90 protein-coding genes (1 of these 90 only partly in view) are annotated in these 115,343 nt (G+C 52.2%); 25 read left to right on the forward strand and 65 right to left on the reverse strand.

All coding sequences use genetic code 11. The annotated features are described in order from the left end of the window. A protein-coding gene (locus ACKWCC_RS00550; protein WP_413993931.1) for a sialidase family protein crosses the window boundary here: on the forward strand, positions 1–2,444 show its 3' portion. Its footprint begins 178 nt before the window's first position; 2,444 of the gene's 2,622 nt are visible here — the last part of the coding sequence; its start codon lies off the left edge, out of view; it ends in the stop codon at positions 2,442–2,444. Positions 2,445–3,150: 706 nt separating this feature from the next. Here the strand turns inward: ACKWCC_RS00550 and ACKWCC_RS00555 are convergent. From ACKWCC_RS00555 to ACKWCC_RS00570, 4 genes are all read right to left on the reverse strand, one after another. Next, on the reverse strand, positions 3,151–3,711 hold the full coding sequence (locus ACKWCC_RS00555) for a DUF4251 domain-containing protein (protein WP_413993932.1): 561 nt from the start codon (positions 3,709–3,711) through the stop codon (positions 3,151–3,153). A gap of 135 nt (positions 3,712–3,846) precedes the next feature. Continuing rightward, positions 3,847–5,088: a hypothetical protein gene (locus tag ACKWCC_RS00560; RefSeq protein ID WP_413993933.1), complete on the reverse strand. Its 1,242-nt coding sequence runs from the start codon at positions 5,086–5,088 to the stop codon at positions 3,847–3,849. A gap of 171 nt (positions 5,089–5,259) precedes the next feature. Next, positions 5,260–5,688, reverse strand: coding sequence for an FKBP-type peptidyl-prolyl cis-trans isomerase (locus tag ACKWCC_RS00565; protein ID WP_413993934.1), 429 nt, complete (start codon positions 5,686–5,688; stop codon positions 5,260–5,262). Between the two features lie 253 nt (positions 5,689–5,941). Continuing rightward, entirely contained in the window at positions 5,942–6,244 is a 303-nt protein-coding gene (locus tag ACKWCC_RS00570; RefSeq protein WP_413993935.1) for a hypothetical protein, read from the reverse strand. A gap of 393 nt (positions 6,245–6,637) precedes the next feature. Here ACKWCC_RS00570 and hpf point away from each other — a divergent pair, with 393 nt between their 5' ends. Then, on the forward strand, positions 6,638–6,940 hold the full coding sequence (gene hpf / locus ACKWCC_RS00575; RefSeq protein ID WP_413993936.1) for a ribosome hibernation-promoting factor, HPF/YfiA family: 303 nt from the start codon (positions 6,638–6,640) through the stop codon (positions 6,938–6,940). Between the two features lie 146 nt (positions 6,941–7,086). On the opposite strand, the gene ACKWCC_RS00580 is transcribed toward hpf, so the two are convergent. The 11 genes from ACKWCC_RS00580 to ACKWCC_RS00630 form a co-directional block, all read right to left on the reverse strand. Next, positions 7,087–7,323, reverse strand: a complete 237-nt coding sequence (locus tag ACKWCC_RS00580; RefSeq protein WP_413993937.1) for a hypothetical protein — start codon at positions 7,321–7,323, stop codon at positions 7,087–7,089. Positions 7,324–7,424: 101 nt separating this feature from the next. After that, positions 7,425–7,673: an acyl carrier protein gene (locus ACKWCC_RS00585; protein WP_413993938.1), complete on the reverse strand. Its 249-nt coding sequence runs from the start codon at positions 7,671–7,673 to the stop codon at positions 7,425–7,427. 24 nt (positions 7,674–7,697) lie between these two features. Then, on the reverse strand, positions 7,698–8,972 hold the full coding sequence (locus tag ACKWCC_RS00590; RefSeq protein ID WP_413993939.1) for a beta-ketoacyl-[acyl-carrier-protein] synthase family protein: 1,275 nt from the start codon (positions 8,970–8,972) through the stop codon (positions 7,698–7,700). Next, positions 8,965–9,426: a 3-hydroxyacyl-ACP dehydratase FabZ family protein gene (locus ACKWCC_RS00595; RefSeq protein ID WP_413993940.1), complete on the reverse strand. Its 462-nt coding sequence runs from the start codon at positions 9,424–9,426 to the stop codon at positions 8,965–8,967. Before ACKWCC_RS00595 ends, ACKWCC_RS00590 begins: the two co-directional genes overlap by 8 nt. Further along, the gene (locus tag ACKWCC_RS00600; RefSeq protein WP_413993941.1) at positions 9,427–10,233 is read right to left on the reverse strand and encodes an SDR family oxidoreductase; all 807 of its coding nucleotides are present in this window, start codon (positions 10,231–10,233) and stop codon (positions 9,427–9,429) included. Between the two features lie 65 nt (positions 10,234–10,298). Then, positions 10,299–11,354 (reverse strand): type III polyketide synthase, encoded by a 1,056-nt coding sequence (locus ACKWCC_RS00605; protein ID WP_413993942.1) that lies wholly within the window; start codon positions 11,352–11,354, stop codon positions 10,299–10,301. Further along, complete coding sequence (locus tag ACKWCC_RS00610; RefSeq protein WP_413993943.1) at positions 11,351–12,073, reverse strand: methyltransferase domain-containing protein; 723 nt, start codon at positions 12,071–12,073, stop codon at positions 11,351–11,353. The genes ACKWCC_RS00605 and ACKWCC_RS00610 overlap by 4 nt, the downstream gene beginning before the upstream one ends. Next, positions 12,070–13,197: an NAD(P)/FAD-dependent oxidoreductase gene (locus ACKWCC_RS00615; RefSeq protein WP_413993944.1), complete on the reverse strand. Its 1,128-nt coding sequence runs from the start codon at positions 13,195–13,197 to the stop codon at positions 12,070–12,072. Before ACKWCC_RS00615 ends, ACKWCC_RS00610 begins: the two co-directional genes overlap by 4 nt. A gap of 805 nt (positions 13,198–14,002) precedes the next feature. After that, positions 14,003–14,701, reverse strand: a complete 699-nt coding sequence (locus ACKWCC_RS00620) for an OmpA family protein (protein ID WP_413993945.1) — start codon at positions 14,699–14,701, stop codon at positions 14,003–14,005. A gap of 21 nt (positions 14,702–14,722) precedes the next feature. Beyond that, positions 14,723–15,202, reverse strand: a complete 480-nt coding sequence (locus ACKWCC_RS00625; RefSeq protein WP_413993946.1) for a hypothetical protein — start codon at positions 15,200–15,202, stop codon at positions 14,723–14,725. Between the two features lie 426 nt (positions 15,203–15,628). Next, entirely contained in the window at positions 15,629–17,605 is a 1,977-nt protein-coding gene (locus ACKWCC_RS00630) for an alpha-ketoacid dehydrogenase subunit alpha/beta (RefSeq protein ID WP_413993947.1), read from the reverse strand. A gap of 119 nt (positions 17,606–17,724) precedes the next feature. On the opposite strand from ACKWCC_RS00630, the gene ACKWCC_RS00635 reads away from it, so the two are divergent. From ACKWCC_RS00635 to ACKWCC_RS00655, 5 genes are all read left to right on the forward strand, one after another. After that, on the forward strand, positions 17,725–18,675 hold the full coding sequence (locus tag ACKWCC_RS00635) for an isopenicillin N synthase family dioxygenase (protein ID WP_413993948.1): 951 nt from the start codon (positions 17,725–17,727) through the stop codon (positions 18,673–18,675). Positions 18,676–18,678: 3 nt separating this feature from the next. Further along, positions 18,679–19,005 (forward strand): translation initiation factor, encoded by a 327-nt coding sequence (locus tag ACKWCC_RS00640; RefSeq protein ID WP_413993949.1) that lies wholly within the window; start codon positions 18,679–18,681, stop codon positions 19,003–19,005. 114 nt (positions 19,006–19,119) lie between these two features. Beyond that, positions 19,120–20,052, forward strand: a complete 933-nt coding sequence (locus ACKWCC_RS00645; protein WP_413993950.1) for a DUF1835 domain-containing protein — start codon at positions 19,120–19,122, stop codon at positions 20,050–20,052. A 13-nt stretch (positions 20,053–20,065) separates the two neighbouring features. Next, positions 20,066–20,947 carry a nucleoside phosphorylase gene (locus ACKWCC_RS00650; RefSeq protein WP_413993951.1) on the forward strand — a complete coding sequence of 294 codons (882 nt, stop codon included), beginning with the start codon at positions 20,066–20,068 and terminating at the stop codon, positions 20,945–20,947. Next, a complete protein-coding gene (locus ACKWCC_RS00655) occupies positions 20,934–21,785 on the forward strand; it encodes a substrate-binding domain-containing protein (RefSeq protein WP_413993952.1) in 852 nt (283 codons plus the stop codon). Before ACKWCC_RS00650 ends, ACKWCC_RS00655 begins: the two co-directional genes overlap by 14 nt. Here the strand turns inward: ACKWCC_RS00655 and ACKWCC_RS00660 are convergent. Together ACKWCC_RS00660 and ung are read right to left on the reverse strand one after the other, a co-directional pair. Next, complete coding sequence (locus ACKWCC_RS00660; RefSeq protein WP_413993953.1) at positions 21,771–22,220, reverse strand: response regulator; 450 nt, start codon at positions 22,218–22,220, stop codon at positions 21,771–21,773. The genes ACKWCC_RS00655 and ACKWCC_RS00660 overlap by 15 nt on opposite strands. Before the next feature lie 63 nt (positions 22,221–22,283). Then, on the reverse strand, positions 22,284–22,952 hold the full coding sequence (gene ung, locus ACKWCC_RS00665) for a uracil-DNA glycosylase (RefSeq protein WP_413993954.1): 669 nt from the start codon (positions 22,950–22,952) through the stop codon (positions 22,284–22,286). Between the two features lie 789 nt (positions 22,953–23,741). Between ung and ACKWCC_RS00670 the strand changes: the two genes are divergently transcribed. After that, positions 23,742–25,913: an endonuclease MutS2 gene (locus tag ACKWCC_RS00670; protein WP_413993955.1), complete on the forward strand. Its 2,172-nt coding sequence runs from the start codon at positions 23,742–23,744 to the stop codon at positions 25,911–25,913. Positions 25,914–26,090: 177 nt separating this feature from the next. On the opposite strand, the gene ACKWCC_RS00675 is transcribed toward ACKWCC_RS00670, so the two are convergent. The 4 genes from ACKWCC_RS00675 to ACKWCC_RS00690 all read right to left on the reverse strand — a co-directional run bounded on the left by ACKWCC_RS00675 (position 26,091) and on the right by ACKWCC_RS00690 (position 31,007). After that, complete coding sequence (locus tag ACKWCC_RS00675) at positions 26,091–28,013, reverse strand: hypothetical protein (protein ID WP_413993956.1); 1,923 nt, start codon at positions 28,011–28,013, stop codon at positions 26,091–26,093. A gap of 1 nt (position 28,014) precedes the next feature. Beyond that, positions 28,015–28,668 carry a hypothetical protein gene (locus tag ACKWCC_RS00680; protein WP_413993957.1) on the reverse strand — a complete coding sequence of 218 codons (654 nt, stop codon included), beginning with the start codon at positions 28,666–28,668 and terminating at the stop codon, positions 28,015–28,017. Then, on the reverse strand, positions 28,665–29,150 hold the full coding sequence (locus ACKWCC_RS00685) for a T9SS type A sorting domain-containing protein (RefSeq protein ID WP_413993958.1): 486 nt from the start codon (positions 29,148–29,150) through the stop codon (positions 28,665–28,667). Before ACKWCC_RS00685 ends, ACKWCC_RS00680 begins: the two co-directional genes overlap by 4 nt. Before the next feature lie 294 nt (positions 29,151–29,444). After that, entirely contained in the window at positions 29,445–31,007 is a 1,563-nt protein-coding gene (locus ACKWCC_RS00690) for a thiol-activated cytolysin family protein (RefSeq protein WP_413993959.1), read from the reverse strand. 310 nt (positions 31,008–31,317) lie between these two features. Between ACKWCC_RS00690 and ACKWCC_RS00695 the strand changes: the two genes are divergently transcribed. Next, positions 31,318–33,198 carry a tetratricopeptide repeat protein gene (locus ACKWCC_RS00695; protein WP_413993960.1) on the forward strand — a complete coding sequence of 627 codons (1,881 nt, stop codon included), beginning with the start codon at positions 31,318–31,320 and terminating at the stop codon, positions 33,196–33,198. Between the two features lie 308 nt (positions 33,199–33,506). Here ACKWCC_RS00695 and ACKWCC_RS00700 read toward each other — a convergent pair whose 3' ends face one another. Then, entirely contained in the window at positions 33,507–35,519 is a 2,013-nt protein-coding gene (locus ACKWCC_RS00700; protein ID WP_413993961.1) for a thiol-activated cytolysin family protein, read from the reverse strand. A 233-nt stretch (positions 35,520–35,752) separates the two neighbouring features. Then, entirely contained in the window at positions 35,753–37,774 is a 2,022-nt protein-coding gene (locus ACKWCC_RS00705; protein ID WP_413993962.1) for a thiol-activated cytolysin family protein, read from the reverse strand. A gap of 310 nt (positions 37,775–38,084) precedes the next feature. Between ACKWCC_RS00705 and ACKWCC_RS00710 the strand changes: the two genes are divergently transcribed. Next, entirely contained in the window at positions 38,085–38,492 is a 408-nt protein-coding gene (locus ACKWCC_RS00710; protein ID WP_413993963.1) for a thiol-disulfide oxidoreductase DCC family protein, read from the forward strand. A 775-nt stretch (positions 38,493–39,267) separates the two neighbouring features. On the opposite strand, the gene ACKWCC_RS00715 is transcribed toward ACKWCC_RS00710, so the two are convergent. The 7 genes from ACKWCC_RS00715 to aroC form a co-directional block, all read right to left on the reverse strand. Further along, a complete protein-coding gene (locus tag ACKWCC_RS00715; RefSeq protein WP_413993964.1) occupies positions 39,268–40,071 on the reverse strand; it encodes an alpha/beta hydrolase in 804 nt (267 codons plus the stop codon). Further along, complete coding sequence (locus tag ACKWCC_RS00720; protein WP_413993965.1) at positions 40,071–40,931, reverse strand: alpha/beta hydrolase; 861 nt, start codon at positions 40,929–40,931, stop codon at positions 40,071–40,073. Before ACKWCC_RS00720 ends, ACKWCC_RS00715 begins: the two co-directional genes overlap by 1 nt. Beyond that, the gene (locus ACKWCC_RS00725; protein WP_413993966.1) at positions 40,931–42,103 is read right to left on the reverse strand and encodes a flavohemoglobin expression-modulating QEGLA motif protein; all 1,173 of its coding nucleotides are present in this window, start codon (positions 42,101–42,103) and stop codon (positions 40,931–40,933) included. Before ACKWCC_RS00725 ends, ACKWCC_RS00720 begins: the two co-directional genes overlap by 1 nt. Continuing rightward, positions 42,100–42,924, reverse strand: a complete 825-nt coding sequence (locus tag ACKWCC_RS00730) for an N-formylglutamate amidohydrolase (RefSeq protein ID WP_413993967.1) — start codon at positions 42,922–42,924, stop codon at positions 42,100–42,102. Before ACKWCC_RS00730 ends, ACKWCC_RS00725 begins: the two co-directional genes overlap by 4 nt. Then, positions 42,917–43,948, reverse strand: a complete 1,032-nt coding sequence (gene gshB / locus ACKWCC_RS00735; protein WP_413993968.1) for a glutathione synthase — start codon at positions 43,946–43,948, stop codon at positions 42,917–42,919. The genes ACKWCC_RS00730 and gshB overlap by 8 nt, the downstream gene beginning before the upstream one ends. 136 nt (positions 43,949–44,084) lie before the next feature. Further along, a complete protein-coding gene (locus ACKWCC_RS00740) occupies positions 44,085–45,410 on the reverse strand; it encodes a dicarboxylate/amino acid:cation symporter (RefSeq protein ID WP_413993969.1) in 1,326 nt (441 codons plus the stop codon). A 215-nt stretch (positions 45,411–45,625) separates the two neighbouring features. Next, the gene (gene aroC / locus ACKWCC_RS00745; protein ID WP_413993970.1) at positions 45,626–46,696 is read right to left on the reverse strand and encodes a chorismate synthase; all 1,071 of its coding nucleotides are present in this window, start codon (positions 46,694–46,696) and stop codon (positions 45,626–45,628) included. An 838-nt stretch (positions 46,697–47,534) separates the two neighbouring features. On the opposite strand from aroC, the gene ACKWCC_RS00750 reads away from it, so the two are divergent. Then, a complete protein-coding gene (locus ACKWCC_RS00750; RefSeq protein ID WP_413993971.1) occupies positions 47,535–48,869 on the forward strand; it encodes a GntP family permease in 1,335 nt (444 codons plus the stop codon). Positions 48,870–49,133: 264 nt separating this feature from the next. Here ACKWCC_RS00750 and fsa read toward each other — a convergent pair whose 3' ends face one another. The 3 genes from fsa to ACKWCC_RS00765 form a co-directional block, all read right to left on the reverse strand. Then, on the reverse strand, positions 49,134–49,787 hold the full coding sequence (gene fsa / locus ACKWCC_RS00755; protein WP_413993972.1) for a fructose-6-phosphate aldolase: 654 nt from the start codon (positions 49,785–49,787) through the stop codon (positions 49,134–49,136). Between the two features lie 24 nt (positions 49,788–49,811). Further along, the gene (locus tag ACKWCC_RS00760) at positions 49,812–51,842 is read right to left on the reverse strand and encodes a transketolase family protein (protein ID WP_413993973.1); all 2,031 of its coding nucleotides are present in this window, start codon (positions 51,840–51,842) and stop codon (positions 49,812–49,814) included. Positions 51,843–52,077: 235 nt separating this feature from the next. Continuing rightward, positions 52,078–52,905: a metallophosphoesterase family protein gene (locus ACKWCC_RS00765; RefSeq protein ID WP_413993974.1), complete on the reverse strand. Its 828-nt coding sequence runs from the start codon at positions 52,903–52,905 to the stop codon at positions 52,078–52,080. Between the two features lie 388 nt (positions 52,906–53,293). Between ACKWCC_RS00765 and ACKWCC_RS00770 the strand changes: the two genes are divergently transcribed. The 5 genes from ACKWCC_RS00770 to ACKWCC_RS00790 all read left to right on the forward strand — a co-directional run bounded on the left by ACKWCC_RS00770 (position 53,294) and on the right by ACKWCC_RS00790 (position 57,939). Next, positions 53,294–53,926 (forward strand): Crp/Fnr family transcriptional regulator, encoded by a 633-nt coding sequence (locus ACKWCC_RS00770; RefSeq protein WP_413993975.1) that lies wholly within the window; start codon positions 53,294–53,296, stop codon positions 53,924–53,926. 194 nt (positions 53,927–54,120) lie between these two features. Beyond that, positions 54,121–55,536 carry an MBL fold metallo-hydrolase gene (locus tag ACKWCC_RS00775; RefSeq protein ID WP_413993976.1) on the forward strand — a complete coding sequence of 472 codons (1,416 nt, stop codon included), beginning with the start codon at positions 54,121–54,123 and terminating at the stop codon, positions 55,534–55,536. Between the two features lie 698 nt (positions 55,537–56,234). Further along, the gene (locus ACKWCC_RS00780) at positions 56,235–56,579 is read left to right on the forward strand and encodes a rhodanese-like domain-containing protein (protein ID WP_413993977.1); all 345 of its coding nucleotides are present in this window, start codon (positions 56,235–56,237) and stop codon (positions 56,577–56,579) included. 60 nt (positions 56,580–56,639) lie between these two features. After that, on the forward strand, positions 56,640–56,915 hold the full coding sequence (locus tag ACKWCC_RS00785) for a heavy-metal-associated domain-containing protein (protein ID WP_413993978.1): 276 nt from the start codon (positions 56,640–56,642) through the stop codon (positions 56,913–56,915). Between the two features lie 163 nt (positions 56,916–57,078). Beyond that, positions 57,079–57,939, forward strand: coding sequence for a c-type heme family protein (locus ACKWCC_RS00790; protein WP_413993979.1), 861 nt, complete (start codon positions 57,079–57,081; stop codon positions 57,937–57,939). A gap of 105 nt (positions 57,940–58,044) precedes the next feature. Here ACKWCC_RS00790 and ACKWCC_RS00795 read toward each other — a convergent pair whose 3' ends face one another. The 10 genes from ACKWCC_RS00795 to ACKWCC_RS00840 all read right to left on the reverse strand — a co-directional run bounded on the left by ACKWCC_RS00795 (position 58,045) and on the right by ACKWCC_RS00840 (position 78,377). Then, entirely contained in the window at positions 58,045–58,884 is an 840-nt protein-coding gene (locus ACKWCC_RS00795; protein WP_413993980.1) for an alpha/beta fold hydrolase, read from the reverse strand. 332 nt (positions 58,885–59,216) lie between these two features. Further along, positions 59,217–60,641, reverse strand: a complete 1,425-nt coding sequence (locus tag ACKWCC_RS00800; protein WP_413993981.1) for an MFS transporter — start codon at positions 60,639–60,641, stop codon at positions 59,217–59,219. A gap of 61 nt (positions 60,642–60,702) precedes the next feature. Further along, entirely contained in the window at positions 60,703–61,740 is a 1,038-nt protein-coding gene (locus tag ACKWCC_RS00805; RefSeq protein WP_413993982.1) for a glycoside hydrolase family 2 TIM barrel-domain containing protein, read from the reverse strand. Continuing rightward, on the reverse strand, positions 61,740–63,032 hold the full coding sequence (locus tag ACKWCC_RS00810) for a glycosyl hydrolase family 17 protein (protein WP_413993983.1): 1,293 nt from the start codon (positions 63,030–63,032) through the stop codon (positions 61,740–61,742). Before ACKWCC_RS00810 ends, ACKWCC_RS00805 begins: the two co-directional genes overlap by 1 nt. A gap of 3 nt (positions 63,033–63,035) precedes the next feature. After that, positions 63,036–66,458, reverse strand: coding sequence for a hypothetical protein (locus ACKWCC_RS00815; RefSeq protein ID WP_413993984.1), 3,423 nt, complete (start codon positions 66,456–66,458; stop codon positions 63,036–63,038). A gap of 116 nt (positions 66,459–66,574) precedes the next feature. Then, on the reverse strand, positions 66,575–68,746 hold the full coding sequence (locus ACKWCC_RS00820; protein ID WP_413993985.1) for a family 16 glycosylhydrolase: 2,172 nt from the start codon (positions 68,744–68,746) through the stop codon (positions 66,575–66,577). 11 nt (positions 68,747–68,757) lie between these two features. Next, positions 68,758–70,890 carry a hypothetical protein gene (locus ACKWCC_RS00825; protein WP_413993986.1) on the reverse strand — a complete coding sequence of 711 codons (2,133 nt, stop codon included), beginning with the start codon at positions 70,888–70,890 and terminating at the stop codon, positions 68,758–68,760. Between the two features lie 15 nt (positions 70,891–70,905). Next, complete coding sequence (locus ACKWCC_RS00830; RefSeq protein ID WP_413993987.1) at positions 70,906–72,357, reverse strand: RagB/SusD family nutrient uptake outer membrane protein; 1,452 nt, start codon at positions 72,355–72,357, stop codon at positions 70,906–70,908. Between the two features lie 33 nt (positions 72,358–72,390). Then, a complete protein-coding gene (locus tag ACKWCC_RS00835; protein ID WP_413993988.1) occupies positions 72,391–75,426 on the reverse strand; it encodes a SusC/RagA family TonB-linked outer membrane protein in 3,036 nt (1,011 codons plus the stop codon). A gap of 239 nt (positions 75,427–75,665) precedes the next feature. Next, entirely contained in the window at positions 75,666–78,377 is a 2,712-nt protein-coding gene (locus ACKWCC_RS00840; protein WP_413993989.1) for a helix-turn-helix and ligand-binding sensor domain-containing protein, read from the reverse strand. A 712-nt stretch (positions 78,378–79,089) separates the two neighbouring features. Between ACKWCC_RS00840 and ACKWCC_RS00845 the strand changes: the two genes are divergently transcribed. The 8 genes from ACKWCC_RS00845 to ACKWCC_RS00880 all read left to right on the forward strand — a co-directional run bounded on the left by ACKWCC_RS00845 (position 79,090) and on the right by ACKWCC_RS00880 (position 91,581). After that, on the forward strand, positions 79,090–79,422 hold the full coding sequence (locus ACKWCC_RS00845; RefSeq protein ID WP_413993990.1) for a hypothetical protein: 333 nt from the start codon (positions 79,090–79,092) through the stop codon (positions 79,420–79,422). Positions 79,423–80,447: 1,025 nt separating this feature from the next. After that, complete coding sequence (locus ACKWCC_RS00850; protein WP_413993991.1) at positions 80,448–81,296, forward strand: LytTR family DNA-binding domain-containing protein; 849 nt, start codon at positions 80,448–80,450, stop codon at positions 81,294–81,296. Between the two features lie 112 nt (positions 81,297–81,408). After that, on the forward strand, positions 81,409–82,599 hold the full coding sequence (locus tag ACKWCC_RS00855; protein ID WP_413993992.1) for a cytochrome-c peroxidase: 1,191 nt from the start codon (positions 81,409–81,411) through the stop codon (positions 82,597–82,599). 20 nt (positions 82,600–82,619) lie between these two features. Further along, positions 82,620–84,119: a parallel beta-helix domain-containing protein gene (locus ACKWCC_RS00860; RefSeq protein ID WP_413993993.1), complete on the forward strand. Its 1,500-nt coding sequence runs from the start codon at positions 82,620–82,622 to the stop codon at positions 84,117–84,119. Between the two features lie 81 nt (positions 84,120–84,200). Next, positions 84,201–87,281, forward strand: coding sequence for a SusC/RagA family TonB-linked outer membrane protein (locus tag ACKWCC_RS00865; protein WP_413993994.1), 3,081 nt, complete (start codon positions 84,201–84,203; stop codon positions 87,279–87,281). A 9-nt stretch (positions 87,282–87,290) separates the two neighbouring features. Beyond that, positions 87,291–88,763, forward strand: coding sequence for a SusD/RagB family nutrient-binding outer membrane lipoprotein (locus ACKWCC_RS00870; protein ID WP_413993995.1), 1,473 nt, complete (start codon positions 87,291–87,293; stop codon positions 88,761–88,763). A gap of 112 nt (positions 88,764–88,875) precedes the next feature. After that, on the forward strand, positions 88,876–89,766 hold the full coding sequence (locus ACKWCC_RS00875; RefSeq protein ID WP_413993996.1) for a PKD domain-containing protein: 891 nt from the start codon (positions 88,876–88,878) through the stop codon (positions 89,764–89,766). A gap of 450 nt (positions 89,767–90,216) precedes the next feature. Next, complete coding sequence (locus tag ACKWCC_RS00880) at positions 90,217–91,581, forward strand: aldehyde dehydrogenase (protein WP_413993997.1); 1,365 nt, start codon at positions 90,217–90,219, stop codon at positions 91,579–91,581. A gap of 14 nt (positions 91,582–91,595) precedes the next feature. Here ACKWCC_RS00880 and hisIE read toward each other — a convergent pair whose 3' ends face one another. The 21 genes from hisIE to ACKWCC_RS00985 all read right to left on the reverse strand — a co-directional run bounded on the left by hisIE (position 91,596) and on the right by ACKWCC_RS00985 (position 112,173). Continuing rightward, entirely contained in the window at positions 91,596–92,195 is a 600-nt protein-coding gene (hisIE, locus tag ACKWCC_RS00885) for a bifunctional phosphoribosyl-AMP cyclohydrolase/phosphoribosyl-ATP diphosphatase HisIE (RefSeq protein ID WP_413993998.1), read from the reverse strand. A gap of 239 nt (positions 92,196–92,434) precedes the next feature. Then, complete coding sequence (gene hisF, locus ACKWCC_RS00890) at positions 92,435–93,190, reverse strand: imidazole glycerol phosphate synthase subunit HisF (RefSeq protein WP_413993999.1); 756 nt, start codon at positions 93,188–93,190, stop codon at positions 92,435–92,437. A gap of 154 nt (positions 93,191–93,344) precedes the next feature. Further along, positions 93,345–93,698 carry a four helix bundle protein gene (locus ACKWCC_RS00895; protein ID WP_413994000.1) on the reverse strand — a complete coding sequence of 118 codons (354 nt, stop codon included), beginning with the start codon at positions 93,696–93,698 and terminating at the stop codon, positions 93,345–93,347. Positions 93,699–94,062: 364 nt separating this feature from the next. Further along, positions 94,063–94,563 carry a DinB family protein gene (locus ACKWCC_RS00900; protein WP_413994001.1) on the reverse strand — a complete coding sequence of 167 codons (501 nt, stop codon included), beginning with the start codon at positions 94,561–94,563 and terminating at the stop codon, positions 94,063–94,065. Next, on the reverse strand, positions 94,563–95,288 hold the full coding sequence (hisA, locus tag ACKWCC_RS00905) for a 1-(5-phosphoribosyl)-5-[(5-phosphoribosylamino)methylideneamino]imidazole-4-carboxamide isomerase (RefSeq protein ID WP_413994002.1): 726 nt from the start codon (positions 95,286–95,288) through the stop codon (positions 94,563–94,565). Before hisA ends, ACKWCC_RS00900 begins: the two co-directional genes overlap by 1 nt. Before the next feature lie 34 nt (positions 95,289–95,322). After that, positions 95,323–95,682 carry a four helix bundle protein gene (locus tag ACKWCC_RS00910; protein ID WP_413994003.1) on the reverse strand — a complete coding sequence of 120 codons (360 nt, stop codon included), beginning with the start codon at positions 95,680–95,682 and terminating at the stop codon, positions 95,323–95,325. 65 nt (positions 95,683–95,747) lie between these two features. Then, the gene (gene hisH / locus ACKWCC_RS00915; RefSeq protein WP_413994004.1) at positions 95,748–96,389 is read right to left on the reverse strand and encodes an imidazole glycerol phosphate synthase subunit HisH; all 642 of its coding nucleotides are present in this window, start codon (positions 96,387–96,389) and stop codon (positions 95,748–95,750) included. Between the two features lie 92 nt (positions 96,390–96,481). Continuing rightward, positions 96,482–97,672, reverse strand: a complete 1,191-nt coding sequence (gene hisB / locus ACKWCC_RS00920; RefSeq protein WP_413994005.1) for a bifunctional histidinol-phosphatase/imidazoleglycerol-phosphate dehydratase HisB — start codon at positions 97,670–97,672, stop codon at positions 96,482–96,484. Further along, the gene (gene hisC, locus ACKWCC_RS00925) at positions 97,669–98,712 is read right to left on the reverse strand and encodes a histidinol-phosphate transaminase (RefSeq protein ID WP_413994006.1); all 1,044 of its coding nucleotides are present in this window, start codon (positions 98,710–98,712) and stop codon (positions 97,669–97,671) included. Before hisC ends, hisB begins: the two co-directional genes overlap by 4 nt. A gap of 88 nt (positions 98,713–98,800) precedes the next feature. Beyond that, complete coding sequence (gene hisD / locus ACKWCC_RS00930; protein ID WP_413994007.1) at positions 98,801–100,084, reverse strand: histidinol dehydrogenase; 1,284 nt, start codon at positions 100,082–100,084, stop codon at positions 98,801–98,803. A 232-nt stretch (positions 100,085–100,316) separates the two neighbouring features. Next, positions 100,317–101,174, reverse strand: coding sequence for an ATP phosphoribosyltransferase (gene hisG / locus ACKWCC_RS00935; protein ID WP_413994008.1), 858 nt, complete (start codon positions 101,172–101,174; stop codon positions 100,317–100,319). A gap of 234 nt (positions 101,175–101,408) precedes the next feature. Beyond that, on the reverse strand, positions 101,409–102,224 hold the full coding sequence (locus ACKWCC_RS00940) for a prohibitin family protein (protein WP_413994009.1): 816 nt from the start codon (positions 102,222–102,224) through the stop codon (positions 101,409–101,411). A 13-nt stretch (positions 102,225–102,237) separates the two neighbouring features. Continuing rightward, positions 102,238–104,265 carry a VWA domain-containing protein gene (locus ACKWCC_RS00945; protein ID WP_413994010.1) on the reverse strand — a complete coding sequence of 676 codons (2,028 nt, stop codon included), beginning with the start codon at positions 104,263–104,265 and terminating at the stop codon, positions 102,238–102,240. Positions 104,266–104,335: 70 nt separating this feature from the next. Beyond that, positions 104,336–105,085: a 3-oxoacyl-[acyl-carrier-protein] reductase gene (gene fabG, locus ACKWCC_RS00950; RefSeq protein WP_413994011.1), complete on the reverse strand. Its 750-nt coding sequence runs from the start codon at positions 105,083–105,085 to the stop codon at positions 104,336–104,338. 102 nt (positions 105,086–105,187) lie between these two features. Then, positions 105,188–106,060 (reverse strand): succinate--CoA ligase subunit alpha, encoded by an 873-nt coding sequence (sucD, locus tag ACKWCC_RS00955; RefSeq protein WP_413994012.1) that lies wholly within the window; start codon positions 106,058–106,060, stop codon positions 105,188–105,190. A gap of 72 nt (positions 106,061–106,132) precedes the next feature. Next, a complete protein-coding gene (locus tag ACKWCC_RS00960; protein WP_413994013.1) occupies positions 106,133–107,068 on the reverse strand; it encodes a UDP-3-O-(3-hydroxymyristoyl)glucosamine N-acyltransferase in 936 nt (311 codons plus the stop codon). Positions 107,069–107,079: 11 nt separating this feature from the next. Continuing rightward, positions 107,080–107,646: an elongation factor P gene (gene efp / locus ACKWCC_RS00965; RefSeq protein WP_413994014.1), complete on the reverse strand. Its 567-nt coding sequence runs from the start codon at positions 107,644–107,646 to the stop codon at positions 107,080–107,082. Positions 107,647–107,693: 47 nt separating this feature from the next. Then, on the reverse strand, positions 107,694–108,479 hold the full coding sequence (lpxA, locus tag ACKWCC_RS00970; RefSeq protein ID WP_413994015.1) for an acyl-ACP--UDP-N-acetylglucosamine O-acyltransferase: 786 nt from the start codon (positions 108,477–108,479) through the stop codon (positions 107,694–107,696). After that, positions 108,476–109,882 carry a bifunctional UDP-3-O-[3-hydroxymyristoyl] N-acetylglucosamine deacetylase/3-hydroxyacyl-ACP dehydratase gene (locus ACKWCC_RS00975; RefSeq protein ID WP_413994016.1) on the reverse strand — a complete coding sequence of 469 codons (1,407 nt, stop codon included), beginning with the start codon at positions 109,880–109,882 and terminating at the stop codon, positions 108,476–108,478. The genes lpxA and ACKWCC_RS00975 overlap by 4 nt, the downstream gene beginning before the upstream one ends. Continuing rightward, positions 109,882–110,898, reverse strand: a complete 1,017-nt coding sequence (gene lpxD, locus ACKWCC_RS00980) for a UDP-3-O-(3-hydroxymyristoyl)glucosamine N-acyltransferase (protein ID WP_413994017.1) — start codon at positions 110,896–110,898, stop codon at positions 109,882–109,884. Before lpxD ends, ACKWCC_RS00975 begins: the two co-directional genes overlap by 1 nt. A gap of 45 nt (positions 110,899–110,943) precedes the next feature. Further along, the gene (locus ACKWCC_RS00985; RefSeq protein ID WP_413994018.1) at positions 110,944–112,173 is read right to left on the reverse strand and encodes an HD domain-containing protein; all 1,230 of its coding nucleotides are present in this window, start codon (positions 112,171–112,173) and stop codon (positions 110,944–110,946) included. A gap of 144 nt (positions 112,174–112,317) precedes the next feature. Here ACKWCC_RS00985 and porX point away from each other — a divergent pair, with 144 nt between their 5' ends. Then, positions 112,318–113,862: a T9SS response regulator signal transducer PorX gene (porX, locus tag ACKWCC_RS00990; RefSeq protein ID WP_413994019.1), complete on the forward strand. Its 1,545-nt coding sequence runs from the start codon at positions 112,318–112,320 to the stop codon at positions 113,860–113,862. Between the two features lie 990 nt (positions 113,863–114,852). On the opposite strand, the gene ACKWCC_RS00995 is transcribed toward porX, so the two are convergent. Then, complete coding sequence (locus ACKWCC_RS00995) at positions 114,853–115,314, reverse strand: hypothetical protein (protein ID WP_413994020.1); 462 nt, start codon at positions 115,312–115,314, stop codon at positions 114,853–114,855. Positions 115,315–115,343: the final 29 nt, after the last annotated feature.

Raw genomic sequence — 115,343 nt, forward strand, 5'->3', positions numbered from 1 at the left:
ATGGTGACGGCATTCCCGATGGAATGGATGCCGACCCTGATGGCGACGGTACCATCGATAATGGTGAGGATTCGGATGGGGATGGCATCAATGATGCTTCCGACGTGGATCAGACCGGGGGTATGGATTCGGATAACGATGGTATCGATGATGCAGTGCTAGACCCCACTGATAATGACAAGGACGAGTTACAGGATGGATTGGACCCCAACGCCAATGATCCCGATACCGATGATGATGGTATAACGGATGGGGCCGATGTAGATGTGGATGGCGATGGCACAAACGACAATGGTACGGATAGTGACAATGATGGTATTAATGACAGTTCAGATAATGACTCCGGAGAAGTCGTTGGCGGCATTATTGGCTTTCGCCAAGTAGGTCCTGTTGGGGGAGGGTTCCCCAACGTTGTAACCTGGGATCCCAATGTGCCCGGTAAAATTTACTACGGATCCGATATTGGCGGTACGGGCCGATCCATGGACTACGGCAAAACTTTCGAGTCGGTAGGGCGTGGACTGGGTTATGAAGAATCCCACCAAAAAATAGCCACCCTCCATGCCGTTGATGTAAACGGTAGTACGGTGATCGTGGGCGGTACCGGGTTTAAAGGTATGGGCGGTGAGGTCATTTCCTCCGTAAACGGAGGTGACACCTGGAATCACGATTCCTCCAATATTTCGTTTTCGGCACAAAACAGTAACGCACCACTACCTGCACGGAGACCGCGCTCAACGGATCCGAGCTTAATACAATGGGTCGGCGGTTCCACCTGGGTGGCCGGCACCTACGACGATGGCGTGTGGATTTCAAGAAATGACAGAGCTAGCTGGAGCAAGATCAATGTTTTTAACGGTACCGTTCATGTACGCGCCATGGCCATGTCGCCAAACGACCCCAATACGGTGTATGTAGGTCTGTGGGGAGACCACCCGTCCCTACCCAACAAAGGATTGTGGGAAATAAGTAATTTAAACGGAACACCTTCGGCAAGCAGGGTTGACGGAATACCAAATGTGGTGGAATCGATAGCGGTGCTCGGCAATAGACTGTATGTGGCCTGCGGTCGTTTTGGCGTAAGGCGCTTTGTACCTGGCAACAATAACATCACCAACATCTCAGCACCTCTCGGTACGGCTGTTATGGCATCGGCCATACATGGCGCCAAAAGGACATGGAACACGGATAGGGTGGTTTTAGGGACTGCCAATGGCGATGGCAGTATTTGGGTTTCCGAGGATAGCGGCACAAGCTGGACCAACACCACCGCCTCCGGTGTCTCCATTGCCGCATGGGGAACCAACGAAGATCTCATTGTCTTTAAGACCCATGGCAATTGGGCCCTAGGCGGGCCCAGATGCGATGTTGCCGCCGTACAGGTTTCCCCGCATGATCCAGATGCATGGGTCGTATGTTCCACTTCGGCCATTTGGACCACCGTGGATGCCGGTGCTACCTGGAAACCGGCCGATGGTTTTCAAATCCTTACTTTTAGGGATGTGGAGATCGGCCCCACAGGTGTCATAGCCACAGGAAATGTAGATCACGATCTGCTGTTGTCCAATGATGGGGGATCGGCGTGGAGAGCTGTGGGGCTGGGCGGAGTAACCGTGGGCCACGCACTTGGCTTTTCACCCGATGGATCGGAACTGGCATTTGGCAACGGCGAACGGGATGATAACGGTACCGCTGGGAAATTGGCTGTGGTTTCCTCACCCAACACCCCTTCCTCTCCCCAGCTTAGGGAAGTTACCAATCCTATTGCACCTAAACGTATTATTGGCGTGGAATGGATCCATCTACCGGACGGAACCCAGCGATTGGTAACCGCCATAGACGATGGAGGCGTTGGCACCGTAGATCGCTCCAATGGAAGCTGGGGCAACTGGACCATCCAAACCAAAGCATTCATGGGCCCCCAGGACAATGGCCGCCTACGGTGTTCCATGGCGTCCAATGGAGGCTCCACTATTTTTATCTATGACCGCAGCACGGGGGTTTGGAGAAGTACGGACTACGGAGAAAGTTGGAGGCAGCTGCTGGCCACGCCCGCCGGGGAAGACCGAGGCTATTTGGCCTACGATGGCACGCATGACCGTTTGTACATTTCAACACCGGCCGCCGTACTGCGCATGGATGCCGCATCCAATTCCAATGCTACCGTTAATCTGTCGGTACCCACCAAAAAACCCGGTGCCATTGCCCTGGACCCCTACGGTCGCTTGATCGTCTTCTCTGAACCAGAGAATGTAAATAGATCGGATACGGCTCTGTACCGAAATGACAGCCCGGAGACCGATCAACATACATGGAGGGACATTGCGGACAATACGATAAAAAGCGTGGTGCCACCGGTGATCGATATCGATGCCTCTAAAGAATATATCGTTTTAGTGACAGCGGGCAAAGGTATGTTGATCTCCCAAAACGACGCGCCCTAGTCGTAACACCTAAGCACCCCCTTTGTGCTAAAATGGCGAAGGCAATCTTATAGGTCTTTTATCATTCGCTGGCCAAGCGATTGCCCCCGAAGCTTCAGTGGTGTTTGGCAACGAACACCACTGAAGCGTTTATCTATAAAAAGCAATAGGGCAATTGGCTGTGCAGCACAGATCGAACTGATACGGATCGGGCCGTTGGCTAAAAGTGGCACAGATCAAACCGAAATGCTTGGCCCTATACTACCGAAATGGGTGGCACAAAACGAACCGAATTAGCCACTGTCCGCCAATTAATGAGCATAGTTCATCCGGCCCGCAAATTGGCTTTTACATAATTGCTAACGTTATAAGCCTAAGGGCCGATAACTGCAACGATGTAAAATAGCACGAAAATGTGCTATCCGCCAATTAATGAGCATAGTGCATCCGGCCCGCAAATTAGCTTTTACATAATTGCTAACGTTATAGGCCCAAGGGCGATAACTGCAACTATGTAAAATAGCACGAAAATGTGCTATCCGCCAATTAATGGGCATAGTGCATCCGGCCCGCAAATTGGCTTTGACATAATCTCTGCCGATATAGGGCTACGCCCGATATCTGATATTATGTCAAATAGCGCGAAAAAGCGCTATTCGCCAATTTGCTGCAATTGCACCATAATTTACATTATGTAAAATAGACTTTCCGGATGGGCGGCCCCACTTCAAGGTTTTGCTGCCGGCTCAGGCCGTTCCATATCGCCCTCATAACGGATAAAATTGCGCTCGGCACTATTGATGCCCAGGGTGCTGCGCAGATTGGGAAAGATGCGCGCCACCACGTCCAGGGCCTCGCCATCCTCGGCGCGAACACTGAAACGCATCTCATACCAATTGCCATCCCTGCTTTGGGAAATGTCCATATCTTGGGCCACCTCATGAAAACGCATCCCGGTTTCCGTGGGATTGTAACTGCCGCCCATTTGCCGTTCGCCGTAGTATGGGGCGTTCATCTGAACGCTATCTCCCTTTACCGCCAAAAAGTAGCCTTGCCCGCCCACATCAATGCGGTTAATGGTGTTGCCGGGCAGCAGCAGCCCACTCATGCCCACCTGGTTCATGGCCTGTGTGGCCAAGGGCTCCACCGTCCTGATCTGAATCCTGAAGTCCCTGCCCTGCATATGGCGATCAAAGGTGGCCCTGTCCACCGTTGGTGTCTTTCCCGTGCCGCAGCCCATGATCCAACCCGTGAACACGAGCGTGGCCAAAAAATGTCTTCCCTTCATCTTACTTTCATTAGGTATCGGTGTCCCCGGTAGCTCCGGGCATCGGCGGGGGTCCCGGGCCGGTTTTCCTAGAATATACAAAAATAGTGCCTCTTTTCCCGATTTTGCCGTTTTGTCCCGGCCTTTTTCCTGGCCTTACCATTCCTTTAGGGGCCATTTGGCGGTGCGCAGCTGTTTATTTTCCCCAGATACCTCGGTCCAGGCAAAAAAGAGGTGTTCTCCCCAACGTTCCATCTGCGGCAAACCCGAGGCGCGGGAGTCGCTCATGGCCAGCAACGGCAATGGTGGCCCCACCGTGCCCCTGCTGGTTACCTTGTTCACCTGCAAGGTGGCACCCGCCTCCCCGGAGACCAGGTAGCTCACCACGGCGGTATCGGTGTTGAGCAGCACCACGTCCACCCGGCCCATCACGGCGCCCTGGGCCACGGTAATGGGGCGGCCAAAGCTGGCACCGGCATCCTTGGAAAAGGCCAGTTTCACCTTGGCCGTACCGCCCGCCCCGGTGAACCAGGCCACCACAAAATGGTGGTCCAGGCCGGCGATCTCGGGGCCGTTCACGGGGCAGCCGTTTAACTGCCAGCCGTCATGGTGCACGGGCTTGGGGGCCGTCCACTCCCCCTGCACCCGGCGCACAATGGCAATGTCCCTGGTCTCGTCCTCGCTCCGATCGCGGTACACCACCACCGGCCCCTGGGGCGTTATGGCCGCAGCGGTCTGGCAGCAATCGCAGGTGCGCGCGTCCAACAGCGCCTCATCTTCCACCCCGCCCGTGGGGGTCACTTGCGCCGCCCGCAGGGTCATGGCGCCGTGGTGGCCCTCGGGGCGCCCGCCGGTATGCCTGCCATCCAGCCAGGTCACAAAAAAACGGTCTTGGTACGGCAGGGCGGTCACAAAACCGTGCTCGGTGTGCGTACCATCGGTATGCAGGGGCAAATGGTTTTGCCATTGGGCCGCTCCCCTGGGTTTTAGCTGCATCTGCACATCATAGGAATAGGTGCCCGCGGACGATTTTTTAAGGATGTGCGCCCAGTAGTGCTCCCCATTTTTGGCCACCACGGGATAATCTGCCCAATTCACGAACCAATCCTTGCCCCGCACCACCAATCGGGGTTCCTGCCACCCCTCCCCTTGCAGCTCGGTGTACTTCAAGGCCGCCTGGCCCTGCTCCAACGTTTCCACCCAAGACAGCAGCAGGGTGCTACCGGCGTCACTGGCCACCAAATGTGGCAGGGCACTCTGCTCCCCGGCCGGTGTGGGCAGCTCTTGCAAAGGGTGCGATCGGCCTGCCTCCGGGACCGATCTTGGCTCTGTCCTGCAACCGAGCAACACCAGGGCACAGGAAACCAAGAGGTTGTAAAAGTGCGATTTCAGTGTCATGGCATCTTCTTGTGCAACGGCCACGGGAGGCTAAGGTACCGCACCTCCACACGCCGTTCCTTGGCGGGGCCTAATGAAGGTTAAAGGTAAAAAAGTACGGGCAAAGGGGCCATGGTCCGGTCATAAAAAAACCGCCTCAAAGGGCGGTTTTTCCATCAGTTTGGGTGTTGTTTACCTTATCTCCACCAGCTCCAGTTCAAAGGTGAGGTCCTGCCCCGCCAGCGGATGGTTGGCATCCACCACAATATGGTCTTCGTTCACCTCGGCCACGCGCAGCTGCCTTTCGGTGCCGTCCGGGTTGGTGGCCATTAAGGCCATGTCCACTTTGGGCTCTATTTCCTCGGGCAGATCGGCCTTGGGCACCTTTTGGAACAGTTCTTTGTTCTTTTCGCCATAGGCATCCTTTTTGTCAATGACAATGGTCTTTTTTTCGGACGGTGCCATGTTCAACAGCCCCTTTTCAAATCCAGGGATCAGTTGGCCCTCCCCCAACTGTACCTCCAAGGGTTCCCTGTTCACGGAACTGTCAAAAATCTGACCATCGCTCAATTTTCCGGTGTAGTGCACGCGCACCAAATCATTTGCTTTTACTTTACTCATGCCTAATAGCTTACTTAATGGAATTTATTTGGTGCCAAAGGTATCGTTCCTAAGAGGGAAAAACGAAAAAATGGTGAAAATTCCCTGAAAAAGTCCTTTTTTCTGCCCTTTTCGATCCATTTTACCACAAAAAAGATGCTTTTTTGGTGGTTTTTAGCGGAAATTAAAAATACAGCGGAACCCGGGCAGGGTTCCACGTCCGAGGCGGCCCCGGCAGTTTTCAAGGGTAATGGGGTTTGCAGCGGCGGTGTGCTCAATGTTTCCCATCGTCCTCAAACTGGGTATCGGCATATTTGGTATCCGTACCACGGAGCTGCAAGCCTTGGTAGAGGGCTTTTCTGAGTCGCTTCTTTTTTCGTTCGGAAATGTCCATGGTGTCAATGGCCCACATCCGCTGGCGCAAATGGCGGCGCCTTAGCAAGGTGAGCGAATCCAGTTGGGTCTCAAAACGATGCAGCAAGGGCCCCTCTTCTTCGGTGGTTTCCACCGCTGGGGCCTCGGAATGACCAAGGTGCACAGTGCACAACAAAAGGAACAAAGACAGCCATTTAAACATAGGGGAGATGGTTTCACCCAAAATACGCACAGGCAATGCCATGGCCTTTTTTGGGATGGATAAATTCAAATATATGGTTTTTAGATGGTTAACCCTTAACGCCATGACATAAAACAAGAACATGCGCCTGTGGGCTGCTCCAAAAAGGATAGGGAAGCCACCCCAGTGATGACGCAACGAAGCCGCTTTTGGCAAACCACGCCATGGCCAATGGAGCAATCCCCCGGTACCCGCAGGGCGCGCGGCAAGAGGTCCGGAAACGGCAATTTCCTTAAGTGGTTAATAATCAAACCATCAACCCAAAACCGCTTTCCCGCCAGCGTTAAAAGGAAGGCAATTATATTGGCGGGTACGGTGAAATTGGTTATCTTTTCCTAAACAATACTGATCTCTATGAACATTAACTTTGAATATCACGACGTAAAGGCCAGCAACCGATTGGAAATCATGGCAGCACAAAAGCTGGAGAAGCTTGTGGACAAGTTTGACTTCATTGTCCGGGCCGATGTATTTTTCAAGAAGGAGAACACTTCTTCACCGGATACCGGAATGATATGCAACATACGCCTGAGCACGCCCGGGCCACGACTTTTTGCCGAAGCCAGCCACAGCAGTTTTGAGGCCTCCATAGCGGAATCCGTGGATGACCTGAAACGGCAGTTGGAAAAACGCAAGGCAAAGATGAAAATGCGCTAGGGACTTTACGGTTCCCAAAAAAAAACAGCCCAGCACCCCAGTGCCGGGTTTTTTTATGGGCGAAGGGGGAACATCCATCCACAACCCATTGGCCTTTACGCCCCAATTTCCGTAAAGGGAAGGGAAATCTTCTTTGTGGCCATCCCCTACTTTTTGGATTTCCACTCCTTTTCCATGGCCCCCGCCTTGATGAGCAGCACCACCCCGCCCACCGTGGCCATCAGGGATAGGGTACCGGAGAGCACCCACCACCAGGTGGGGCCATTTCCGTGCTTTAAGAATCCGCTTTCCACGCAACCGCAGATACCGGCACCCAAGAAAAGGGCACCAAAACCACCGGTGTACAACCATTTTCGTCTTATTGCCCTTCTGTTGTCTTTCATGATCGGCGCGTTTGGGTGTTGGCATTGGGGAGGTGTAATTCCTGGGAACCCCTTGGCCCCAGTGCGTCCCTCCAAAAAGGAACCATCGCGGGACCGAAGGCTCAGGCCAGCTTTCGGTCTATGATGGCCAGGGCGTCCCGTACCGTTTGCATCTGGTCCATGTCCTCGTTCTCCAGACGGATGTTGAAGGCATCCTCCACATCCAGCACAATGTCCACCAAATGGGCGGAATTGATGTTGAGTTCCTGCAGAAAGTGACTGTCGGGCCCAATTTGGTCCACCCCAACGTCTTCCGGCAGATATACCTTTATAATGGCCTCCAAGGCCTTGTAACGTTCTTCTTTTTGCATTCCATTTTTTTTAGGTGGAAGGGCCTAGCCATTCCAATGCTTAAAAATAACACAAGCATTGACATCGCCAAAACCAAAACTGGCCTTGGCCAGGATTTTCGGGGCCCATTCCATTGTTTGTTGGGGAATTTTTTCCGGGGCAATGCGCTGGGCGATCTCCGGGTGCAGGTCCTCGCAGTTCACATTGCCAAAAACCAGTCCTTCCCGGAACTGCAGCAGGGATGCCACACACTCCATGCTACCGGCGGCGGCCAGGCCGTGGCCCAACATTCCCTTGAAGGAGTTCATATAGGGGAACGCGCTTCCGGACCGTCCCAGGGCTTGGCTCCAGTTGGCAATTTCCAGTGCATCTTTGGTGGTGGCGGTAAGATGGCCGTTGATCACATCTATTTCTGCCGCTTGGATCTGGGCATGGGCAACGGCCCGGGAAATGCACCGCTGCACCGCTTCGCTGTTGGGGGCGGTCATGGATCCCGTTCCCAACTGTCCGCCGCTATTGATCTCGCCCCCCAACACCTCGGCGTATATGGTGGCCCCCCGCTTTTGCGCGCTTTCCAGGGACTCCAACACCAGGGCCCCTGCCCCACTGCCCGGCACAAAGCCGGCGGCGGTGGCACTCATGGGCCGGCTTGCCGTTTCCGGGGCGTCATTATAGGTGCTGGGAAGGATGCGCATGGCGTCAAAACCGCCCCACACATAGGGCCCGCTGTCGCTACAGCTCCCGGTGAGCATGACCTCGGCCTTGCCCTGGGCAATGCGCTCCGCCGCCATCAGCACGCCCTCGGTACCGGTGGTACAGGCGGCCGAATTGGTGGTGACCTGGTTGCCCAGGCCCAACATCCCGCCCAGATAGGCGCTGATGCCACTGGCCATGGTCTGCACCACCGAGGTACTTCCCAGTCGGCGTACATTGCCCTCGTCAATATGGTGTATGGCCTCCCGGAACTTATCCACCCCCAAAATGCCCGTACCAAAAATGAGTCCAACATCCCAAAGGGGCGTCGCAGGGCTGCTCGTGCCAAAACCGGCGTCCCGCCAAGCATCCATCCCCGCCATGACCCCGTACACGATCCCAGAGGCCTTGAGACCCCGCAATTGCAGGGGCGTAAAATAATCGGTGAGCCGGTCTTGGGGCACATCCGGTTTTCCCGCAATTTGGCAGGAGAAATTCAGGTCGCGCAGCTCCGGTTGAAACCTAATGCCACCCACCCCGTTGCGCAGGGATTCCGCGAAGGCATCCAGGCCCAGTCCGTTGGGCGCACAAATGCCCATGCCCGTTACCACCACCCTTCTATCCATCGGCATCCATTTTTATCATTCCGGCCAAAACACCGGTGCAGACCAGTTCTCCACGCTGGTTTCTCATCTTTACCTTACACTTTAACTTTTCAAATCTAAAATATTGTTTTTCAGATACAACAGATACCTTTTCCCCCGGTAAAACAGGCAATAGAAAATCAATCTGTGCGCTGCTCATTCCCATGGCCAGCCCATGGGCTTTTCCGGGTTCCCCCAGCAGATAAATGCCCAGGCAGACCAAGCCGATCTGGGCGCAACACTCTGTTAGGAGCACCCCTGGCGTTACCGGATTTCCCTTAAAATGCCCGGTGTAAAAATCCAGCTCTTTCCGAAAGGTAAAACTGCCCTTGGCGCCATCGGCGTGCACCTCACTTAGGGCGTCCACAAAGAGGAAGGGCGCGGCGTAGGGCAGCCGGTCCAAGATCCATTGATATGTTCCCGTTTCCCGCTCCATTTATCGTAAGCTTTCGCCCCCATCCACTTTAATGACCGTGCCAGTGATCCAGTCCGCTTCGGCCAAGGTGAGCAGATAGACCACATTGGCCACGTCCCGGGGAGTGGTGAGCCGGCCGTGCGGATTGCGTTTCAAGGCGTTGTCCTTGATGGCCGCGCTCCCAGGGATCATCTCAAAGGCCCTGGTGGGGGTTACCCCGGCCTGGATGCAATTGGCGGTGATGCCCAAGGGCGCAAATTCCACCGCCATGTTCCGCACCAGGGCCTCCAGGGCCACCTTGGCCACGGATACCGCACCATAGTGGGCCATGGCCTTGGTGTTGCCCTCGCTGGTGAACGCAACGATCCGGGCCCTGGGGGCAAAAAGGTTTACATGGATCAAGTCCTTGGCCCAATCGTAGAGGCTCAAAGCCATGGCGTTCAGGGTAATGTTGAAATCGGCCGTGCCCAGGGTCTCCGCGGCCCCCCCGCGCATGGGCTTTAGACTGCCCTTGGCAATGCTGTGCACCAATACGCCGATCTGCTGTCCATTGGGCAATTGTTGCTGCAGTTGGCGAATGAGTTCGCGTCGCCTTTCGGCTTGCAGTACGTCCCAGTTAAAGGACAGCACCCGCACCCCAAGGGCTTCCATTGCGGCAAAATCCGCCTCGATGCTTTCCATGTCCGAGCGCCGGTCCCTATGGGCAATGATCAGATGGTAGCCATGCTTGGCCAATTTTTGGGCCGTGGCCAGGCCCAGGCCTTGGCTTCCGCCCAGGATAAGGGCCCAAGGGCCGTCTGTGGTCTTATGGTTGTTTTGCCGTGTCATGCGGTGTGTCCCTTCAAACAATACAAAAATATACTTTTTGGTTTATTTTTACCTTCGCCCTGGGGCTACCATTCCAACAGCACCCGTTGGGCCGAAAACCCCGGCCCAAAACTGAGCAGCAGGCCCTGATCGCCCTGGGGGATGTTGCGCTGCATGAACCGTTCCAGCACATAGAGCACGGTGGCACTGCTCATGTTACCGTAAAGTCGCAGCACCTCCCGGGTGTCGTCTATGTTCTTCCCCATGGCACCAAAGAGTTCCTCCACGGTCTGCACGATCTTGCGCCCCCCGGGATGGAAGATCAGGTGGTCCACCGCCCCGATCTGGGTGCCAAATTGCTTTAGAAAAGGGTGGATGATATCCGGGAAATGGGTGGCGATGGTTTCGGGCACGGACGGGTCCAGGATCATCTTAAGGCCGTGGTTGGTCAGGTCAAAGCCCATCATTTGGGTGGCATCCTTAAAGTGGTACATCCCCTCCCCTTTTATCCGGGGGCCCGGGGCGCCTGCCTCGGAAGAGAGGAGCACACAGGCCGCCCCGTCGCCAAAAATGGCCGCGCTCACCATGTTGGCCATGGAGAAATCATTGAGCTGGAAGGTGGCCGTGGGGCTTTCCACGGCCACCAGGGCAATACGCTTATTGGGGTTGGCCTTGAGAAAGTTGTGCGCATAGATCAATCCCGATATCCCCGCCGCGCAGCCCATTTCCGTAACGGGCAGCCGTACCACATCCTGCCGCAGCCCCAAATCGTTTATAAGGTAGGCGTCCAGGGACGGGATCATGATGCCGGTACAGCTCACGGTAATGATATAGTCCAGCGAATCTGCCTCCCATTGGGCGGCAGAAAGCGCGTTTTCCAAGACGGTTCTCCCCAGCTTTCTCACCTCGCGCACGTAAATATTGTTCTTCTCCTGAAAGGAGGTGGCGGTAAACACTTCCTCGGGCGCCATAATGGCGTACCGCCTGTCCACTGCCGCGCCTTCAAAGATCTTCACCACTTTGCGCTTAAAGCGCTCTTCCTGCCCTTGCAGCCAGAGCTCCACCAGGGGGATGATGTCTTTGGTTTCCCTGAAATAGGGTGGCAGCGCCTTGGATACGTTTACAATTTTTGGAGGATTCATTGGGTTTTCTGTGTTTTGTGTTGAAAGACCCACAAGTACCTAAAGGCCCATTTCCAGGCGATGCGATGGGTGGCCTGGGGCAAGGCTTGGGCAAACTGCTGTAGGTCTGCCCTGGTAAAGGCCCGTTGTATGGACCGCAGTCCGTCTATCTTGGCGGTGCGGGTCTTGATGAAAAAAAGGCTGAAGGCATGAAACAGATAGTAGGCCAGGGCGTTTCGGTGCAAATCATTGATGACCACCCCAATGCGGGCCATATCCAAAAAACGCTGGGTAAACTGGGATATCAGATCTTCGGGGAAATGGTGCATGGTCAGGGTGGCCAGTACCAGGTCGCAGGGCATGCGCCCCACCTCCGGGTGCAGCACGTCCTGTTCCAGGTAGCTGATCTCCGGAAAGGCCCGCGAGGCCTCCTTGGCAATGGCCAGGGCGTGGGCATTGAGGTCCACCCCGACCAACCGGAGGGCCACCCCGCGCTTCCTCGCCTCCAAGGCCAGGGCACGGAGCATGTTCCCGTCCGCACAGCCCACGTCCATAATCGTATACGATTCTTTGGGATGCGCTGCAATTAGGCTGAACACGGCGTTTACCGTAATGCGGTTACCACCCAAGAGCGCGTTCACCCGGTTAATGTCCTTGAGGATCACGCGAAGCTCGTCCACGCTTCCGTTGAAGTCGTCCATAAGCTCGCGCTGGGTACTGCGCACCGAAACATCGATCATGGCATCACCGGTTTTCCGTGGGTCTTCTTTATGGCATAGCGCATCAGGCCTTGGGAATGCCTTGCTGCGGAAAGCCCCACATTCAACAATTTTTGATTGAGCAAGATACCTTGTATTTTCCGGCCGTACCAAAGTCTTCTCCTAAAAGTTCGGTTCCAGGCGCTTGCGTAATCCGTTTCCATGGCCAAGCGATGCCCCTCTCCCTTCCCCAAATGGCGCACTACGGCCTCGGAGGCCAACTTGGCGCTGTGTATGGCCATGGCCATGCCGTTACCACAGAGCGGATGGATCAAACCGGCGCTGTCCCCGCACATGAGCATGTGCCCCTCCACCGGATGCTTGCGGTCAAAGGCAATTTGGGCAATGGTGAGAGGGGTTTTGAAGGTGGGCGATGCCCGTTCCAGAAAATGTTCCAAATGCGGATTTTGCGCCACCACCCTTTCGTTGAAATCGTCCACGCCCTTGTAGCGCTTAAAGCTGTCATAATGCACCAAATAACAAAAATTCACCGTTCCCAACTCGGTTTTTGAGAGTCCGCCATAACCCCCTTCAAAATTGTGCAGGGCCACCAGATCGTCCGGAAAGTCGTCCAGGGCATAATGGGCCTTTACGGCCAGCCAAGATTGCTTCCGGAAGGCAAAGGGCCGCTTTAGCCACTTGTCCAACTGGGAGCGCTTCCCGTAGGCCCCGATGACTAAGCGCGCACGGTATTCCGTTCCCTGTACATCCGAAAGCACAAAATGATCGGACAGAAAGTGTACCGTGCCGATTTTCCGGAAGATGAACCGTACGCCCATTTCCAGGGCTTTATGATAGAGCAGCTGATCGAACCCAAAGCGGCTCAGTCCAAAACCGCCCAGGGGCAGCTTGGCTTGGGCCAGGGTCCCACTGGCATCGCTAATGGCCATCTTTTGGATGGGCAGGGCACCGTTGTCCCAAACGGAGATGCCGAGATGTTCCAGATAAGGGAGCACTTCGTTGGACACATATTCGCCGCAGACCCGGTGACGGGGATAGGCCTGGGGTTCAAACAAGGTTACGGAGCATCCGGCGCGGGCCAGATGAATGGCGGCCGTTAGACCCGATAGGCCTCCGCCAATGATGATGATATCTTCTTTTTTCACGCAAAGGGAAGATACACATTATTGAAAAAAACAACGCAGGAAAGTTCGATTTTTAAAATGGAAAAGGTAGGGCTGTGGACTTGGGATTGGGAAAAGGGAGCTGAGATGTGAGATGTGAGACGTGAGATGTGAGATGTGAGACGTAAGAAGCATTATTATTGGCATAATCTAAAAAAGATGCGCTCACGACCCACTTAGTACTCGATATTACTCACTACCAACTACCCTCTAGCAACTACCCACTACCTGCCACATTCAACAGATGGCCGGGTCGCCATAGACTTTGTTCCTTGGTTTCCCACTGGTGCTGGCTCCTTGCCAAGGCGGTTTGTCAAGAGGCAAGAAACAAGATGCAAGACTTGAGAGGTGGGATGTGAGATGTGAGATGTGAGAAGCATGATTATTGGCATAATCAAAAAAGATGCGCTCACGACCCATTTAGCACTCGATACTACTCACTACCAACTACCCTCTAGTAACTACCCACTACCTGCCATATTTCAACGGATGGCCGGGTCGCCATAGACTTTGTTCCTTGGTTTCCCACTGGTGCTGGCTCCTCGCCAAGGCGGTTTGTCAAGAGGCAAGAAACAAGATGCAAGACTTGAGACGTGGGATGTGAGACGTAAGAAGCATTATTATTGGCATAATCTAAAAAAGATGCACTCACGACCCACTAGTACTCGATAAAACTCAGTACCCTCAATACTCAGTACTTAATACTCAGTACTTAATACTCAGTTCTCACCCCCCCCCCTCCAGCCACACCTTCAACCAAAATAAAACCAAAGGGTGCCGTTCTACCCTATCCTTTGGTATTCTCCAGCGCCTCTTTCTTGAGTTCCTCATTGGCCACAATGGCCAGTTCCACCCGGCGGTTCTTGCTCTTGCCCTCTGCCGTTTCATTGCTGGCCACGGGCTGTTCTTCCCCGTACCATTTGGTGGTAATGCGGCTCTCATCGATACCGTTGGCCATCAGGTACGAACTCACCGATGCGGCCCGTCTTTCGGAAAGGGACATATTGTATTCCGCCGCCCCGGCACTGTCCGTATGCCCCTCGACCAAAATGTTGGTTTTTGGGTATTCTTTGAAAATGGACACCAATTTGTCCAATGTCGCAGCGGCTTCGCCCTTTACATCGGCCTTGTTGGTGTCAAAATGCACCCCGGCATCTTGGGTAAAGGTCACGTTGATGCCCTCTCCCACCCGTTCCACTTGGGCGCCGGGCAGCTCTTCTTCGATCCGCTCTGCCTGGCGGTCCATCCTATTGCCAATATAACCACCGGCGGCACCGCCAATGGCAGCGCCCAAAATGGCCCCGAGGGCCGTATTGTTGCCCTTGCCCAGGTTATTTCCCAAAACCCCGCCAATAATGGCACCACCGGCCACACCAATGGCGGCCCCTTTTTGGGTCTTATTTGCATTTTTTATGGGGCTGCAGCCCATTACCAAGGAAAACGCCATGGTATAGGCGGCCATTTTTACTACGGTTGCGTTGTTCATCATTATTGTTTTTTAGGGGATTTACTTTCTTTGGAATTCATAGATCACCGTCACCGGGCTTCCATCCACGGTCACGTTGGATTTCAAGGTCATTTGCCGTTCCGTCAATTGGTCTATGCGGAGTCGGTAGCCCGTGCCACCGGCAATATCACGGTTCTTTTCATCAATGAACTTGAATTGCAGTTGAGGGTCATAGTTCTGACCTGCCTCCACAACGCTCCAACGGATCAAACGGTCTCCCCCGGCACAAAGGGTGGAGGGGGCAATGGTGTAGCTGCCCGTGCTATTGTTGTTGCGGAAAAACCACTCGCTTCCCTCAAGACAAATGTCTTCCACATCGTTGAAGAGCACGGCCTTGAAGTTGCCCGTATTGTTGGCAAAGGCCACATTGTTCAACACCCAAGAACCGTTGATCATGGTCCTTTGGGAACGCACTTCCTTGGACAGGGAACAGGAGCCAAACAGCATTGCACCGAGGATAAAAAGGGTATATTTTCGCATAGGGAACGGATTTTTAACAAGAGATATACGTTACTGGCCCTTTTTTGGATCGAAAAAGCCCGCACAAATTAAACCTAAAAGTTGCCACCGCGAATGTTGTGGACACGAAAATAATAATGGCCAGGCTTGGGACTCTGGGACAAAGTACGCAAGACCAACAATCTTGTCCGCTTACAAACACCCGTAAGTAAGGGGCCATAATTGATGGAACTACAGCTATAAGACGCTCCGTCTTAGGTCTTCTTGTCCTAAGTAAAATGGTGCGTCAAGCGTTTTTTTTCAAAAATCTAGCGGTAGAACCGCCCAAGGAGGTGCACCAACGGAAGGTTCCCTGCCTTTGCCGAGGATGCTCCCGGAAGAAAGCCCAACAGCATCTCCCTTGTCCAAGAAAAAGGACGCCGGGCCCTCCACCGCCCCAACCGGGCATCAGTAGGCCAAAAGGTTTCTCAATTCACCCAAAAAACGATGTTTGGGAAGGTACTGTGCCTCCAGTTTTGGGTTGAAGGGTATGGGGGTTTCCAAACTCGCCACCCGCTTAATGGGGCCGTCCAAATACCTAAAGCAATGTTCGGTGACCAGGGCCGATATATCACTGGCCACACCCCCAAAAAGACTGTCTTCCTGCAGAATAATGAGTTTTCCCGTCTTTTGCACCGATTTGTAAATGGTCTCCGTATCCAAGGGCTGCAAGCTGCGCAGGTCAATGAGATCGGCCTGGATGTCGGGATTTTCATTCAGGGTGTCCAGGGCCCAGTGCACCCCGGCACCAAAGCTCACAATACTGATGTCCTTGCCCTCCCGGAGCACAGAGGCCTTGCCCAGGGGCAAGGTATAGTAGTTGGTGGGCACCTCTTGGTACACACTGCGGTAAAGTCCTTTGTGCTCAAAAAACATCACGGGGTTGGGATCTTCCACGGCCGTGGCCAAAAGTCCCTTCGCGTCTGCGGGAAAGGCCGGATACACCACCTTCAGCCCCGGGGTCTTGGTAAACCAGGCCTCATTGGTCTGGGAGTGGAAAGGTCCGGCCGCCACCCCGCCGCCGCAGGGCATCCTGATCACCACGTCGGCCGGTTCGCCCCAACGGTAGTGGCTCTTGGCCAAATAGTTCACAATGGGATTGAAGCCCGAGCTCACAAAATCTGCAAATTGCATCTCCATCACCGCTTTCATCCCGTTAATGGAAAGCCCCATTGCGGCAGACACAATGGCCGACTCGCAGATGGGCGTATTGCGCACCCGATCGGCGCCAAAGGCCGCGACAAAGCCGTCGGTGATCTTGAACACCCCACCGTATTCGGCAATGTCCTGCCCCATGATCACCAAATTGTCATGCCGTTCCATCGCCTGCCCCAAACCTTCTGAAATGGCATCCACAAGACGGATGTTTTTTGTATCTGATGTAGGTGCTATTTGTTGAAAATCAATATTTTTATAAACATCACTTAATTCTTTACTTTCATTAACCAACACCTCCGGGCCGCTGGCGGCCAGTTGCAATTGTGCGTCTATGAGCTGCTGGTTTTCAGCGCGTAATCCCTCCATCTGGTCCCGATCCAAAAGCCCGGTATCCATCAGATGGCGCTCAAAGTTCTCCAGGGGATCTTTCTGGGCCCAGGCATCCATCAGGTCTTGGGGCACGTATTTGGTCCCGCTCGCCTCTTCGTGGCCCCGCATCCTAAAGGTCTTGAACTCCAACAGCACCGGACGCGGATTTTCCCTGATGCTCTTGGCCAGGTCGCGCACCTTGGCGTACACCTCCAGGATATTGTTGCCGTCCAACATATGGGCCTCCATTCCGTAACCTATGCCCTTGTCCGCCAAATGTGCACATCTGAACTGCTCCGAAGTGGGTGTGGACAGTCCGTATCCGTTGTTCTCAATGCAAAAAAGAACCGGCAACTGCCATACCGCCGCCACGTTCAGGGCCTCATGGAAATCGCCCTCGCTCGTGGCCCCTTCCCCGGTGAACACTGCCGTGGCCCTGGCCTCCTTGCGCAGTTTGTGGGCCAGGGCAATCCCATCGGCCACGCCCAATTGGGGGCCCAGATGGGAGATCATCCCCACGATCCGGTAATCTTGGGTGCCAAAATGAAAACTCCGGTCGCGACCCTGGGTAAACCCATTGGCCTTGCCCTGCCACTGGGAAAACAAACGGTGCAGGGGAATGCCGCGGGTGGTGAACACCCCCAGGTTACGGTGCATGGGCAAAATATACTCTTCGGTATCCATTGCCGTGGCCACCCCGACCGCAATGGCCTCTTGGCCAATGCCGCTGAACCACTTGCTTATTTTTCCCTGCCGCAGCAAGATGAGCATTTTCTCTTCGATCATTCTGGGCAGCAGCATGGACCGGTATAGGGTCAGCTTGGTTTGTTCATCCACCGCAAAGCTTGTGTAATCCATAAAAAGAGCTGGTTTTCTTTTACGGCCTAAATGTAACAAAAAAGGAATGGAAAGATTAAAATACAACAATCGGATAAAGCGATTATTATTAGTAATTTTACGGGATCTAAAGCAACCCTATGAACCCTATACCCAGTGTTGACCTGTCCGATTTCACCTCGGGCGATGCCAAAAGAAAACAAAAGTTCACCAAAGAGATTGGAACTGCCTTTGAGGACATTGGCTTTGTGGCCCTGAGCGGCCATTTTCTGGACGATGCCCTGGTGGCGGACCTTTACCGGGAGATCAAGGCTTTTTTTGCACTTCCGCAAGAAACCAAGAACCGCTATGAAATAGCCGGTCTGGGTGGGCAACGGGGCTATACCTCCTTTGGCAAGGAGCACGCCAAGGGCCGTACCGAGGGCGATCTCAAGGAGTTCTGGCACTTTGGGCAATACGTGGAAGATGATGACGCCCTGAAGGCCGAATACCCGGAGAATGTGCTGGTTTCAGAACTGCCCGGATTCAATACCGTTGGGAAGGAAGCCTACCGGATGTTGGAAAAGACGGCAAAGTTTGTACTGCGCGCCCTGGCCCTGCATTTGGAGCTGGACGAATTTTATTTTGATGGGTTCATCAAGAACGGCAACTCCATTTTGCGCCCCATACACTACCCTCCCATTACCTCAGCGCCCAAGGAAGCCGTCAGGGCCGCGGCCCACGGGGACATTAACCTCATAACCTTGTTGATGGGGGCCCACGGCAAAGGACTGCAGGTGAAAAACCACGCAGGGGCATGGGTGGATGCCATTGCGCGTCCCGATCAGCTCATGATCAATGTGGGCGACATGCTCTCAAGACTGTCCAACAACAAATTGAAAAGTACCATACACCGGGTGGTGAATCCGCCCAAGGAACTCTGGGGAACGTCCCGTTATTCGGTGCCCTTTTTCATGCACCCCGTTAGCCAAATGCCCCTGAACTGTTTGGAAAACTGTGTGGATGCGGACCATCCCAAGCTGTACGGGGACATCACCGCCGGAGCATTTTTGCACGAGCGCCTCATAGAATTGGGGCTGATAAAAGCATAAAGGATGGATCTAAAGGACCAATTGAAACAACTATTTCCGGACCACGAACCCCAAGAAACTCCGGAAGCCGAGGCAACAAGTGGCCTCTGGATGCAGGATGCGCCCATTGTCTGCAAGTACGAGAAACGCAAGGGAAAGCCCATTACCCTGCTGGAAGGCTACACTGGTGCCCCCACGGACCTCAAGACCCTGGCCAAGACCCTTAAGACAAAATTGAGCGTGGGCGGCAGTGTAAAGGGAGACACCATTATCATCCAGGGCAATTACCGGGACACCATTATGGACCTGCTGCGGGATATGGGTTTCAAGGTGAAGCGCGTGGGCGGCTAGTGGCTGCCAGGCCTGTATTTTACACTTAGACCAACCGGTTTTTCTGTTAAATTCTTTGGAGGTTGGTTCATATTAGTTACTTTTAGCCTTAACAACCTAAACCTAAACTTGGAAATGAGTTCCCTGCTACACATTACCAATGGCGATAGATTTACCGAACGCCTGAGTACCCTGGAGTTAAAAGGCGACATCATTACGTGGCGGGAAATGCTGTGTGAGGGCAAGACGCTGACCACCGTGGGAAGCGAATCTTTCTGGAAGACCCGTTTTGACTTTCTCAATAAAAATTACAAAGTCTCAAAGTCCTGGTTCATTGAAAAAACCTTAAAGGAATACCGATCGCTCTGCAACCACAAACAACAAGATCAAATTGTGCTGTGGTTTGATCATGACCTTTTTTGCCAGGTAAACCTTTTGGCCGTGATCAGTTGGCTGTTGGCCAACCGCAAGTATGCCCAGATTTCCTTGGTGAGCAGTGGCCTGGACCCAAAGACCAAGACCATCAGGGAGCTAACCTCCCTTACCGACGACGAGCTGCGGGAGATGTACGCCCACAGGGTGATGCTGAACCAGGACGATATTGAGTTTGCCGACTACGTGTGGCAACTGTACTGCAGCAACAATCCCATACGATTGGAACATCTGACCGATTTCAAGGACTACAACTTTTCCTTTCTTGGGGCGGCCATAGCCCGTCACCTGAGACGTTTTCCCACCATTTCCAACGGCCTCAACGAAATGGAGAACAACATCCTTGCCGTGGCCGCGGAACGGCAGCACAAAAACAAAGCTGCCTTGGTGGGCAGCCTATTGCAGCAACAGGGCAACCTTGGGTTTGCAGACACCCAGTACGAACGCGCCATTGGCCGGCTAAAGCCCTTGTTCACGGGACTCAATCCGGTACGGTTGTCCAGAAAGGGCAAGGCCATTTTGGAAGAGAGCAACAACTATTACAGTGCCCTACAGGACAATGAAGTGTACCTGGGCGGCGCGCTGAAATACAGTTTTCTCTACAATACGGAATCCAATCGGATTTTAAAGCTCTAACCACCAACATCTTATGGCCCTACGCCCATCGGAGCTCATTCTCAATGAGGATGGCAGCATTTATCATTTAAACCTACTCCCACAGGACCTTGCCCATACCATTATCACCGTTGGCGACCCCGAACGCGTGGCCCAGGTATCCGCCTGTTTTGACACCGTGGAGCTGCGCAAGGGCAAACGCGAGTTCCACACCCATACGGGACGCCTAAAGGGCAAAAGGCTCACGGTCATTTCCACCGGCATCGGCACGGACAACATAGACATTGTCCTGAACGAACTGGATGCCCTGGTGAACCTTGATTTTGGCACAAAACAGGTCAAAAAAAATCATATACGATTAAACATCGTGCGCATCGGGACCTCGGGCACCCTGCACGGGGATATTTTGGTCGATTCTTTTTTGATGAGCGAATATACGTTTGGACTGGACGGGCTGTGGCACTATTACGCCCAGCGGGAAAACGATTTTTCCGATTGGGTCACCGCCTTCGTGGAACAGTGTCGGTGGCCTTCGAAAATGGCGCGTCCCTACCTGGTGCCGTGCGACCCCAAATTGAAGGCCCGCTTCGCTTCAAATCATATACGATTTGGCGTAACCGCCACCAGCACGGGGTTTTACGGGCCACAGGGAAGATCGCTTCGATTGGGGGCGGCAGTGGACGCCCTCACTGGACGACTCGCCGGATTTTCCTACAAAGGGCACCGCATCACCAATTTGGAAATGGAGACTTCCGGCATCTACGCCTTGGCCGGCCTGCTGGGCCACCGGGCCATTTCCCTGAACTGCATTTTGGCCAACAGGGCCAACGGTACTTTTTCCAAAAAGCCCACACAATCCGTCCAAAACTTAATTGAATACACCCTTGATAAATTGACCCAAGATGAAACCCGTTAAGATCATAGGCGTTCCGGAGCACTTTAACCTGCCCTGGCACCTGGCCCTGGAAGAAGGGGCCTTTGCCGCCAGGGGCATTGAACTGGAATGGGAAGACATTCCCGAGGGCACCGGCCGCATGAGCAAATTACTGGCCAACCAAGAAGCAGACCTGGCCATTATCCTTACCGAAGGCATTGTGAAGAGCATTACCGAGGGAAATCCCGCGGCCATTGTACAGCAATACATAGCCAGCCCCCTGCAATGGGGCATCCACGTGGCCAGTGGATCCGCTTACAGCACCATATCGGAATTAAGGGGCAAGAAAGCGGCCATAAGCAGAACGGGCAGCGGCAGCCATCTCATGGCGCACGTGCACGCACGGGCCCAAGGGTGGCCCACGGAAGACCTGGAATTTACCATAGTGAACAATATAGAGGGGGCCCAGGAAGCCTTGGGCGAGGGCAGCGCCGATTATTTTATGTGGGAGCACTTTACCACCAAGCCCTTGGTGGACCAAGGTATCTTTAGGCACCTGGGCGACTGCCCCACGCCCTGGCCCTGTTTTTTGCTCGTGGGCACCCGATCTTTCTTGGGGGAACACGGGGGAACGGTACGGCACATTCAGGAAGTGATCAATGCCTACACCCTGGAATTCAAGTCCATTCCCAGTATGGACCGCACCTTGGCCAATAGGTATGGACAAGCATTGCCAGACATACAGCAATGGCTTGGCATGACCCAATGGAGCCAAGAACAACTGCCCGCGGAGACCCTGCACAAGGTACAGGAGACCCTGCTGGGGCTAGAGCTCATTTCCCAAAAACTTCCGAAGGAAACCTTTTTATGGCCGGGCTAGGGAGGCAGGTCCCGGCACACGGCCAAAATGCTTTTTGATGAGCGCCTTGAACGTATGGTCCGAAAGGGGCTTTTGGGCATAGTCCACCACGTGCACATTGGCCTCAGCGCGGTCCTTGTCCGCTTGGTCGTCGCTCACGGTAACCAACACAATTTTGATCTGCGCCTTGATGTGTTCCGGCACCTTGGCCTCGTACATGCTCACAAACTCCCAGCCATCCATAATGGGCATTCTCAAGTCCAACAAGACCAAACAGGGCAGTTCCAGGGCCATGGCCCCGTTGCCCAGAATGAAATCCAGCCCCTCCTTCCCGTTCAAGGCCGCGTTCACGGTGAGCTCCAAGTTGAGCTTGTTCACAAAAATGGAGTGCAAAAAATTACTGGCCTCATCATCATCAATGAGCAAGATGGATTTTAAGTCTTTTAAGTGGGACATGGGCTTTTAGTTTTATTAAAAGTAAGAATTTACACCAAATTAAACAACGTAAAAACCTATAACTTACCAGACAATAGGTTTATTGCCCTGATCCCTTAAAATTTGGTTGGTTTTGGAGAAATGTGCGTTTCCAAACCAATGGCCCCGATTGGCGCTCAAGGGCGAGGGATGACCCGCACGCAGCACGGTATGCCGCTGTTCATCGATGTGCCTGCCCTTTTTTTTGGCCTGCCCGCCCCAGAGCAAAAAGACAAGCCCTTTTTTGTGACGGGACAATTGCGTTATAACGGCATCGGTAAAGGTTTCCCAACCCTGTCCCTGGTGGCTTCCCGCCTTTTGGGCGCGGACACTCAGGGTGGCGTTGAGCAAGAGCACCCCCTGTTGGGCCCAATGCCCCAAGTCACCGCTAGCGGGGTAGTCCGTGCCCAGGTCCTGCTGCAATTCCCTGAAGATGTTGCGCAAAGAGGGCGGATGCTGCATGCCCGGATGCACTGAGAACGCCAAGCCGTTGGCCTGCCCCGGCCCGTGGTAGGGGTCCTGGCCCAAGAGCACCACCTTTACCCTGTTGGCACCACAGGATGAAAAGGCATTGAAAATATCCTTTTTTGGAGGGTAGCAGGTATGCGCCGCATACTCGTGGGCCACAAAGCGGGTCAATTTCTTAAAATAAGGCTGCTGAAACTCTTGGCCCAGTAGCTCTTGCCAGTCTGCCGGCAGTTGTGGTGTCTCCATAAGCATCAAACCAATCGGGGCTAAAAATAAGGGCGTCTTTTGGGGTTTGCAAATATGGCAGGGCATAAAGCACCATAAACTGCCATGGTGCACGGGCAACGTCCACCTTAAACCCCATTTGCCCCAATAACATCATCGGCGGCTGAAGGCCTTGGATTTTGTGCCAGGCCGATAAGTGTCCAGCCCATGTACGCCCCAGTAAATGGACAATGAATGGTCCGGCCTACTTTCAAAACAAATCACCCCATCAAAAAAGAGCCACAAAAGCACCAACACCCAAAGATAAATTCTGAAAAGTGGGCCTTCTGGGTGTATTTAAAACTTAAACCATCAATTTATATAAATTAGCATAACAAACTTTATATCAATATTTAAATTTTTAATAACCATAGCTAAAAACCGTGTAGTCCCACCAAGTTGGTCAACGTACCGCATAAAAGGTTTCACTGATGTTCCAAGAGCCAATGGGCCACGGGCCATCTCCCTATTTTTCTTTTCAGGCGCTCTTTATTTTTGAACAAACTGATTCCATAATGGCCCCTTCCCTTGGCAGGCGAAGGAACACAGACCGAAAATGAGGATGCACGGCAATGATTTCAAAAGAGTTGGATTTTTAAGCATTGTAACATAAAAATGGCAAGGCAATAGTAACCAGGGCCTTACCCATTTGTTTTAAACAAGCACGAAAAGAAGGCAGCGTTGCCCTATTTTTCCGCCTAGTTGACCCTAGAGACCGCTTAGGGCGATTGCCCATCAATCCTTACCTTTGCGCTCCAACTAAAAAAGAACGTGGCAAACATACACCGCAAGACCCTGGAGGACCTTGAATTTCCGACCGTACTGCAGCAACTGTCCCTGAGGTGCAACACGGACCTGGGCAAACAACTGGCCCTTGACGTGGCGCCACTTGCCGAGGAAAAGGACATCAGGGAAGCCTTGGGCAAGACCTCGGAATACCTTTCTTCCTTTGTTAGCGACAACCGCATTCCCAACCATGGGTTCGATGCCATTGGCACCGAGCTAAAACTTCTGAAAATAGACAACACCACCCTGGAGCTACAGGGCTTTAAACGCATTGCCAGCATCTGCGACACCCTGGCCACCCACCAAAAATTCTTTAAAAAGTTCAAGGAGTACTACCCCTTGCTGCAGGCCACGGTGTCCCAACTGGAAACCTCCACGGAGATTCCCGCACTGATCAATGGGGTGATCGACCGGTTTGGTGAGGTGAAGGACAATGCCTCTGACGCCCTCTTGGGCATTAGGCGGCAAATGAACCACGTGCGCGGCAAGATCAGCCAGAGCTTTGGTTCGGCCTTGGCCACCTACAACGCATCGGACTACCTGGACGAGATCAGGGAATCCGTTGTGGAGAACCGCAGGGTGCTGGCGGTGAAGGCCATGTACCGACGAAAGGTAAAGGGCAGCGTCATGGGCACCTCCAAGACCGGCAGCATCGTTTACATAGAGCCCGAGGCCGCTCTAAAATACAGCCGGGAGCTGGGCAACCTGGAGTTTGAGGAAAAAGAGGAGGTACAGCGCATCTTAAAACAGCTCACGGACCAAATAAGGCCGTTTAGAACCCTTTTAAGCGATTATCAGGATTATTTGGCACAGATTGACGTGACCGCGGCAAAGGCCAAGCACGCACAAGATATCAACGCCCTACTGCCCCACATCAACCAAGACAACAGGCTGTACCTGCAAGACGCGTACCATCCCCTGCTCTATCTGAGCAACAAGCGCAACAACCAAAAAACACATCCCCAGACCATAGCGCTGCACGATGAAAACAGGATCATTGTCATTTCGGGCCCCAATGCCGGGGGCAAGAGCATTACGCTAAAGACCATTGGCCTATTGCAGGTCATGCTCCAGAGCGGCATGCTCATTCCCGTGCACGAGCGCAGTGAGGTATGTCTTTTTGAGCAGATCTTAACGGACATTGGCGACAACCAATCCATTGAGAACCATCTGAGCACCTACAGCTATCGTTTAAAGAACATGCAGCAGTTCCTGAAACGCTGCAACCACCGCACCCTCTTCCTGATCGATGAATTTGGCACCGGGAGCGACCCCGAACTGGGCGGCGCCCTGGCAGAGGCCTTTTTGGAGGTGTTCTACGAACGGGGCTCCTACGGCGTCATCACCACGCATTACGCCAACCTGAAGGCCCTGGCCAATGAACTGCCGCACATGAGCAACGCCAACATGCTTTTTGACGGGAGAACGCTGGAGCCCACCTTTCAGCTCGTATTGGGGCAGGCAGGCAGTTCCTTTACGTTTGAAGTGGCCCAAAAGAACGGCATTCCCTACTCCCTGATCAACAAGGCCAAAAAGAAGATAGAGCGCGGCAAGGTCCGTTTTGACGCCACCATAGCCAAGCTGCAGAAAGAGCGCAGCAAAATGGCACAAACGGGCTCCAGGCTGCAAGAGGAGGAAGCCAAGGCAAGGGAAGAAGCGGCCCGGTTGGAGCAATTGAACGCCAAGATCAAATCGAAACTGGAGAACTACCAAGAGCTGTACGACCACGACCAGCGCATGATCCAGCTGGGCAACAAGGTGAACGTGGCGGCGGATAAGTACTTCCAGAACAACAAAAAACGGGTGTTGGTGTCAGAGCTGTTGCGCATTGTGGAGACCGAGAACAGCAAGCGCAAAAAGAAAACGGCCAAGGAGGCCAAGGAGGCACGGGCAAAAAAGGCACAAGTGGCCCAAGAAGTGCAAAAAGAGGTCAAGGTGATCCGTGAGAAAAAACAGGTGGCCAAGAAAAAGGCCGCATTGAAAGCGAAGCACAAACCAAAGCCGGTATTTAAACTGAACGATCGGGTGCGCATGGCCGATGGCAAAGCCGTGGGCACCATTGATAAGCTGGAAAAAGGGAAAGCGGTGGTAAATTACGGGATGTTCACCACCAACGTGAGCGTGGACCAGCTGGAATTGGTGGAACGGAAGCCGTAACAGCATAAAAACAAACACAACAGTTGGTTACAACAAATCGTATACGATTACGGGTTATAAAAATCGACTTCGTGAGCAGGTCTTTTCCGATAAGGCCAACCGTTGAAACCGTTCACCAGGGTCAACAGATTTCCACGGGCATGCCGCCTGCGCAAAATCATATGAACCGAAACCATCTCAGTTGGATCTTGTTGTGACCACCGATCGTAAACGCATCAGGGCGTTGATATAATATTGGGTGTATGCCTCTATATTTTCAGGTGTTGGATTGGTTAACACTTCCTGCAATAAGGGCATTTTTGAAAACTTGAAGTCTTCAAGTTGGTTGTCCCGTTCGGTCATAAGTCTGGAAACCTCCATCAAGACGGCTTCCCGCTCCTTCGCTGTATCCAAGCCATATTTTTCCAAGGCCAATTGAAGTACATTTTTTGATGTGGTGGTCTTTTTGTTGTTGGACACGGAAAGAGGTTCCACATCAAAATAAACCGGCTTGTACTTGGGGTTTACCTCTGCGAGGGCTGCTTGCATACCATTCAGCACTTTCTGCATTTCAGTCATCTCCCGGACCATATCGTTCTGGTTGATGCCTACGGCAGTATTGATATAGGAAAACAGCTCTTCCCCGAAGTATTCTTCCCAAGCCACGCCGACTATGCGCTGATAATCATTGACGCTCATTGCTCCGGGCGCCACGGCCAAAGCCATACCGTCACCATTTCCCGAGGGGAGAATGTAATCGCCCTTGTTCACGGTGCCCAGTACCTTGACCGGGACTTGGCCAATAAAGGCCACCCGTTTGTATTTATGTTCCTCTCCCGGTTGTGGCATGGCCCCCGAGACTATGGGGTTTTGGGAAATGACCATAAAATGGTCCGCCGTGGTAAATCTCTTGGAAATCTCCCCTGCCCTGACCCCTACCACATCCCCGAAAGCCATCTTCTCATCGACATCGGATTTTTTGAGCCATTCTGCATAATCCGCACCGCCCGACTCAAAGGCAGTGCCCCTATTGCTTTCGTTATACGCAACGGTCAATGATATCTGCGCCCCTTGCACAAAAAGGCCAAAGGCGGACCAGGCCACATCATCACAATCCCCCAAAACGGCCAAGCCGCCAATGCATGCCCCTAAATTGGCCCCAAAGGCCACGGATGCCTCCAAGAGGTCCATATACTCCAACAAGAGGTTAAGGGAGTAATCGTTGTTCAGGTAGATATCAAAGGCCCCCGGGGCGGCTGCCGGTGGTGCGGTGTCATCGTCTTCCCGCTCTTCCGCTTCTTCTTCGGTGGGTTCGTTTTCCAACAGTACCTCCAAAATAAAATTCTGGCTCACATCGCTTAAGGCTTGAAATCCCTCTATCCTTCCAATGGGTTCATTATTGGCGTTCCAAAAAGACATAAAGTTATGTTCCCTTGTGGGTACGGTGCTGTTCAATTTTATGGCCATGCCGTGCCTGCTGCCCTGGAGCAGCAATGGATAGGCATCAATATCAGATTGGTTGGTTTCGCTCAACCTAACATCCATGACCACCCTATCTTGAAATTCTGATGCTCCTTGCACTCGCAACCGTTGCAATCTGGTGTTTTGCTCCACAAGGACATCTCCCGTAAACAGGGACGGTGTTTGATTGTTTACGTTTAGGCCATTGTTCAGGTCCGTGATGCCGTCCGCAACCAGATTTCTATGGCGCACATAGGGCAAATAGGTCAACGGTTGTGAGCTAAAGACAGCAAAATCACTGCCCGCTTCAAGGTCTATGTCCACATTCAGCGTTTTTGGCCCGTCCCAATCAATGGCCTCAAAATTTTCGGCCCCGAAACCCGTTGGCTCTCCTTCCCCTATGACAAGGTTTATGGTGCCGTAGTCATCCGTTTGGGTGGCATGGGTCTCTTGGTACTCCAAATTGCCCGTGGCGTCCACAATACTGAACTGCACGGAAATCGCTTTGTTGGGGATGTTGTTGGAGGGCACATCGACTCCCGGAATTTCGTTGGGATTGTTGTCCACCAAAACGGCCTGGTAGTTGATGCCTTCGGTCTGCCCCCAAAGACAGGTGCAACACATAGTGAAGAATATAAGGAATTTCAAAATCTTTTTCATTTTAAAAACTGTTGAAAGCACAATTGCAGCCTGGCAGCATAATGACGATGCCAATACCTATGTTGTGCATGTTGATGTTTAAGGTCTCATTGTCCTCCGGACGGCTGTTCACCAAAGAAAAACTACGTCCGTAACTATAATGGAGGTACAGGGCAGCCTTTTTGGAAATGGGATATTGCGCCCCAATGCCCAAGCGCGGCACCGTAACAAGGTTGCTGAACTCGTCTTCCCCAGATAGGTTAAACACTTGGTTGTTGAGCGTCTGTGTGCCCCTTAACAGATACTCCAAGGAGACTGTGGGCCGTATAAAAATGCGCAAATCCCTGACGCGGGCAAGCTCATAGTGCAGGCCGGTCTGCAGGCCGGCATAGGTAATGTCCCATTCAAAATAATTGTCTAAAAGGGCATCACTGGCCACCGCCCCGTAATTGTTGAGCACCCCACCCAGCAAAAGGTGTACTTTCTCTCCGGACAATTGAAAAAAGTAGGCCGCGTTGATATAGGTGGTATTTGTGGATTGGAGGTTGTCCAGCGTGCCCCCGGCGGAATTTTTGTAATCGAAGCTGGAAAGCGTCTGCCCCCACTCCACATTCAAAAGCTGCCCGTAATGGCAAAGGGAGCACAAAACCAACATGGGAAAGAGCCATTTTTTCATAGTTTGATGAGCTGTTTTGTGGCCCGCTTCCGGCCGGAAACCAATGTTAAAAAATAGCTGCCTTGGGACAAGGCGGGCAGGGAGATGCCCAGTTGATTTGAAGGTGGGTAGGTTTTCTGAAAGACCAATCTGCCCGTGGCATCAAAAAGCTGGGCATCCACACCCTCCCCAAGGCCATTTTCCAGTGTTACCACCACCCCGTTCACAAAGGGGTTGGGAAAGACAACCACCTCCAGGACATTGGGATCGCCGCCCAAAACTATGGGCGGCAGGGGCTGTACATAGCCTTGGCGCAATTGGGTTTGGTTTATCCCAACCGTGCCAATGACGCCACTTTGCCCAATACTGTGGTATAGGAAATACAATCCAGACCCATTGGACACCAAATGGGAGCCACCCGCAGCGGCCAAGGTCTGCCGCTTTGGGATTTGGGAGAGCAAAAGACCGGGAAAAAGAATGGTGAGGAGTAAAAGTTTTTTCATGGTAAAGATCGATTTTAAAAAAATTCCAGCTGCTTCTTTGGTGCAATCATCCGGCACAAGGGCCAACGGCTGGCTTGGGGCGCGCCGCCCAATGTTTTCGTGAGGGGCCCTTCGCGACGCGGCGAACCGTTGGGGCCCCTGCACAAGGCTCAACAGATTGCTTCGTTTTGCTCGCAATGATTCCCGCTTTCGTACAAAAAACCACAAAGCCCGTGCATATAGGACAGCCAACACCAAGTTGTTGAATCCACAACTTTAGGTGCCGACTGTACCATACAACTACAAACACATATCCTATTTTATTCTTCTTACGCTAAAACTTGCCCGAACGTCATGTTGGGGCTGTTCATCAAACCTTAATTCAAAATTGGTGGAGGTTGTGGTCACATCCTTCAACAATACCCTTCTGGACCTGGAACCCAAAAAGTCATCAAAACGGGCATCCTCATCGTTGAGTCGCCCCGATAGTTCAATAAAATCGGTGTTGTAATCAGGGCGGTACAGTTCAACATCAACGAAACTGTTTATGGTGTGGGTGCCGGTGACCCTTAGGTTATTGGACTTGCTTCTGCTCCAAACCACTTCCTCTTTGTTGGGTATGCTTGTTTTTCCTTTCACGTTTCCAAATAGTTCCAAGTGCGATCCTTCCAGTCCGCCAGGGGTCTGCGCAATACGAAGGCTGTTGATGCTTATCCTAAAAACGGGGTATGCCAGATCACAGGTTCTAATGGGATATTCGGAGGTTAAAACTACCCGGGCCACCGGGGTGCCTTTTTTTATGTACCGTAGTTTATAGGCCAATGGAGCTCCCGGTGATTCGTTGGAGTAGTCCCCGCCCTCGCTAATGAACCTGAACACATCCTCTGGCCCGTTAATGGCCTGGGCCGCATCGCTCCCAGACCCACCTATGATCAAGGCCTTGATGTTGGATTCATTGATGGTCTTTTGGTATTCCGCTTCAATGCTGCCGTCCCCGGAGGCGAAAGAGGCGCTGAACGCCGCGTTGATTTCTGTACGGCTCGCATTGGTTTCAATGGTGTACAGAACCATTCTTCCGTATGCCACGGAGGCAACATAGACCGGACTTGTAGATCCCAGGGCCTCCAGATCTGGTACGGAGGCAAAAAGATCACTTGGGTCATTCGGGGGGTCCATATCAATGGTATAGTACGTTTGGAGGTATTTAAGGACAAATCTGTTCTTAAATGTGCTTTGGTTAAAATCAAAAGACCCCGAAACACTTGCGCCTGCAGACCTGTAATTGGCCCCAATGGCCACATTGAGCTGTTCAGATGAATATACCTGTTCTATCTCAAAATTTATTCTCGCCGGAGTGGCACCGGTGACTTCTTGGTCCAAAATGGTCTTAATCTCCTCTCTAACCGTTGAAAGTTTTGGATCTTGAACCGTTATTACCGGACTTCCGCTAATATTTGTGAGGGAAGCGGACAATGTTATCGGGGCCCTATCTGCCGTAATGGGGACATACTCCCCCGTAGGTATGGACTCCCCTTTTAAAAGCGCACCGGGAAAAATGACATCCGTGGATGGGTCCAAGGCCAGCATCTCGTCAAAACCGGGTGCTGCTTTGAAAAGTTTGGTAAAACATTCCAGGGAGGTGTCTTCGGTGTCCCGCTCCGGATCGCCATCCGCCAGCTTAATGGGCTCACTGAGTTCCTCTGGTTGTTGAAAAAATTGCAGCGCTGCTACTTTTTCATTGAACTCGGCTGCAGCATTGCCTGAAATTGGCAATGTACCGTCATTGCTTTCATCCTTACTGCAAGAGATGGCCCATAAGACTGCTGTACAAAGAATGAATCTGAACAAGCTACTGATTGGTGGATAATAGGTTTTCATGATGTCAAGGTTTTAATGGATTCAACACCCCTAAACTACCCTCATCCGAGCCATCATCCTATTATGTAACATGGACAAACTATGGACAGTACGGCCTAAAAGACCTAGAAATGGAGATGGACAATGGTGGGGACACCATTTTTATATTTTAAGATAACATATTGTTTTTCAGCTATTTAATCTAATAAATATTTATATCTATTTCTGAAATGCCATAGACAAAGCATGGACAGCCCAAAAATGAGCCCGTACTGGGGCTTTTTTCGTTTTCATTTAAAAGGTATCTTGAAAACCAAAGACAAGGACAGCGATGAGAACGATCACCTTTTTTCTTTTTATGGGTTGCATTCCCATCTTGGGCATTTATGGTCAGAACAAGGAAAAAATAGACAGTCTGCTCATGCGTTACAGCCAAGAAAGCAGCGTACGGGAAAAAGTGTATCTGTTGGATGATTTGAACGATTATTACATCTATAGCGCTCCGGACAGTGCCAAAAAAATCATCGAGGAAATGATTGCCATTTCAAAAGCGGACAACTACAAGCACGGCATTTTGCGGGGCGAATTTCTGTTGGGACATTACTACAGCACCATAGGACTACAGGATACGGCAGCCGTATATTTTAGAAAAACCTTGGAACGCACCAAAAGGGACAATGACGATACCTTCCTGGCCACGGCACTGAAGAACCTGTCCATCTATGAGTCGCACTTGGGCAACTATCCAGAAGCCATACGGCTAATGGATTCCTCGGCCGCCATACAGTATGGTTGGGAAGATTTTATGCGCTACGGATCGGGACAGAGCGCCATAGGGCGCATCTACTACGAAATGGGCAACTATCCCAAGGCCATGGAAATGTACCAAGCTGCCCTAAAGACCCTGGACACCATAGCCATCACTTCTTATCACAAAGCAGATGTGCTGGGCAACATAGGGGGCCTGCACAACACCCTTGGTAATTACGATGAGGCACTACGGTACTATGCGATGGCGATGACGGTCTATGAACAAACGGACGACCACCTGTACCAAGCCAACACCCTCATTGATATGGGCAATGTTTACTTGGCAAAAGGCCAGTACGATCAAGCCCTTGCCCATTACCAAAGCGCCCTGGACCTGGGACGGGAATACGATTTTCCCACGGTACGGGAACTGGCCTTCGCCAATATGGGCCATGTGCACAAGGCCACGGGACGGTACACCACGGCCATAGCTTACTTAAGGGATGCCCTGGACATTGAGGAAACCGAGACGTCCAGCATCAACAGAGCCCAATACCTCGCTGAGATGGGCCATGCCCAGCTGTTGGCCAAAGCACCCAGGGAAGCGCTGGCCATTCTGGACAAAGCCGTGGCCCTGGCAGATTCCGTAACCATAAACAACGAACTACAGACCGCACTGGCCTACAGGGCCCTGGTACACCAAGATTTGGGGTCATTGGAAGAAGCCATATCGGATCTGAAGCGATCACAGGTCATCAAAGACAGTCTTTTTTCGCTTCAAAAGACCAAACACATCAATGAACTGCACACCCTTTACGAAACCGAAAAAAAGGAAGCCGAAATAGCGCTGCAAAAAGAGGAAATAAACACCCTGAACGAAAGGGCGAAAGTAGATACGCTGACCAAGAGCCTCTATGCCGGGGGCTTCTTTACCTTTGTGGCCGTGTCCGGATTGCTGTTCTTTGGTTTTAGGCAACGCATCAAGAAAAACCGAATGGCCCGGGAGAAACAGGAGGCCATATACAAACAGGAAATTGAGCACAAGAAAAAGGAACTGGCCAGCCAGACCCTTCATCTGGTGCAAAAGAACACTTTTATCCAAGAATTGATGGAGAATTTGGAAAGCATAAAGAACTCCCCGGAAAAATTCAAGATGGAATTTCGCCGCATTGTGATGCTGCTAAAAAAAGAAAATGCGTCGGACAAGGACTGGGAAGTGTTCAAGACCTACTTCGCCGAGGTGCACAACGACTTTGACCAAAAGCTAAAGACTTTGTACGCGGACATTTCCGAAAAGGAAATACGATTGGCTGCTTTTTTGCGGATGAACCTCACCACCAAGGAAATCGCCGCCACCCTGAACGTGTTGCCCGATAGCATCTTGAAGTCCAAATACCGCCTAAAGAAGAAACTCAACCTGGACAAGGATACCGACCTTACCAGTTTTTTAAATGGTTTGTAGGCCCGGTTTCCCACCAGGACCTTTAAAAATAAATCTTGAAGTATTGGTTTGGTTTAATACCTTATTGTATTGAATATAAATACTTTGAAAAATATTTAATTTCCTCACTTCTGACTGATGACCGCTTTTCTGCTACCACATTGAACAAACAACAAACGGCCACCTTCGGCTCCGCTTGCACAAAGCAGACGGCTCCGTACGCCCGTACGGGCAGATCATGATTGTTGACGGACACGTGGAAGCAAAAGCCCCCAAAGAATCTGAAACCAAGAAGGGTAAAATCCCTTAGGGGCTCAGCCACCATTCGCCTAGTACAACAAATACGGCCCGGCAACGAGCCCTTCGTTGGCATTGGCAATAAAGAATTGGGTACCGTCCCCGTTAAAATATACCTGTTGGTACATCCTATTGTCCAGCTCCAGGGCGCAGGCGGCTCCGACCGCTTTAAAAGGAAACACGTCTTTGGGCAGGGTGTTCAGGTCAAAAATACCCTCCCACAAGAGTACGGTATTGCTGTTGGCTCGCCTTCGGTCCAGTTCCACCCAGCGGTTGGGCAGTTCTGCCTGATAAAAATTATGAAAGTCACTGAATGAAAACTCATCGGTTGGATCTACATCTTCCGCTCTCCCAAGATAAAGGGCAGCGCCAATGCCGGAGTTTAGAACACTGGCTATGTCCGTTGATGCATTTTCCGTAAACCAAACCGAGTTCAACGCTATTTTAAATCGTTCTCCCGTGCTAGTGTTGAATTCAATGTTCAACGGGGATTCCGTTGGGAACTCCATTGGATCAAAGGACAGGGTACGATTGTTCCGGTAAATTTCGACCGTATTGCCAGTTTCATCCACAATGCCCATGGTGTCCCAACTTCTGTGATAAGCGGCGGTCACATATTCCGCATCAATGACCGGTAACAGGCCGTTGGTGTCCTTGATGCCGTAAATGGGTGAAATTGCACCGGTGGTTACGTTCAACCACGCATAAGAGGTTCCCGCACCGTTAAAGACCACGATATGGCCGCGGGCAAACATAAAGGCCGCTCCCACCCCATCATCAAACAGGCCCAACAAGGGTCTGAAGTTGTCCGGTGGCAGCGCTCCTTCCAGTTGGCATAGCCGTAGGTTAAAATTGGCTTCTAGGGTATGGCCCGCCATGTTTTCCGGTTGGGCAATGCTGCGCACTTCATGGAACAGCGGCTGTGCACTGCCAATGGCCGCAGGTTCGGACAGAAGTTCGGCAAGCGTATTAAGGTCCACTTCGCCCAGTTCCTCATAAGGGCCCTGTGCATTGTTGGACCGTATGGCCACTTTGAGGGACATGGATTCCAGGTCGTTTAAAATCTCGGTCTGCAAGTTGCCCTCCAGGGACTCCTGAAAAGAATGGAAGGCCTCACCTATCTTTTCCTCCGCTGTACCGGAGAACGTGGTGGTTTGTAGGAGAATATAAAATTGGCGCCCGTAGCCCACCTTAGAAACAAAGACCGCCGGATTGGTGTCCGATATGTAGGGGGCAAGGTCCGAAGGTGCAACAGAGGCATCAAAATAGCCTTCCATGCCCAAGGGCAGTTCATAGTTCACCCCATAATAGTCTTGTTTCAGGGCAATCCAAAAACTATTGACGTCCGCCGATTGTCCAATGGCCAGTGCGGTCGCGAACCGGTCTTCAAAATCAGCCTCGGAAAGCCCCATCTCCAAGGCCAGTTGTGCGGCGTTCGCCACCGGTGAAATCGCGATTTGGAAAGGCCCCGGGGCAGGATTGAACTGATCCAAGAGCTCGCTGCGGCCCAAACTGACTTGGGTATTGTTGAATTCTGGAATGGAGACTGTCCCCAGAATACCCTTGTCCGCCCCGGTGAGCACCAGGGAGCCGCCCGAACGCTTGGCGGGTATGGCCGTAGGGGTGCCCGAAGCGATACTGTTTCCCTGTAAAAAACTGCCCGGATACAGTACCGTGCCAGGTGCTCCCCAAATGGGAAATGCATTTTTGGTGGCAGACTTATCTATGACAAATTCCGAGCACGTATAGCGCACCTCTTCCAAATTCCCGTTATAGAGCTGGCGTGCCACTTCGGGATCTGCAGGGTTCACGCTCAAGGTATCGGTTGAAGTTGTGGGCACAACATTGGGCAGACTGCCCAACTTGAGCACATCGGCAAAAAGGCCCTCTGGCTCCGGCACTGGTGCCGGTTCTTCTTTCTGCAATTCTTCGGGAACATCCATTGCAGGGTCATCGCTGTCACTGCAGGCCATCAACAAAAGGAAAGGGAGGCTCACGACCACCATTCCGGCAAAATGCACATATCTGTTTCTCAACTGTTTCATCTTCATTGTTTTTTTTGGTTCTTTCCCTAAGGTATGGCAAACTAATGGCCATGGCCAGAAAAGCGGATGGACAAAGTATGGACAAGACAACGGACTATGGAAAAACCCCAAATAGAAACTGGAGCGCCATACAACATCAATGTACATCTTGATGGCAAGGAAAAGATAAAGACCCCAAAACCCGTGCTGGAACAAATGCTCCGCAAGACCTTGGGGCCTCGCACATCTCTCGGCTAGTATAACAGATAGGGCCCAGCAACCAGCTCCTCATCCGTATTGGCAATGAAGAACTGATTTCCGGCTGCGTTAAAGTAAACTTGTTGGTACACGTCGCGTTCCAACTCCAGGGCACAGGCCGCGCCCACCTCCGTAAAGGGAAACAACGCCCTGTCCGCATCCCGTAGGTCAGACACCGGACTCCAAAAATAATCGGCGGAACGGTTCACCACCCGAACATCTCGCTCTACCCATCGGTTGCTCTGTCCTTTTTCGAAAAAATTGTTGTAATTGCTGTAAGAAGCATCGTCCGTGGGATCTGTTTGGTTGGCACGGCCCATATAAACGGCGGCCTCTATGCCAGATTCCAGAAACGGAGCCGTCTCCCCTGGAGCGGAAGCCGTTTGCCAAAAGGGGTTGATTTCCGATGTTACCAATTCGCCCGAAAAACTGCTGATGAAGGGCCTAATGGGAGCCTCGGTGGGAAAGGCCGTGGGGTCGTTGTTGGACAGCGTATTGGTATTTACATAAATTCCAACAGTGCCGCCTTGTTCATCAAAGATATAAATGGTTCCGGCGTTGCTCCCTGCAAATGCCGCCCCCACGGCATCCGGAAAAAGGACGGGGAGAAGCCCGTCTGGATCTTTGATGCCGTAAACCGCTGAAATCTGTCCGGTAACCGCGTTGAGCCAGGCATACTCGGTGCCCGCTCCATTAAAGACCGCAATATGTCCGCCATCAAAAAAGAAGGCGGCACCAATACCGTCCTCAAAAAGTCCCACCAAGGGAAGAAAACCTTGTGGGGGGAGTGCCCCTTCCTTAGCACATGAAGCCTGTTCATAACGTGCTGTAAGGCTGTACCCTGCTCTATTGTTTGGTTGGGAAACGCCCCGAACCACGTAGGATACGGCCTGGGCATTGGCGGGCACAACGGGTTGGGAAAGCAGCTCGGCCAACTTGGACAGGCCCACGTCCCCCATTTCGGTGTAGGGACCCTGTGCATTGTTGGAGCGCACGGCCACGGTCACGGACAGGGATTCCAGGTCGTTCAGCACCTCGGTCTGCAAGCTCCCCTCCGTGCCGCCCTCAAAGGCACTGAAAGCCGTATTGATCTTCTCGAGGGCGGTATTGGCAAAGGTGCTTGTTTCCAAGAGCAGGTAAAACCGTCTTCCGTAATGTACTTGCGATACAAAAGCAGCGGGGTTGTTCTCGGAAACATAGGGCGCCAGATCGGACGGGGCCACTTCGGGGTCAAAATAGCCTTCCATGCCCAAGGGAAGTTCATAGCTCAGCGCATAGTATTTCTGCTGCAGGGTGACCAAGAATCGGTTTGCGCCCTCCTCACCGTTCCATGACAAACCACTGTCAAAATAGGTCTGGAAATCGGCCTGGGGCCACCCCAACTCAAAGGCCAAGTGCTCTTTGTCCGCAATGCCCACCACCTCCATTTGAAACAAACCCACTGCCGGGTCCAAGGCCGTAAGTAGCTCGGTCCGGGCCAAAGCCACCTCGGTATTGTTAAACTCCGGCACCTCCACCGTACCCAAAACGGATCCGTCCGCACCGGTGAGTGCCAAGGTGCCGCCCGCACGTTTCGCGGGAAGGGCCAGAGGAGCCGATTGGCCCAGGGAATTCCCCTGCAAAAAACTTCCGGCATACACCACTGCCCCCACATCGCCCCAAAGGGGCAATTCATTTATGGTGGCCGAGGCTTCAATGGCAAGTTCCGAACACTGGTAGCGTACGCTTTCCAAATTTCCGTTGAAAAGCTCGCGCACCAACTGGGACTCGGTGGCAATGGAAGAAACCGTGTCCCTGGACATCGCGGTCACCGCATTGGGCAGCACCCCCAATTGCAACACATCCGCAAAAAGACCCTCTGGTTCTGGCTCCGTTTCGGGTTCGGGAACTTGTTCTTCATTCTCCGTGGGCAGGTCCATTTCCGGATCATCGCTACCACAAGACAGCAAAAGGAAGAAGAACAAAAAACAACCGTAACGGATGGTCCAAGACGATGGGACTGTGGATGACCTTTTCATTTTGTTTGGATTTTTGGTTTGTTGCCCAAGATATGTTCCAATGGGCCTCTCGCCTAAAAAGAGGAATGGACAAAGTATGGACAACCTGCTTAAACCTACCCCCACCAATGTACCGTGGCCATGTTGCCCGACAAAAATCAAGATCCATTTAGTACACCTTTACAAAACCGTCCCATTCCCCACACGTTGTTAAACAACACGCTGGACCCTTCTTTGGCCTTTCCCATAAAAGTTTTCCCTGCAGGGCGCCCCTCCAAGGATTCGCCCAGTCTGAGCTTCAATTTCCCTTGCTGCACCGTATCTTTGCCCTGTGGAAGAGCAGAAAAAAATTGTGTTGTTCGATGGGGTGTGCAATCTGTGCGATGCCTCCGTGCAGTTTATCATTAAACGCGATAAAAAGGATGTCTTTCGCTTTGCAGCGCTGCAGGGCGAAACCGGACAACAGCTCACCCAAGAGCGCGGTATTGACACCCAAAAGGTGGACAGTATAATACTCATAGACCCCGGCGTGGCCTACTACACCAAATCGGATGCCGCATTGCACATAGGCAGACAATTAAAGGGGTATCGCAGGCTGAGCGCCCTGTTTCTTTGGGTTCCCAGACCCCTAAGGGATTTCGTATACGATTTTATCGCCCGCCATCGCTATGGGTGGTACGGAAAAAAAGAGGCCTGTATGGTGCCCACAGCCGAGGTAAGGGCGAAGTTTTTGGAGTGAAGATAGCAGCCACAAGACACAAGCATAAAAGTCTTTGGAAAAGCTGCCCTCCCCAACCGCCCCCCGAACCCAAAAGGTGTCCTTGGGCCCGTCCCCGCTCTGGGAAATCCACCTCAACATGACCACGGGTGCCCACGAAGAAAACCCCTCCGCTTTTCCACAACGGGGTGGAAAACCACCTCCCCTTAATCAAGGGGAGGAGCCGGTTTGGTTTTCAAAATTAAAATTCGGTTTCTTTCACATTGTCTTTATTTCTACAGATGGTCCCATCACCAATCTTCCTGAATTCACCCTTTGGACTTACTGCGGACCATGACGGATGTTCTAAAATCAAATCAAAAAAATTCTGGTACGCCCCCCTGCTCAACCGGGCCCGCCCGAATGTCTCGTACAGGCGGGCCCGCCCGAACCCAAAAGGTGTCCTTAGGCCCTTCCCCGCTCTGGGAAATCCACCTCAACATGACCACGGGCGGCCACGAAGAAAACCCCTCCACTTTTCCACAACGGGGTGGAAAACCACCTCCCCTTGGGCAGGATAACTGAAAGGGCCTTTCTGCTGCATCCCATCAAACAAAAAATGCGCCCTTTCCGCCAGCGCAAGCTTCAAATCGCCCTAAAAACAAGGTTTCCCTACGCGCTACCCAATCTACACACACAAGGCGAAATAAAAGGCTGATTGGCCATACAGGGGTGTATTTAGGTATTGTTCTGACCAAGCCGTGGTGTTCCGCAATGGGCAATGCCCCACCTTGGCCTTTCTTCCCCAAATGACAACTCACTTCAGCAACTGCTTCAGAATACCAAAATAGCGCTCCTCAAAACTGGAAAGGTCATTGTGGTTCCCGTTTTGTACGGGGAAAAATTCCTTGGCGCTTGCGGCCGAGGCCCGGAACAACCGTTCGCCGTGGGCAAAGGGCACCAGGTTGTCATCAGTGCCATGGATGATGTAGGTGGGCACCTGGATATGGGCCATGTTCTCCAGATTTTGAAACCGAAAGCGCAGCAGCCAATCCACCGGAAGAAAGGGATAGGTCTCCTTGGCCACTTCCAGGATGCTCACAGGGGTGGACTCCAACAGCATCCGGGCGGGTTGTCGTTGCCTGGCCATATGGGTGGCGAAAAAACCGCCCAAAGACCGGCCGTACACGGTAATGTTCGATTCTGGAAATTGAGCGGCACAATAATCATAGAAGAGGAGACCATCATCCAGCATCTTGTCTTGCCGTCGTTCCCCGGTGCTTTTGCCGTATCCGCGGTAATCCCAGATCACCACATCGTAACGGTAGCGTTCCGCCAAAATAACGCCCCACTGGCCCCAGGAATCCAACTCCCCCGCATTCCCGTGGCTGTAGAGCAAGATGCCCTTGGGTTCGTCTGCCCGGAAGTGTAGGCCGTTTAGCACGGCACCATCCGGGGCGGTCATGAAAAGTTCCTCAAAGGGCCGATCAAAGGCAAACTTATGGTCTTGCGGTAGGGCGGTGCTGTGAAAGATCATTTTTTCCTGAAAAAAGTACAACATGGTCCAAAAAAAGATTAAGGTAATGCCCAAGAGGCCCAGAACACGCAAGAATCGTTTCATCATCGCTGCTGTTTTTTCTTAAAGCCAAAACTGCTTGTTGCCGGGTCTATTTCCTTTGGCAGCTTGGAATGTAAGATTTCCTCCAAAAACCGATGGTATTGGGGAAAGGTGTGCAAGTTGTTGTGTCCGCCACCAATAATGGGATACAGCCGCGAACGCTCGGGGTTCACCTTGGAGAGTTTTATGCTGGTGTTGAAAGAGATGAGCCGGTCATTGGTGCCGTGCAAGATCTTAACGGGGCAGCGTACGTACTCCAACCATTTATAGGTCCTTATGGGAAAACGCAGCAGGAGGGACACGGGCATTACGGGCAGGTACCTCTTGGCAATGTGCCGCATGCTGTAATAGGGGGCATCCAAAATGAGCATCCGCGGGTTGTTCTTTGAGGCCAGCTTGGCGGCAAAACCAGAGCCAAGGGACCGGCCGTAGAGCACAATGTACTTTTCCGGCACCTGTGCCTTTAAAACGTCGTAGGCGTACTGTAGGTCTTTCTTTATCCCCGCCTCCGTGCGCACGCCGGTGCTCTTGCCAAACCCCCTGTAATCGATCATCAACACATCAAAACCGTGGCGGGTAAAATCTATGGCAAACTTACCCCAGCCCTTTAGGCTCCTGGAATTGCCCTTGAGGTAGAGCACAATGCCCTTGGGCTTGCGCACCTTGAAATGTATCCCGTTGAGGTTCACCCCTTCGGCCACCTCAATATTGTACTCGTCAAACACTTGGTTTTCATACTTAAACTCAAAATCGTCAGGAAGCCTTTCCGGTTTAAAGATGAGGCGTTCCTGAAGAAAATAGGCGATGACATTGGCCAGGAGAAAGAGCACCACAACAACAACGATAAATGGGCCCCATTGCATTATTTCAAGTGGTTTAGGATAAAGTCCAGGGTTTTGTCCGTGTTCAAATTTTCCTTAAAGGCCAGATTGGTATGTTTGTTTCGTTTGGCCAGACCAAGTTGCTGCATTTTCTCTATGACATCTTCTGCATCCAGCGAGACCTTGCCGGACAATAGCGGCTCCATGGAGCCCCCTTGCCTGTAGCGCTTGTAAATTTTCCGAAGACCACTGAGATAGAGCCGGTCTTTGGTAAGACCTCCTCCCCTATGCGCCCTCAAGGTAATGGAAAAGGCATCGTCCCGGTTAAGTTTGTACTGGTTGTGGATCATATCGAAGGTATCGGAAAAGCTGTAACCTTTGATCAAACTGTCCGATGCCAAAACCCTATAAGACAATTCTTTAAGTCTTTTAAGGGTGAGCGCCCCGCTCATGTACTCGCTGAACACGGCCAGACCTTCCTGGGTCTCCACATTCTTTGGGAACCCGTTGGAGAATATTTGCAGGGGCTGTTGCCGCGCATTGTAGGTGGTGACCAGGTGCACCCCTATTTCGTGGTTGGCCAAGGTGAGCAATTGGTTCTTGCTGAACTTGGCGTTGCGCTTAATGAGCAGGGTCTCGGTGGCATTGCTCACCATGGCATCGGCGGCGATATGGGTGGAAAACTTAATGTTAAGCGGAAAATCGTACCGTTTGGAAAAGGCTTCAAAATAGGCCTTGGCATCATCGGGGCCAAAGGTTTTTTCCATGACCCGTGCCCTGGGGGCATCGGCAAAATGGAGAATGAACTTGGCGTTTTCCACATCCTTTTCATTGGGCGAACCGTACACCCGCAAAGAATTGTAGTGAAAGCGCCTTTTTTGGCCAATGGTGGCAATGCACTGCACCATATTGGCGTAATAGTATATGGTTTCTTCGTACATGGCCCGCAGTTCATCGTCCGCTATGCGCTCCAAGCGCTGGGAAAAGAACAAGCGGTGCAGTTTGTAGGGCTGGAATTTTAATTTCGGATAACGAAAGGTAGGGTTTGCCGTATATTTTGAAGCGAAGAAGAGTTGCTTCTCCTTTTCTATGTTCAAGGGGTTCACGTAGCTCAACAGCTCAATTTTACGGATGAGCCGATCTAAGTTGCCATCGATCTCGAACAAAGGTTCGTGGGTTTTATGCAAGGCAATGGAATGTGGGGTGGCGATCATGTTCTTTTATGAAATTCAGATGCCTGTAAAGGTATCAATTCTTTCAATTGGGAGGCCACGGCCTGCACCACCTCCGGAAAAATGGTTCCCGTGTGCTCGTCACAGTACACCTTGGCCACTTCAGTGGCCAGCACCAGGGTATGGCCAAAGTGTCCGGTAATGTACTTTAGAAAGTGGCCGTTGCCCTGAAAGGTGTCGTTGATGCCGGAAGTTTCGGGAATGCCGTGCGGCAACGTGATACCGCCCAATCTTTTGCTCCAGCTGCGGATGGTCTCCGCATATCGCGCACCGTCCACATTGGCGGTGCCCAAGTTCCAAGTGGGCACTGGGCGGTCCCATCGCTTCCAGTTGTAGCTGTGCATGTCAAAAACCAAAAGCTTGCCGTGCATCGCTTCCAATGTGCCGATAAGGGCATGCACCACCCCATAGAAGGCCCCATGCTTTTCCAGGCTCTTGCGCCGCTCGGTTTCGGGCAAGGGGTTTCGCCAAAGTTTTTTTCCCCAAGCATCTGTGTATATGGCCGTTTCAGGCGGCCTGTTCAAGTCGTACTCGAATCTGCTGTCGCATCCGGCCAGCACAATGGGGTGGGCATCCACCATCTGTTTGGTACAGGGGTCTTCCTCGTACCAGCGTTCGTGCTCCGTATGCAGGCAATGCTCCCAGAGCGATGGCCTAAACTGGTGCCCGTCATGCACGGCGGCACAGACATAGGGCGCGTAGTCTTCGATCTTAAGGGTAAAGGAATAATCGTCGCAAACGGCATGGAAACATTCCTTGTCGCGGATGCGGGCCACCATCTCCGTGGCAGGGAGCCTAAGCATTGTCCACCTCGTTTCGCAGTCGGGAGCGCCGATCAAAGGCCTGCAGCTTGTCCAGCACCTTGCTCTCCACAAAATCAATGACCTTGGCCTGTATCTTGGTCTTGTACACCTTGTTCATATAGGTTACGCCACCGGGGCTCATGACGTTCACTTCCACCAACTTGCCCCCTATGACGTCAATGCCCACAAAAAAGAGGCCGTCCTTGACCAATTTGGGCCCGATCTGTTTGCAAAGGGCCTTCTCCTGCTTGGTCAGTGCATGTTTGGCCACCGTGCCACCGGCAGATACATTGGAACGATGATCGTCCGAGCCCGGAACGCGCTTCATGGCCCCAATGACCTCGCCATTGAGCATCAGTACCCTGACGTCTCCTTGGTCCGCCCCCTCAATGTATTCTTGTAGGATCACGTAATTGGAGGTCCCATCTGCATTGGTGATGTAAAAATCCAACAGGGACTTAATGCTGCTCATGGCCGATTTTTCGATCAATATCACCCCAGAACCGCCAAAACCGTTCAAGGGCTTTAGGATCATCTTGTCCGCCTTGGATTCCTTGATCTGGCGTATGAGGTAGTTTTTGTTTTTGGATACGTGGGTGGCGGGTATGATGTTGCTGTGCGAATCGCCAAAGGCCGCCGTGTAGAGCTTATTGTTGGCCTCACGCAGGCCCTGGAGGGAGTTCATGATGAAGACATCATCCTTTACGGAGTCCAAAAAGTTGAGCATTAATGGGTCCAGGGGCGGATTGGCCCGCATAAAGATGACATCGAAACCGGCCAAGGGCAACATTTCTTCCCTCAAGGTGGTCTGCTTATAAAACGATTTTAAGCTGGCAGACACCTTTTCCGTTCTGTTCAGTACCGTACAAAAGGCATTGGTAACGCTGTTGCGGATGGTGAGATTTGCGGGAGAACAAAGGGCAACCCCGTGCTTTCTTTTTACGCACTCGTGGATCAGGGCCAAGCTGGTATCGTTCTCCGCATCTATTTCCTCCCAGGGGTACATTAAAAAACAAATGTTCATAAGCTGATGGGTTTGGGTTTTCTAAAAATAGCAAATCTTGGGGCTTCGGAAGCTTTCCATGGCAAATACTTGCCCATACGGGAAGCTCTGGTGCCCAGCGCTCCGCCACCAAACGTGAAACCCAGTCCGAGCCGCCCTATTTTACCTTGTGGTAATGGTCGTCCCAATGCTTTACCCGGGGTTTGCCCAACTTGCCCACGGACTTGGCCACCATCATGGACACACAGGCATCTCCGGTAACGTTCACCACGGTGCGGCACATGTCCAAGGGCCGATCTACCGCAAAGATCAGGGCCAGGCCTATGGCGAGCTTATCCGGAGGGAAACCAATGGATTCCAGCACAATGACCAACATGACCATTCCCGCACCGGGAACGGCCGCCGAGCCAATGGAGGCCAAAAGGGCCGTGAGCACAATGGTGAGCTGATCGCCGAACGTAAGGTCAAAGCCCAGGGCCTGGGATATGAACACGGCGGCCACCCCTTGGTAGAGGCTGGTGCCGTCCATATTAATGGTGGCCCCCACGGGCAGTACAAAACTGCTCACTTCCTTGTGCACCCCAATATGCTCCTCTACCCGCTCCATGGTCACCGGAAGGGTGGCCGCACTGCTGCTGGTGGAAAAGGCCAAAAGCTGGGCCGGACTGATCTTGCTCAAAAAATTAAAGGGATTGTACCGGGTAAAGACGGAAACCACCACGCTGTAAAAGACGATCATTAAGGAGAGCCCCAAAACCACCACCCCGGCATACTTTAAGAGGGCCACCAAAAGATCGGGGTCGCCCGAGGAGACCACCACATTGGCCAAAAGGGCGAACACGGCCACCGGGGCCGTGAGCATGATAAGGTCCACCATTTTGAGCACCACCTCGTTCAGGGCATCAAAAAAATCCTTTAGGGGCTTGGAGCGCTCCTCTCCTATGAGCAACATGGAAATTCCCAAAAATATGGTGAAAAAAATGACCTGAAGCATCAGGGCGTTGTCACTGAGGGCGGCAAAGGCGTTGTCCGGCACAATGTCTTCCAGAAACTGCAGCGGGCCGCTGTCCTTTTGGCGCGAAGCTTCTTCCAGTTTAGCGGTAACGCCACTATCCCCGCCATAAGTTTCCGTGAGCTTGGCAATGGTGTCTTCCCCGATGCCGTTTCCCGGTTTCAAAAGATTTACCAACAACAGGCCAATGGTAATGGCCACTACCGTGGTGGCCACATAAATGACAATGGTGCGCAGACCAATGTCCCTGAACTTGGAGATGTCCTTGAGGTCCGATATGCCCTTTACGAGGGAAGCCAGTATCAGGGGAATGGCAATGAGCTTCAAGAGCTTCACAAAAATGGTCCCAATGGGGTTGATCCAGTCGTTAACAAAAGCTGCCCCGCCGGACAAAAACGTCATTCCAAACCCGAAAAGAAGGCCCAACAGCATTCCAATCAGGATTTGCCAGTGCAATTCCAGTTTCCTCATAAAACAAATTTGGTTCGGAGGGTAAGATAATATTTATATGCGAAGTATTGGGAACGATGTCCCAAAAACATCTTGTTCTCGGCCGCCATCCCCATAGTGGCCACCTCTCCCCCTTGCCGATCACTACCCCATGTTACTGAACCCCAAAAAGAAAAAAACCAATAGATTTCCCCTCGGGCGGGGACCCCTTACTCTGGGCCCTACCCGCGCCAAGCTCAAGGCGTGGTCTTGATGGTCCTGTTGATCAAGGCATGATCTGCCAGCACCAGGGCGGTCATGGCCTCCACAATGGGCACGGCCCTTGGCACCACGCAGGGATCGTGCCTGCCCTTGCCCTTTGTCTGCACCATGTTCCCTTGCCTGTCTATGGTCTCGTATCCCTGAATTACGGTGGCCACGGGCTTAAAGGCCACCTTAAAGTAAATGTCCATCCCGTTGCTTATACCTCCTTGAATGCCACCACTGTGATTGGATTCCGTGGAGCCGTCTGGCCTAAATTTGTCGTTGTGTTCGCTGCCCTTCATTTTTACGCCCGCAAAGCCACTGCCATATTCAAACCCCTTTACGGCGTTGATGGAGAGCATGGCTTTTCCCAGTTCGGCATGCAACTTATCAAAAACCGGTTCGCCAAGGCCCACCGGGACGTTTTTGGCCACACAGGTAATGACACCGCCAATGGTATCGCCCTCTTTCCGTACCGCCTTGATGTGTTCTTCCATTTTCGCGGCCATTTCCGCATCCGGACAACGGACGGGATTGCTCTCAACCAAAGAAAGGTCCAACTCCTGGTACCCTTTTTCCAAGGTCAAAGGGCCCACCTGGGAAACGTAGGCATTAATGGCCACCCCTTGCAGAAACTGCTTGGCAATGGCCCCGGCCACCACCCTACTGGCCGTTTCCCTGGCAGAGCTACGGCCACCACCTCGATAATCGCGGAAGCCATATTTTTTGTCGTACACATAATCGGCATGCGAAGGGCGGTAAGAGTCCTTGATGTGCCCGTAGTCCTTGGATTTCTGATTGGTGTTGTAAATGGCGAAACCAATGGGCGTTCCGGTGGTCTTGCCCTCAAAAATACCCGAAAAGAACTCCACGGCATCGGGTTCCTTGCGTTGGGTGACGATGGCCGACTGGCCCGGTTTTCTTCTATTGAGCTCTTTTTGCACCGCTTCCAGGTCCAGGGCAATCCCCGCGGGACATCCGTCCAATACCCCGCCAATGGCACTTCCGTGCGATTCCCCAAAGGTGGTTACCCTAAAAAGGTGTCCAAAACTGTTTCCGGCCATACTGTGTTCTTTTGGTCTTGCCCCAAGCGGACAAAAACCAAAGGTAAATCTTAATGTGGTGAGATAAAAATTTGTTTGCCCACCTAGGCCAACCCTAGAGCACATCCCAAACATGACCAATGATGTCCGTGAGGCGCTTGCCGGAACCAAAGGCCGTGCCATTTTTTGAACTCCATACCCAGAAAGAAACCAGCCCCATGGCCTATGGCAGTCGGTTCCTTGGCACGGGACGCGGGCGTGGTTCGCCCCCCATTTGTACTTCCCTCAAAATTGGGGTTCTACCACCCATATTGTGAAAACGAAAATGGTATTGGCCAGACATAGGCCTCTAAGATGTATGACCAAAAATAGGCCCGATTACAATCACCCGGAAAGTAAATCCATGTAATTTATAGGGCGACAAATATAAAATCCAACGTCTTAGGTCTTGCCGTTTTAAGTCACACGGAAAACAAGAGTATTTACCCACCTTTGTCATGGTCCCGCCAAAATTGGATGGGCAGTTTTCCCGCAAAAATATTTTGTAATGGTTCTTTGCCACCGTACCCGAAGGGCTGGGGCAGAAAAATGCCCCCATAAATCACCTAGTGTTAAGTTAAAGCTGAATTGGCGTATAAGGCTCCCGCAGGTGCGGGAGTGGATTTTGTGGCAGATTTAGGCACGACATAGCAAGTGCTATGGGCGAGATGCTGCGAAGGCAAGGCATGGCAGTAGTTACGGAATTTTTTTTTAACGACAATATGCCGCAAAAGAAGCATTGGATCATGCGACGAATTTGGCTTAACTTAACACGAGATTGCTTATTTTTAAAACGATAACCAAATACCCTACTCCTTAGGTGCTGCTCCTCTTACTTTTGGCCAGTGTGGCCCTCATTATTTTCTTGACCGCCAAGTGGAAGGTGCATCCGTTCTTGGCCCTTTTATGCGCCTCCCTCTGTTATGCCCTTGGCAGCGGCATGCCGTTGGGCGCCATCCTGACCTCCATTGAAACCGGGTTTGGGGGCACTTTGGGCAAAATTGGCCTGGTGATCCTGCTCGGTGTCATCATCGGGGCTTTTTTGGAACACACGGGCGCAGCCTATAAGATGGCCAATGCGGTTTTGAGGCTCATAGGCCCAAAAAAGGTGCATGCGGCCATGGCCCTCATTGGCTACGTGGTCTCCATACCGGTCTTTGCCGACAGTGGTTTTATTATTTTGGACCCCCTGAACAAATCGCTCACCAAACGGGCCAAACTCTCTTTGGCGGGGACGGCCGTTGCCCTGATGCTGGGCCTTATGATCACCCACGTCATGGTGCCGCCCACTCCAGGTCCCATTGCGGCCGCGGGGATCTTGGAGGCCAACATTGGCTTGGTCATGGGCCTGGGCCTGGGCATTGGCAGCGTTGGGCTGCTGGTGGGCATTGCCTTTGCCAAGCACGTTGCGGGATCCACCTATATAGATCCCAGGCCCAATGTGGACGATGAGGAGATCGCACAAAAAATGGCCCAGGCCCCGAGCACCTTTGTTTCCTTTTTGCCCATTGTGGTGCCCATTGTGCTGATCGTACTGAAATCGGTCGTGAACTTTGTCTGGCGGGACATCCCGGAAAAGAATACGTTGCACGTGCTGATCGATTTTTTGGGCGCCCCCGTTATTGCCCTCATCATTGGAACGCTCTTTGCTTTTCTCCTTCCCAAAAAATTTGACCGTGCCATGCTGTCCGAATCCGGTTGGGCGGGCAAGGCCTTGCTGAGTGCCTCCAGCATCCTGCTCATTACCGGGGCCGGGGGTATTTTTGGGGCCATTTTGCAGAACTCCGCCATCGGGGATGTCCTGGCAAACTCGTTACAGGGCAGCACCCTGGGCATAGCACTGCCCTTTCTCATTGCGGCCGCCCTCAAGACCGCGCAGGGTTCGTCCACCGTGGCCCTCATTACGGCGGCCTCCATCATGGCACCGATGGTGGGGCCCATGGGCCTGGAAAGCGACATGGACCGCGCCCTGATGGTCGTGGCCATTGGTGCCGGGGGCTTGGTGATCTCCCACGCCAATGACAGCGCCTTTTGGGTGCTTACCCAAATGACGGGGATGGACGTAAAAACAGGATACCGCCTTTATACCACAGGGGCTTTACTGGTAGGTGTTTGCTGTGCCCTATTGGTTTTTTTACTAAGCTGGCTGTTATAAAAAAACGCACCGTGGCCACGGTGCGTTTTTTCATTTTATCAACCTTGAGAAAACAATTTAGTGTTAAGTTAAAGCTGGATTGGTGTATAAGGCTCCCGCAGGTGCGGGAGTGGATTTTGTGGCAGATTTGGGCACGACATAGCAAGTGCTATGGGCGAGATGCTGCGAAGGCAAGGCATTGCAGTAGTTACGGAATTATTTTTTAACGACAATATGCCGCAAAAGAAGCATTGCATCACGCGACGAACTTGGCTTAACTTAACCTTAGTTTCCTTTTTTGTAATCGGCCAAGAATTTGGCCAGTCCGCTATCGGTAAGCGGGTGTTTTAGGAGTCCTTTAATGGAAGCCAATCCGCCGGTCATGACATCGGCACCAATTTTGGCGCAGTTTACCACATGCATCACGTGGCGCACGGAGGCGGCCAGGATCTCGGTTCCATAGCCATAGTTGTCATAGATGAGCCTAATATCTGCAATAAGCTCCAGGCCATCTGTGGAAATATCGTCCAACCTACCGATGAAGGGAGACACGTAAGTGGCCCCGGCCTTGGCGGCCAGCAGGGCCTGTCCGGCAGAGAACACTAGGGTAACATTGGTCTTTATGCCCTTATCGGAGAAGTACTTGCACGCCTTTACACCATCGGCGATCATGGGCAACTTCACCACGATCTGTGGGTTCAGGGCCGCCAACTTTTCGCCCTCGGCCACCATACCGTCAAAATCCGTGGAAATCACCTCGGCGCTCACGTGGCCATCCACCAGGCCACAGATCTTCTTATAGTGCTCCAAAATGTTATCGGCCCCCGTAATGCCCTCCTTGGCCATCAGGGAGGGGTTGGTGGTGACCCCGTCCAACACCCCCATATCCTGGGCTTCCTTGATCTCTTCCAGGTTTGCTGTATCTATAAAAAATTTCATCTTTTTCGCTTTTATATGTTAGTGTTACTTTAAAAAATCCATTACCTGCCCAAACACCTGCTCTCCCGTGAAGCCGAACTTTTCATCCAACACGGTGGCCGGGGCCGAGTGCCCAAAATGGCCCAAGCCAAAGACCTTGCCGTTGGGGCCCGCCAAGGGTTCCAAATTAATGGGCAGGCCGGCGGTGAGTCCAAATATGGGCCTGTCCGTTGGAATCACCTTCTGTTGGTACTCCCTGGGCTGCTGCCTAAAGATGCCCTCTGAGGGTATGGAGGCAATGTTTACCTTGAGGCCGGCTTTTTCCTTCAACAAGGCGGCGGCATCGACCAAGGTGGACACTTCGGAGCCGTTTGCAATGAGCACCACGTCCGGATCGGACGTTTCCTGTACCAGATAGCCGCCCTTTTCCGCTTGTTGGGCCGCTTGGTAGCGATCACCGTCCATGGCCGACACATCCTTGATGCCCTGTCGGGACAAAATGAGCCCGGTGGGCGTGCTGGAGTTTTCCATGGCCATTTTCCAGGCGATGTTGGTCTCGGCGGAATCTGCCGGACGTATGGCCACAAAACTCTGTTGGTGACTGTGGTTCTGCACCTTTTCCAACAAGCGTATCTGTGCTTCCTGTTCAATGGGCTGGTGGGTGGGTCCATCTTCCCCTACCCTAAAGGCATCATGGGTCCAAACGTATTTTACGGGAAGCTCTTGTATGCAACTGAGCCTAATGGCCGGTTTCATATAATCCGAAAAGACAAAGAACGTGGCCACGACGGGGATCACCCCACCGTGCAGTGCGATCCCGTTGGCTATGGCCGCCATGGTGAGCTCTGCCACGCCAGATTGCAAAAAGGCCCCTGAGAAATCCCCTTTTTTGAGAATGGTGGTCTTTTTAAGGAATCCATCGGTCTTATCACTGTTGGAGAGGTCTGCAGAAGAAACGATCATGTTCTCCACATGATCTGCCAGATATCCCAAAACGGCAGAAGAGGCCGCTCGGGTGGCCAAGCCCTCTTTATGGGCAATGCCCTTGAAATCCAGTTCCGGCAAGGTTCCGGAAAGGAAATGGTCCAGTTTATCGGCCAGGGCCGTGTGCTCCTTTCGCCACTGGGCAATTTGGGCCTTCTTTTGGGCGGCAGCCTGTTTCTTGCGCTCCAAAATGGCATCATAGAACGGTTTCACCTCGGCAAAAACATCAAAGGGTCGGTCCACACGGGCACCCAGGTGCTTCATGGTCATCGGATAATCGGCGCCGGTGGCACCAATGGGTTTTCCGTGCAGTTCCGTATGGCCCTCATAGGGACTGCCATCGGCAGTGACACACCCCTTCCCCATAATGGTCTGACCAATGATCAGGGTGGGTTTTTCGGTCTCGGCCCGGGCATCTTTCAGGGCTTTTCTGATCTGTGCGTGATCGTGGCCATCAATGGTCACCACCTTCCAGCCCCAAGCCTCGTATTTTTTTGCGGTATCCTCGGAAGTGACCTCATCGGTCTTTGAGGAAAGTTGCACGTCATTGCTGTCATAGAACATGATGAAGTTGTTAAGCCCCAAATGTCCCGCCAACCTTCCCGCTCCTTGGGAAATCTCTTCCTGTACCCCACCGTCCGAAATAAATCCGTACACCTTGTGGTCCATCCAATTTCCAAACCGGGCGGCCAGGAACTTCGCCGCTATGGCCGCGCCCACTCCCATGGTATGGCCTTGCCCCAGCGGTCCCGAGGTATTCTCCACGCCCCGGGCCACATCCACCTCCGGGTGCCCTGGGGTCACGGAGCCCCACTGCCTAAAATTGGCAATATCTTCTTTTTGGTAGAGGCCCAAAAGGTAGTATTGGGCGTACATTAGGGAAGAAAGGTGTCCCGCGTCCATAAAGAAACGATCCCGAAACGGCCAGTGCATGTCCGTGGGATCGTAATTGAAAAATTCTGAGTAGAGGATGTGCATGAAATCGGCCCCGCCCATGGGCCCACCGGGGTGGCCGGAATTGGCCTTTTCCACCATGGCTATGGCCAAGGCCCTAATATTGTCTGCGGCTAAATGATCTGGATTTTTGCTCATTGCTTAATACTTACTGAGGTACGCTATTGGTTTTGTTAAATTTGGGCTCAAAGATACCTGATTTATCGCCCTAAGAAAAATAAATTGGGCCCTGTAAAACGGAATTTTTGACCCGAACACCCTGAAAGGGAAGTCCAAAGAAGATGAAAGCCCCCCGGCGGCCATTGTCAAAGGGAATGTCAAGGGCGGGCCAACATTAAATATGGGCCCACACTCGCAGAGTGGTTGCCCTAAACTAAACGAGGGTGTCCCGGCTGATCTCTTTATCTGGATCCATCATATAGGTGATAATGTTGCCGTTCTCCAAGACCTCCACCACCCGAAAGCCCCGGTACGCGGTGCCCCAGCTACCTCCCACGTGCGAATCAAAGATACAGGGCAGCCCCTGTTCCATATAGATGCCATCTTCCTCGTGTTCATGACCGTGGAAAATGGCCTTCACCTGTGGATATGCGGACAGCAGTTGAAACAGGGCCGGGGTATCTATGGCGTGCTCGGTCCATTTTTTCTGAGGAATGTGCAGAAAGAGAAAAACGTTTTGATCGGAAGACGCTTCCAAGGCGCCTTCCAGCCACTGCAGGTCTGGAGACAAATATTCTCCCACCTCATTGCTGGTGGTCATTAAGAGCATGGTCTGGTTCTCCACATCTATACGGTGGTTCACGGGCGTGCCCCAAATGGCCTCCCATTGTGCGGCCGGTATGCGGTCATGGTTGCCCTGGGTGGCGTAAACCGGCATACGGAGCTTGGAAAACCTTTTTTGGGCCTTGGGCATAAATTTGGGGTCATCGTGGATAATATCGCCATTGAGCACACAGAAGGCCACGGGGAGGCGGTCGTGAAATGCGTTCAGTTTTCGCACCAGCTGTTTGGCCATGGCCCTGTACGGGGTTTTGGGCTGCCCGTAGTGCGCATCCGAGGCCACCACAAACCGCAGGGCCACGTCTGATTCCCAGGACAAAGGGCCCGCAGCCCATAGGTTCTTGACCCCCGTTGAGGTGATAAGGGTGGCGGCAGCGGCAAACTGGCCAATAAAAGCCCGCCGCCCGTTGTTGTTTTTCATCTGTTGATATTTATTTGATTTTTCAAGGTCAGACCTACCCATTCCGGTTCAGGCGGGTGTAATTCGCCCATCAACATTTCGGTTGGTATCCAGCATTGTTATGGCTCATTTCATTTTGACCTTCATCATCTGCTAAAAATAACACTAATTCAAGGAATCCCAAACCAGGGTTTGCCCTTCAAAGGTTTTGTGAGGTCCCGTACGTCTTCCATATGTTGGTGCAGATGCACCTTGGAGAGGGTGTCACGGCCATCATGACAACGCTGCCCGGGTTACGCCCTTAAAAACAGAGCCCCCCCTGTTTACGAAAAGGGCGGGGGATTACTGCTAAAAGGTTTGGGTTTACCGAGCTCCCGCCCTATCTTGCAAGGTCTTAAACCCAAGAGCTATGCAGCAGTTGTTACACGATACTTACGGCGCTTTTTTTGAGGAGGCGCTATTGAACGAGATTCAGGAGGTGGGCCACTTAAAGGAGGTTCCCGCCAACGGCAAGTTAATGGACATTGGATCCTATATCAAGGGAATGCCCTTGCTGCTTACCGGTGCCATAAAAGTGCTGCGGGAAGACGAGGAGGGCAATGAGCTATTGCTCTATTATCTGGAGCAGGGCGAAACCTGCTCGATGACCCTGACCTGTTGCATGGGCCATACCAAGAGTGAAATCAGGGCCATTGCCGAAACGGACACCCAGCTGGTGATGGTACCTGTACAGAAAATGGATGAATGGACGGCAAAGTACACGTCCTGGCGCAATTTTGTCTTTAACAGTTACCAGAACCGGTTCAATGAACTCCTTGCCACTTTGGACGGCATCGCATTTCACAGATTGGACATGCGCCTGGTGAACTATCTGAAGGAAAAAGCGCGCATCACCGAGAACCAGCGCATCAACAACACCCACCAAGAGATCGCCTATGAGCTGCACAGCAGCAGGGTGGTCATTTCCAGGCTGCTGAAAAAACTGGAGCAAATGGGCAAAATATCCCTGCACCGGAATTACATTGAACTGCACACCCTATGAACAAAGCCCCAAACTGTTGTTGGGCAACCCAAGGGCAAGGGAGCCCATGTCGCGCCCTTGTGTGACCCAAGTCACTTTGCACGCCCCCAAAACGCCCTATTTTTGCATGGAACCGTTAAGAAAAGGGAAGACGACCTGGGCGGTTTTCCCAGGTTGCTTCCAAGCCATGAAACAACCCCATAAAAACCCATATCATGAAAGTTGAACAGATCTATACCGGATGCCTGGCCCACGCGGCCTATTACATTGAGCACAATGGCGAGGCTGCCATTTTTGACCCCCTGCGCGAAGTGGGGCCCTACCTGCAACGTGCCCAGAAGGACAAGGCCACCATTAAATATGTCTTCGAGACCCACTTCCACGCCGATTTTGTGAGCGGACATCTGGACCTGAGAAAAAAGACCGGGGCAGACATTGTCTTTGGTCCCCTGGCCCAACCGGGATACGAAGCCATCATAGCCGAGGACGGACAGCTATTTAAGGTGGGCGGTTATGGCATCAAGGTGATCCACACCCCGGGACATACCATGGAAAGCACCACCTACCTGCTCTTGGATGAGCACGGGAAGGAACACGGCATCATTACGGGAGACACCCTCTTTATTGGGGATGTTGGGCGGCCCGACCTAGCCCAGCACGTGGTGGCCGACCTTACCGAGGAAAAGCTGGCCGGACATCTGTACGACTCCTTGCGCAACAAGATCATGCCACTGGACGATGACCTCATTGTGTATCCCAACCACGGCGCCGGATCTGCCTGTGGAAAAAAGATGAGCACGGAGACCACCGATACCTTGGGCAATCAGAAAAAAACGAACTATGCCCTTAGGGCAGACATGACCAAGGAGGAGTTCATCAAGGAGCTGCTCACGGGGCTCACCGCACCTCCGGGATACTTTCCGCAGAACGTACTCATGAACATAAAGGGATACGAAAGCCTGGATACCATAATGGAACGCGGCACCACCGCCCTGGACCCGGATGCCTTTGAAGCGGCGGCCAATGAGACCGGGGCCCTGGTCCTGGACACAAGAGGGGCGGGCGACTTTTCCAAAAACTTCATTCCAAATAGCATTAACATTGGTCTTGAGGGAAGTTTTGCCCAGTGGGTGGGCGAGATGGTCCCAGACGTAAAACAGCCCATTCTCCTGGTCACCTATCCCGGCGCAGAGGAAGAGGCCATTACCCGGCTCTCCAGGGTGGGCTATGACCAGACCCTGGGCTACCTCAAAGGCGGATTTGAAGCCTGGAAGGCCTCGGGAAAGGAAACGGACCACTTGGACCGCATCTCGGCGAAACAATTGGAGGCAGCGCTCCAAGCCAATGGCCTCATGGTGTTCGATGTCAGAAAAAAGAGCGAATACGATTCCGAGCATATGGTGGGTGCCATACACGTGCCGCTTAACGAAATAAACCAGCATCTGGCACGGTTCCCAAAAGACAGGGCCTTTACCCTGCACTGTGCGGGCGGATACCGCAGCATGATCGCCGCCTCCATACTGAAACAACGGGGATGGGACAATTTCACGGACGTGGAAGGCGGTTTTGCCGATATGGTGAAGACCGGCATTCCAAAGACCGACTATGTCTGCCCCACAACCCTGTTGTAGTGGGCACGGCATAAAAGCGAGGTTTTTTGTTTTGGCAATGCCCAAGGGGCCCTGCGGACCATGACCTGCGGGGCCCTTTGCCTTTGTCTCCTTTTGGCAACACGGGCATCCGAACACGGGGACCGCCCCAATCCCGGAATGAGGCACCTTTTTTTTCCAGATGATGTAACGGACTTTGGTCATTAGGGTGCCCCCGATCAAGACCTTTTCAATGGCGGTGTGGCCATTGGCCAGGGGCATCGGGCGCACGTCAGGGCGATCGGTTTTGCAGGGAGGTACGGCCATGATGGAATTTTTAAGGCATCATCTGATTTTATTGGAGCTATGTGACCTAGGTCACAGTATGGAAGAAGCCCGGTACCTATCTTTGTGCCAGTACCACATTACAAGACAGACAAACCCTGTGCAAATGCGATGCCATTGCTTGGAACAAGAGATAAAAATACGGTGCAAAACCTACGATTTTGGTTGGTTGTTTTAGGAAAACGGTCTTAGTGATTAGGGGCCGTTTTCCTTTTTTTATAAATGGACCCCATTATTTGATGGCCCAAGGGGGCAACTTCAACATAATGGCCAAAAACCAAACCAACAAAGAGCAAGTTGCCACCAATGGGCAAGTTGACTTTTTTGAAACAAAAACATCAAAAAAAAAAAAAAAAAAACAGCGCGGCGTAAATCATTCAACTTAAACAAGAACCATGTCATTTTTTAGCAAGCTTTTAGGGAAATCCACTACTTCAGAGCATATAAAAATATTGGAGCCCCAAGATTTTGAAACGGGAATACGCTCCAAAAAAACACAGCTCATTGACGTCAGGACCGCGGGCGAGTACCGCGGCGGACACATTAAAAATGCGACCAATGCCGATGTCTCCAACCCGGCATTCTTTGCCCAAGTGTGTGAAAAAATGAGCCGAGAACAGCCGGTGTACCTCTATTGCCGCTCGGGTGCCCGCAGCCGTATGGCGGCCAAAAAACTGGTGGCCATGGGCTTTACGGAGATCTACGACCTCAGAGGGGGCTATCTGCGCTGGCCTCATTGATTCCTGGCGGCAACGCCATAGCGGTGCCTCCAAAAGCGCTTCAACCCAAAAAGACAAACAATGAAAACAACCCTGACCCTACAAAACTTAAAATGCGGTGGGTGCGCCAACACCATCACCAAAAACCTGCGCTCCCTACCCGGCCTGGCCCATTTGCAAATTGATCGGGACACCTCCCAGGTTTCCTTTGAGGCCAACAACGAAAAGGTGATCACAAAGTTGAAGGAATCACTGCGAAAAATGGGCTACCCCGCCGTGGGCCAGGACAACCCCCTGATGGCCAAGGCCAAGTCTTACCTGAGCTGTGCCAAAGGAAAAATGGACGGCAATGGATAACCACAAGACATTTCCCCTTATGGTACGGGCCTCCTGGGTGCTGGGTATCATTTTGACCCTAGGATGCAAAGAAGGTCCAAACCAAAAAGAAAAAGACCTTGCAGGGGACACTACCGAAACGGCACTTACCGCCACAAACCATTACTTGGCAGGCAAAAAAACAATGGAAAACCAATGTTACGTTTGCCATAGCCCCACAGCAACGGAAGCCGAACGCATTGGCCCGCCCATGGCGGCCATCAAAGCACGGTATGTAATGGAATACCCCGAGAAGTCCGACTTTGTCGCTGCCCTCTGGCGTTTTGTGGAAAAACCAAGTGAAGAAAAGGCCCTGATGAAAGGAGCGGTTCGTCGCTTTGGACTGATGCCCTACCAACACTATGAGCAGACCAAGATCAAAAACGTGGCCGCCTTTCTGTACGATTACGAGGTCGAGGAGCCCTCCTGGTTTGCCGCCCATTGGAACGAGCGCCACGGGGATGGCAACTACCAACAACAAGGGAAACCTTGGCAAACAGACAAAGAAGAGGCCAAAACCCCTACTGAACTGGGCATGCACTATGCCAGTACCACCAAGCAATTGCTGGGAAAAAACCTCATGGGCACCATACAAAAAAAGGGAACCATGGCCGCCCTGGAATTTTGCAACGTACAGGCATATCCGCTAACGGACAGCATGGCCACAGTGTACGGGGCACGCATTAAAAGGGTGTCGGACAGGCCCAGAAATCCTGAAAACAAGGCAAGCGCAAAAGAGCGCAAGCACATTGAACGGTTCAAGTTGGCACTGGCCCGTGGGGAAACGTACGAACCCATTGTGGAAGAAGACGGAACAGACGTCCATTTCTACTATCCGATCATTACCAACACCAAATGTCTGCAGTGCCATGGTGTGCCCAATAAGGACATATCCTCTGAGGTACATCAGGGCATAAAACAACTTTACCCAAAGGATCTGGCGGTAGATTACAAAGTGAACGAGGTACGCGGAATGTGGAGCATCCATTTTTCTGAAACGCCCTGAACCCCATCCGTTCCCAATGGGACCTACTTTCATGCCTCAATGGGCAAAACGGTTTTTAAATCCAATCCATTCTTCCCGTACCAAGGCTGTTTGCCAGTGGGAATCTCACCCCTTCTTTTTAAAAAACGCCACCAACAGTTCGTTCAACTCCTTGGCGTGGGTCACGTTAAGTCCGTGGGGAGCCCCGGGAATCACTTCGTACTCATTGTTTTTGATGCCCTTGGCCGCTTGGTCCGAAGCCGTGGCCATGGGCACGGTTTGATCGGCCGCCCCATGCACAATAAGGGTGGGAACGCTCATATGGTGCAGCTCCGGCCTAAAATCGGTATGCATCCAAGAGAGGGCCGCCTGCACGGTGGCCCTGGGCGAGGCCATGGAGGCAATGGCAAAATCATAGTCCAACTGGGCGGCACTTACCCGTTCTCCATTCAGCTGGTCATAATTGTAAAAGCCCTTGTGAAAGTTCTTTAGAAATCCAACCCGATCCTTCCAAAGGGCTTCCTTGATGCCATCCAAAACCTCAAGGGGCACCCCGTTGGGATTGTCGTCTTTTTGCTTCACCAGGGGAATAATGGAACTGACCAACACCGCTTTGGCAATGCGGTCTGCTCCATAATTGGTAAAATACCGCACCACTTCCCCACCGCCCATGGAAAAGCCCACCAAAATGGCCTCTTTTAGGTCCAGTTGCGTCATTATGGCGTGAAGGTCCGAGGCAAGGCCATCGTAATCATAACCGTTCCAGGGTGCGGAGGAGGCACCGAAGCCCCTTCGATCATAAGAAATGCACCGATATCCCTCCTGTACCAACCGCCATACCTGATGCTCCCAAACCTTTCTTCCCAAAGGCCATCCGTGGATCAGGACCACAGGCTGGCCCTCACCGTAATCTTCATAAAACAAATCTACCTTCTCTTTGTCCGCAGTGTTCGTGATAAATGGCATAATGTATTTTTTAGGTTGAAAAATAATTGATTGGCACCGCCAAAGGGTTTTGTAATCTGAGGGTTGCCTAGAAATTAAAATTCAGTTTCTTGTCAATGCCTCTTGGTCTTGCCCCCGAGGTAGTTTACTTTCACCTTAAAAATACGAAAATCCACTGAACAACCATCCGCCAATGAAAAGGTGCCCCGTGAGTACAGGCCCGGCCCTAAAAAGACGAGCGATGGGCGTTAGGTGAATCTATTTTGGAGATAATTTGCAGAACGCTGATCAGCGTTTTCGTGCTCAATGAACCCTTTGTGGCCATCCAGGCACAGGACCATGAACAATGGGCTTTATCGGTTTTCCTTTCTCGCTTCCAAAGTGGCCCGTACCTCGTTTGCCTTTTCCTCGGTAACATCATAGTCCCACATGATCCAAATGGCAATGAGGGTGCCCACAATGGGTAGTCCGGAAAAGAAGAGGCGCAATCCAAATATGGCACTTTCCGGCTGGGCGTCTGCCCCGGAGGTGAAGCCCACCACCGAAAGGATGGCGCCACTGAGACCGCCCGCAATGGCAAAGCCAAACTTTACCATCCACCAATAAATAGCTCCAAAAATGCCCTCCCTGCGCTGTCCGGTGTGCAACTCGTCCAGATCGATGACGTCTGCGGTCATGGACATCATAAGGGTAAAGAGGCCGCCAATGCCAAAGGAAAAGAAGGGAAGGGCAAAGAGAAAGAGATAGGGTTTGCCCGGCACAAACAAAAACCAGAACATGACATAGCCCATAATGGAAATGCCCTGGGAAACCAAAAACGCCCGTTTCTTGCCCATGGCCTTGGACATTTTTGCCACAATGGGAATCACCAAAAAAGTGGTGACCAAGGCACCAACGCTCCCAAAAAGGGTGGGCCATATCCCAGCGGCCCCGGTGTCCCCGGCAAAAAGGTGGTAAACGATAATGAAAAAGGTGAAGCTGGCCACCGTATTGAAGGCGTTGAAGATAAAAAAGGTAGAGATACAGAGTTTCCTGAACGGCGCGGAGGTAAAGGCCTCCTTAAAGCCCAGCACGATCTCATTAAGGCTACCGCCAATGTTCTTTAGCGTTAGGGGCGAGTAATCCTTTTCCAAGGTAGATTCGCTCTTGATGAAAATAGCGGGCACCATGGCAAACAGCATACAGATGATGCCCACCCAAACGGCCAGCTCCCTCACCGCCACCTCGGCCGAAACAAACCAGGTCTGATCGTACATAATGACCCAGAACCAAGGGGCCACCACCCACGCCCACTGTCCGATCCACTGGGCAACGGCCATAATATCGGTACGTTCGTGAAAATCGTTGCTCATTTCATATCCCATGGCCACGTAGGGCACGCTAAAAATGGTGAGCCCCAGATAGAACACAAAGGACCACAACAAAAAATAGGCGAAATTATAATCCACACCATTCTCCCGGAACAACTGCCACATGACCACAAAAGAAATACCCATGATCAGGGCCCCTATAAAAACGTACTGGCGCCTTCTTCCCCATTTGGATTTTGTGTTGTCTGAAATAAACCCCATAATGGGATCGGTAATGGAGTCAAAGAACCGGGGGGCAAGGGACACCACGCCCCACATCCAGCCGGGAAAACCAAGGTCCTGCACCAAGACCACAATGAAGATGCCAATGACCGCGGGGAACATTTGGTTGGCCAACATGCCCACCCCAAAGGCCACTTTTTGGCCAAAGGGCACGGGGCTTTTAATGGATTGTACTTGTTCTTTCATTGCTTTTGTTTTTGGTTCTTATCCGCTGTACAGAGGTTCGGAGCTTCCCCATTGTTTCCCCTTATGGGCCTTGGTAGGCTTTCTTGACCACGGAAAAGGTGGCTTTTTTGTTTCGTTCCAGGTCCACGATGCCCCAGTGCTCCTCGTTGGGTGCCCCATCATAGGGAACCCCACTGCTGTTGGGTGCCCAACCACCTTGATCTTGTTGCCCATTGTTGCCCGATTTCCACCAACCATCGGTAAACTGAAAAACGGCCACACCGGAACAAATGTCGCGATGGTTAAAAACGGACTGCAAGATCTTGGCATTGGCGTCTGCCTGGGCCTTTTGGTTAAGCCCTTGGGCATAGCCGTTTTTTTCAATGGCCATAAAACTATCGGCTCCCGCTTCGGAGAGGTACATCGGGGCATTGCTCTTTTGCTGCCATTCCCTGAAAATGGCGCTGGGATCGTCCCAACGGTACACGTTCATTCCCCAAACATCGATATTGGGGTTCATGGCCAGGGCCAGGGAATCGGGAAGTTCCCCGTGGGCCGTGGTCACGGGATGGTTGGCATCTTCCTGCTTAAGGACCGCGGCGGCACGGTTCATGGCCGTGTACCAGTTACGGATATCGTCCCCAAACCATTTGGGATGGTAATTGTACTCATTTCCCAGCTCCCACATTAAAATGGACGGATGGTCCTTGTATGCCTTCACGTAATCCACATAGGTGCCACTGCGCACATCGAACCGCCCCCCTTGGTCATAGCCAAAGCCAATGATCACTTTTAGACCTTTGGCCGCGATGGCGTCCAAGACGTCGCTGTCGGTTATGGGCTCATAGACCCTGATGGTATTGATGCCGGCCTCCACCATGAGGTCCAGGTCCTTGTCCAAGTGGTCAAAACTCCTTGTGCTGCTTCCCCGGGGCACGGGATGGTAACAAATGCCCTTGATGGTATAAGGGGCGCCGTTGAGCAAAATCTGCCTTCCAGACACGGTTATGGCATTGGGTTCGGCCACTGGAACACAACCAATGACCAGCACCAAACCCAAGAGAAAAATGCTGCCAACGGACCCGATCACCGCTATGGCCAAATGTCTGCAACGTTCCATTATTCTGGTGTTTTAGGTTCGGGAGGAGGCATGACGGTGGCCATAAGGGAATCCAAACGACCGTTAAAGGTCTTTGCCACATGCACCCCGTTGCGGCCCAAACCTTGAAACAGTCGTTCATCCACCAAGGGCCATAGGGCGTATTTGGCCTGTCCGGATACGGTAAAAAGGCCAAAGTGGTTTTCGGAACCAAAGGGGTTCCCAGCATCTTTCCAAGGCTCGTCAAAGGCTTCAAAATAAAAACAGGCCATCCCGGCCTCGCGGGTCCAACTGCGCATGTGCCGGTAGTAGAGTGCCTGTTTGTACTCATCCGTGGCCCGCGAACCTTTGGGGCCGTAAAAAGCATTGGAAACGGTGGCCCAACCGGTCTCCCCAATATGGATGGGCTTGTTGGCCCCAATGCTGCGCATGTAATCGTACACGGCCTGGTACTGGGCCATGGCATGGTCCCGGGCCCGAAGCATGGCCACCTCGATTTTTTCTTCTTTGGTCAGGTCAGATTTGGGCATGGGCCGTTCCCAAAACCCCGGATTGTAGTGGGTATCGTGCATGGGATAGGTATGTACCGAAAGAAAATCTACCGCGTGGATCAGCTCTTCCAGTGCGGGCACATGGTATTCTGCGCCGCCCCTGCCCCAAGCAGCGAAATTGTCCGAGCTGGTGATCCATACATCGGGCAGCAGTTGGCCCTTGGCCTTGAGCCCTTGCAAATGGTTCACCCAAGACAATACGATCTGGGGTTCCACATAATAGCCACTGGCCCATTTAACCATGGCCTCATTGCCCACGGCGATCACTTTAACAATGTCCGGATGGGCATTGGCCAAGCGTACCGCTTCGGCTATCTCCACCGCGTTGCGTTCACTGTTCTCGGTACGCACCAGCTCCCGATCGGTCCAGGCATTTTTGCAATCGATCCAAGCCCCGAGCATCACGTACATTTCAAACTGGGGCCGCTCTTCCTTTAATTCGGAAATGGCCTTGAGCACATTGGCCGCGTGGGGCAAGTGCACATTATAGGTGCGCAACAGCCCAATGCCCATAGCGGATAGCAAGCGCATATCTTCCTTGATCTGGGCCACAGTGGGCTGCACGTCCCGCGCGTCCTGCCTGTACCCGCCATAGGAAATGGCCAAGTAGTCCGGGTGGCCCAAAATTTCCCGGGCCTTGAGGGCCACCCCGCTCCCACTCCCTAAAGGCTTGTCCCCTTTTCTGTCTTGTGTGCCACAGGATAGGGACAACGAGAGCATCAGAAGGACACCACCTACAGAAATGGACAACGGTGTTCTCATTTTTTATGGTTTGATGATGTTTACCTCAATGCGGTCGATAGCTCCTGTTCGTCCAAAGACCGAGGCGCTCAGTTCAGGGTCCAGTGCATGTCCTGCCAGCAACTTTTGCGTTCCGTTGGAGAAATGGACAAGGATGCCTTCCTCTTCAAACAGACGGTATTTTATGGGAATCTGGCAATAGGTGAAGCCCAGGGTATCTTTTTCCAGGGCCATACTTTGCACGCTGCCATTCAAGGCAACATATTCAAAATGTGAGGCTTCTTTCAAAAATTCATCCTTGAGCAACAAATACGGCCTAAAATGCAGTTGTCCGCCCCGCACAAAAACCCCCAACTCGCCAAATCTGCTCAAAATGTCCTCTTTCACCTGACCTGTCATCCCGGGTTGCTGGGCACCCTTTCCGCCGGGCGTGTGCGAGTAGGGATCGGTGGGAAAGGCACCGTACAGCCCGGGCGATTTATGTACCCCGATACCCGCGTTGATCTCAAAGTAATGCTCCAGGAGCCTGCCCGCCACTTCTTTGGATTCCCCCTTTTCCAAGGCCGCCAGGCAACACTCCTGCACCGCCAACAACAGTTTGGAAACCATGTGCCAGTAAATGGAGCCCAGGCCCTCGTACCCATAAAAGGTTCCGGACCGTCCCGTAAAGGCCTTGTGGTTAAAGACCTCCTCAAAGAGCTGGGCCAAAAGGGGGGCTTCCTTTTTGGCCAAGGCCTGGTAGGTCTCGTCCAGATCTTTCAAGGCCCGTTCCAAGCTTTTTACATTATTGAAATGTCCGTTGAAGTGAATACCTCCAAGACTATCTTTTTCAATGATTTGGGTATTGCCCTCTTCCACGAGCCTAAGCAATAGGGCCGAACGGTCAAGGGCTTCCTTGGGTAGGGTGTTTCGATCTACGAACCGGGGCAATGTCTTATTGGGGTATAGTAGGTAACTGTATTGATCTTCACGAAAAAGGGCACTTTCTTTCAGCGCATCCAATACGTCAAGGGATTGGGAGGCATCCAAGAATCCACTGCTGAGAACGGCCACTTGGCCCTCCAACATTTCACTGAGGTGCCCAATGGATACCGATTGGTCTTTTTCTACCGTCATAAGGTTGTAGGCGTGGTAGAGTCCATCTTCCCGCCGGTTGGCGGTGATGCTCTGGTCCGTAAGGGCCAACATCCTTTTCACGAAGACCAAGAGCATTTGTTTTTGCACCTCCATTTGCCGTCCAGAAAACCCATTGTCATAAATCCCTTGCCGGTACCAGCTCGCCGCTGTTCCCAACACATCCATCAAAGCACGGCGGGCGGTGCCGTCCCATCCGCGCCCCAAGGCCGGGCCTTGCTGATCCAAACCGTTCATCATTTCGGTGAAAAAGAGCCCCAGTTCTTCCGATACGGCGAAGACATCCTCTTTGGTGCTGCGGATGATGCCCCCAAAAAACCCGAGGAAGCGGCGCATGTAGTACAGGGTAACCATGGAGACCCCATTGCCCACCAGGGCGTTGTTGGCATCGTTCCATTCCGGCCTTTGGGTGTTCATCCAAATGCCCCCTTCAGGAATAAAATTAGAACATTTGGCAAGCAGGGTGGCCAACAATTTTTCCATCAGGCTCACGTGGTATATGCCCTTCCCGGCAATGTCCCACAGGGCGCCATCCGCACCCAGCTCCCCTCTCTTGTCCCTAATGGCCCTGTCCCACTGGGCATCAAAGACAATGGTGTCCTTGGGGTTGGCCAGGATAGCTCCGTAACCCTTGATGCGGTAGGGCACTTGGGCATAGACAAAAAGGGCCTGGTTTCCATATTGGGCCAGCCTACCGGGGTAGTGGCGCTCCATAAATTCAAGAAACTTGAGCAGGTATATGATCTGGTGGTCTCCCCAGTACCCGATATAGGACCAGGGATCGTCCGGTTCAATGGTCTCCCAGTCAAAACCGTCCTTGGTCACCCGGTAGGGATTGTACCCATCAAAGGTGGAAGCGTTGAGGAACTTGTGCAGCATGCCCTCCATAAATTCAGGGTAGGAATGCGCCAAGGCCTCCCAATTCTGAAAGATATCGCGCCAATTTCCTTCATAATCCAGCACTTTGGAACCATCTTTTTCACTACGAAGGTTAATGGAAAACTTGTTCCAAGGCCTGCTGGGATCTCCGTGCCGCCGACTGAACTTGAGCGGTAGGTACTCCACGCACAATCGTGTAAAATCCTTGTTTTTGCTGGCCCAGGCCAAGGTTCTCAGCTCCCGGAGGGAAAAGGTGTTGGGCAGGGCTTCCCATTGGGGCCTGCTCTCTTGGCACACCCTGCGGTTGGCCTTGGAGAGATAGCGTACAAAGTCCTTTTTCCCAATGGTATAATGATCGTCAAAGATGCCGCCCCGCATGCAATTGAAGAGCACATTGGCATGGTGCCGGGTGTTCTTACGCCTATTGGCCGTGGTCTGCCGGGCATCGGCGGCTGCCGTGAGGGCCATGAGTTGCCCACTTCCCCGGGCAATGTCGCGTTCTACCACTGCCGCCAAGCCCTTGTCATTGACAATGCGTTGGCCCAGATCAATGACCTGTGCGGTGCTCTGGCCCACATCGGCCATGAAGCGCCATTCGTTTTTGCCACCCCCGGAAAGTTGCATTTCCCTGACCCCGAGATAGGCTCCTTTTTCTGCCCTTACATCGGTTTCCTGAACCACTTCCTTTCCTTCCAGAAAAGCGGGCAACTGCAAGGTGCTCAGCAAAAAAGTGGCTTGGTCCATTCCCAGGCTCCAAACCGTATTGGCCTTGAGGGCCTCGCTGGGCTCCGCTTTGTCCACAATGATGGCACTGAGGGAATAGATGCCCAGACCGGCCGGCTCCAACAACTCGTTCTTTTTATAGGCATCCACCAGATTGCTGCTGCTCTGTTGCAGGTCGGGGTCCACCCCAAAGGGCATCAGGTTCTGTAGCCCGTCCAGCACCCTGAGCTCCCTGTTTGCCGTTCCGTAGTTTTCAAGGGTACTTTTTTTTACAAAGCCGAAGATATTGCTGTTGTTCCACTGATAGCGGAAGGTGAGCTGCAGGCTGTGGTTCACCTCTTCAAAGATCACGGAATTGCCCAGCTCGTTCTTGTAGAGGTTTCTGCTGATATTGAAAGCGCCCGTAAACCGGTCCGAAAACGGACACCAGTTTTTGGTGGCCCTATTGTCCACCCATTGTACCACGGTCTTGCTTCCGGTTATTTCATAGGCTTCCGTGAGCTTATCATCCGTATAGTACGGAAAAAGTGCATGCGCGCTGTTCTTTCGCCCTGCCGAAAGTCCGCCATTACTGGACACGAACATCCAATGATCAGCATCGCTCACCACGCTCATGAAGAAGGGCCGCATCCGGTCGCTGTTGGAAATTTTGTAAAAGTGCTCGTTATCTATTTTAAGGTGCTCCATGTTCATTTCAAATGCTTGTTGCATGCATTTTTTAGGTTGATGTTGTGGACCGATTTTTCCTGCGGAACCCGTTGGCGGGACCCGACAAAAAAAAGGCCAGATACAGGTCTGGCCTTTGATCGGAAGTCTTGGCCAAGATGCTACTGATACATTCTAATGTAATCTACCTCCATGGTCGATTCCACAAAATTGGGATCCACGTCCCCGCCAAAGGTGCCGCCCATGGCCACGTTCATGATAAAGAAAAAATCTTTGTTAAAGGGTAGGCTGGCATCGTTGGGCACGGTGAAGAACACTTCCCCGTCCACGGCAAATTGGATTTGCTCTGCCGTCCATTCCATTTCATACACTTTGAATTCGTCCGACACGCCGGCCACGGTCACCGATCCCGTACGGGCATTGCCGGCGAAATTGTTGGGATCGTGGGTGGAACCAAAAATAACGTCTTGCTGATTGCCCACATGTTCCATAATGTCCATCTCGCCGGCACCCGGCCAGGGATTGGTCTCAATGTCCGCGCCGAGCATCCAGATGGCGGGCCAGGTACCACCGCCCGTGGGCAGTTTTGCCCTTGCCTCCACACGGCCATAGGTGAACTGTTGCAGGCCTTGGGTCTTTACCCTGGCCGAGGTGAAGGCCGCGCCCGAGCCCCCGGGAACGCCAAAATCAAAGAAGATGACCATACGGTCATACGTGAAGTCCGGCGCCGCAGCCAAATCAAAGGAAAGCAGTTCCCAGGCATTGGTGGTCTGGGTAGTGGCATCCACCTCAAAGAACTCGTTCGCATTGGCCGTGTTCTCTATCTTGAGGCGCACGGTGGCCCCCATTTTGGGAGACCATGCCTTGAGGTTCATCTGTTTGTTCACGGATAGGTCCAAGGCCGCGCCCAAATTGAACAGGGATCCGGCAAAGGTGGCCGCTCCCGGGCTTTTGGTGAACTGGGCCACTCTGGCCGAGGTGTTTAGCCCGGAGCTGTCCGGATTGTCAATGACCTCGGAGGCCGCACCCTCAAAAGATTCAAACCCTGGGTCTGCCCCTTCAAAGTCGGCAATGGTCTGTTGCACATCGCCGTTGGCATCCACCAGTTGAAAATCATCATAATAATAGACGGCATCACCCTCTTCCACGGCTTTTAAGGTAATTTTCAGCACATCGTCCTCCACGATGACATTATCGGCCGCATCGGTGTAGGTCTGCACCTCTTGGTTGCCCCAGCCATTGTCCCCGGTACCCAGATCATAGGTCCAGTTGGCAGGGTTTGGGGCGCCCGGCACATCGAATTCATCGGACCACACCAAGGTATTGAACACGGTCTGCAAGGTATTGTCCTCCGGTGGGGTGCCGCCTTGGTCCGCCACCGGGGTGGTGGAAAATTTATGGTACCAAGCCAAGTTGGGGTCCTTGCCATCAATGGTCCTGACGTAAAGGAAATCGTCCGTGATCTCGAGAATCTCATAACTGGAAGAACTCACATAGTAGCCCATAAAGGCATTGTTGCTAAAGTTCATCACCGTGCCCCGGGAACTAAAGGCCGGGTCTGGCACTTGAGACCAGTCCACCGAGGTGGGCGCCAGGGAAACGATGCTGGTGCCGGAGGTATCAAAGGCAAAGCAAGCGTCGCCACCGCCTTCACCACCAACAATATCCTGGTGTCCGGCATTGAAAAAGGTACTGCCATTGTTGTTTAGTTCATAGGTAAGGGCATTGTCCCCACTGTTCAGGGCAAAGGTAAGCTCATCGTCACAGAGGCAGCTGGTGGCCTCATCCGCACAGCGCTCAAAGGGGGCCGCCGCAAAAAAAGCGGGGAACCAAAATTGATCGGGCAAAAAGGCCAGGGTGGCCCCAACGCCGAGGTGACCCGGCTGTGATGCGGCCAGGTACCAGACCTTGGAGGCCTCGGTGACCACGTTGCCCTCAACATCGACATCGCCCCCGGTGAGCAGTTCCAAGGCCTCAAAATCGGAAAAATCGCTTTCCACATCCACCTCAAAAGTGGCGGATGAGCTTACCCCGCCGCGTCCGTAGGCCACCACCGAATAGGTGTAAGTGTTAAGGCCCACCCGGGTAAAGCGCTTTGTGGCCGTCCCGTCCGGACTGGTGATCTGTTCCCCATCACTAAATTTAAATATATAGGTAATGGCGTTGTTGGCACTGGCACTGAACTCCACAAAGCCCGAGCCGTCGGTGCTCACCACCGTGCTCACCTCCAGGTCCGTTGGCACCAAAATGGTGCCCAGGGTGGGTTCTTCCTCCTGACATCCAAAGGACATCAACAGAAATAAGGTATAGAAAAAATAGCTGATCTTCTTCATCGCTTGCGGGTTTAGTCCTTGATTAATTTGTACTGCCAGAAGACGCCCGAACCGGCTCCGATCTCCACCACCACGTTCATGGTGTTGCCGCCATCGCTGAGCACCACATCGTAAACAATGGTATCGGGAAGCGGAACATTGGGCAGTTCGCCCTGGTTGTTTGCCTTGGGCAGTCCTATGTAGGCCCCGGCCCCGGAAAGGGTGATCGTACCGGCATTGGCATCATAGGTGTAGGTAGCGGCCGCGGAACCATCGTGGGGCGCCACGGGGGCACCACAGGCATCCGAACCACCTTGCCAGCCCTCGATCCAGGTATCCGCGCCGAGCACATTGGCAAAAGATCCGTCGGTACCAAAGACATAGGTATCATCAAAATAACAGGCACGGTCAATGAGCCCTTGGGCGTCAATGGCAAAGAAGCTCACATCGCCCACCGCGGGGCCCACGCCCAGGGAGCCCGCCTCGGGGGCCATGCGCCATGTACCCGCTATTTCGGGGGCGCTCTGTGAAGGTGCCTTGACCAATTTATACTGCCAGAACACCCCGGAACCCGCACCGATTTCCACCACCACGTTCATGGTGCTCCGATCATCGCTCAGCACCACATCATAGACAATGGCATCGGGAAGCGGCACATTGGGCAGCTCTCCTTGGTTGTTGGCCTTGGGCAGCCCAATGTATGCCCCGGCTCCCGTAATGGTGAGCTGGCCCGTGGCGGCATCATAGGAGAAAGTGGCCTGGGCGCTGCCGTCATGGGGGGGCACCGGGGCCCCGCAGGCATCGCCACCGCCCTGCCAACCCTCGATCCAGGTATCGGCTCCGAGCACGTTGGCAAAGGACCCATCGGTACCAAAGACATAGACATCATCAAAATAACAGGCACGGTCAATGACCCCTTGGGCATCTATGGCAAAGAAGCTCACATCGCCCACGGCGGGGCCCACGCCCAGGGAACCGGCCTCGGGGGCCATGACCCAACTCCCGTGGAAATCTGCCTCGGTAATGGGTACTGGTGCGTTTTCGCCCTTAATGAGTTTGTACTGCCAGAACACTCCAGAACCGGCACCAATTTCAACCACCACGTTCATGGTGTTCTTGTCCCCGCTCAAGGTTACCGTGTACACAATCTGTGCGGGCACGTCCACATTGGGGAGTTCCCCTTGGTTATTGGCCTTGGGCAGGCCAATATAGGCCCCCGGACCGATAATGGTCAGGGCCTTGGTGGCATCGTCATAGCTATACGTGGCATCGGCGGTACCGTCATGGGGCGCCACCGGGGCGCCACAGGCGTCACTGCCTCCCTGCCAGCCCTCGATCCATGTTTCGTTGCCCAGCACATTGGCAAAGGAACCATCGGCGCCAAAGACATACTCATCATCATAATAGCAGGCCCGATCTATGACCCCTTGGGCATCTATGGCAAAGAAACTTACATCCCCTATGGCGGGGCCCACCCCCAGGGAACCGGCCTCTGGGGCCATTATCCAGGTGCCCACAAAATCTGCCGCGGTCACGGAGGCAGAGGGTACTATGGTCACGGTCTCCGTGGCTTCCGCTGTGGCGGCACCAGCGCCCCGGGCCACCACCCTAATGGTGTAGTCACCGGCCATGCCATAGGTGTATTCTGCCGTCTCCCCGACCATGATGGTCACGGGCTCCTCATCCTGGACTTCGCCAAAAAACACATCGAACACGGTGGCATTGTCTGCGGTAGGGGTCACGGAAACCTGGAAATTGTCGGTGCCGGAGACCTGAACCCCGGGCTGTAGGGCCGTAGGGGCGGCAAAGGAAATGCTCACCACCCGCACCAGTTCACTGGTAAGGCCCGTGGCACCAACGGCCACAATGCGCAGGTTAAAATCGCCCTCGCCGTACACTTTGGTCACCGTTTCCCCCGGTGCCACTTCGGTGGCCGTTTCGTTTTCCACATCGCCAAAGAACACCTGAAAAATAGAGGCTCCCTCCGCGGTGGGCGTTACGGTGACCGTACCGGTATCGTCCTGGGCAATGTTAAAAACAGCACTGACATTGGTGGGTGCCGATATGTCCTGAAGTGCAAAGGACACCTCCTCACTTTCTTCACAGGCGCCAAAAAACGCTGCGATCATAAAGAAAACCGTTACTCTCTTAAATATTCCCATCATTGTAAATTTTAGTGTTTAGTATCCTGGATTTTGTTCCCAGCGGTTGCCCGCCAATTCTATTTCTATGGACGGCAGGGGAAACAGTTCATGCTTGTTGGTCTGGAAACCGTCTATGGCCGCCGCTGCCCTGCCCGTTCTCACCAGGTCAAAAAAGCGATGGCCCTCTCCCACCAGTTCCACCCGACGCTCCCGCAGTATGGCTTCGGTAAGGTCGGTCCCTGTGAGGGTCACGGCCGCAAGACCGGCGCGCCCGCGCACCCGATTTAGATAGCCCTGGGCCGCAGCATCGTCCAGATTGCCGCGGTTCAATGCCTCTGCGGCCATGAGAAGGACATCTGCAAAACGTATGGCCCTATAATTGTTGGGGTTGGTGAGGTTGGCATCTCCGGTGTTGAGATCGCCCTGACGGGCCAGGTATTTTCTGTTGTAAAATCCGGTATGCTCAAAGCCTTCCACAAAGGTAACCCCAGGGTTGGCGGCCGCCCACGCATTGATGTCCAGGATGGCCACGTCCCTTCTCAGATCACCCTCCTCAAAGGCATCATAAGCTTCTTGGGTGGGCACGTTAAAACTGAAGCCCGATTCAAATTTTGGCCCGGTATAGTTCCGTATGCCATTGAAGCCCACGGCCACATTGCCCTCGCTGCACTGCAGGCAGCCAAATCCGGCGCCCTCAATGTCCGAGTACTGTACCTCGAAGACCGATTCTTCGTTGTTCTCGTTATCGTTTTCAAAAAGGGTGTCATAATCCATCACCAGGTCATAGACGCCGCTCTCAATGACCTCCACCAAAACGGGTGCCGCTTCGGCAAACTTATCTTGATATAGATATACCTTGCCCAGTAGGGCCTGCGCCGCACCCTTGGTTACCCGCCCCACATCTGTCTGGGTGGTGGGCAGGTTGGCCGCGGCAAATTGGAGGTCTTGCTCTATCTGGGCATAAACCTCTTCCTTTGGGGTGCGCTCCACCACATCCTGGTCTCCGAAGAGCAAACGCTCATCCACGGCCAAGGGCACATCGCCAAACCACTTTACCAGCTCAAAATAATAGTAGGCCCTTAGAAAGGTGGCTTCCGCGATAACGCTCTGTTTGCCGGGAAAATCCAGCTTATCCTTGAATTCCAGCACATAATTGGCCCGGTTTACCCCGGCGAACATCCAAGTGAAGAGGTCGCGCAGCTGCTGGTTCAGTGGGTTGTGCAACATATCGTCTATCTCCTGTATGCCGGGCACGTCCACCGCGCTCTCGCCGCCGGCCAAGGTATTGTCCGATGCGATCTCCCCGAGCAGCACATTGATGTAGGTGCTCTGCAACAGGTCATAGGCCCCAATGAGGGCGTCTTGGTAATCTTCTTCAGAATTGAAGAAATTCTCGGAATCCTCATCAAAGGAATCCACATCCACAAAATCATCGGTACAGGCCAAAACAGCCGTACTGAGCGCCAAAGCCAATAGTTTTCTTTTCATTTGCCTTAGGTATTTAGAGGTGGTCTTCATTGCTTAAAATTTAAGGTTAACACCCAACATATAGGTTCTGGGCACAGGATAGAACCCAGGGTCTATGCCCGCCCCAATGGGAGCCCCAGAGGAGGCACTGGGGTCATAGCCCCGGTACCTGGTAAAGGTGTAAATATTGTTGGCAGAGACATAGACGCGAAGCTTGTCTGCCCCAAATCGCTCCATAAAATCATTGCCAAAGGTATAACCCACTTGGGCGTTCTGAATGCGGGCAAAAGAGCCATCTTCCACAAAATAGTCCGAGAACAGCACATTGGAGGTGGCCCCTGTGGTGAGCCTAGGCTCCGTGTTGGAGGTGCCCTCGCCCGTCCACCGGTTCAGGGTGTACACGGAACGGTTCACCAAAGGCTGATTACGTTCGTAATTTCTGGCGATGTCATTGCCCAGGGAGGCAAAGGTATAGGCCCGAAAGTCAAAGTTCCCATAATCCACGGTGAGGTTCAGGCCCATGGTGGCATCGGGGATGGGGTTGCCAATATCCACCCTGTCCTCGGCATTGATGACCCCATCATTGTTCTGGTCCACGAACCTGAGGTCCCCGGGGCCGGAGTTGAGCTGGGTGGCGTGTGCGGCCACATCGGCACTGTTCTGGAAGACCCCATCGGTCTCCAGGCCAAAGAAATATCCTATGGGTTTACCAGCCTCCATCCGAGCCGGCGGGTCTTGGCCCACCCCAAAAGAACCACCTTGCAAGAATCCGGCGTCATTGTTCACTTCAGTGACCTCGTTGCTCAGGATGGTGGCGTTGTAGTTGATTCCAAAGGAAAAATCATCGTTGCCCACAAAAGTGTAGCCAATGGCAAACTCAAAGCCGGAGTTTTCCACGGCGCCCCCGTTCACCACCGGCACCTGTGCCCCTGGGGCATTGCCTCCCAAAATTCCCGATACTTGGGGCTGTAGCAACAGGCCGTCCGTGTTGCGGGTAAAATAATCTGCAGTGATGTCAACCCTATTGTTAAACAGTCTCAGATCTAAGCCAATGTTCAAGGTCTCTTGCTGCTCCCACTGTATGGCGGGGTTGCTGAGCACCCCAACCGCTTGCCCAAAGGCCAGCTGATCGTTGAAGACATAGGTGGCCTCCCCGTTCAAGATGGACCGGAAGGCATTTCCGGGAATGCGGTCGTTGCCCAAAATACCATAACTGGCCCTGAATTTTAGGAAGTCGATGTTTTTGCTCTCGGCCAGAAAGGACTCGTCCGAGGCGATCCAGCCCAGGGAAGCGGAGGGGAACCAACCAAAGCGATTTTCCGGTCCAAATTTGGTGGATCCGTCCCGGCGCAGCACGCCCGAGAACAAATACCTTCCCTTGTAGCCATATTGGATACGGGTGAAATAGGAAAGCAAACGCTCATCGAACTTACCGCTGAGTCCCTGCTCTATCCTGGTGTTGAGCAGATCCACCGCATTGTTTATATCTGCATTGGGGAAGCTTACCGGCCGTTCAAAGAACCCCTGGGTGGTACCGGAGAACTGGCCTTGGGTCCGAAACACGGACGTACCCAAGGTGGCCTGTAGGTTGTGGTCCTCTCCAAAGGTCTTGTTGTAGTTGACAAAGGAATCAAACGTATAGTCCTTGAAGATATCCTTGTTCACATTTAAGAATGGCCGGCCGGTATTGTTGAACACCTTTCCGGACCCAAAGAACAGGGTGGGCACAAAGTTGCGTCCCTGCACCTCGGCGTAGTTGAACTGCAGGCTGGACTCTACCGTAAAATTGTCCCAAAAGGAATAGTTGAGGCCCAGTTTTCCGCTAATGCGGTCCACCTCGGTGCCATTGAACGTATTGGCCACCTGGGCCAGGGGGTTGATCACCTCGTTGCCCAAGCCCTCTGAGATGGAAAAGGCACCATCCGGATTCCGAACGGGCAGGGTGGGCGCATTGTTGAGCGCATTGAAAAGTACCGAACCTATGCCGTTTTCGGACAAGGTGCGCCTAGTGGTTCCGGTATATAGGACGTTTGCGGTAAGTTTCAGGTTTTCCAGAAGGTCCGTATTGAAGTTGATCCTGGAGGTGAGCCGCGTAAAGTTGGACTTGTTGCCCCCCACGATGCCATCTTGGGTAAGCAGGCCCGCCCCAAAGGAAAAACGTGACTTTTCCGTTCCTCCGGAGATGGTAATGTTCTGGTTGATTATGGGTGCCGTCTGGAACACCTCGTCTTGCCAGTTGGTGCCCGCTCCCAGACCCGCAACATTGGGGAACGGATTGGGCTGGCCACCAGCGGCGAAGGCCTCATTGGCCAGCAGCGCGTATTCCGTGGCATTGAGCACGGGAATGCGGCGCGATGTTTCCTGAAAGCCGCCAAAGGCATCATAGGTGAACTGGAGCTCCTGGTTTTTACGACCTGTCTTGGTGGTGACCAAGATGACCCCATTGGCCGCCCTAACGCCATAAATACCGGCCGTGGCATCCTTGAGCACGTTAATGCTCTCTATATCACCTGGACTGAGCACGCTCAGGTCTTCGATGACGTTTCCATCCACCAAAATCAAGGGCCGGTTGTCGCCGTTGGTGGAAATGCCCCGAATCCTGATGTTGGAGCCACTCCCGGGAGAGCCCGAAGAGGCCGTTACGTTCACCCCGGCCACCTGACCCTGGAGCGCCTGTTCCACCTGGGTGGGGTTCAGGTCCTCTATGGTCTCTGCACCCACCACCGCCACGGCACCGGTCACTTCCTTCTTGGTCTGGGTGCCATAGCCTATGACCACCACCTCATCCAGCGTGCTCACATCCTCCACCATGGTCACGTTGAGGTCCTCATCCGTGGTCACCACGATTTCCACCGTGGTATATCCTATGTAGGAAAACATCAAGGTGCTCCCCGGCGGCACATCGGAAATGGTGAAATTTCCATCAAAATCCGCGGCCGTGCCATTGGTGGTTCCCTTGACCACCACACTGACCCCGGGCAAGGGCTCATCCAGGGTGGCATCCTTTACCGTACCCGAAATGGTGAGCGATTGTGCTGTGGCCGCCGTGGCCCAAAAACCGATGAACAGAAATAAGATGACTTGCCTCATTTGTAGTATGATTTTGAACAGGCAAAGTAGTTCATCTTAATGGCCTGCCCCAACAAAGCGCCCCAACAAAAAACATACATTGACAAAAAAATGGGGCTAATTTTAAGGAATCAATGGATTTTACCCCGTAAACAATGGATATGACAAGAAGATAAACCGCCCTTTAACGGCCCCTTACACACATAAAATGGTCTCTTGTAGTGGTAGTGTAGTGTTTTTTTTTGGGTTTGTATGGGCGCCTACAGGTCCATAATGTACTTGGTAAGGCCCATCTCCCTGGGAAGGTCCATTTTTTTTCGCAAACGATAGCGTTTAACCTCCACGCTCTTTACCGAAATGTTGAGCAGCGGGGCAATCTCCTTGGAGGGTAGGTTTAGCCGCAGATAAGCACATAATTTTAAGTCGTTTGGGGTAAGTTCCGGATGCGCTTCCTTTATGTTCTGTAGAAAATCCTTGTCCGCATTGTTAAAGGCCTTTTCAAAAAACTTCCAATCGTCCTCGTTACTGATGTTGCGGTCTATGGTACGTACCACCCTTTTCACCTGTTGTGCGTTCGTACTGTCCGAAAGTTCTTTTTTAACACTTGCCAAAAACTCATTCTTTTTGATCAGGCTCATCGTTGCCACGGCAAGCTCTCGGTTTTTTCCCTCAATCTCCGCATTGAGTTTCTCATTCTTTATTTCAATGAGTTCTTTTTCGGCCAGCAGTTGCTTGCGCCGCTGTATTTTAATTTCCTCATTGAGCCTTGCATTTTGTTTGTTGGTATAGTAACGTTTGTAAGAGCGGTGCACCAGTGCCCCCAGAAGCAAAAGCAACAGAAGGTAACCGATGATGGCCCAAACGGATAGGTACCAGGGCTTGGCAATGACAAACTTAAAAGAGGCCACATTGTTGGTAAGGGTGTTGCCCACTTTGGCACGCACCTGGAAAAGGTAGTTGCCGTGATCCAAATTGTTAAAATCTGCCCGGGGCTCGGTGCTCCAAGGCCCCCAATCCGGTGAAAGTCCTTGAAGCCGGTACTGGTAAAGGACTTCCCGATACTTTTCAAAGGCCGGGACGCTGAAGGAAAACGACAGCGTTGTTTGGGCCCGGTAGGGCAAGCTCGCCTCTTCCGATAGGGGCAGTGGAAGAGATTGGGCGGTATTGCCCAAACTACTGCCAACCCCATCAATGCCAATGGCATATGAGACCGGTTCCAACGCATCCAGATTCAGGGTCACAAAGCCATTGTTGGCACCAAAAAGATATTTGTTGCCCTGTAGGTGCGTCATGTTCTCAAACCCCGCCACCCCAAGGCTGCGCTTAAAAAATGGGGGGATGGGCACCGTGGTTACCCCCAAGGTGCCACTGAACTGGTCCGGAAAGACCTTGGATAGCCCACCTTCCGTAAAGTACCATAGGGCGTCCATTGACCTGTCTCCCAGTACAATGCTGGTAATGCCGCCCGATTTTTTGAACAACAGATCGGTCAGAACCGAATCCGGTGCAAAGGCAAGACTATCGGCCCGTTTTACAAATGCCCCTTCCACCGTGGTGTAGCGCAGTTTCCCGTCATATTGGGCCAGACTGGAGCTGTACCCCATCTGCGGGTGCGTGGCCATTTGTTGTACCCTGGTAAAGTCTTCATCCAGTGATAATTGAAAAAGCCCCTTAAGTTCATGATTTACCACAATCTCATTGGGCCCGGTAAGTTCAAAGAAGCGGCTAGAGATGTCAAAACCCGAAATCACGTTTCCAAAACCCCAACGGCCATTTTCTTTTTTGAGGGTGGAAAGTCCGTTGAAGTTTCCTTGCAACAAGAGGTTGGGCCTGTTGTTCACCACCTTGATGTCCCAAGTGCCGGGAAAACTGGAAATGAGGGATGCCTCGCCATTGGCCACGGCAAAGGTGCCCTTGTTGTGCCCGCAGAACAAGGTGCCGTCTATTACGTTTAGGCTCCATACCTGTCCCCTGGTGCCCTTGACCAGGCTAAACTTGGCTTCATTGGACCGCCCCATCATAAAAAGGCCCTGATTGGTTCCCAGATACAACCTATTTTGATGGCGGGCCGCGGCATAGACCACGCCGAGGTTGCCGCTCCCATCCACATACTCATAAAAAGGCGAGTTCATGTTGAGCAGGGCAATACCGTGGTCCAGTCCCAGCCATAGGTTATCATCGCGATCTTGGAAGGTGGCCAATACGGTATTGTTCTGCAGGCCGTTTTTTCGGTTCACCTTTCGCACCAAATTGCCCTGGGCATCTATTTGGATCAGGCCGTTGGCAATGGTGCCCAAAACAAAGGAACCGTCGGACAGTTGTGCGGTGGTGTACACGTTCACATCCACCAGGTCCGGTGCTGCCGCAATGGACCAGGTAGCGGCCTCACCATTGGCGTAGCCCAAAAACTCACCATTGTCCAAAATAAGCACCGTGCCCTTGGCGGAAGCATACATTCCCACCACCCCGTTGTTGCCCAGCGCCTGCTTGGAAATGGCAGTTTTGGGCTTTCCGTCCTCAATCTGCACCAGTCCCACTGCATCGTCCTGAAAAAAAACGGCGCCGTCTATCTTAAAAATGTGGGCCTTGCTGGTTTTGGCCTCCATGACCTTGAACTCCCCAGACCCGATGTGGTAGCTGTAAATGCGGTCCAGGGATTGGAAAAGGACCCAATCATCCACGGATATAATGTTCCAAAACGCTTCGTCCTCCAGCATGGGCACCTTGAGGTCATCCGAAATGGAACGATAGGCCAATTGGCCAACAGCATCTCGCTCCCAGTACCCAAACTGCATGTAGTGTCCCGTAAAAACCTTATTGCCCCTGACGTGAACGGAACGTATGACACTGTTGTTGGGAGAGGGATATTGATGCCATTCGGCACCGTTGAAAGTGAGCAAGGCATGGTTATTGGCCACATAGATATGCCCGTTGCCGCCCTGGGCAATGGCCCAATTCTGGTTTTCCCCCATATAATCCCTGGGCGCGAAGTTCTGGATGGGAGGAAGTTCCTGGGCCCAAAGGCACGTGGCCCATAAAAGGAATAGACAGTTTAGGAATCTCACGAAGTACAGCATCATTGTTTGGAAAGCAAAAGATACTTGTTTTTTGTGATGTGCGCTAACTTATGATTGTTTGAAACTTTTTCCCACCTCTGGCGGCAAAGGTGCGCAATTGCCCCAGCAGCATCTTCCGGGCACCCTCTTGCTTGGTTACTCCGCGAAGTGCAGTTTGGCAATGCCGCTATGGCAGGTAACCGGGGGAAGAAGGCCGCGATATGGTGCACCAACAAGAGGCAATTACAACATGGCCCCAACATCTCTTCAATGAAGGTTTTGGCAGCGCCATAAAGAGGTCAATAACGAGCATCACCTTGGTTTGGTGAACATGCGCCTTGTGAGCCCATTATTTGTGGAATTGGTTCTTTTTAATGTGCCCCTTTTGTTTGGTTTCGGCAATAGTTCAAAACGATTAGAGCGATCCGCCCATTTAAAGAACCGGAGTACCCATAAAAAAACTTACCCTTTTAGCCATTCGTTCTTCGGGGGATGGATGTGTGACCGAACCACCATCCAAAGTACATCGAACGGTTTTGAACATCTCTTAAAGAGGGGCAGTTTTACCACAAAATGATACATTAAAGACAAAAATAGTTGCATATCATATTTTAATATTGTTAATTTATTGACATATAACCAATTAACTTTTGTAAAAATGGAAGAATACTTACCGTTGATCATTCAATTAGTCTCCGGTGCCGCCGGAGGAAACATTGTGGCAAAAATTTTGCCCAAACTCAATCTAGGGACGCTAGGAAATTCCGTAGCCGGTATTTTGGGTGGCGGACTGGGCGGCCAACTTCTTGGCATGCTTGGCCTCGGTGCTGGAGCTGCGGCCGGTGCAGATGGCGGTTTTGACATCGCCGGGGTACTTGGCAGTGTGGCCGGTGGTGGTGTTGGTGGCGGTGTCCTGATGGCCATCGTTGGCGCCATTAAGGGTGCCATGGGAAAAAGTTGAACAAAAAACCACCAACCTAAATCCAAAAAGAGGCCCCGTTGCGGTCTCTTTTTTTTGTATCAAGAAACAGTTTGCCCTGTCCTGCCCCCCCTCCACGCAACCAAAGATTGATATGTTTTTTTAGAGGTCAGTAGATAAATACCTATCCATCAAACAAGGTAATTATTTGATTATTAAATGGTTAGTAATTTTTACTATTGTCAGTTCGAGCGCAGTCGAGAACCATTTACCAGCCAAGGGAGACTTCGACTGCGCTCAGCCTGACATTTGTGTCAATAATGGGCTCTGTAATAGGTACCTAAGTACTGACCTCAATGTTTTTTTTGAAACACATCCTTTTTATTGGAAGTGCCCCATACAAAACAGGAAAAACATCTGGGGTGGGCCAGATTTGGAATCCTTGGAAACAAATACAGCTTTGGCCACACACAGAAATCCCTAAACATAAAGTAAACTACGGCGGGACAAGCCCACGGGACATTGACAAGAAACCGAATTTTAATTTTCAGGCAAGCCTTGGAGTATCAAACCCTTTGGCGGTGCCACAGAATTTTATCCCATTGGTAAGAGGTGTGTCTTGGTAGAATTTTGCCTTTTAACCGCCGTATTACCGAGGGTCAGGGGCAAGCGGTCTGCCTGGAATCATCACCAAGGAGGTGTCGCGTTCCATATAGCCGAAATTTTCCGGTGCCAATGGCCCATAAGGAGCAAAGGTAAGTACAGGCTCGTCTCCCACGAAGTGCATCATTTTGGTTTTTGAAAGCAAAAGAGACTTGTTTTTTTGCAATGTGCGCCAGTTTCTGACTGTTTGAAAACGGGGTTTTCATCTAGGCAGCGAGCGCTCGGCCCATTATCTTTCTTACCCTCCCTTTCTGCTCAGCCTTACATTTTTTTTATACCTTCAAGGGGTCAATTGTTGGGACAGGAAGACAAAATCGCACAAATTTTTATATCCCAACACCGCAAAAGCACTGGAAAGGTCGTGCCCAGAGCGGACAAGACCAAGAGGCACTTACTGTACCGTTATGGACAACATAGCCACATTTTTTCGGCAAGAAATTGCTTTTTTCGCCCTGCCCAAGAACAAGTTGATGCTCATTGGGTTCCTGATGCTGTTTGTGCTTACATTTCTGGTCGTGTACGCCCCTTTTAATATGGATAACTGGGACAAGCGCCTTTTTCTGGGTTATGCCCTAGTGGGCGGTTTGGCCATGCTGTTGAGCCACTTTGTCATCAGGCCCCTGTTTGGACTGGCCGTGCTCACCAATTTAAGCTTGGTGCTCTGGTGCATGTTCGATGTTTTTTTGATCACCTTTGGCCTTTACCTTGCCTTTAGCCCAAGTTTTCCCACACTGGCAGAGAAGGCGGCAGAATACCAACTTACCTGGAGGTATGTGGCCCTAGTGGTGCCCGGCCCCTATCTCTTCTTTGTCTGGATTTTGGGAATGCGGAATAAAATGTCCTCTTACAGTAAACTTGAAATAGCTTCAGCATTCACCCCAGATCCCGGGCAAGACACCCTCTTACGCTTTAAAACGGAAAATGATAAGGTGGTGTTGGCCATTGATTATGCCGAGCTTCGCTTTATCAAATCGTCTGGAAACTACCTTGAAATTCATTATTTAAAGGGGAAGCTGCCCGTGAGGGAATTGGTAAGGATGCGCTTAAAAGAAGTAGAGGCCAACATAGCCCACCCTGCCATAGTGCGCGTTCACCGCTCTTTCCTGGTGCATACCGGCCATATTTCCTCCTTTCAAAAAACCTCAAAAGGCTACACCTTGATCATGAGGGACATTCCTGATCTGGTCATTCCCGTTTCTTCCGGCCACAAGGCACTTTTTGAAAAAAAGATGGCCATACACCCAGCCCACTGATCACGCTATAGGCCCTTTTCATCACAAAATGGATTTCTCATTTAAATATGGGAAAGAAAATGTTTTTCTTCATATACTGTTAAAATTTTAAGATTTCAACACCCTTTTTCTTATGCCCAACAAGGGAACAATTATCAAGTCCGGTATATCGGGAATGGTCCTGGTGGTGCTTCTATTCTTTGTTATGAGTCCAAAGGTGAGCACCAGCTACGCGCCCGTACCCAAATTGAAGACCCAATGCCCACCTGGTTTTAAAAAGAACAAGAACAACGAATGTATGGCCATTAACCTGTATCAGCAATACGATTCCCCCCATGACAATGGTGTGGGGGGACTGCAGACCGGATTGCCAGAAATCAGGGATGGCTTCTCTCCCCAGGAAATAGACCTGGGCCGCTATCTCTTTTTTGATCCCGTGCTGTCTGGAAACCAAACCATTTCCTGCGCCACCTGTCACGACCCGGGCAAAGGATTCTCTGACGGCATGGCCACGAGCACCGGGATGAACGGGGAAAAAGGGACGCGCTCCGCCCCTACCCTCTGGAACGTGGGCTATCTGAAAAAACTGTTTTGGGACGGCCGCTCCAAGAGCTTGGAAGATCAGATGCAGGAGCCCCTGTTTGCCCACAATGAAATGGACAATACCCCAGAAAACCTTTTGCAAAGTCTAAATGCCATTGAAAACTACAGATCGCTTTTTGCAGAGGCCTATCCCGAGCGACCGAAGGCGCAAGCCATTGCCTTGGATGAAATTTACACCGCCCTGGCCGGCTTCCAGGCCTCTTTGGTGTCCTTGAACAGCCGTTATGACCAGTATGCCCATGGCTACCATGACGCGCTTACCCTGAATGAGATTGAGGGACTCAATGTTTTCCGATCCTTCGTGGCCCGATGCGCAGAGTGCCATACACCGCCCCTGTTCACCAACCAACAATTTGCCGTCATCGGGACCCCAGAGCCAAACGGCCTACCCTTGGACCCCGGTGCCCAGGTACCCTTCCAAGATTCCACCCTAAGGGGTGCTTTTAAAGTGCCCAGCCTTCGGAACATAGCAAAAACGGCACCCTACATGCACTCGGGCCGCTTTGAAACCTTGAGGGAAGCGGTGGAATTTTACACCAAGGGCCGTGGACACGCCGTGCCGGAAGGTGAGGACCTCATTATCCATTGGCACATTTGGGAACCCGATCTATCTGACACCGAACTGGACAGACTGGTGGATTTTCTGAAAACCTTGACGGATGAATCCTTTACGCCCCAAATTCCGGAGCAGTTGCCGTCTGGCCTTGAGCCCGCTCTTTAACAACTTGAAACACAATTGATATGAAATCGACTTTTTTTAAAATCATTGGTGCCGCGGCCCTATTGGCCATAGGTGTTTTTGTTGGCAAATCCTTTTTTGGTTCCAACAGTGAGAGTGCCGTTCCCCTGCCCACCAATATGGGCTACCGTACCTCCGGCGCTACCTCGGACAGCCTAACCGTAAAGACCACTTCCTATGACGGGGAGATCATTGCGGTAAAAGACGGGGCATCCATCCAAGCTGCGGTAAAAAGGGCCAATCCCGGAGACCTTATCCGGGTTTTTCCGGGCACCTACCATGAAAATGTGTACATAGACAAGGACAACATTGGGCTGCAAGGTGTGGTCATTGAGGGCGAATGGCCCACCCTGGACGGCAAAGGGGAGATCAATGATGCCTTTCTGTACTCCGGAAACGGCATTCTCATTGAGAATTTCAAGATAATAAACTACAAGGGCAATGGCATCATGGGGCAGGCAGGAAACAATTTTGTGCTCCGAAACAATTGGATCATTGACACGGGGGTCTATGGTATTTTCCCCCAATACGGAAAGAACGGGCTCATTGAGCACAATGTACTGAGCAAAATTGCGGATGCCGCCATTTATGTGGGCATGTGCGATAATGTGGATGTGCGCCACAACGAGGCATTTGCCAATGTTGCCGGGATTGAAATAGAAAATTCAAGACACTGCCTGGTAGAAAACAATTATGTGCACAACAATACCGGTGGACTTCTGGCATTTGTGACCCCGGGGCTGCCCATAAAGACCACATTTGACGTTATTTTCAGGAACAATTTCGTGGTGAACAACAACCACGAGAACTTTGCCGCACCCGGCTCTACCGTGGCGGGGATTCCAAAGGGAACCGGTATTCTGATCATGGCTGCGGACGATGTCATTGTGGAAAACAACATTATTTCGGGCAATGACAATGCTGGGGTTACCGTTGTGGACCTTGCCACGGGGGCACCCAAGGCCAACGATCCCAATTCCGAGGGCAATCCGGACCGGGTGGTGTTTCTGGACAATATGATGTTCAACAATGGCAACAACCCCACTGGGGAACTCAAAGCCGTAATGCTCACCAAAATGGACACCAAGGGTCCGGACATCTTTGCTTATGGCGGCGGCACGGGAAGCACCATACGCGACAAGAACAAATACCGCACTTTTGGCATAGATGATTGGGGGCCCGCCCCCATTACGGACACCAAGGACATTCTCACCTACATGCTACCAGAGCCCGTGCCCATCAGGGAGGTCACGGCAGAGGAATTGGGCGAACTTACGTATTACGGGGTCTGTGCTGGCTGCCATGCCTTTGGAAACCGTTTGATCGGACCGCCCACCGAAATTATCCAGGCCATACACAACGGCAACCCACAGGGTATTGTGGACTATATGAACAACCCAAAAAACCTAAGGGAAGACTATCCAGAAATGCCCCCGCAAGATCACTTGGACGAAGCGGCCAAGATAGCCGTGGCAGAATATATCTTGGCCTTGGAACCCTAAAGGCCGGCAACAGCCACCCACTGACCTTTTTAAAAAGGCTTACCTACCAAACAACCACAAATAACCCATAACCAAACTCTTATGACAAAAAGAACACTGTTCTTGTTCGCAATGCTAACCTGTGCCACCGGTATGGCACAACGCTCCGTTTCCGGCAAGGTATCTGAAAAAGGCACAGGCACCCCATTGCTCGGGGTGAGCGTCGTTGTTCAGGGGACCAGCAAGGGGACCACCACAGATTTTGACGGCAATTACCAATTGAACAACGTTCCCGAGAATGCCACGCTGGAGTTTTCTTCCATAGGCTTCAAGACCGTGACCGCCGCCTTGGCCGGGCGCACGGTTGTGAACCTGGCGATGGAAGAAGACAGTGAACAGCTCACTGAGGTAGTGGTAACGGCACTGAACATTGAACGGGACAAGGAGTCCCTGGGCTACTCCATATCCCAGGTAGATGCCAGCGAAGTGAACGTGGCCCGTGAAAACAACGTGATGAACTCTTTGAACGGAAAGGTCACGGGGCTTCAGATCACCCAATCCAACACCGGGGTGGATGGATCCAGCAGGGTGGTGCTAAGGGGCATTACCACCATTAGCGGCAGCAACAGGCCCTTGGTGGTCATAGATGGCATCCCCATAGAAAATGGTTCCGGCGGTGCGGGCTCCAACGGTGGTGTGGATCGCGGGGACGCCCTTTCGGACATCAATCCGGATGATGTGGAATCGATCAGCGTGCTCAAAGGGGCCGGTGCTTCAGCGGCCTACGGATCCTTGGGCATAAACGGCGTTATACTCATCACCACCAAAAGGGGCGCCAACAGACCGGGCGTGGGCATATCCCTGAACTCTACCTTCAACTTTACCGATATCATGCTCACCCCGGACTTCCAAAACGAATACGGAACAGGTTTTTTCAATGACTTTGCCCCCATAAACGTGGACGGCAGACCCGTTTTGGACTATCCCTTCTCTTGGAGCTGGGGCCCCAAGATGGAAGGGCAGCCCTATACCAATTGGCTGGGGCAAACAGACACCTTCTCCCCACAGGGAAATCCTTATGAGGACTTTTACCAGACCGGCTACAGCATTGCCAATACCATTTCCTTTGAAGGCGGAAGCGAAAAGGGGTCGTTCCGCATGTCCATCACGGACGAGGATATCCAGGGCATTGTGGCCAACAACACCTTGGCCAAACAAACCTTTAACATCAGGGGAAGGTCCCAGCTCACCAATAAGCTGAGCATTGACGGGAAGATGACCTACATTACCTCCGAAGTACAAAATAGGCCGGACCTGGCCGAAGGAGGTGGAAACACCGCCCTGCAACTGAGCTTGATGCCCAGGGACATACGCCTGCAAGACGTGCGCAACAACACCATAAATGCACAGGGTGAAGAGATAAAATGGAATCTGGACAACACCTTCAACAACCCCTATTGGGCCTTGGACAACATCCGTAACCGGGACGATAGGGACAGGTTCCAGGGACTCTTGGCCCTAGATTGGGAGGTGTTTAAAAATGTTTCCGTAACGGCCAGGACAGGAATGGACCAAACCGTGTTCAACTACTATTCCCATGCCGCCCGTGGTGCCCGTTCCGAAGACAACGGCCTGGGCAATTACAGCCACGAGAGCGGAAAAAGCAGAATCTGGAACTCAGATGTGCTCGCCACCTACCGGGCCCAACTGGGCAATGTAAAGATAAGCACCAGCCTGGGCGCCATGCACCGGGACGAAGCCTTTAGCAACCAGCGCATCTTTGGCTTTGAGAGCAAGGTGCGCGATTTTTACAACATCAGCAATTATGTGAACACCTTTAGCAATGAGCGCATCACCAAAAAGGCCATTACCTCCTACTACGCTTTGGGCACTTTTCAACTGGGGGGCTATCTGTATTTTGATGCCTCTCTCAGAAACGATAACTCATCGGCACTGCCAAAGGACAACAATTCGTATTGGTACCACTCCGAGAACATCAGCTTTTTGTTCTCCAGGGCCTTTGACCTTAATCCAAAATACATAAGCAAGGGCAAGCTAAGGGCCTCCTATGCAGAGGTGGGCAACGATACCGGTGCCTACAGGACACAGGCGTTTTACACTGTGGACCAAACGGTGACCCTGCCCTACACCGTGGCCTCCATACCCGGAAGTCTGCCCTCCTTTGATCTTAGGCCAGAGCGATCGCAATCTTGGGAAATTGGTGCCGAGCTGGGATTCTTCAACAACCGGATCCTGCTGGACCTTACCTACTTTCAGACCGATACCAAAGACCAGATACAGGCCGTGCCCATCTCGGGATCTACGGGGTTTGAGAGTGTTGTGGTCAACGCGGGAAACATCACCAACCGTGGTTTGGAGGCACAACTGAACCTGATTCCCGTGGAAACCGATAATTTTGAATGGAACCTCGGGGTAAACTTTACCACAAACAATTCCATGGTGGAATCCTTGAACGAAGGACTCACCAGTATAGAACTGAACCGCCTTTGGTCCGTTTCCGTGGAAGCTAGGCCGGGCGAGGAGTTTGGCGGTCTTTACGGCAACGACTTCAAACGGGACAACTTTGGACGAAAGCTCATTACGGACGATGGGCTTACCCAGCGTGGGGAAAGGGTCTTGATGGGCAACATAAACCCGGACTGGTTTGGGGGCATAAGCAATACCTTCCGCTATAAAAACCTCTCTTTGAGCACCCTGGTGAGTGTACAGCAAGGTGGCGAGTTCTACTCTTATGGAAGGGCCTACCGCATGTTCTTTGGTACCGATGCCAGAAGCCTGGAAGGACGGGAAACGGGCATTGTAGAAGACGGCATAAACGAAAACACGGGCTTTCAGAACGATGTGGCCGCCCCTGCGTTTCTTAAACAGTTCACGGACATCTTTGGCAACGAAGTGTCCAGGGACCAGATCTTGGATGCGAGCAACGTAAAGCTTCGTGAGGTAACACTTACCTATAATTTTCCCAACAAGATGCTCAAGGACACCTTTATCCAGTCTGCCAGCCTCTCTGCCATTGGGAGAAACCTGTTCTTTTTGTACAATGCGGCCGGGGACATAGACCCCGAGGCAGGGTACAGTAGCGGGCCGGCCGGTACCGCCTTTGAGCACTCTTCCCTCCCCTCTACCCGGAGTTACGGACTTAACCTTAAACTAAACTTTTAAACCATCATCATGCGGGCAATACACACTATTTTTACAAGGGTACTGGTGGTTTTCATAACTGCCAGTGCATTCATTTCATGCGAAAAAAGGTTGGACGACCTGTACGACAACCCCAATGCGGTGACCACCATAGACGATGCCGCCCTTTTCACGAAAGCTGTGCGCAGCTTGTTTCTGGAGACCACGGGACAATCTGCCGTGCGGTTTTCGGGACACTACGGACACTATTTCGTGGCCGGGAGCACCGCCCGACCGCCCGATCAGTATAGAGATGGGTTCGACCCCAATTACAACGGTATGTTCGATCAGATGTACGGTGGCACCATACGACATATTGAGGAAGTCCTGGTCATTACCTCGGCACCGGACACCGAAAACCGGGTTCGCAGTGCCATGGCCAATATCATTGCGGTGCTGGGCTACGCCAAAGCCACCGATGCCTTTGGGGACATTCCCTATACCCAAGGGGGCAAAGGAAAAACGGATGGTGTACTGCAACCCGAGTATGATGCACAAGAGAGCATTTACCGCGACCTGATCACCAGGCTCAGCCAGAGCATCCCAGTGTTACAGGGTGCAGATCCCGCGCTGGGCTACCCCAACTCGGACCCTATCTTTAACAATGATATGGACAAATGGGTACGCTTTGCCAATAGTGTGCGCCTACGTTTGGCCATGCGCATACGCTTTTCGGACAACGCCCTTTCCAGGGCCACCGTGGCACAATGCCTTACCGCTCCTTTAATGGAGACCAATGCGCACAACGCCTACCTGGTACAGACGGAAGGTGCGGGCAATCCCTGGTTCTTGGCCAGGACGGGATTCCCCTCCGTAAAGATGTCCACCAAGCTCATAGATCAATTGCAGGGCACGGCAGATCCCAGGTTGGGGGTATTTGTGAGTCTGGACGCGAACGGTAATTATAGCGGCATTACCAATGGCCTCAGTGATACGGCCTTTGGAAACGCCAACTTCCAGAGCAAATCGGACATGGGGGTGCCCCTGTCCTCTCCAGAAAGTAAGATCTACCTCTTAAGTGCGGCCGAAACCTGGCTATTGCGCGCCGAGGCAGCCTTGGTGTACGACGGTGATCCGGCTACGGCCAATCTCCTATATAGACAAGGTTTGGAAACCGCCCTGGGCCAATGGCAGATCGATCCAGCGGAAGCAACGGCGTTCATGGACTCCCCGGAAGCAAGCCTTTCCGGAACCAATGATGAGGAACAAATAGGCACGCAGCTTTGGTTGGCCGTTGTGCCCAACTATTTTGAGGGATGGACCCAGATACGGCGCACGGGGTTTCCGGTCATAGCACAGCGCACGGCAGATAACCTCTCTCCCGGGGTAACCAACGGAGTGCTGCCCACACGATTTTTATATTCGTCCTTTGAGCTGGCCACCAACAATGAGAACGTGACCGCGGCCATTGCCCGGCAAGGCCCCAATAAAATAGACACCCCCATTTGGTGGGACAAGAACTGAGCACAAGGAAATATGTTGAAGCAAAGCCCAATGGAATGGAACAGATATGGAACCGTTGTTTTAAAAAAGGCGCCACAAGAAGGAAGATTTACAACCATAAACTACTTAAAAAATGAAGAATAGGAGATTAGTGCAAATGGTCCTGTTGGCCATAATGGTCTGGGCATGCGATACCGATGACGCCCCGCCAATGGCCCTTGCAGATTTTCAGTTCTTGGTGGAAGACACCCAAGTGACCTTCAATGGCACCGTGGCCAATGCCAATACCATTCAATGGGATTTTGGGGATGGGGCCAGTAGCTCCGAGGAAGATCCGGTGCACATCTATGCCAATGCGGGTACCTTTGACGTGGTGATGACGGTAAGCGGTCCCAACGGCAGTTTTTCGGAAACCAAACAAGTGACCATTCTACCATCTTTGGACCTTTTGCTCACCGGAGGGGCGGCAAGACCGGAAGGAAAGTCATGGCGCCTTAAAAAAGCCTTTACATCCGGTAAGGAAGGAGCGGGTCCGGTTACGGATGGCCTGGGAATTCTTCTCCCCTCCTTTGACAATCTCTTGGACGCCGTGGGCTTGGGCACTTCCTACGAGGACACCTTTACCTTTGTGCATGACGGCTCCTACATTGTGGACAACAAGGACGGTCAAAGCCTTATGGGACTGGTGTATGCCAGTATCTTTGAAGGGGCAAACATCACCGCGGTATCCGCAGATGTGAACAATGTGCCCTTGGCCAATGTGCTGTACACCCCGGCGTCCAATGCCACTTGGGAGCTGTTTGAAGGCGATTTTACCATTGATGCCGCGACCGGGCCGGTGCAGTTCACCGGGAAACGGCAATTGATCTTGGGGGAGTACCTGGGCTTCAAGGATGCCAGTACCGTGGTCATCTTAAAGGACATTACAGAGACCACCATGAACGTGGCACTTGGCATCCATACGGAACCTACCGTTTTTGACAAGCCCACCCTCTTGTTCCATTTATCCTTGGAAGCCCTCTGACACAAAAATGAAGACAACCCAAAGCGCCCATTGCCAAGACCCCGTACATTCATACAGCCCAGATGATGCCCTGGACTTTCGTCATCAGGGTGCATCCCGAGCACTCGGGACCAATAAAATCAAGACTTTTGCAATTGAGGGGCCCGCCTGAAGGACAGTGTCGGGCGGGCCCGTGCCGAACGGCACATTCGCTATGGGGATTGAGCAAAAGTCAATGCAGCGATCGGTTTTGCAGGGATTTGAAGCCGTAGTGGAATTTCCACTGCTTCATCCGGGGTCAAAACGATCATGGACCTTGTATCACGGGGGAGGCGGCCAATTGAACATCTCCTTCCCCACGGTGCCCCTTGTGGGCCACGGACGGCCAAAAAACCTTTAGGGCCCATAAATCCGAAATGGATGGCAAGCTTTCCGTATTTTTGGAGGAACCGCCCATAACATATCCTTACCATGCAGCAACTGGAACAACAACGCATTTTTTTTAAAAACCAGAACACCAAGGATCTTGGTTTCCGAAAAAAGGCCTTAAAAAGGTTACAAGAGGAAATTGTGGCTCGGGAAGATGCCATCTGCGATGCCCTGTACGCCGATTTTAAAAAACCAAAGTTCGAGACCTTGGCGGCCGAGACCCAATTTGTGCTCGCGGAAATAAAGAACACCTTGAAAAAGCTGCACTATTGGGCCGCTCCCGAAAGGGTGCACGGCAGCCTTATGAACTGGCCCTCTTCCGATTACATTTACAAAGAGCCCTATGGCAATGTCCTGATCATTGCGCCCTGGAACTACCCCTTTCAGTTGGCCCTGGCCCCATTGATCGCCGCCGTGGCGGCCGGGAACACCGCCATTGTGAAACCTTCGGAGGTTACGCCCCACACCGCCAATATCATTGAGGCCATCATTAAGGCCAGTTTTGATGCGGCCCATGTGGCCGTGGTACAAGGTGGTGTGGACACGTCCCAAGCCCTACTTGCCCAAAAATGGGACTACATCTTTTTTACGGGAAGTACCCGGGTGGGGAAGATCGTGTATGAAAGTGCGGCAAAGCACCTGACCCCGGTTACCCTGGAACTGGGCGGCAAAAACCCCACCATTGTAGATGGGACCGCGGCCATTGCCAAGGCCGCCAAGCGCATTGTCTGGGGAAAGTTTCTCAATGCAGGCCAGACCTGTATTGCCACAGATTATATTCTAGTGCACCGCTCCGTAAAGGAACAGCTCATTGCCGAGCTTAAAAAGAGCATTACTGCCGCCTACGGAGAAGACGCTTCCAACTCCAACGACTATGCGAGGACGGTGAGCGCCGAGCATTTTGGGGGATTGAAGGAAATGCTACAGGGCGAGGAAATTCTTTTTGGAGGACAAACCGATGCCACCGATAATTTTGTGGCCCCCACCTTGGTGAACGAACCCAAATGGGACAGCAAGCTGATGGAAGGGGAAATATTTGGCCCCATTCTCCCCATCATTTCCTATGAAAAGGAAGAAGATCTTACCCCCTATTTGGAACGCTACGGAAAGCCACTGGCCACCTACGTGTTCTCCACCCGAAAATCCTTTCAGAAAAAAATCATTGAGAACCACAGCTTTGGCGGGGGCGCCATAAACGATACGGTAATACAGATCACCAACAAGCGCCTGCCCTTTGGCGGTGTGGGCAACAGCGGCATTGGCGCCTATCATGGAAAAAGATCGTTCGATCTTTTTAGCCACCACAAGAGCATTGTTAAAAAGGCCAATTGGTTCGAAGCCCCTGTGCGGTACCCGCCCTATACCCTGCCCATGGGCATCATTAAACGCATAAAGCACCTATTTTAAGGATAGATCGGGGATTATTTTTCCCTGGACATCAGTTCTTTTTCAATATCTTCCAATCGGAAGCCCTTGGCCTGCAACAACACCATATAGTGGAAAAGCAGATCGGCACTTTCGTACAAAAAGAGCTCGTCCTTATTGTCCATAGCCTCTATCACGGTTTCCACGGCCTCCTCTCCCACTTTTTGGGCTATTTTGTTAATGCCCTTTTTAAAAAGGGAGGCCACATACGATTTTTCTTCCTCGCCCGCGGCACGCCGTGCTGCGATCACCTCTTCCAGATGGGAGAAAAAACCGAAATTTGGAGCGTTTTCATCGCCCCAACACGTATCCGTTCCCTTGTGGCAGGTGGGGCCGGCAGGGTGCACGAAAATGAGCAGGGTGTCCCCATCACAGTCGTTGGAGATGGAGACCAGCTGCAAAAAGTTTCCGCTCTCTTCGCCCTTGGTCCACAATCTTTTTTTAGTGCGACTGTAAAAGGTGACCTTGCCGGTCTGCTGGGTCTTTTCCAAACTTTCCCGGTTCATGTACCCCAGCATCAAGACGTTTTTGGTACGTGCGTCTTGGATGATGGCGGGAACCAACCCGTCTGGGTTTTTGCTAAAGTCAATCTGCATGCGCTTCATTTTTCCGTGTCCGCTTTGGGAACACCTGGTTCATTCACTATATTTCAATGCCACCGGGGCAAAAATTGGGTGCCGCAAGGGCGGCGTGCCCGTCCTCGCCCCTGGGCCATTGTTCTCGATCGGGTGCAGCTTCATCATCCCAAACCCTGCAAAAGGGGTGCAAACTTAAGACATCTTGGCCAAATGGATGGCCTTGCCGCCCTCCCGGGGACCACCATGCGGATCACACCTCACTGTCTCACGGGGATGTTCCCTTTCCCCAAGGCCGCTTTGAGGTCTTTGATTTCGATCTCCTTAAAATGGAAAACGCTGGCCGCCAGGGCCGCATCTGCCCTTCCTTTTGTGAAGGCATCGGCAAAGTGCTGTATGGTTCCGGCACCACCGGAGGCAATGATGGGAATGTTCCGTTCGGAAGACAAACGCGCCAAGGCCCCATTGGCAAAACCGCCCTTGGTACCGTCATGGTCCATTGAGGTGAACAGAATTTCGCCCGCCCCCCGGAGTTCCACCTCCTTGGCCCAGGAGAAGAGCTCTACCTCAGTGGGCACTTTGCCCCCCACCAGGTGCACCATCCACTTACCGTCCACTTGTTTGGCATCTATGGCCACGACAATACATTGCGAACCAAACTTGGCCACCAGGTCATTGATCAACTGCGGGTTCTTTACCGCCGAGGAATTAATGGAAACCTTGTCCGCCCCGTTTTGCAGCAGGACATCCACATCCTCCACGGAAGAAATGCCGCCTCCCACGGTAAAGGGTATGTTTATTTTCTCGCCAATGCGATACACCAGATCGGCCAGGGTCTTGCGTTTCTGCTCCGTGGCGGAGATATCCAGAAAGACCAGCTCGTCTGCCCCTTCCCGACTGTAGATTTCTGCCAGTTCCACCGGGTCGCCGGCATCGCGAAGGTCGACAAAATTTACGCCCTTGACCGTACGGCCATCCTTAATATCCAAACAGGGTATGATTCTTTTGGCTAACACAGTAGTAATTTAGAAGTTAGATTTTAAAATGAAGATTAAAACTTAAAATTATTCGATTAACTGATTCTTAATATCACAGGATAGGAATAAAATATGATAGGGATGACCACAATGTAAACGAACAAGCTCCCCGAGCACTTAAAAATAGCTGAGTTCATGAAATACGCTTTCTTACCGTATTGATGGAACTAACCGTTATGGCGAGCAACTCATTGGCTTCTTTCCACAGTGTTTTAAACTCCGCTTTATCTTGTAACCTCGTTTTTAAAAACAATTCGATCCAATACATACTTTCGTCTGCTTCCTCTTCCACCATCTTTAACTTATTGATGAAGTCACGATCGGATTTAGCACGACAAGCCGCTCTGTAGTTCGCGCCCACAGAACTCGAAGCTCTGATGAGCTGGCGAACCCATGCATCATATTCGCGTGATTTTGGTAGCACACTGCACAATTTCCAACAATTGAAAGCGAAATCCTGCATTCGGTTCTTTAACTCATTTTTCACCTGTTTATATTTATTGTTCTTTATAGATCGGACCTGCCCGTTCTGGTACAAACGGGTGTAATTCGCCAACAAACGTCTTTGTGGGCAACAAGATTGGTTGCGGCTCATTTCATATCTCCAATATAATACTATCCACGCTTAGTGTCGTTGTGCTTCTTCTTAAACCCAAATGATGTAGTGCAACTGTGTTATAAAGCGCGAGATTAAAAAAGTATGGACTTTTTATCGTGCTAAGCCTTGCACCACTGCGGTGAAAAAGAAAAAAAACGGATCAGCGATCCTATGTGCAGTAGCTCGTGGCTACAATGGCATTTGCAATGCATGTTTTGGGTTAAATCGTAAATCTACGTTCAAACTTCTTCAATTATAGCTTTTTTCCATCATAAAACCCCAGATCCACGTTTTTCATTTGTTTTACCCAAAAAGCGATCTGTCCGCTATGGTAGCTGTAATGCTCCACGGCGTGCAGCACCAGTCCCACGCCAGTAAGGGAAAAGCCCTGTACGCGGTAAACGCGCAACAAATGAGCGGTTTTCGCATCAAAAAGCACCTTTTTGGCGGCGTCCACGGTATGCAGCAGTTGGTCCATTAGGGCATCTTTGTTGGCCGTTTTATAAGCTTCAAATTCAGCGGGCCGGTTTCTGCGATGCTCGGTGTTGCCCAGGGTAGAAATGATGTATTGGGTCATATTGCCGCAAACATGCAGTATGAGGTTCCCTAAGGAGTTCAGGGAAGGGTTGGGCTTTTGCCAGACTTCTTCTTCCGTGACCTGCTCTAGGCTTTTGCGTATCATCCGGGTACTTTCATCCATACGGAACACGGCATTCTCCAACAAGGTTTCCCGTAAAGCTGCTTCCTTGTCCATCAGTGTCCCAGAATATAGGTTTCCAATTGTTTTAGGCTGATGCGGTTTTCATAAATGGCCTTCCCAATAATGACGCCCTCACAACCTATTTCCGCCAATTTGGGCAACTCGTCAAAGGTGGATATCCCACCCGAGGCAATGAGCTTGATGCCAGTGGTCTGGGCCATTATTTTTTGATACAGACCGAACGAAGGCCCTTGTAGCATCCCGTCCTTGCTGATGTCGGTGCAGATCACGTACTCGATCCCTTTTTTCAAGTAGCCCTGTATAAAGGGCAGCAGGGCTTCCTTGGATTCCTCCTGCCATCCGGAAACGGCCACCTTTTGGTCCATGGCGTCGGCGCCCAAAATGATCTTGTGTGCCCCGTAGGTGTCGATCCAGCCCGTGAATGTTCCCGGGTCCTTTACGGCGATGCTGCCCCCGGTAACTTGGTGGGCACCGCTTTCAAAGGCAATGCGCAGGTCCTGATGGGTCTTTAGGCCGCCCCCAAAATCGATGTGCAGGCCGGTGCGCGCAGCGATGTTCTCCAAGACCTTGTGGTTTACAATGTGTTTGCTCTTGGCCCCGTCCAAATCTACCAAATGCAGGTATTGGATGCCACTGGCCTCAAAGGCCTTGGCCACCTCCAAGGGATGCTCGTTGTATATCTTCTTGGTGTCGTAGTCCCCCTTGGAGAGGCGCACGCATTTGCCGTCTATGATGTCTATGGCGGGAATGATTCTCATACTGAAATAAGAAATTAGAGATTAGAAATATGAATCATGTGTTCTGCAGTTTTCGTTTAGCTGTATTTATGGAAGCCACCACTATGGCCAGCAATTCATTGGCCTCCATGACCAGCCCTTTGATTACCATTGTATTGTCATTTTCAATTTCCTGAAAGAGCTCCAGCCAAAACATACGCTCATCGGTTTCATCCTTAACTGTTTTCAATTTATTGATAACATCCCTGGTGGATTTTGCCCTTAAGGCTGCTCTATAATTGGCTCCTACAGAACTGGAACTTCTGATCAATTGCCTCACATAAGCATCAAATTCCCTGTTTTTAGGCAGTTTATGGCACAGATACCAACAATCTAACGAAAAACGTTTTGTTCTTTCCTTTAATTCGGCACTCATATTGCTATTTTACACCCCAGCTTCACCACTTCAAATTTCCCATTTCCCATTTCCCATTTCCCATTTCATAAGTTCAAAAAATTATTCAGGATCTGTTCTCCCACATCGCCGCTTTTTTCTGGGTGGAACTGGGTGCCGTAAAAATGGTCTTTCCGCAAGGCGGCGCTATAGTCCAACCCGTAGTGGGTCTCCGCTATGGTTTCGGAACACAGGGGCGCGTAAAAGCTGTGCACCATGTAAATGTGTTCGGCTTCGGCAATACCGGTGAACAAGTTGGATTTTAGGCCCCTGATTTGGTTCCATCCGATCTGGGGCACTTTTACCCTGGTGGCATCAAATTTCAAGACGGGCACCTCAAAAATACCCAAGCCTTTGGTATCGCCCTCTTCGCTGGACCTGCACATTAACTGCATGCCCAGGCAAATGCCCAAGACGGGCTGTGTTAGGGTGGGGATAAGGTCGTGCAGACCGCTTTCCCACAGTTTCGCCATGGCCGAACTGGCCTCTCCCACGCCCGGGAAAATCACTTTTTTTGCATTTCGTATGGTCGCTGCATCATTGCTCAACACCGCATGGTGTCCCAAACGCTGAAGCGCAAACTTGATGCTCTGGATGTTTCCCGCTCCGTAATTGATGATGACCACGCCCTCACCGTCATTAAAAGAGTCGCTTTCATCCCTATGGGGTGTCCATTTATTTTCGTTCATCGTTTTTTTATGTTTCCTTTTCGGAATAAAGTTGCCTACTGCAACCGTTTTTCAATAGTATTAAAGTTTCCCTTTTGGGGGTCAGGCTGCCTCTACAACATGCCCTTGGTACTGGGCAAAACCATTTTTTCCACGTCGCGCTTTACCGCCATTTTTATGGCCTTGGCAAAGGCCTTGAAAATGGCCTCGATCTTATGGTGTTCGTTGGTGCCCTGGGCCTTAATGTTCAAATTGGCCTTGGCCCCATCGGTAAAGGACTTAAAAAAGTGATGGAACATTTCCGTGGGCATGTCCCCCACTTTTTCCCGCTTGAAATCGGCTTCCCAGACCAGCCAGTTCCGGCCGCCAAAATCTAGGGCCACTTGGGCCAAACAGTCGTCCATGGGAAGACAGAACCCGTAGCGCTCTATGCCCAGTTTGTTTCCCAATGCGCTGTGAAACACTTCCCCCAGGGCAATTCCGGTATCCTCAATGGTATGGTGCTCATCCACTTCCAGATCGCCCTTGACCTTGATCTCCAGATCCATTTGGCCGTGCCGCGCCAGCTGGTCCAGCATGTGATCAAAAAAGGCCAGCCCGGTGTTGATATCGCTTTGGCCCGTTCCGTCCAGGTTCAGTTTAATGTGAATGTCCGTTTCGTTCGTTTTCCTGCTTACCGCAGCTGTTCTTTCCTTCAGTTTTAAAAACCCATATATTTTTTCCCAATCGTTGGTTTCCAGGGCAATGACAGGGTCCAGTTCCTCTTTTTTTACGGTGATCTCACCGGTGCCCAGTTGGGTATGGTCATTGATGAAAATGCCTTTGGCCCCAAGGTTTTTGGCCAGTTCCATATCGGTCAGGCGATCACCGATGACAAAGGAATTCTCCAAGTTGTAGTCCTCCGAAAAATAATCGGTCAACAACCCTGTTCCCGGCTTTCTTGTGCTCGAATTTTCCTGCGGAAACGTGCGGTCCAGAAAAACCTTGTCAAAGACAACGCCTTCGTTTTCAAAGGATTTTAGAATAAAGTGGTGCACGGGCCAAAAGGTGTCCTCGGGGAAGGCCTCCGTTCCCAGGCCGTCTTGGTTGGTGATCATGACCAGTTCATAATCCAGCTCCTTGGCTATTTTTCCCAGAAATGTAAAAGCCTTGGGGTAGAACACCATTTTTTCAAAGGCGTCTATCTGCTCGTCCACGGTTTCCTTGATGATGGTGCCGTCACGGTCTATGAACAGCACACGGCGTGCCCTTGTGCCCTCTGTGTGGGTGAGGGCCAAATCCTTATCTTTCCCTGGTGTACTCATGACAATTGGTTTAATGCTGCAATTAGTGTTTGGTTCTCTTCTGGTGTGCCCACGGTAAAGCGCAGGGTGTTGTGGCATAAGGGCTGCGCGGTTCTATTGCGCACCACGATTCCTTTTTTAAGGAGCTGATCGTAGCGCAGGGTGGCATTGTCCACTTGTGCCAATATGAAGTTGGCCTCCGTGGGATGGACCTTGGAAACAAAGGGAACCTCCTGCAGTACGTTGTACAGTCGCTGCCGTTCGGCGAGTATGGCCGTTATTTCCCGTTGCACCGCTTGTTGGTCCAACACGCGTTCCAGTGCCCGTTGCTGCGTGAGTTCGTTTACGTTATAGGGCGGTTTGATCTTATTGAGAACGGAAATGATTGCTACGGATGCCATACAGATTCCCAAGCGTATTCCGGCCATGCCGTAGGCCTTGGACAGTGTTTGGGTCACCACCAAGTTGGGATATTGGGACCATTGGCCCACCCAACTCGCTTGGGACGAGAAATCGATATAGGCTTCGTCCATCACCACCAGACCCTTAAAATGTTCTAGGAGATGGGCAATGCCCTGGGCCGATATGGTGTTCCCGGTGGGATTGTTGGGTGAACAGAGAAATAGCATTTTGGAATGCCCATCCGCCGTGGCCAAGATCTCTGACAGCTTGGGCTGAAAATCCGCATCCAAGAGCACTTCCCTGTTCTCCACCCCGTTGATCCCAGAGAGCACCTTGTACATTCCGTAGGTGGGCGGCAGGGTAATGATGTTGTCCATGCCCGGCTCACAAAAGGCACGGAAGAGCAGGTCCAGCACCTCGTCACTGCCATTGCCCAGCAGCAGGTTGGCCTCCGTTATGCCCTTCCGTTGCGCCAAAAGGCCCTTAAGGTTGCGTTGCTTGGGATCGGGGTATCGGTTCACCCCATTGTCGTACGGGTTCTCGTTGGCGTCCAAGAACACCATCTTGGAGCCATCCGAAACATATTCGTCCCGCGCCGAGGAATAAGGGCTCAGGCCCTTTACGTTGTCCCGTGTTATCGCATCTAAATCAAAACTCATGCTCCTTATAATTTAAGGTCCATTATTCCACTGGCCATACCGGCGGATCAAAATCATTTCAAAACTGTCCCCATCCCTTGGGCGAGGCTCAAGACAGGCTCTCCAAACGCAAGCTCACGGCATTTTTATGTGCCTGCAAGCCCTCTGCCTCCGCCATGACCTCAACGGCCTTCCCTATGGCCCGGAGGCCTTCCTTGGTTATTTTTTGAAAGGTCATGCTCTTCATAAAACTGTCCAGGTTAACCCCACTGTACTGCTTGGCATAGCCGTTGGTAGGCAAGGTATGGTTGGTGCCCGAGGCATAGTCCCCCGCACTTTCCGGGGTATAGTTCCCTATGAACACCGATCCGGCATTGACCGTGTGCTCCACATAAAAATCCTCATTGGCCACACAGACAATATAGTGCTCCGGGCCGTATTCGTTTATTAAATCTATGGCGGTTTGGTCATCTTTAACAAAGATGAGCTTACTATTGGCCATGGCCTTTTCGGCAATGGCCTTTCTGGGCAACGCCCGCATTTGCCGATCCACTTCCCGCTCCACTTGCCCTATCAGGGTCTTTGAGGTGGACACGAGAATGACCTGACTGTCCGTTCCGTGTTCTGCCTGGCTCAGTAGATCCGAGGCCACAAACGCGGCATTGGCCGTATCATCTGCCACCACCAACAATTCGCTGGGCCCTGCCGGCATGTCCATGGCCACACCGTATTTGGTCGCTATCTGCTTGGCCACGGTAACGAACTGGTTGCCGGGGCCGAAGATCTTGTACACCTGCGGTATGCTTGCCGTGCCAAAGGTCATTCCGGCAATGGCCTGGATGCCCCCCGCCTTAACGATTTTGGTGACACCGCACAACCGGGCCGTGTATAGAATGGCCGGGTGCAGGTTGCCCTCTTTGTTGGGCGGGGAACAGAGCACAATTTCCCCACAGCCCGCAATCATGGCGGGAACCGCCAACATGAGGATGGTGGAAAACAGCGGAGCCGTTCCGCCAGGGATATAGAGCCCCACCTTTTGGATCGGTCTTTTCTCTTGCCAGCAGTGTACGCCTTTGGTGGTTTCCACTTCCGTTTTTCCGATGATCTGTGCCTTGTGAAAGGTTTCTATATTGGCCTTGGCCAGTTGTATGGCCTGTTTTAGTTCTTCCGGAACCCCCTCTTCCGCCTTCTCGATCTCGGCCTTGGACACCAAGAGGGACGACAGCTTTACCCCATCGAATTTTTCGGTGCACTGCCCAATGGCGGCGTCACCATCTTGCCGCACTTTGGCGAAGATCTCGTTCACGGTCCGCTCTATGTCCGCCACGGTCTGCGTGGGTCTTTGCAATACCTGTTTCCACTCCGATCGGGGTGGGTTGTTTACCTTTTTCATCCGTTGATATTTATTTGCTTTTTAAGGTCAGACCTGCCCGTTTCGTTTCAGGCGGGTGTCATTCGCCGATCAACATTTCGGTGGGTATCCAGCATGGTCATGGCTCATTTCACATCTTGTTACATCTCCTTTGCAGCTAAAAAAACCTCCTTCATCTGTCCCGGGGAACGTGCCCTTCCCACCGGTCCTACAACCCGTTCAACAGAGGTCCGTTGGTGGGCCCGTTTTCCTTTTAAAGCACCATTTTTTCAATGGGGCAGACCAAGATGCCCTCGGCCCCTGCCTGTTTCAACTCATCGATCACCTCCCAAAAGGTGTCTTGATCTATGACCGTGTGCACGGAGCTCCAGCCCTTATCGGCCAGGGGCAGCACCGTGGGGCTGCGCATCCCGGGCAACAGGGACACAATGGCATCCAAGCGATCGTTGGGCGCATTGAGCAGCACGTACTTGGACTTGCGTGCCCGGAGCACGGATTGAATGCGGAACTGCATCTTTTCCAGAATTTCCCTGCGCTGCCGGGATATCTTTGGGGAAACCGCCAATACCGCCTCGCTCTTGAGCATCACCTCCACCTCTTTCAAATTGTTCTTGAAAAGGGTGCTTCCACTGGATACTATGTCGCAAATGCCATCGGCAAGACCAATGTTTGGGGCAATTTCAACGGAACCGTTGATGATGTGCACATCGGCATTCACCCCCTTTTCCCTTAAAAAGGTCTGTACGGTGTGGGGGTAGCTGGTGGCAATGCGCTTTCCCTCAAAATAGGCCAGACCTTCATATTTCACGCCCTTGGGCACGGCAAGGCTCACCTTGCAGCGGGAGAAGCCCAACTTTTCTGCCACCTCGATGCCGGCACCCTTCTCAATGAGCACGTTCTCACCGATAATGGCAATGTCCACCACGCCGTCTTTCAGGTATTGGGGTATGTCTCCGTTGCGGAGGTAAAACACTTCCAGGGGAAAGTTTCGGGCGCTGGCCTTCAGTTGGTCCTTTCCGTTGTCTATGGATATGCCGCAATCCTTTAATATGGATAGGGAATCTTGATTGAGCCGACCCGCTTTTTGGATCGCAATTCTAATTTTTGTCATCTGCTGTTCGTTTCTTTGAGCCTTCATAAACGGACGAAAAACAAAACCCGTTTGATTGCTCAAACGGGTTCGTAAAATATGTTGTTACAGCACATATCCTTCCTACCTCGCTTGGCCGCGCGTATGGAAATGATGGTGTGTGCTCTTGTTTTTCATTACAGGGTAAAAGTAAAATGTATTTTTCATTTTACAAAGATCCTCAGGAAAAAATTTTGGGGCCTGCCCCATTCCCAATTAATTGTTCCCGAGAATAATGGGCAATCCAGACTCGCCGCCGCCCACAACAATGACCTTGCTATTGGGCGATTCTGCCAACTTCATGGTGGCATCGATGCCCTTGTCCTGCAAAATCTTATCGGTCAGGGAGGCACTTAAGATCCGGTTGGCATCGGCCTTTCCTTGGGCCTCTATACGCACTTTTTCCGCTTCTTTGGAAGCTGTGACCAAACGGAATTCATATTCCAGGGATTCCTGTTCCTGCTTCAACTTGCGCTCAATCGCGTCCTTGATGGTGGGCGGCAGGGTCACGTCCCTGACCAAGATCTCGTTGAGCTGGATGTACTCATCTTCCACAATTTTCTTGGTCTCGTCAAAAATTTCCTGTTGGATCGCATCCCTTTTGGTAGAGTACAGTTGTTCTGGGGTATAACGGCCCACCACAGATCTTGCGGCAGAGCGTATGGTGGGGAGCAGTACCCGCTGCACGTAGGCCTCTCCCTTCTCTTGGTGCAGTTTGCCCAGCTCTGTGGCAATGGGCTGGAACCAGGCGGAAGCCTCCAACTTAATGTCCAGACCGTTGCTGGAGAGCACGTTCATCTTTTCCAGCACTTCTTGCTGCCTCACCTCATAGATGTACACCTTGTTCCAAGGTGCCACGATATGGAAACCCTCACCCAGGGGCGCCTCATCCGTGACCACACCGCCCCCGAAGGTTTTGTAGAGCACTCCCGCCTCCCCGGAGCCAATGGTAATGGCAGATTTTGAAATGATTATAAATACGACAATGGCAATAAACACTGCCGGCAATGCAATTTTAGGTAACTTATCCATATGCTTCTTTTTATTAAATTAATCCGTTGTACTTTCTTATGAACCATTCCAGGGCAAAGGCCAAGACAATGAGGGCCAACACCCATTTGTAATCCACCAAAGATACGATATTTTCTTGGCTTTTCTGGGTGGGCACGTACGCAGCGTTCGTCTTCAATTGGGTCATGAGAGCGGCATAATTGTCCAAAAAGTGGTGGGTTCCGCCGGTTCTTTGGGACAACTGTTGCAGTTTGGCATGGTCACTGGCCGCGAACTGCTTTTCCATATCAAAATCAGAGATGACAAAGCGTCCCGTTTTTACAAAAGGTTGTCCCTGCACCCCAACCTCAAAGGTGTAACCGCCCGGGGGCAAACTGCTCAGGTCCGCCTCATAGAACCCCTCTTTCATGATCATGGGGAATTCCTTGTCCGTTTCACTGTCTTGGGCCCGCACCCTGGTGGTAAGGTTGGCATTGGGGTCAAAAACGAAGGCTTCGTCAAAATAGGTTGCGGTGACCTTGGCCGCGTTGTTGCCCTCGAAGCGTTTTTCGTAGCTTATGTTAAGGCGGTCCTTAGCCGTGTTTTGGCCCATATAGCGCATTAGGTTTCCCATAAAGGCGTCAAAGGCATCAAAGTTGTCATTTTCCCTGTACACCTGCATGCGCCATTTCCAGAGCCCTTCACCCAACAACAACGCTTTTTTCTGTTCCCCTTCGGCATACACCGCCATCAGGGCGGTATTCAACGCCACGCCCTTTACCTGGGCCTCCATCAAAGGCTCGTGGGGCACGTTCCAAGAGATGGGCCCGGCCTTGCTCAGCAGCGGAGGGAAGTTGTCTGTGCTGAGACCGGAGATATCAAAAAGCCCAAAGGCCCTATTGCTTACCGGAAGTACCTCTTGTTCGGGATAGCCCAAGGTGGTGGAAAAATCTGTTTGGGCGTTGTTCAGGAAATTATAATCCGTATGGCTGCCCGTTATGATCAGGTAACTGGCGCCCTTTGCCCGTATGGTCTCAAAGATCCCGGCATGCTTTGCCGTGGGTTGATAAAGGATGAACACATCCATTTGAGATAGCCGTTCGGGCGGCGTATTGGAGGGCAATAGCACCACCTGGCGCTGTTCATTGCTCTCTATGGACTTTTTCAATGCCCCCATATCGGGGTGCAGGACATCTGATATCAGCGCTATGTTGGTCTTTTCATCCAGTACCTCCAGGTTGGCCCGCCGGGTATTGTTGGCCCGGTTCCTCTCCGAGGGAAGGGCGTTCACGGTAACCACGATCTCCTTGTCGCCCACCGAACCGGCCGTGACGTTCACCAGCACATTCTGTATCTTTTTGCTGTCGGAGAGCTGTACCGCTTCGGTGTGCACAGTTCTCCCATCCACCTTGATGCTGAGCTGGCTGCGCACCTGGCCCTGTCCCTGATAGGTCACAAAGGTGGCAATGGGGAATTTGTTCTTTAGGAAAGCATAGGTGTTGGTGTTGATGTCTCCCACCCTAAGGTCTTGATAGCGGGTGGTGTCGCCCACGGTCACGCTGTGGATGTCCATCTTTTCGTCCATGGGCAAATAGCCATAGTCGGCACCAAGGGTCTGGTTGCCATCGGTGATGAGCACTACCGCCGTGGGCTCGCGGGCATAGATTTTTTTCAGTTGGGAGAGCGCCCCGTTCACCTTGGTCTGCTTTCCGGAAAAATCAAGGGTGTCCAAAGCCCGCAATCCATCCGAGAATTGGAAGGCACTGATCTGGAAACGCTCCTTGAGGTCGGCATCCGAACGCAGCCGGGCCACCATCTCCGCAATGCTGGTTCCGCTGGTGCCCACGGAGGAGGAATTGTCCACCACCACGGCCAAATTGGGCTTTTGCAGGCTGTAGCTTTCAGTGCTCATTTTGGGGTTGATGAGAAGCAGCAACACCCCAAAGACGGCCAGACCCCGTAAAAGGGCCAACCACCCGGAAAGGGCACCCCTTGCCCGTTCCTTGAAAAAATAGTGGACATACCCAACGGCCGCCGCCACGAGGGCTGAGACAACGATCAATACTACCGTGATGGCATCCATAAACCCTTTGTTATCCGTTCCTTAAAGCATACTGGGATGGCCAGCGCAAGTGCTTTTCCTTATGTTGCCCCTAGGTGAGCATGCCACCGTCCACGTTCAGTACCTGTCCAGTGACATAGGCAGACAAATCGGATGCAAAGAACAGACAGGCATTGGCAATGTCCTCGGTACTGCCCCCTCTCTTCAGCGGAATGCCGTCTCGCCATCCCTGCACCACCTTCTCGTCCAGTTTATCGGTCATTTCGGTTTCAATGAAGCCCGGGGCTATGGCGTTGCACCGTATGTTTCTAGATCCCAGCTCCAGGGCCACGGATTTGGTAAACCCGATCATTCCCGCCTTGGAGGCGGCATAGTTGGTCTGGCCGGCGTTGCCCTTTACGCCCACCACACTGCTCATGTTAATGATGGAGCCCTGGCGTTGCTTCAGCAAGGTGCGCTGCACCGCCTTGGTCATGTTAAAGACCGATTTTAGGTTGATGTCCATCACGGCATCAAAATCGGCCTCGCTCATGCGCATCAGCAAGTTGTCCTTGGTAATGCCGGCGTTGTTGATCAGTACGTCTATCTTCCCGTCAAAATCGGACAGCACTTGGGCCACCAATTCCTCGGCGGCGGTAAAACTGGCGGCATTGCTCTTGTAGGCCTTCGCCTTGACGCCCTTGGCGGTAAGTTCCTTCTCCAATTCCAGGGCAGGCGCCTCGCTGGAACTGTAGGTAAAGGCAATGTTGGCCCCGTGGTCTGCGAACACCTGGGCAATTCCTTTTCCGATGCCCCTGCTGGCCCCGGTGATAATGACGTTTTTTCCTTGCAGTAATTTCATTTTGTTTGGTCTTATCAGTTTTTCAAAGATACCTTTTGTTCCTTGGACATGGATAAAAAAAATCCCGCTATGAACGGGATTTAGTATGGTTTTAACAGCCTTTTAGGCCATTACTTCCTTCACTTTGAGGCCAATCTCGGCGGGCGAGTCCACCACGTGGATGCCAGATTCCCTCATGATGGCCTTCTTGGCCTGTGCGGTATCATCGCTACCGCCCACAATGGCCCCGGCGTGGCCCATCGTGCGGCCCGCAGGTGCGGTTTCGCCCGCTATGAAGCCCACAATGGGCTTTTTACTGCCACTTTCCTTGTACCATTTTGCGGCATCGGCCTCCAATTGGCCGCCTATCTCACCGATCATGACCACACATTCCGTTTCGGGATCGTTAATGAGCAGTTGCACGGCCTCCTTGGTGGTGGTGCCGATTATGGGATCCCCACCAATGCCGATCGCCGTGGTAATGCCCAATCCCTGGCGCACCACTTGGTCCGCGGCCTCATAGGTAAGCGTCCCTGATTTGGAAACGATGCCCACATTGCCCTTCTTGAAGACAAAGCCGGGCATGATGCCCACCTTGGCCTCCCCTGGCGTGATCACACCGGGACAGTTGGGCCCGATCAGCCTACAGTCCTTGTCCTTTAGATAGTCGGCCGCCTTGACCATGTCGGCCACGGGGATGCCCTCCGTAATGGTGATCACCACCTTAATGCCCGCGTTGGCCGCTTCCATGATGGCATCTGCGGCAAAGGCGGGCGGCACAAAGATAATGGTGGTGTCCGCGCCCACTTTTTCAACAGCTTCCTGCACGGTATTGAACACGGGCTTGCCCAAGTGCTCCTGACCTCCCTTGCCCGGGGTAACGCCCCCCACAATGTTGGTCCCGTACTCGATCATTTGTTCGGCGTGAAAGGTGCCTTCGCTCCCGGTGAAGCCTTGAACAATTATTTTGGAATCCTTATTGACTAAAACGCTCATATTGCTGTTGATTTTTTATTTGGTTGTGCAAAAATATAGGTTTGTTAATGATTTTTAAAGCAAACAGGATGGTTATTTGTCCTCCAGGCGTCTCAACAGTTCGGGCAATTGCTTTAGGAGTGCCAGCTGTTTCAGTTTTTCCCTACTTTTTTCCACGGGGGTGCCAAAATAGGAGGTACCGCCCTTCACGGACTTGGTTACCCCGGTCTGCCCCATGACCACGGCTTTTTTTCCAATGGTAATGCCACTGTTGGTGCCCACTTGCCCCCAGAGGATCACCTCGTCCTCAATTACCACACATCCGGCGATGCCGGTCTGCGAGGCAATGAGGCATTTCTTGCCAATGCGGGTATCGTGGCCCACGTGCACTTGGTTGTCCAGCTTGGTACCGGCCCCAATGGTGGTATCGCCTCCAATGCCCTTGTCTATGGTGCACAGGGCCCCAATTTCCACATCGTCCTCGATCACCACCCTCCCGGCGGAGAGCAACTTGTCATGACCAGATGGCCTGTTCTTGTAATAAAAGGCATCGCCCCCGAGCACGGATCCGGCGTGCACAATGACCCGATCGCCCAGCACGGTATGGTCATTGAGCACCACATTGGCGTGGATAAGGCAGTCCTTTCCGATCACCACATGGTTCCCAATGAACACATTGGGCTGCACCACCGAATTTTCGCCAATGGTGGCCGTTTTTGCCAAAGGGCCATCGGCTTTGGCAAAGGGCCTGAAAAAACGGCTCAGCGCATTGAAATCATTGAAGGGGTCCTTGGAGACCAGCAGGGCCTTCCCGTTAGGGCAGTCCACTTCCTTATCGATCAAGATCACGGTGGCCTTGCTTTCCAGGGCCTTGCCGTAATACTTTGGGTGGTCCACAAAGACAATGTCACCCGCTTCCACCACGTGGATCTCGTTCATTCCCGTGACGGGAAAATCGGCCGGGCCCACATAGGGGGTGCCAATGATGTCGGCAATTTGCTTTAGGGTAAATGGGGTGGGAAATTTCAAGGGCGGAGTGTTTATTCCTTAACGCGTTCCATATAGGCCCCGTTGGAGGTGTCTATCTTAACCTTATCGCCCTCGTTTATGAACAGGGGCACGTTGACCTCTGCCCCGGTCTCCACCTTGGCGGGCTTGGTGGCATTGGTGGCCGTGTTGCCCTTAACGCCCGGTTCGGCATAGGTGACCTCCAAGACCACACTGGGGGGCATCTCCACGGAGAGGGGCATGCTGTCCTCGGTGTTGAACATGATCTTTACCACCTCGCCCTCCTTCAAGAGGCCCGGGGCATCCAGGGCCCCCTCTTGCAGGGATATTTGGTTGTAGTCTTCCGTATTCATAAAATGATAGGTCTGCCCCTCGGCGTACAAAAACTGGTAGCTGCGGGTCTCCACGCGCACATCCTCTATCTTGTGGCCGGCAGAAAAGGTATTGTCCAGTACCTTACCGGTGGAAATGCTCTTGAGCTTGGTGCGCACAAAGGCGGGGCCCTTGCCCGGTTTTACGTGCAGAAACTCTATGATCTTGTAAATGTCGTTGTTGTAGCGGATGCAAAGTCCCTTTCTAATGTCTGATGTGGATGCCATGCCTTTCTTTGGTTATGTTTTTATGTTGATGTTGTCTTTGGATGTCCTTAACTGGCACTGAAATAGCCTTTCATGATGCCGCGTTGCGAATCCCGGATAAACTGAAGAATCTCGTCCCGCTCCGGGGTGGCCTCCATTTCTGCCTCTATGATCTGGACAGCCTGGGTATTGTTGTAATTCTTTTGGTACAAAATGCGATAGATGTTCTGAATTTCCCTGATCTTGTCAGATGGGAAGCCCCTTCTGCGGAGGCCAACGGAGTTGATGCCCACATAGGACAAGGGCTCACGGGCGGCCTTTACAAAGGGCGGCACATCCTTGCGCACAAGACTGCCCCCGGTAACAAAGGCGTGTTGGCCAATGGACACAAATTGATGTACGGCCACAAGGCCCGCGAGGATCACATTGTCCCCGATGGTGACATGCCCGGCCAGGGTGCTGTTGTTGGAAAAGATGCAGTGATCGCCCACCAGACAGTCATGGGCAATGTGGCAATAGGCCATGATGAGGCAATTTTTTCCGATCACGGTCTTCATGCGGTCATTGGTGCCCTTGTGTATGGTGGCGCACTCGCGTATGGTGGTTCCGTTGCCAATGTGCACGGTGGTGTCCTCGCCATCGTATTTCAGGTCCTGTGGCGGGGCACTGATCACGGCCCCGGGGAAGATGTTGCAGTTCTTTCCTATTCTGGCGCCCTCCATAATGGTCACGTTGGACCCGATCCAGGTGCCGTCCCCAATGACCACATTGTTGTGTATGGTGGTAAAGGGCTCCACCACTACGTTCTTGGCAATTTTTGCTCCCGGGTGGATGTACGCCAGCGGCTGATTCATTTTTGGTTCTTTTTAACGATTTGGGCCATCATCTCGGCCTCGCTGACCAGTTTGCCATTGGCGTAGGCATAGGCCTGCATGTGGCAAATGCCCCTACGTATGGGAGATATGAGGCTGCAGTGGAAGATCAGGGTGTCTCCAGGCAGTACTTGACGTTTAAACTTCACCTTATCGATCTTCATGAACAGGGTAAGGTAATTTTCCGGATCTGGCACGGTGCTCAGCACCAAGATGCCCCCGGTCTGGGCCATGGCCTCTACCTGCAAGACTCCCGGCATCACGGGTGCCCCGGGAAAATGTCCCACAAAAAAGGGCTCGTTCATGGTCACGTTCTTCATCCCCACCACATGCTGGTCCGTGAGCTCCAGGATACGATCGATCAGGAGAAAGGGCGGCCGGTGCGGAAGCATGGCCATGATCTGGTGAATGTCCATCAAGGGTTGGGCGTTGAGATCGTAAGTGGGCACATTGTTGCGCTTTTCCAGCTTAATGATCTTGGCCAACTTCTTGGCGAACTGGGTGTTCACAAAATGCCCGGGCTTGGTGGCAATGACCTTTCCCTGGATACGGGTTCCCACCAGGGCCAGGTCTCCCACCACGTCCAACAATTTATGGCGTGCGGCCTCATTGGGCTGGTGCAGGGTAAGGTTGTCCAGGATACCATTGGGCTTTACCGAGAGCTTTTTTTTGTTAAAGGCCTTTTCCAGTTTTTTCATGGTGCCCTCGGAAATTTCCTTGTCCACATAGACAATGGCGTTGTTGAGGTCTCCCCCCTTGATCAGGCCGTTTTCCAAGAGCATTTCCAGCTCGTGCAAAAAACTGAAGGTCCTTGCCGCGGAAATCTCCTCTTTGAAATCGGACAAGTGTTCCAAGGTGGCGTTTTGGGTGCCCAGCACCTTGGTGCCAAAATCGACCATGGTGGTCACTTGATATTCTTTTGATGGGATCACGGTGATCTCGCTTCCGGTGGCCTCGTCCTTATAGGAAATGATATCCTTGACCACAAAGACCTCCCGATCGGCTTCCTGCTCCACAATGCCCGCCTCTTCCAGGGCCTGCACAAAATACTTCGCGGAACCGTCCATTATTGGGGGTTCCGGGGCATTGAGCTCCATGATCACATTGTCTATCTCCAGTCCCACCAAAGCGGCGAGGACGTGCTCCGAGGTCTGGATCTTGACCCCGCGCTTCTCCAGATTGGTGCCCCGTTGGGTGTTTACCACGTAATTGGCATCTGCCTCAATGACCGGCTCGCCCTCCAAGTCAACCCTTTTAAAGGCATACCCGTAGTTCTCCGCAGCGGGCACAAACTTTAGGGTAACGCTCTCACCGGTATGCAGGCCCACTCCCGTGAGCGTCACCGGTTTTGCTATGGTTCTTTGTTTCTGGGGTGTCTTCATCATCAATCCTTATTTTCAAGATTGTCCAATCTGCTCACTATTTTGGGCAGGTTTTTAAAGTGCACATAAGATTTATTGTAATCGCCATAACTCAGGGCAGGGGAACCTTGCAGTACCTCGTGGTCCTTTACATTTCTGCCAATGCCGCTCTGGGCCTGGATCTTTACGTGGTCCCCGATCACAATGTGCCCCACAATGCCCACCTGGCCGCCGATCATGCAGTGCTTGCCAATTTTTGTGGATCCGGCAATGCCCGTCTGGGCCGCGATAACGGTGTGCTCCCCGATCTCCACGTTGTGGGCGATCTGTATCTGGTTGTCCAATTTTACCCCTTTGCGCAAAATGGTGGCGCCCAAGGTGGCGCGATCAATGGTGGTGCCGGCCCCGATCTCCACATCGTCCTCCAGGATCACGTTGCCCGTTTGGGGCACCTTGGTAAAGGCACCTTCACCGTTGGGGGTAAAGCCAAAGCCATCTGCACCAATGACCGATCCGCTATGGATCACGCAGCCGTTGCCAATGACGCTTTCTGAATAGATCTTGGCGCCGGCGAACACGGTAACGCCATGGCCAATGGTAACATTGTCTCCAATGTAGGCGTTGGGGTAGATCTTTACGTTGTTGCCCACCTTTACATTGTTGCCCACGTAGGCAAAGGCACCCAAATAAAGGTCCTTCCCGAAGGTGGCGGTTTCGGAGCGGAACACGGGGTCTTCCACGCCGGTTTTGTTGTTTTTCACTTGGTTGTAGTACTCCAGCAATTTGGAGAAAGAGGTGTAGGCATCGGCCACCTTGATCAGGGTGGTGCTCAATTCTTGATCGGCCACAAAATCCTTGTTCACAATGGTAATGGAGGCCTTGGTCTTGTAAATGTAAGGGGTGTACTTTGGATTGGCCAAAAAGGTAAGCGACCCCTTTTCACCCTCCTCGATCTTGGCCAATTTATGGACGGCTACTTCTGGGTTTCCCTGCACTTCGCCTTCCAAAATGCCTGCGATCTGAGCTGCTGTAAATACCATAGGAGCAAAAGTAAGAAAAATAGTTATACCTCTAATCGCTTCGCACTAAATGGAATCCTTGGGGTAGCACACGTAGTATTTGGTCACGGTCTCGGCCAGGGCGGTAAGCACCAGATTGTCGCTCAACTTGGCCACATCGCGAATGTTCCCGTTCTTTTTCAGGATATTGATGTTCTGCCGGTCTTTGTCATAGGCCCTGTTGGACACCTTTCCCCGAAACACAAAATAGGAGGTTTCATTGGTACTGAGCTGGTATTTTTTGCGCACGGCATCGAACTTTTTCTGAAACTTGTCCCGGGCCATGGGTTCCTTTCTCAGTTTTATGTGCTGCAGGTTCCTGTCTATGACCATGCCGCAGAGTCTAGACAGCACCCTATCCGGATGGTGCCGCCACTGTTTTAAAGCGCTGAGGATATCAATATCATCCAACTCGCTGAACACCTGCAAGGTTTTTGCATCAAAATTGGAGCGGTTCACCTGGTTTTCCAGAAAAAAGCGCAAGGCACCGTTAACCGATAGGCTGCCCCCTTCTTGCATGAGTTCCCTGGCCCGTTTTAAAATGTTGATCAAGAGCTGTTCCGCGGCCACCCCGGTCTTGTGCAGATAGACCTGCCAGTACATGAACCTCCGGGCGAGCAGGAACTTTTCCACCGAATAAATCCCCTTTTCCTCCACCACCAAATGGCCGTCCACCACATTGAGCATGGTTATGAGCCGTTCGGCATTGGTGTTCCCCTCGGCCACACCCGTGTAAAAACTGTCGCGCTTTAGATAGTCCAACCGATCCATGTCCAACTGACTGGACACCAACTGGTTCAAGAACTTCTTGGGGTGCTTTCCCGTAAAGATGGCAATGGCCAAGGACAGTTTGCCCTTAAATTGCTCATTGAGCGCCTTCATGAACTGCAGGGAAATGTACTCGTGGTCCACCCCTTTGGCCAAACTGTGCTCCATGGCATGGGAAAAGGGACCGTGGCCAATGTCATGCAGGAGAATGGCAACGAAGAGGCCCTCCCGTTCCCGATCGGTAATGGCCACGCCCTTGAACTGAAGCACCTGTACGGCGCGCTGCATGAGGTACATGCTGCCCAGGGCGTGGTGAAACCGGGTGTGGTGGGCGCCGGGATAGACCAGATAGGACAGTCCCATTTGGGAAATGCGCCGCAGCCGCTGAAAATAGGGATGGTCTATAAGATCAAAAATGAGCGGACTGGGTATGGGTATAAATCCGTAAATTGGATCGTTGAAAATTTTTAGTTTGTTGGGGCTTGCCAAAACAGTGGGGTTCTAATTCAATTAAGGGCAAATTTAGGCAAATTGGCCGCACCGCCATAGCTTAAATGTTTGCCGCCCGCAAAAGACCATTGGCCCCATTGTTGCGTACATACCAAAGAGAGCAACGCCAAAAGAGAACATGATATGAGCAAAATACAGATCCTCTGGGTAGATGACGAGATCGATCTACTGAAGCCCCACATCCTTTTCCTGGAAAGCAAGGATTATGTAGTGCACAGCTGCAAGAGTGGCCAGGAAGCGCTGGAATACTTGGAAGAACGCCCTGTGGACATTGTTTTCCTGGACGAGAACATGCCGGGCATCTCGGGACTGGAGACCCTGTCCGAAATAAAAATGGGGAACGCCTCCCTCCCGGTGATCATGATCACCAAGAGCGAGGAAGAGTTCATCATGGAAGAGGCCATAGGCTCCAAAATAGCCGACTATCTCATTAAGCCCGTGAACCCGAACCAAATCTTGCTTTCGCTAAAGAAAAATTTGGACCATTCCCGTCTCATTTCCGAAAAGACCACCAGCAACTACCAACAAGAGTTCAGGAAAATAGCCATGGACCTTTCCATGGTGAACACCCACGGCGAATGGGCCGAGCTCTACAAAAAGCTCATTTATTGGGAACTGCAACTGGAGCAGATCGAGGACAGTGGCATGTTTGGCATCCTGGAGTCCCAAAAGGTGGAGGCCAACCAACAATTTGGCAAGTTTGTGGACCGCCACTATGAAGATTGGTTCACCGACGCGGACGGCCCCGTAATGTCCCACACCCTCTTTAAAAAATGGATCGCCCCCGAAATGGAGGGAGCCAACACCCTGCTCATTGTGGTGGACAACCTTAGGTACGATCAGTGGTACGCCTTTGAGGACATCCTGTCCCCCTTTTACAAAAAGACGAAGGAACACAGCTATTACAGCCTCCTGCCCACGGCCACCCAATATGCAAGGAATGCCCTTTTTTCCGGACTTACGCCGCTGGATATGGAAAAAAAATATCCCAAATGGTGGAAGAACGATACCGAGGAAGGCGGCAAGAACCTGTTTGAGGCCGAGTTTCTGGGCGAACAGCTGAAGCGCCTGGGCAAGGACATGAAGTGGGACTACCACAAGATAAGCAGCTTAAAACAGGGCAAGCAGCTCTCCCAGAACTTTAGGGCGCACAAGGACAACGACCTCACGGCCATTGTGTACAATTTTGTGGACATGCTCTCCCACGCCAGGACCGAGATGGAGGTGATCAAGGAATTGGCCAGCAATGACAAGGCCTACCGCTCCCTGACCAAGAGCTGGTTCCGGAACTCGCCCTTGTTGGAGATCATACAGCAAGCACAGCAGATGGGGATGAAGCTGATCATTACCACCGATCACGGCACCATTAACGTAAAATCGCCCTCCAAGGTGATCGGCGATCGGGAGACCAGCCTAAACCTGCGCTACAAGACCGGAAGGAGCCTCACCTATGACGATGCCGATGTGCTGGCCGCCAAGGACCCCAAGCGCATCCATTTGCCCAACATAAACGTGAGCAGCTCCTATATCTTTGCCAAGAACGATCTGTTTTTTGCCTATCCCAACAATTACAACCATTATGTGAGCTACTACCGGAACACCTACCAGCACGGCGGGGTAAGCCTGGAGGAAATGATCATTCCGTTTGTGGTGCTGGAGCCCAAGTGAGATGATGGATGTATCGTTGAAAGGAAGCTCTGGGACATCGCCTTGGGCCTGTTTCCTGGGGTGCCGTGTCTTGATATTTGTGCGCTCCCTATTCGGTAGCTCGGAGGCCCATCCCCTTTGTTATGGTTTTTAATGCACGCAGAAGGATACGCTACCATCCAATGGCAAGCTTGGACCTCGATGTGTTTTTGGGAAACGCTGACAACGTTATTTCGCTGCGATCGTGGAGCCCCCATTGGCGGGCCTCCAACTCTTTTTAAATCTTTATGTAACTTGAGCCATAAAAGAATCAAGATGACTCGCTTGGGCATGGCCCTGGCATTACTACTGTGCATAAACCACCTATGTTGCAGGGCCCAGGCCAACGGCAATGAAACCGATTTTACTGGGTACCATGGCTTCATCGACGAAAAGGTATTACTTCAACAACCTTAACTTCATCAATTCAAGCAAGATAAAATACCGTTCAAAAGACGATGTTTTTGGACGTCTGGACCAACCTTTGGACACTATCTCAAAAAGAAGAAAAGAAATATACTACGATATGCCTGATGCGCTGAACGCCAAAATACGCGCTCATCAAAAATATGGTTTAAAATTTTACCTATCCATATTATGTTCATCATTACGGAAAGCTACCCACTGGCGCTAGCGTCCCGACCGTGCCAATGGTTCGCACTGTGTTTTGGCGTAGGGTAATTCTTAGTGCAGCGCATCTGTAAACGCACGCTGGCGCAAGCGTTCCGCTTATGCCACACCCCGGTAAGCGGCAACACCTTTAACGAAGAAAACACCTATCCCTTTGCGATGTCTGAACAACATAAGAGAAATGGACCTCTGGATTTGGAAGGGCCGCATCTTGGACAGGAGTACTTGGTTTTGACCAAACGCTCCGGTACGAGCGTGACCCTCTCCCAGCGGCGGTGTTGGTGATACCACGCTAATTCCTGTAAGATCAAAGAGGTTATGTGGTGGCCAGCAACCTACCCCTTAAAACCTCGCTTTAAAATTCAGGGCATTATGCTTGTTCTTAAAGGTCCCTGGAACAGCCGTTGGGCTGGGAACGCCCAGACCTGGTTTATACTGAAGTTCCAAAAACAGGTTGGATTTTACTTCTTTGCCCAGACCCACGTTTAAATTCATCATTGGCTTTTGGGTGCCACCGGGCGTGATGCCCAATACCTGATGAATTTCCCCACCCACAAAAAGATAGGTTTTTGGATCAAAAAAATATTTTGCGGCCAAACCTACGCCCACTTGCTCTAAAGCTCCCGCCTTAAAATAGCTCCGCTCTAGCCTAAGGGCGAGGTTGGTCATCATGGGAAAATCTGCCGTGCCGCTCACAAACTGTTCGTCATTGACCCCTTTGGGCATGTCCATATTGAACTGTAGCAGCCTATTGCCGGGATTTCGTTCGGAAATGGTGGGTTTTTCGGATGGACTTTGCGCCATAAGCGCGTAACAGGCAAAGAAAGAGACAG

This window comes from Maribacter aquimarinus (assembly GCF_047345505.1).
Classification (GTDB): domain Bacteria; phylum Bacteroidota; class Bacteroidia; order Flavobacteriales; family Flavobacteriaceae; genus Maribacter.

Coding starts and splice junctions, on each gene's coding strand:
- ACKWCC_RS00590 (WP_413993939.1), bottom strand. CDS start 8,972: ATGGATAGAAGGGTGGTGGTAACGGGCATGGGCATTTGTGCGCCCAAC.
- ACKWCC_RS00730 (WP_413993967.1), bottom strand. CDS start 42,924: ATGCTTAGGCTCCCTGCCACGGAGATGGTGGCCCGCATCCGCGACAAG.
- ACKWCC_RS00695 (WP_413993960.1), top strand. CDS start 31,318: ATGAGAACGATCACCTTTTTTCTTTTTATGGGTTGCATTCCCATCTTG.
- fsa (WP_413993972.1), bottom strand. CDS start 49,787: ATGAAATTTTTTATAGATACAGCAAACCTGGAAGAGATCAAGGAAGCC.
- ACKWCC_RS00740 (WP_413993969.1), bottom strand. CDS start 45,410: ATGAGGAAACTGGAATTGCACTGGCAAATCCTGATTGGAATGCTGTTG.
- hisC (WP_413994006.1), bottom strand. CDS start 98,712: ATGAGTTTTGATTTAGATGCGATAACACGGGACAACGTAAAGGGCCTG.
- ACKWCC_RS00760 (WP_413993973.1), bottom strand. CDS start 51,842: ATGAGCAAAAATCCAGATCATTTAGCCGCAGACAATATTAGGGCCTTG.
- ACKWCC_RS00975 (WP_413994016.1), bottom strand. CDS start 109,882: ATGATGAAGACACCCCAGAAACAAAGAACCATAGCAAAACCGGTGACG.
- ACKWCC_RS00870 (WP_413993995.1), top strand. CDS start 87,291: ATGCGGGCAATACACACTATTTTTACAAGGGTACTGGTGGTTTTCATA.
- aroC (WP_413993970.1), bottom strand. CDS start 46,696: ATGGCCGGAAACAGTTTTGGACACCTTTTTAGGGTAACCACCTTTGGG.
- ACKWCC_RS00620 (WP_413993945.1), bottom strand. CDS start 14,701: ATGAACAACGCAACCGTAGTAAAAATGGCCGCCTATACCATGGCGTTT.
- ACKWCC_RS00835 (WP_413993988.1), bottom strand. CDS start 75,426: ATGAGGCAAGTCATCTTATTTCTGTTCATCGGTTTTTGGGCCACGGCG.
- ACKWCC_RS00765 (WP_413993974.1), bottom strand. CDS start 52,905: ATGAAAAACAACAACGGGCGGCGGGCTTTTATTGGCCAGTTTGCCGCT.
- lpxA (WP_413994015.1), bottom strand. CDS start 108,479: ATGAATCAGCCGCTGGCGTACATCCACCCGGGAGCAAAAATTGCCAAG.
- ACKWCC_RS00865 (WP_413993994.1), top strand. CDS start 84,201: ATGACAAAAAGAACACTGTTCTTGTTCGCAATGCTAACCTGTGCCACC.
- ACKWCC_RS00600 (WP_413993941.1), bottom strand. CDS start 10,233: ATGACACGGCAAAACAACCATAAGACCACAGACGGCCCTTGGGCCCTT.
- ACKWCC_RS00800 (WP_413993981.1), bottom strand. CDS start 60,641: ATGAAAGAACAAGTACAATCCATTAAAAGCCCCGTGCCCTTTGGCCAA.
- ACKWCC_RS00725 (WP_413993966.1), bottom strand. CDS start 42,103: ATGATCGCCACCCCACATTCCATTGCCTTGCATAAAACCCACGAACCT.
- ACKWCC_RS00700 (WP_413993961.1), bottom strand. CDS start 35,519: ATGAAACAGTTGAGAAACAGATATGTGCATTTTGCCGGAATGGTGGTC.
- ACKWCC_RS00880 (WP_413993997.1), top strand. CDS start 90,217: ATGCAGCAACTGGAACAACAACGCATTTTTTTTAAAAACCAGAACACC.
- ACKWCC_RS00690 (WP_413993959.1), bottom strand. CDS start 31,007: ATGAAAACCTATTATCCACCAATCAGTAGCTTGTTCAGATTCATTCTT.
- ACKWCC_RS00770 (WP_413993975.1), top strand. CDS start 53,294: ATGCAGCAGTTGTTACACGATACTTACGGCGCTTTTTTTGAGGAGGCG.
- porX (WP_413994019.1), top strand. CDS start 112,318: ATGAGCAAAATACAGATCCTCTGGGTAGATGACGAGATCGATCTACTG.
- ACKWCC_RS00825 (WP_413993986.1), bottom strand. CDS start 70,890: ATGATGGGAATATTTAAGAGAGTAACGGTTTTCTTTATGATCGCAGCG.
- ACKWCC_RS00570 (WP_413993935.1), bottom strand. CDS start 6,244: ATGTTTAAATGGCTGTCTTTGTTCCTTTTGTTGTGCACTGTGCACCTT.
- ACKWCC_RS00820 (WP_413993985.1), bottom strand. CDS start 68,746: ATGAAGAAGATCAGCTATTTTTTCTATACCTTATTTCTGTTGATGTCC.
- ACKWCC_RS00605 (WP_413993942.1), bottom strand. CDS start 11,354: ATGAATCCTCCAAAAATTGTAAACGTATCCAAGGCGCTGCCACCCTAT.
- ACKWCC_RS00830 (WP_413993987.1), bottom strand. CDS start 72,357: ATGAAAAGAAAACTATTGGCTTTGGCGCTCAGTACGGCTGTTTTGGCC.
- fabG (WP_413994011.1), bottom strand. CDS start 105,085: ATGAAATTACTGCAAGGAAAAAACGTCATTATCACCGGGGCCAGCAGG.
- ACKWCC_RS00630 (WP_413993947.1), bottom strand. CDS start 17,605: ATGGATTACACAAGCTTTGCGGTGGATGAACAAACCAAGCTGACCCTA.
- ACKWCC_RS00805 (WP_413993982.1), bottom strand. CDS start 61,740: ATGGAACGTTGCAGACATTTGGCCATAGCGGTGATCGGGTCCGTTGGC.
- ACKWCC_RS00595 (WP_413993940.1), bottom strand. CDS start 9,426: ATGGAGCGGGAAACGGGAACATATCAATGGATCTTGGACCGGCTGCCC.
- efp (WP_413994014.1), bottom strand. CDS start 107,646: ATGGCATCCACATCAGACATTAGAAAGGGACTTTGCATCCGCTACAAC.
- ACKWCC_RS00685 (WP_413993958.1), bottom strand. CDS start 29,150: ATGAAAAAACTTTTACTCCTCACCATTCTTTTTCCCGGTCTTTTGCTC.
- hisIE (WP_413993998.1), bottom strand. CDS start 92,195: ATGCAGATTGACTTTAGCAAAAACCCAGACGGGTTGGTTCCCGCCATC.
- ACKWCC_RS00850 (WP_413993991.1), top strand. CDS start 80,448: ATGGACAACATAGCCACATTTTTTCGGCAAGAAATTGCTTTTTTCGCC.
- ACKWCC_RS00705 (WP_413993962.1), bottom strand. CDS start 37,774: ATGAAAAGGTCATCCACAGTCCCATCGTCTTGGACCATCCGTTACGGT.
- ACKWCC_RS00790 (WP_413993979.1), top strand. CDS start 57,079: ATGGAAAACCAATGTTACGTTTGCCATAGCCCCACAGCAACGGAAGCC.
- ACKWCC_RS00715 (WP_413993964.1), bottom strand. CDS start 40,071: ATGAAACGATTCTTGCGTGTTCTGGGCCTCTTGGGCATTACCTTAATC.
- ACKWCC_RS00580 (WP_413993937.1), bottom strand. CDS start 7,323: ATGAAAGACAACAGAAGGGCAATAAGACGAAAATGGTTGTACACCGGT.
- ACKWCC_RS00780 (WP_413993977.1), top strand. CDS start 56,235: ATGTCATTTTTTAGCAAGCTTTTAGGGAAATCCACTACTTCAGAGCAT.
- ACKWCC_RS00560 (WP_413993933.1), bottom strand. CDS start 5,088: ATGACACTGAAATCGCACTTTTACAACCTCTTGGTTTCCTGTGCCCTG.
- ung (WP_413993954.1), bottom strand. CDS start 22,952: ATGGAGACACCACAACTGCCGGCAGACTGGCAAGAGCTACTGGGCCAA.
- ACKWCC_RS00650 (WP_413993951.1), top strand. CDS start 20,066: ATGGCCCTACGCCCATCGGAGCTCATTCTCAATGAGGATGGCAGCATT.
- gshB (WP_413993968.1), bottom strand. CDS start 43,948: ATGAACATTTGTTTTTTAATGTACCCCTGGGAGGAAATAGATGCGGAG.
- hisB (WP_413994005.1), bottom strand. CDS start 97,672: ATGAGTACACCAGGGAAAGATAAGGATTTGGCCCTCACCCACACAGAG.
- sucD (WP_413994012.1), bottom strand. CDS start 106,060: ATGAGCGTTTTAGTCAATAAGGATTCCAAAATAATTGTTCAAGGCTTC.
- ACKWCC_RS00585 (WP_413993938.1), bottom strand. CDS start 7,673: ATGCAAAAAGAAGAACGTTACAAGGCCTTGGAGGCCATTATAAAGGTA.
- ACKWCC_RS00640 (WP_413993949.1), top strand. CDS start 18,679: ATGGATCTAAAGGACCAATTGAAACAACTATTTCCGGACCACGAACCC.
- ACKWCC_RS00900 (WP_413994001.1), bottom strand. CDS start 94,563: ATGGACAAGGAAGCAGCTTTACGGGAAACCTTGTTGGAGAATGCCGTG.
- ACKWCC_RS00840 (WP_413993989.1), bottom strand. CDS start 78,377: ATGGGGGAAAACCAGAATTGGGCCATTGCCCAGGGCGGCAACGGGCAT.
- ACKWCC_RS00945 (WP_413994010.1), bottom strand. CDS start 104,265: ATGGATGCCATCACGGTAGTATTGATCGTTGTCTCAGCCCTCGTGGCG.
- lpxD (WP_413994017.1), bottom strand. CDS start 110,898: ATGGTATTTACAGCAGCTCAGATCGCAGGCATTTTGGAAGGCGAAGTG.
- ACKWCC_RS00680 (WP_413993957.1), bottom strand. CDS start 28,668: ATGAAAAAATGGCTCTTTCCCATGTTGGTTTTGTGCTCCCTTTGCCAT.
- ACKWCC_RS00795 (WP_413993980.1), bottom strand. CDS start 58,884: ATGCCATTTATCACGAACACTGCGGACAAAGAGAAGGTAGATTTGTTT.
- ACKWCC_RS00875 (WP_413993996.1), top strand. CDS start 88,876: ATGAAGAATAGGAGATTAGTGCAAATGGTCCTGTTGGCCATAATGGTC.
- ACKWCC_RS00815 (WP_413993984.1), bottom strand. CDS start 66,458: ATGCAACAAGCATTTGAAATGAACATGGAGCACCTTAAAATAGATAAC.
- ACKWCC_RS00645 (WP_413993950.1), top strand. CDS start 19,120: ATGAGTTCCCTGCTACACATTACCAATGGCGATAGATTTACCGAACGC.
- ACKWCC_RS00720 (WP_413993965.1), bottom strand. CDS start 40,931: ATGCAATGGGGCCCATTTATCGTTGTTGTTGTGGTGCTCTTTCTCCTG.
- hisG (WP_413994008.1), bottom strand. CDS start 101,174: ATGACAAAAATTAGAATTGCGATCCAAAAAGCGGGTCGGCTCAATCAA.
- ACKWCC_RS00785 (WP_413993978.1), top strand. CDS start 56,640: ATGAAAACAACCCTGACCCTACAAAACTTAAAATGCGGTGGGTGCGCC.
- hisH (WP_413994004.1), bottom strand. CDS start 96,389: ATGAACGAAAATAAATGGACACCCCATAGGGATGAAAGCGACTCTTTT.
- ACKWCC_RS00610 (WP_413993943.1), bottom strand. CDS start 12,073: ATGATCGATGTTTCGGTGCGCAGTACCCAGCGCGAGCTTATGGACGAC.
- ACKWCC_RS00940 (WP_413994009.1), bottom strand. CDS start 102,224: ATGGATAAGTTACCTAAAATTGCATTGCCGGCAGTGTTTATTGCCATT.
- ACKWCC_RS00625 (WP_413993946.1), bottom strand. CDS start 15,202: ATGCGAAAATATACCCTTTTTATCCTCGGTGCAATGCTGTTTGGCTCC.
- ACKWCC_RS00775 (WP_413993976.1), top strand. CDS start 54,121: ATGAAAGTTGAACAGATCTATACCGGATGCCTGGCCCACGCGGCCTAT.
- ACKWCC_RS00675 (WP_413993956.1), bottom strand. CDS start 28,013: ATGAAAAAGATTTTGAAATTCCTTATATTCTTCACTATGTGTTGCACC.
- ACKWCC_RS00635 (WP_413993948.1), top strand. CDS start 17,725: ATGAACCCTATACCCAGTGTTGACCTGTCCGATTTCACCTCGGGCGAT.
- ACKWCC_RS00860 (WP_413993993.1), top strand. CDS start 82,620: ATGAAATCGACTTTTTTTAAAATCATTGGTGCCGCGGCCCTATTGGCC.
- hisA (WP_413994002.1), bottom strand. CDS start 95,288: ATGAGAATCATTCCCGCCATAGACATCATAGACGGCAAATGCGTGCGC.
- ACKWCC_RS00555 (WP_413993932.1), bottom strand. CDS start 3,711: ATGAAGGGAAGACATTTTTTGGCCACGCTCGTGTTCACGGGTTGGATC.
- ACKWCC_RS00855 (WP_413993992.1), top strand. CDS start 81,409: ATGCCCAACAAGGGAACAATTATCAAGTCCGGTATATCGGGAATGGTC.
- ACKWCC_RS00655 (WP_413993952.1), top strand. CDS start 20,934: ATGAAACCCGTTAAGATCATAGGCGTTCCGGAGCACTTTAACCTGCCC.
- ACKWCC_RS00810 (WP_413993983.1), bottom strand. CDS start 63,032: ATGAGAACACCGTTGTCCATTTCTGTAGGTGGTGTCCTTCTGATGCTC.
- ACKWCC_RS00660 (WP_413993953.1), bottom strand. CDS start 22,220: ATGTCCCACTTAAAAGACTTAAAATCCATCTTGCTCATTGATGATGAT.
- ACKWCC_RS00910 (WP_413994003.1), bottom strand. CDS start 95,682: ATGAGTGCCGAATTAAAGGAAAGAACAAAACGTTTTTCGTTAGATTGT.
- hpf (WP_413993936.1), top strand. CDS start 6,638: ATGAACATTAACTTTGAATATCACGACGTAAAGGCCAGCAACCGATTG.
- ACKWCC_RS00995 (WP_413994020.1), bottom strand. CDS start 115,314: ATGGCGCAAAGTCCATCCGAAAAACCCACCATTTCCGAACGAAATCCC.
- hisD (WP_413994007.1), bottom strand. CDS start 100,084: ATGAAAAAGGTAAACAACCCACCCCGATCGGAGTGGAAACAGGTATTG.
- ACKWCC_RS00565 (WP_413993934.1), bottom strand. CDS start 5,688: ATGAGTAAAGTAAAAGCAAATGATTTGGTGCGCGTGCACTACACCGGA.